The sequence below is a fragment of the Streptomyces sp. NPDC001410 genome, from assembly GCF_042895235.1.
Classification (GTDB): Bacteria; Actinomycetota; Actinomycetes; order Streptomycetales; family Streptomycetaceae; genus Streptomyces.
This window is the reverse complement of sequence record NZ_JBIAWE010000001.1, coordinates 687,073-800,276: the sequence shown is the minus strand read 5'-3', so window position 1 is coordinate 800,276 and position 113,204 is coordinate 687,073. Positions and strand designations below refer to the sequence as shown.

At 71.6% G+C, this 113,204-nt stretch carries 102 protein-coding genes and 2 pseudogenes (2 of these 104 only partly in view); 54 read left to right on the top strand and 50 right to left on the bottom strand.

Annotation, left to right across the window (positions count from 1 at the left end; all coding sequences use genetic code 11):
- The 6 genes in view from ACFY3C_RS03500 to ACFY3C_RS03475 are tightly spaced (at most 43 nt apart) and all read left to right on the top strand, a layout consistent with a single transcriptional unit that may run on beyond the window.
- A protein-coding gene (locus ACFY3C_RS03500; protein ID WP_390769525.1) for an amino acid adenylation domain-containing protein crosses the window boundary here: on the top strand, positions 1-2,927 show its 3' portion. Its footprint begins 934 nt before the window's first position; the window shows 2,927 of its 3,861 coding nt (coding positions 935-3,861); its start codon lies beyond the left edge, outside the window; it ends in the stop codon at positions 2,925-2,927.
- Positions 2,928-2,959: 32 nt separating this feature from the next.
- Positions 2,960-4,258 (top strand): lysine N(6)-hydroxylase/L-ornithine N(5)-oxygenase family protein, encoded by a 1,299-nt coding sequence (locus tag ACFY3C_RS03495; protein ID WP_390769524.1) that lies wholly within the window; start codon positions 2,960-2,962, stop codon positions 4,256-4,258.
- Between the two features lie 40 nt (positions 4,259-4,298).
- Complete coding sequence (locus ACFY3C_RS03490; protein WP_386577710.1) at positions 4,299-4,541, top strand: MbtH family protein; 243 nt, start codon at positions 4,299-4,301, stop codon at positions 4,539-4,541.
- Positions 4,542-4,548: 7 nt separating this feature from the next.
- A complete protein-coding gene (locus ACFY3C_RS03485) occupies positions 4,549-5,253 on the top strand; it encodes a thioesterase II family protein (RefSeq protein WP_386577711.1) in 705 nt (234 codons plus the stop codon).
- A 43-nt stretch (positions 5,254-5,296) separates the two neighbouring features.
- Positions 5,297-6,121 carry an SDR family oxidoreductase gene (locus ACFY3C_RS03480; RefSeq protein ID WP_390769523.1) on the top strand — a complete coding sequence of 275 codons (825 nt, stop codon included), beginning with the start codon at positions 5,297-5,299 and terminating at the stop codon, positions 6,119-6,121.
- Between the two features lie 27 nt (positions 6,122-6,148).
- Positions 6,149-8,935, top strand: coding sequence for an amino acid adenylation domain-containing protein (locus ACFY3C_RS03475; RefSeq protein WP_386577713.1), 2,787 nt, complete (start codon positions 6,149-6,151; stop codon positions 8,933-8,935).
- 94 nt (positions 8,936-9,029) lie between these two features.
- On the opposite strand, the gene ACFY3C_RS03470 is transcribed toward ACFY3C_RS03475, so the two are convergent.
- From ACFY3C_RS03470 to ACFY3C_RS03455, 4 genes are all read right to left on the bottom strand, one after another.
- Complete coding sequence (locus ACFY3C_RS03470; RefSeq protein WP_386577714.1) at positions 9,030-10,262, bottom strand: cytochrome P450; 1,233 nt, start codon at positions 10,260-10,262, stop codon at positions 9,030-9,032.
- A gap of 36 nt (positions 10,263-10,298) precedes the next feature.
- Positions 10,299-11,165 carry a dimethylargininase gene (gene ddaH / locus ACFY3C_RS03465; RefSeq protein WP_386577715.1) on the bottom strand — a complete coding sequence of 289 codons (867 nt, stop codon included), beginning with the start codon at positions 11,163-11,165 and terminating at the stop codon, positions 10,299-10,301.
- 247 nt (positions 11,166-11,412) lie between these two features.
- Positions 11,413-12,270 (bottom strand): DUF4097 domain-containing protein, encoded by an 858-nt coding sequence (locus tag ACFY3C_RS03460; RefSeq protein WP_386577716.1) that lies wholly within the window; start codon positions 12,268-12,270, stop codon positions 11,413-11,415.
- A 141-nt stretch (positions 12,271-12,411) separates the two neighbouring features.
- Positions 12,412-13,272 carry a TetR/AcrR family transcriptional regulator gene (locus tag ACFY3C_RS03455; RefSeq protein ID WP_386577717.1) on the bottom strand — a complete coding sequence of 287 codons (861 nt, stop codon included), beginning with the start codon at positions 13,270-13,272 and terminating at the stop codon, positions 12,412-12,414.
- A gap of 175 nt (positions 13,273-13,447) precedes the next feature.
- Between ACFY3C_RS03455 and ACFY3C_RS03450 the strand changes: the two genes are divergently transcribed.
- Entirely contained in the window at positions 13,448-14,419 is a 972-nt protein-coding gene (locus ACFY3C_RS03450) for an ATP-binding cassette domain-containing protein (protein WP_386577718.1), read from the top strand.
- Entirely contained in the window at positions 14,416-15,237 is an 822-nt protein-coding gene (locus ACFY3C_RS03445; protein WP_386577719.1) for an ABC transporter permease, read from the top strand. Before ACFY3C_RS03450 ends, ACFY3C_RS03445 begins: the two co-directional genes overlap by 4 nt.
- Positions 15,238-15,280: 43 nt before the next feature.
- Here the strand turns inward: ACFY3C_RS03445 and ACFY3C_RS03440 are convergent, their stop codons facing one another.
- Positions 15,281-16,411, bottom strand: a complete 1,131-nt coding sequence (locus ACFY3C_RS03440; RefSeq protein WP_390769522.1) for an ATP-grasp domain-containing protein — start codon at positions 16,409-16,411, stop codon at positions 15,281-15,283.
- A 292-nt stretch (positions 16,412-16,703) separates the two neighbouring features.
- Between ACFY3C_RS03440 and ACFY3C_RS03435 the strand changes: the two genes are divergently transcribed.
- Both ACFY3C_RS03435 and ACFY3C_RS03430 read left to right on the top strand, forming a co-directional pair.
- Entirely contained in the window at positions 16,704-17,609 is a 906-nt protein-coding gene (locus ACFY3C_RS03435) for a metallophosphoesterase family protein (protein WP_386577721.1), read from the top strand.
- Positions 17,557-18,237 carry a 4'-phosphopantetheinyl transferase gene (locus ACFY3C_RS03430; protein ID WP_386577722.1) on the top strand — a complete coding sequence of 227 codons (681 nt, stop codon included), beginning with the start codon at positions 17,557-17,559 and terminating at the stop codon, positions 18,235-18,237. The genes ACFY3C_RS03435 and ACFY3C_RS03430 overlap by 53 nt, the downstream gene beginning before the upstream one ends.
- A 24-nt stretch (positions 18,238-18,261) precedes the next feature.
- On the opposite strand, the gene ACFY3C_RS03425 is transcribed toward ACFY3C_RS03430, so the two are convergent.
- From ACFY3C_RS03425 to ACFY3C_RS03415, 3 genes are all read right to left on the bottom strand, one after another.
- Positions 18,262-18,489, bottom strand: coding sequence for a hypothetical protein (locus ACFY3C_RS03425; RefSeq protein WP_386577723.1), 228 nt, complete (start codon positions 18,487-18,489; stop codon positions 18,262-18,264).
- A 248-nt stretch (positions 18,490-18,737) separates the two neighbouring features.
- Positions 18,738-19,283: a toxin-antitoxin system, toxin component gene (locus ACFY3C_RS03420; RefSeq protein WP_390769547.1), complete on the bottom strand. Its 546-nt coding sequence runs from the start codon at positions 19,281-19,283 to the stop codon at positions 18,738-18,740.
- Positions 19,284-19,315: 32 nt separating this feature from the next.
- On the bottom strand, positions 19,316-19,972 hold the full coding sequence (locus ACFY3C_RS03415) for a helix-turn-helix domain-containing protein (protein WP_386577724.1): 657 nt from the start codon (positions 19,970-19,972) through the stop codon (positions 19,316-19,318).
- A 238-nt stretch (positions 19,973-20,210) separates the two neighbouring features.
- Here ACFY3C_RS03415 and ACFY3C_RS03410 point away from each other — a divergent pair, with 238 nt between their 5' ends.
- The 7 genes from ACFY3C_RS03410 (at position 20,211) to ACFY3C_RS03380 (ending at position 29,189) form a co-directional block, all read left to right on the top strand.
- Complete coding sequence (locus ACFY3C_RS03410; RefSeq protein ID WP_390769521.1) at positions 20,211-20,882, top strand: hypothetical protein; 672 nt, start codon at positions 20,211-20,213, stop codon at positions 20,880-20,882.
- Positions 20,883-21,022: 140 nt separating this feature from the next.
- A complete protein-coding gene (locus ACFY3C_RS03405; RefSeq protein WP_390769520.1) occupies positions 21,023-22,021 on the top strand; it encodes a LacI family DNA-binding transcriptional regulator in 999 nt (332 codons plus the stop codon).
- A 110-nt stretch (positions 22,022-22,131) separates the two neighbouring features.
- A complete protein-coding gene (locus ACFY3C_RS03400) occupies positions 22,132-23,484 on the top strand; it encodes an ABC transporter substrate-binding protein (RefSeq protein WP_390769519.1) in 1,353 nt (450 codons plus the stop codon).
- A gap of 5 nt (positions 23,485-23,489) precedes the next feature.
- Positions 23,490-24,443, top strand: a complete 954-nt coding sequence (locus ACFY3C_RS03395; protein WP_390769518.1) for a carbohydrate ABC transporter permease — start codon at positions 23,490-23,492, stop codon at positions 24,441-24,443.
- Complete coding sequence (locus ACFY3C_RS03390; protein WP_390769517.1) at positions 24,440-25,315, top strand: carbohydrate ABC transporter permease; 876 nt, start codon at positions 24,440-24,442, stop codon at positions 25,313-25,315. The genes ACFY3C_RS03395 and ACFY3C_RS03390 overlap by 4 nt, the downstream gene beginning before the upstream one ends.
- 33 nt (positions 25,316-25,348) lie before the next feature.
- On the top strand, positions 25,349-26,956 hold the full coding sequence (locus ACFY3C_RS03385) for a glycoside hydrolase family 13 protein (protein ID WP_390769516.1): 1,608 nt from the start codon (positions 25,349-25,351) through the stop codon (positions 26,954-26,956).
- 55 nt (positions 26,957-27,011) lie between these two features.
- Entirely contained in the window at positions 27,012-29,189 is a 2,178-nt protein-coding gene (locus ACFY3C_RS03380; protein WP_390769515.1) for a discoidin domain-containing protein, read from the top strand.
- Between the two features lie 13 nt (positions 29,190-29,202).
- On the opposite strand, the gene ACFY3C_RS03375 is transcribed toward ACFY3C_RS03380, so the two are convergent.
- From ACFY3C_RS03375 to ACFY3C_RS03340, 8 genes are all read right to left on the bottom strand, one after another.
- A complete protein-coding gene (locus ACFY3C_RS03375) occupies positions 29,203-30,159 on the bottom strand; it encodes a PDR/VanB family oxidoreductase (protein ID WP_390769514.1) in 957 nt (318 codons plus the stop codon).
- Positions 30,156-30,326, bottom strand: coding sequence for a hypothetical protein (locus ACFY3C_RS03370; RefSeq protein ID WP_386577733.1), 171 nt, complete (start codon positions 30,324-30,326; stop codon positions 30,156-30,158). The genes ACFY3C_RS03375 and ACFY3C_RS03370 overlap by 4 nt, the downstream gene beginning before the upstream one ends.
- The gene (locus tag ACFY3C_RS03365; protein WP_390769513.1) at positions 30,323-31,387 is read right to left on the bottom strand and encodes a Rieske 2Fe-2S domain-containing protein; all 1,065 of its coding nucleotides are present in this window, start codon (positions 31,385-31,387) and stop codon (positions 30,323-30,325) included. The genes ACFY3C_RS03370 and ACFY3C_RS03365 overlap by 4 nt, the downstream gene beginning before the upstream one ends.
- A gap of 113 nt (positions 31,388-31,500) precedes the next feature.
- A complete protein-coding gene (locus ACFY3C_RS03360; RefSeq protein WP_390769512.1) occupies positions 31,501-32,214 on the bottom strand; it encodes a hypothetical protein in 714 nt (237 codons plus the stop codon).
- Between the two features lie 43 nt (positions 32,215-32,257).
- The gene (locus ACFY3C_RS03355; RefSeq protein WP_390769511.1) at positions 32,258-34,471 is read right to left on the bottom strand and encodes a M48 family metalloprotease; all 2,214 of its coding nucleotides are present in this window, start codon (positions 34,469-34,471) and stop codon (positions 32,258-32,260) included.
- The gene (locus ACFY3C_RS03350) at positions 34,468-35,145 is read right to left on the bottom strand and encodes a hypothetical protein (protein WP_390769510.1); all 678 of its coding nucleotides are present in this window, start codon (positions 35,143-35,145) and stop codon (positions 34,468-34,470) included. The genes ACFY3C_RS03355 and ACFY3C_RS03350 overlap by 4 nt, the downstream gene beginning before the upstream one ends.
- An 89-nt stretch (positions 35,146-35,234) precedes the next feature.
- Entirely contained in the window at positions 35,235-36,065 is an 831-nt protein-coding gene (locus tag ACFY3C_RS03345; protein WP_390769509.1) for a hypothetical protein, read from the bottom strand.
- Between the two features lie 36 nt (positions 36,066-36,101).
- Complete coding sequence (locus tag ACFY3C_RS03340; RefSeq protein ID WP_390769508.1) at positions 36,102-36,830, bottom strand: hypothetical protein; 729 nt, start codon at positions 36,828-36,830, stop codon at positions 36,102-36,104.
- Positions 36,831-37,103: 273 nt separating this feature from the next.
- On the opposite strand from ACFY3C_RS03340, the gene ACFY3C_RS03335 reads away from it, so the two are divergent.
- Both ACFY3C_RS03335 and ACFY3C_RS03330 read left to right on the top strand, forming a co-directional pair.
- Positions 37,104-39,152 carry a phosphocholine-specific phospholipase C gene (locus ACFY3C_RS03335; protein WP_390769507.1) on the top strand — a complete coding sequence of 683 codons (2,049 nt, stop codon included), beginning with the start codon at positions 37,104-37,106 and terminating at the stop codon, positions 39,150-39,152.
- A 75-nt stretch (positions 39,153-39,227) separates the two neighbouring features.
- A complete protein-coding gene (locus ACFY3C_RS03330; RefSeq protein WP_386577741.1) occupies positions 39,228-40,097 on the top strand; it encodes a phospholipid scramblase-related protein in 870 nt (289 codons plus the stop codon).
- A 132-nt stretch (positions 40,098-40,229) separates the two neighbouring features.
- Here ACFY3C_RS03330 and ACFY3C_RS03325 read toward each other — a convergent pair whose 3' ends face one another.
- The gene (locus ACFY3C_RS03325) at positions 40,230-41,183 is read right to left on the bottom strand and encodes a hypothetical protein (RefSeq protein WP_390769506.1); all 954 of its coding nucleotides are present in this window, start codon (positions 41,181-41,183) and stop codon (positions 40,230-40,232) included.
- Positions 41,180-41,977 (bottom strand): phosphatase PAP2 family protein, encoded by a 798-nt coding sequence (locus ACFY3C_RS03320; RefSeq protein ID WP_390769505.1) that lies wholly within the window; start codon positions 41,975-41,977, stop codon positions 41,180-41,182. The genes ACFY3C_RS03325 and ACFY3C_RS03320 overlap by 4 nt, the downstream gene beginning before the upstream one ends.
- A 261-nt stretch (positions 41,978-42,238) precedes the next feature.
- Here ACFY3C_RS03320 and ACFY3C_RS03315 point away from each other — a divergent pair, with 261 nt between their 5' ends.
- A complete protein-coding gene (locus ACFY3C_RS03315; protein ID WP_386577744.1) occupies positions 42,239-42,883 on the top strand; it encodes a TetR/AcrR family transcriptional regulator in 645 nt (214 codons plus the stop codon).
- A gap of 118 nt (positions 42,884-43,001) precedes the next feature.
- Here ACFY3C_RS03315 and ACFY3C_RS03310 read toward each other — a convergent pair whose 3' ends face one another.
- From ACFY3C_RS03310 to ACFY3C_RS03300, 3 genes are all read right to left on the bottom strand, one after another.
- A complete protein-coding gene (locus tag ACFY3C_RS03310; RefSeq protein ID WP_390769504.1) occupies positions 43,002-44,021 on the bottom strand; it encodes a DUF2510 domain-containing protein in 1,020 nt (339 codons plus the stop codon).
- A gap of 187 nt (positions 44,022-44,208) precedes the next feature.
- A complete protein-coding gene (locus ACFY3C_RS03305) occupies positions 44,209-45,360 on the bottom strand; it encodes an anhydro-N-acetylmuramic acid kinase (protein ID WP_390769503.1) in 1,152 nt (383 codons plus the stop codon).
- 3 nt (positions 45,361-45,363) lie between these two features.
- Positions 45,364-46,719 (bottom strand): MFS transporter, encoded by a 1,356-nt coding sequence (locus tag ACFY3C_RS03300; protein WP_390769502.1) that lies wholly within the window; start codon positions 46,717-46,719, stop codon positions 45,364-45,366.
- A gap of 181 nt (positions 46,720-46,900) precedes the next feature.
- Here ACFY3C_RS03300 and ACFY3C_RS03295 point away from each other — a divergent pair, with 181 nt between their 5' ends.
- Positions 46,901-49,585 carry an ATP-binding protein gene (locus ACFY3C_RS03295; RefSeq protein WP_390769501.1) on the top strand — a complete coding sequence of 895 codons (2,685 nt, stop codon included), beginning with the start codon at positions 46,901-46,903 and terminating at the stop codon, positions 49,583-49,585.
- Position 49,586: 1 nt separating this feature from the next.
- On the opposite strand, the gene ACFY3C_RS03290 is transcribed toward ACFY3C_RS03295, so the two are convergent.
- The 8 genes from ACFY3C_RS03290 to ACFY3C_RS03255 all read right to left on the bottom strand — a co-directional run bounded on the left by ACFY3C_RS03290 (position 49,587) and on the right by ACFY3C_RS03255 (position 56,989).
- Complete coding sequence (locus tag ACFY3C_RS03290) at positions 49,587-50,378, bottom strand: SDR family NAD(P)-dependent oxidoreductase (RefSeq protein ID WP_390769500.1); 792 nt, start codon at positions 50,376-50,378, stop codon at positions 49,587-49,589.
- 64 nt (positions 50,379-50,442) lie between these two features.
- Positions 50,443-51,609: a 3-oxoadipate enol-lactonase gene (pcaD, locus tag ACFY3C_RS03285; RefSeq protein ID WP_390769499.1), complete on the bottom strand. Its 1,167-nt coding sequence runs from the start codon at positions 51,607-51,609 to the stop codon at positions 50,443-50,445.
- Complete coding sequence (pcaB, locus tag ACFY3C_RS03280) at positions 51,606-52,946, bottom strand: 3-carboxy-cis,cis-muconate cycloisomerase (protein WP_390769498.1); 1,341 nt, start codon at positions 52,944-52,946, stop codon at positions 51,606-51,608. The genes pcaD and pcaB overlap by 4 nt, the downstream gene beginning before the upstream one ends.
- A complete protein-coding gene (pcaG, locus tag ACFY3C_RS03275) occupies positions 52,943-53,545 on the bottom strand; it encodes a protocatechuate 3,4-dioxygenase subunit alpha (protein ID WP_386577752.1) in 603 nt (200 codons plus the stop codon). The genes pcaB and pcaG overlap by 4 nt, the downstream gene beginning before the upstream one ends.
- Positions 53,546-53,553: 8 nt before the next feature.
- Entirely contained in the window at positions 53,554-54,327 is a 774-nt protein-coding gene (gene pcaH, locus ACFY3C_RS03270; protein WP_390769497.1) for a protocatechuate 3,4-dioxygenase subunit beta, read from the bottom strand.
- A 63-nt stretch (positions 54,328-54,390) separates the two neighbouring features.
- The gene (locus ACFY3C_RS03265; RefSeq protein ID WP_390769496.1) at positions 54,391-55,593 is read right to left on the bottom strand and encodes a thiolase family protein; all 1,203 of its coding nucleotides are present in this window, start codon (positions 55,591-55,593) and stop codon (positions 54,391-54,393) included.
- Complete coding sequence (locus ACFY3C_RS03260; protein ID WP_390769495.1) at positions 55,590-56,234, bottom strand: CoA transferase subunit B; 645 nt, start codon at positions 56,232-56,234, stop codon at positions 55,590-55,592. Before ACFY3C_RS03260 ends, ACFY3C_RS03265 begins: the two co-directional genes overlap by 4 nt.
- Entirely contained in the window at positions 56,234-56,989 is a 756-nt protein-coding gene (locus ACFY3C_RS03255; RefSeq protein WP_386577756.1) for a CoA transferase subunit A, read from the bottom strand. The genes ACFY3C_RS03260 and ACFY3C_RS03255 overlap by 1 nt, the downstream gene beginning before the upstream one ends.
- A gap of 177 nt (positions 56,990-57,166) precedes the next feature.
- Here ACFY3C_RS03255 and ACFY3C_RS03250 point away from each other — a divergent pair, with 177 nt between their 5' ends.
- Positions 57,167-57,634, top strand: coding sequence for a MarR family winged helix-turn-helix transcriptional regulator (locus ACFY3C_RS03250; RefSeq protein ID WP_386577757.1), 468 nt, complete (start codon positions 57,167-57,169; stop codon positions 57,632-57,634).
- A 12-nt stretch (positions 57,635-57,646) separates the two neighbouring features.
- On the opposite strand, the gene ACFY3C_RS03245 is transcribed toward ACFY3C_RS03250, so the two are convergent.
- Entirely contained in the window at positions 57,647-58,627 is a 981-nt protein-coding gene (locus ACFY3C_RS03245) for a DUF3048 domain-containing protein (RefSeq protein ID WP_390769546.1), read from the bottom strand.
- Between the two features lie 242 nt (positions 58,628-58,869).
- Here ACFY3C_RS03245 and ACFY3C_RS03240 point away from each other — a divergent pair, with 242 nt between their 5' ends.
- Positions 58,870-60,060, top strand: coding sequence for a zinc-dependent alcohol dehydrogenase (locus tag ACFY3C_RS03240; RefSeq protein ID WP_386577758.1), 1,191 nt, complete (start codon positions 58,870-58,872; stop codon positions 60,058-60,060).
- 31 nt (positions 60,061-60,091) lie between these two features.
- Here the strand turns inward: ACFY3C_RS03240 and ACFY3C_RS03235 are convergent, their stop codons facing one another.
- The gene (locus ACFY3C_RS03235) at positions 60,092-61,171 is read right to left on the bottom strand and encodes an ATP-dependent DNA ligase (protein ID WP_390769494.1); all 1,080 of its coding nucleotides are present in this window, start codon (positions 61,169-61,171) and stop codon (positions 60,092-60,094) included.
- Positions 61,172-61,245: 74 nt separating this feature from the next.
- Here ACFY3C_RS03235 and ligD point away from each other — a divergent pair, with 74 nt between their 5' ends.
- Complete coding sequence (gene ligD / locus ACFY3C_RS03230) at positions 61,246-62,265, top strand: non-homologous end-joining DNA ligase (RefSeq protein WP_390769493.1); 1,020 nt, start codon at positions 61,246-61,248, stop codon at positions 62,263-62,265.
- A gap of 21 nt (positions 62,266-62,286) precedes the next feature.
- Here the strand turns inward: ligD and ACFY3C_RS03225 are convergent, their stop codons facing one another.
- Entirely contained in the window at positions 62,287-64,434 is a 2,148-nt protein-coding gene (locus tag ACFY3C_RS03225) for a HEAT repeat domain-containing protein (protein WP_390769492.1), read from the bottom strand.
- A 70-nt stretch (positions 64,435-64,504) separates the two neighbouring features.
- Complete coding sequence (locus tag ACFY3C_RS03220) at positions 64,505-65,386, bottom strand: hypothetical protein (RefSeq protein ID WP_390769491.1); 882 nt, start codon at positions 65,384-65,386, stop codon at positions 64,505-64,507.
- A gap of 129 nt (positions 65,387-65,515) precedes the next feature.
- On the opposite strand from ACFY3C_RS03220, the gene ACFY3C_RS03215 reads away from it, so the two are divergent.
- Positions 65,516-66,556: a LacI family DNA-binding transcriptional regulator gene (locus ACFY3C_RS03215; protein WP_390769490.1), complete on the top strand. Its 1,041-nt coding sequence runs from the start codon at positions 65,516-65,518 to the stop codon at positions 66,554-66,556.
- Positions 66,557-66,616: 60 nt separating this feature from the next.
- Here ACFY3C_RS03215 and ACFY3C_RS03210 read toward each other — a convergent pair whose 3' ends face one another.
- Positions 66,617-67,408: a VOC family protein gene (locus ACFY3C_RS03210; RefSeq protein WP_390769489.1), complete on the bottom strand. Its 792-nt coding sequence runs from the start codon at positions 67,406-67,408 to the stop codon at positions 66,617-66,619.
- A 335-nt stretch (positions 67,409-67,743) separates the two neighbouring features.
- Here ACFY3C_RS03210 and ACFY3C_RS03205 point away from each other — a divergent pair, with 335 nt between their 5' ends.
- Positions 67,744-67,989: a WhiB family transcriptional regulator gene (locus ACFY3C_RS03205; RefSeq protein WP_386577765.1), complete on the top strand. Its 246-nt coding sequence runs from the start codon at positions 67,744-67,746 to the stop codon at positions 67,987-67,989.
- 73 nt (positions 67,990-68,062) lie between these two features.
- Here the strand turns inward: ACFY3C_RS03205 and ACFY3C_RS03200 are convergent, their stop codons facing one another.
- The 3 genes from ACFY3C_RS03200 to ACFY3C_RS03190 all read right to left on the bottom strand — a co-directional run bounded on the left by ACFY3C_RS03200 (position 68,063) and on the right by ACFY3C_RS03190 (position 71,804).
- The gene (locus ACFY3C_RS03200) at positions 68,063-69,037 is read right to left on the bottom strand and encodes an acyl-ACP desaturase (protein WP_390769488.1); all 975 of its coding nucleotides are present in this window, start codon (positions 69,035-69,037) and stop codon (positions 68,063-68,065) included.
- 228 nt (positions 69,038-69,265) lie between these two features.
- Positions 69,266-70,042 carry a dimethylargininase gene (ddaH, locus tag ACFY3C_RS03195; protein ID WP_390769487.1) on the bottom strand — a complete coding sequence of 259 codons (777 nt, stop codon included), beginning with the start codon at positions 70,040-70,042 and terminating at the stop codon, positions 69,266-69,268.
- A gap of 136 nt (positions 70,043-70,178) precedes the next feature.
- The gene (locus ACFY3C_RS03190; protein ID WP_390769486.1) at positions 70,179-71,804 is read right to left on the bottom strand and encodes an ABC-F family ATP-binding cassette domain-containing protein; all 1,626 of its coding nucleotides are present in this window, start codon (positions 71,802-71,804) and stop codon (positions 70,179-70,181) included.
- A 363-nt stretch (positions 71,805-72,167) separates the two neighbouring features.
- On the opposite strand from ACFY3C_RS03190, the gene ACFY3C_RS03185 reads away from it, so the two are divergent.
- On the top strand, positions 72,168-73,001 hold the full coding sequence (locus ACFY3C_RS03185; RefSeq protein ID WP_386577769.1) for an isocitrate lyase/phosphoenolpyruvate mutase family protein: 834 nt from the start codon (positions 72,168-72,170) through the stop codon (positions 72,999-73,001).
- Between the two features lie 15 nt (positions 73,002-73,016).
- Here the strand turns inward: ACFY3C_RS03185 and ACFY3C_RS03180 are convergent, their stop codons facing one another.
- On the bottom strand, positions 73,017-73,433 hold the full coding sequence (locus ACFY3C_RS03180; RefSeq protein ID WP_386577770.1) for an SsgA family sporulation/cell division regulator: 417 nt from the start codon (positions 73,431-73,433) through the stop codon (positions 73,017-73,019).
- A 186-nt stretch (positions 73,434-73,619) separates the two neighbouring features.
- Between ACFY3C_RS03180 and ACFY3C_RS03175 the strand changes: the two genes are divergently transcribed.
- Positions 73,620-74,732 carry a WD40/YVTN/BNR-like repeat-containing protein gene (locus ACFY3C_RS03175; protein WP_390769485.1) on the top strand — a complete coding sequence of 371 codons (1,113 nt, stop codon included), beginning with the start codon at positions 73,620-73,622 and terminating at the stop codon, positions 74,730-74,732.
- 57 nt (positions 74,733-74,789) lie between these two features.
- Entirely contained in the window at positions 74,790-75,122 is a 333-nt protein-coding gene (locus ACFY3C_RS03170; RefSeq protein WP_386577772.1) for a plasmid stabilization protein, read from the top strand.
- Between the two features lie 10 nt (positions 75,123-75,132).
- On the opposite strand, the gene ACFY3C_RS03165 is transcribed toward ACFY3C_RS03170, so the two are convergent.
- Positions 75,133-75,429 carry a YciI family protein gene (locus tag ACFY3C_RS03165; RefSeq protein WP_390769484.1) on the bottom strand — a complete coding sequence of 99 codons (297 nt, stop codon included), beginning with the start codon at positions 75,427-75,429 and terminating at the stop codon, positions 75,133-75,135.
- 61 nt (positions 75,430-75,490) lie between these two features.
- Here ACFY3C_RS03165 and ACFY3C_RS03160 point away from each other — a divergent pair, with 61 nt between their 5' ends.
- A complete protein-coding gene (locus ACFY3C_RS03160; RefSeq protein ID WP_390769483.1) occupies positions 75,491-76,198 on the top strand; it encodes an endonuclease V in 708 nt (235 codons plus the stop codon).
- On the opposite strand, the gene ACFY3C_RS03155 is transcribed toward ACFY3C_RS03160, so the two are convergent.
- Positions 76,162-76,350 (bottom strand): hypothetical protein, encoded by a 189-nt coding sequence (locus ACFY3C_RS03155; RefSeq protein WP_386577775.1) that lies wholly within the window; start codon positions 76,348-76,350, stop codon positions 76,162-76,164. The genes ACFY3C_RS03160 and ACFY3C_RS03155 overlap by 37 nt on opposite strands.
- Positions 76,351-76,566: 216 nt before the next feature.
- On the opposite strand from ACFY3C_RS03155, the gene mmpA reads away from it, so the two are divergent.
- A complete protein-coding gene (gene mmpA, locus ACFY3C_RS03150; RefSeq protein WP_390769482.1) occupies positions 76,567-76,713 on the top strand; it encodes a morphogenic membrane protein MmpA in 147 nt (48 codons plus the stop codon).
- A 10-nt stretch (positions 76,714-76,723) separates the two neighbouring features.
- Here mmpA and ACFY3C_RS03145 read toward each other — a convergent pair whose 3' ends face one another.
- Complete coding sequence (locus ACFY3C_RS03145) at positions 76,724-77,902, bottom strand: saccharopine dehydrogenase family protein (protein ID WP_386577777.1); 1,179 nt, start codon at positions 77,900-77,902, stop codon at positions 76,724-76,726.
- A 200-nt stretch (positions 77,903-78,102) separates the two neighbouring features.
- Here ACFY3C_RS03145 and ACFY3C_RS03140 point away from each other — a divergent pair, with 200 nt between their 5' ends.
- From ACFY3C_RS03140 to ACFY3C_RS03130, 3 genes are all read left to right on the top strand, one after another.
- On the top strand, positions 78,103-79,263 hold the full coding sequence (locus tag ACFY3C_RS03140; protein ID WP_390769481.1) for a CaiB/BaiF CoA transferase family protein: 1,161 nt from the start codon (positions 78,103-78,105) through the stop codon (positions 79,261-79,263).
- 73 nt (positions 79,264-79,336) lie between these two features.
- Entirely contained in the window at positions 79,337-80,551 is a 1,215-nt protein-coding gene (locus ACFY3C_RS03135) for an acetyl-CoA C-acetyltransferase (RefSeq protein WP_386577779.1), read from the top strand.
- Positions 80,552-80,592: 41 nt separating this feature from the next.
- Positions 80,593-82,794, top strand: coding sequence for a 3-hydroxyacyl-CoA dehydrogenase NAD-binding domain-containing protein (locus ACFY3C_RS03130; protein ID WP_386577780.1), 2,202 nt, complete (start codon positions 80,593-80,595; stop codon positions 82,792-82,794).
- Here the strand turns inward: ACFY3C_RS03130 and ACFY3C_RS03125 are convergent.
- Positions 82,780-83,496 carry a MerR family transcriptional regulator gene (locus ACFY3C_RS03125; RefSeq protein WP_390769480.1) on the bottom strand — a complete coding sequence of 239 codons (717 nt, stop codon included), beginning with the start codon at positions 83,494-83,496 and terminating at the stop codon, positions 82,780-82,782. The genes ACFY3C_RS03130 and ACFY3C_RS03125 overlap by 15 nt on opposite strands.
- 233 nt (positions 83,497-83,729) lie before the next feature.
- Between ACFY3C_RS03125 and ACFY3C_RS03120 the strand changes: the two genes are divergently transcribed.
- Genes ACFY3C_RS03120 through ACFY3C_RS03110 form a run of 3 tightly spaced genes read left to right on the top strand, consistent with a single transcriptional unit; the run spans position 83,730 to position 86,641 of the window.
- Positions 83,730-85,196, top strand: coding sequence for an amino acid permease (locus ACFY3C_RS03120; protein ID WP_390769479.1), 1,467 nt, complete (start codon positions 83,730-83,732; stop codon positions 85,194-85,196).
- Positions 85,197-85,238: 42 nt separating this feature from the next.
- Entirely contained in the window at positions 85,239-85,727 is a 489-nt protein-coding gene (locus ACFY3C_RS03115; protein WP_386577783.1) for a macro domain-containing protein, read from the top strand.
- Positions 85,724-86,641: an adenosine kinase gene (locus ACFY3C_RS03110; protein WP_390769478.1), complete on the top strand. Its 918-nt coding sequence runs from the start codon at positions 85,724-85,726 to the stop codon at positions 86,639-86,641. The genes ACFY3C_RS03115 and ACFY3C_RS03110 overlap by 4 nt, the downstream gene beginning before the upstream one ends.
- Before the next feature lie 12 nt (positions 86,642-86,653).
- Here ACFY3C_RS03110 and ACFY3C_RS03105 read toward each other — a convergent pair whose 3' ends face one another.
- Complete coding sequence (locus ACFY3C_RS03105) at positions 86,654-88,147, bottom strand: M1 family metallopeptidase (protein WP_390769477.1); 1,494 nt, start codon at positions 88,145-88,147, stop codon at positions 86,654-86,656.
- A gap of 172 nt (positions 88,148-88,319) precedes the next feature.
- Between ACFY3C_RS03105 and ACFY3C_RS03100 the strand changes: the two genes are divergently transcribed.
- On the top strand, positions 88,320-90,281 hold the full coding sequence (locus ACFY3C_RS03100; protein ID WP_390769476.1) for a Xaa-Pro dipeptidyl-peptidase: 1,962 nt from the start codon (positions 88,320-88,322) through the stop codon (positions 90,279-90,281).
- A 127-nt stretch (positions 90,282-90,408) separates the two neighbouring features.
- On the opposite strand, the gene ACFY3C_RS03095 is transcribed toward ACFY3C_RS03100, so the two are convergent.
- Positions 90,409-91,317 (bottom strand): FAD-dependent oxidoreductase, encoded by a 909-nt coding sequence (locus ACFY3C_RS03095; RefSeq protein WP_390769545.1) that lies wholly within the window; start codon positions 91,315-91,317, stop codon positions 90,409-90,411.
- 90 nt (positions 91,318-91,407) lie between these two features.
- Here ACFY3C_RS03095 and ACFY3C_RS03090 point away from each other — a divergent pair, with 90 nt between their 5' ends.
- From ACFY3C_RS03090 to ACFY3C_RS03075, 4 genes and pseudogenes are all read left to right on the top strand, one after another.
- The gene (locus ACFY3C_RS03090) at positions 91,408-92,436 is read left to right on the top strand and encodes an oxidoreductase (RefSeq protein WP_386577787.1); all 1,029 of its coding nucleotides are present in this window, start codon (positions 91,408-91,410) and stop codon (positions 92,434-92,436) included.
- Between the two features lie 67 nt (positions 92,437-92,503).
- Entirely contained in the window at positions 92,504-94,144 is a 1,641-nt protein-coding gene (locus tag ACFY3C_RS03085; protein ID WP_386577788.1) for an ABC-F family ATP-binding cassette domain-containing protein, read from the top strand.
- 85 nt (positions 94,145-94,229) lie between these two features.
- Positions 94,230-94,592, top strand: a pseudogene (locus ACFY3C_RS03080) (DUF1003 domain-containing protein); the annotation flags it as partial.
- A gap of 118 nt (positions 94,593-94,710) precedes the next feature.
- A pseudogene (locus tag ACFY3C_RS03075) lies at positions 94,711-94,950 on the top strand (hypothetical protein); the annotation flags it as partial.
- Positions 94,951-95,126: 176 nt separating this feature from the next.
- Here ACFY3C_RS03075 and ACFY3C_RS03070 read toward each other — a convergent pair.
- The gene (locus ACFY3C_RS03070; protein WP_386577789.1) at positions 95,127-95,705 is read right to left on the bottom strand and encodes a DinB family protein; all 579 of its coding nucleotides are present in this window, start codon (positions 95,703-95,705) and stop codon (positions 95,127-95,129) included.
- Between the two features lie 150 nt (positions 95,706-95,855).
- Positions 95,856-98,261 (bottom strand): Tex family protein, encoded by a 2,406-nt coding sequence (locus tag ACFY3C_RS03065; protein ID WP_386577790.1) that lies wholly within the window; start codon positions 98,259-98,261, stop codon positions 95,856-95,858.
- A gap of 186 nt (positions 98,262-98,447) precedes the next feature.
- Here ACFY3C_RS03065 and ACFY3C_RS03060 point away from each other — a divergent pair, with 186 nt between their 5' ends.
- Together ACFY3C_RS03060 and ACFY3C_RS03055 are read left to right on the top strand one after the other, a co-directional pair.
- Positions 98,448-99,407, top strand: a complete 960-nt coding sequence (locus ACFY3C_RS03060; protein WP_390769475.1) for a GlxA family transcriptional regulator — start codon at positions 98,448-98,450, stop codon at positions 99,405-99,407.
- 10 nt (positions 99,408-99,417) lie between these two features.
- The gene (locus ACFY3C_RS03055; protein ID WP_145877672.1) at positions 99,418-100,053 is read left to right on the top strand and encodes a DJ-1/PfpI family protein; all 636 of its coding nucleotides are present in this window, start codon (positions 99,418-99,420) and stop codon (positions 100,051-100,053) included.
- Here ACFY3C_RS03055 and ACFY3C_RS03050 read toward each other — a convergent pair.
- Entirely contained in the window at positions 100,040-100,789 is a 750-nt protein-coding gene (locus ACFY3C_RS03050; RefSeq protein WP_390769474.1) for an enoyl-CoA hydratase/isomerase family protein, read from the bottom strand. The two genes, ACFY3C_RS03055 and ACFY3C_RS03050, sit on opposite strands and share 14 nt — an antisense overlap.
- A gap of 235 nt (positions 100,790-101,024) precedes the next feature.
- Here ACFY3C_RS03050 and ACFY3C_RS03045 point away from each other — a divergent pair, with 235 nt between their 5' ends.
- Positions 101,025-101,519 (top strand): ATP-binding protein, encoded by a 495-nt coding sequence (locus ACFY3C_RS03045; RefSeq protein ID WP_389185032.1) that lies wholly within the window; start codon positions 101,025-101,027, stop codon positions 101,517-101,519.
- Between the two features lie 7 nt (positions 101,520-101,526).
- On the opposite strand, the gene idi is transcribed toward ACFY3C_RS03045, so the two are convergent.
- From idi to galE, 3 genes are all read right to left on the bottom strand, one after another.
- Entirely contained in the window at positions 101,527-102,120 is a 594-nt protein-coding gene (idi, locus tag ACFY3C_RS03040; RefSeq protein WP_390769473.1) for an isopentenyl-diphosphate Delta-isomerase, read from the bottom strand.
- Between the two features lie 183 nt (positions 102,121-102,303).
- Complete coding sequence (locus ACFY3C_RS03035) at positions 102,304-103,245, bottom strand: cation diffusion facilitator family transporter (protein WP_390769472.1); 942 nt, start codon at positions 103,243-103,245, stop codon at positions 102,304-102,306.
- Between the two features lie 136 nt (positions 103,246-103,381).
- Entirely contained in the window at positions 103,382-104,353 is a 972-nt protein-coding gene (galE, locus tag ACFY3C_RS03030) for a UDP-glucose 4-epimerase GalE (RefSeq protein ID WP_390769471.1), read from the bottom strand.
- A 267-nt stretch (positions 104,354-104,620) separates the two neighbouring features.
- On the opposite strand from galE, the gene ACFY3C_RS03025 reads away from it, so the two are divergent.
- The 9 genes from ACFY3C_RS03025 to hpnD form a co-directional block, all read left to right on the top strand.
- The gene (locus tag ACFY3C_RS03025) at positions 104,621-106,399 is read left to right on the top strand and encodes a DUF5941 domain-containing protein (RefSeq protein ID WP_390769470.1); all 1,779 of its coding nucleotides are present in this window, start codon (positions 104,621-104,623) and stop codon (positions 106,397-106,399) included.
- Positions 106,396-107,148: a sugar phosphate nucleotidyltransferase gene (locus ACFY3C_RS03020; protein WP_145877662.1), complete on the top strand. Its 753-nt coding sequence runs from the start codon at positions 106,396-106,398 to the stop codon at positions 107,146-107,148. Before ACFY3C_RS03025 ends, ACFY3C_RS03020 begins: the two co-directional genes overlap by 4 nt.
- On the top strand, positions 107,136-108,197 hold the full coding sequence (locus ACFY3C_RS03015) for an iron-containing alcohol dehydrogenase family protein (RefSeq protein ID WP_386577799.1): 1,062 nt from the start codon (positions 107,136-107,138) through the stop codon (positions 108,195-108,197). Before ACFY3C_RS03020 ends, ACFY3C_RS03015 begins: the two co-directional genes overlap by 13 nt.
- Entirely contained in the window at positions 108,175-108,954 is a 780-nt protein-coding gene (locus ACFY3C_RS03010; protein WP_386577800.1) for a CDP-alcohol phosphatidyltransferase family protein, read from the top strand. The genes ACFY3C_RS03015 and ACFY3C_RS03010 overlap by 23 nt, the downstream gene beginning before the upstream one ends.
- Before the next feature lie 5 nt (positions 108,955-108,959).
- On the top strand, positions 108,960-109,832 hold the full coding sequence (locus ACFY3C_RS03005; protein ID WP_390769469.1) for a glycosyltransferase family 2 protein: 873 nt from the start codon (positions 108,960-108,962) through the stop codon (positions 109,830-109,832).
- Between the two features lie 141 nt (positions 109,833-109,973).
- Positions 109,974-110,903 (top strand): ABC transporter permease, encoded by a 930-nt coding sequence (locus tag ACFY3C_RS03000; protein ID WP_386577802.1) that lies wholly within the window; start codon positions 109,974-109,976, stop codon positions 110,901-110,903.
- Positions 110,890-111,684 carry an ABC transporter ATP-binding protein gene (locus ACFY3C_RS02995; protein WP_390769468.1) on the top strand — a complete coding sequence of 265 codons (795 nt, stop codon included), beginning with the start codon at positions 110,890-110,892 and terminating at the stop codon, positions 111,682-111,684. The genes ACFY3C_RS03000 and ACFY3C_RS02995 overlap by 14 nt, the downstream gene beginning before the upstream one ends.
- 337 nt (positions 111,685-112,021) lie before the next feature.
- Positions 112,022-112,948 carry a squalene synthase HpnC gene (gene hpnC / locus ACFY3C_RS02990; RefSeq protein ID WP_386577804.1) on the top strand — a complete coding sequence of 309 codons (927 nt, stop codon included), beginning with the start codon at positions 112,022-112,024 and terminating at the stop codon, positions 112,946-112,948.
- Positions 112,945-113,204, top strand: partial view of a presqualene diphosphate synthase HpnD gene (hpnD, locus tag ACFY3C_RS02985; RefSeq protein WP_390769467.1) — the start only. It continues 691 nt past the right edge of the window; the window shows 260 of its 951 coding nt (coding positions 1-260); it begins with the start codon at positions 112,945-112,947; the stop codon falls past the right edge of the window. Before hpnC ends, hpnD begins: the two co-directional genes overlap by 4 nt.

The following is a 113,204-nucleotide window of genomic DNA, read 5'->3' as shown; positions in this document are numbered from 1 at the left end:
AGCAGGTGCGCGGGAAGGCGCTGAGCGCGTACGACAACCAGGACGTGCCGTTCGAGCGGCTGGTTGAGCTGCTCAACCCCGACCGCTCCACCGCGTACCAGCCGCTGTTCCAGGTGATGTTCGCCTGGCACAACGTCACCGAGGCCGACTTCGGCATGCCCGGTCTCGAGGTGGCCGTCGAGCCGGCCCTGACCAAGTCCGCCAAGTTCGACCTGTTCTTCAACATGGCGGGCAACCCGGGACTGCGGGGAGCCTGGGGCAGCCTCGAGTATGCCACCGAACTGTTCGACCGGGAGACGGTGGAGCGGCTCGTGGGCCGGTTCCAGCGGCTGCTGCGGCAGGTCGTCCAGGACCCGCGGATCCGCGTGGGCGCGGTGGACGTCCTGGAGCCGGGGGAGCGGGAGCGGGTCGTCACCGAGTGGAACGCCACCGCCCACGAGGTGCCGGCGCGGACCCTCGGCGTGGCCTTCGAGGAGCAGGTCGAGCGCACCCCCGACCGGCCCGCCCTCGTCTTCGAGGGGGAGACACTCGGCTACCGGGAGCTGAACGAGCGCGCCAACCGGCTCGCGCACTGGCTGATCGAGCGGGGCGCCGGCCCCGAGCGGATCGTCGCCGTCCGGCTGCCTCGCTCCTTCGACCTGGTCACCGCCATCTACGGCGTCGTCAAGTCCGGGGCCGCATACCTGCCGATCGAGACCGACGTGCCCGAGGACCGGGTCGCCCACCTCCTCGCGGACGCCGCACCGCTGCTGACGCTCACCGAACTGCCCGACACCTCCGGCAGTTTGGCCACGAACCCGGACGTTGCGGTGACGCCGGACCATGCCGCCTACGTCATCTACACCTCCGGATCGACGGGTGGCCCCAAGGGCGTCGTCGTCTCGCACCGCTCGATCATGAACCGCATCGCCTGGGGCCACGACCGGTACGGACTCCTCGACAGCGACCGGATGATGCTGAACACGTCCGTGGGATTCGACGTCTCGGTCCCGGAGCTGTTCTGGCCGCTGCAGGTCGGCTCGGCCATCGTGATCCCCCGCCCCGACGGGCACCGCGATCCCGCCTACCTCGCGCGGCTGATCCAGGAGCAGGACGTCTCCGAGATCAACATGGTCCCGTCCCTGCTGGCCGCGTTCGTCGCCGAGCCCGCCGCGAGCGGCTGCACCGGGCTGCGCCGGGTGGAAGCCGCCGGGGAGGCGCTGCCCGTGGACCTCGCAAACCGCTTCGCCGCCGTGCTGCCGTACACCGAACTGCACAACCTCTACGGGCCCACCGAGGCGGCCGTCGAGGTGACCGCGTGGCAGCACCGTCCCGAGGAGGGCGCCACCAGCGTGCCGATCGGCGCGCCGATCTGGAACACCCAGGTGTACGTGCTGGACGGTGCGCTGCGTCCGGTCGCCCCCGGTGTGGTGGGCGAGCTGTACCTGGCGGGCGCGGGCCTGGCGCGTGGGTACCTGAACCGGCCGGGGCTGTCCGCGGAGCGGTTCGTGGCCGATCCGTTCGGCGCGGGTACGCGGATGTACCGCACGGGCGACCTGGTGCGCTGGCGGCGTGACGGTGTGCTCGACTACGTGGGCCGTGCCGACTTCCAGGTGAAGGTGCGCGGCTTCCGGATCGAGCTGGGCGAGATCGAGTCGGTGCTGGCCTCGCACCCGGCGGTGGACCAGGCGGTCGTGGTGGCCCGCGAGGACCGGCCCGGAGACCAGCGCCTGGTGGCGTACGTGGTGACGGACGGCCGGGACACCCAGGACAGCGGTGACGAGCAGGACAGCGGTGACGTGCAGGACGGAGCGGACACCGACTCGCTGGCCACCCGGCTCCGTGAGCACGTCGCCGCGCGGCTGCCGGAGTACATGGTGCCGTCCGCGGTGATCCCCCTCGCGGAGATCCCCCTGACCTCCAGCGGAAAGCTGGACCGCCGGTCCCTGCCGCTGCCCCGGTACACCGAGACGGCCGGCGGCAACCGGCCGCGCAACCGGCGCGAGGAGATCCTCTGCGAGATGTTCGCGGAGGTGCTGGGCCTGCCCGGCGTCGGCATCGACGACGACTTCTTCGCCCTGGGCGGCCACTCGCTGCTGGCCGCCGGCCTCATCGGGCGCATCCGGCAGGAGTTCGGCATCGACCTCGCCATCCGGTCGGTGTTCCGCGCCCCCACGGTCGCCCAGCTCGCGGCGCGTCTGATCCCCAACAGCATCCCCGACGAGCTGGACGACCCCTTCGCGGTGGTGCTGAAGTTCCAGACCGAGGGCACCCGGCCGCCGCTGTGGTGCATCCATCCGGGCGGCGGCCTCAGCTGGTCCTACCTCGGCTTCACGCCCCACTTCAAGGACCGGCCCGTCTACGGCATCCAGGCACGCGGCTACGACGGCACTGCCGAACTCCCCTCGTCCGTCGACGAGATGGTCACCGACTACATCGAGCAGATGCTGGCGTTCCAGCCCGACGGCCCCTTCCATCTGCTCGGCTGGTCCTACGGCGGCACCATCGCCCACAGCCTCGCGGCCGAACTCGAGCGGCGCGGCCACGCGGTGGCGCTGCTCGCCCTCCTCGACTCTCCGACGGGCAGCGTCTTCGCGGCGCAGGACGACGTGGCCCACATGGACGCCCGTGCCGCCCTGGAGGAGTACATCAGCCGTTTCGCGGATCCTGCCGAGCACGAGCGGCTGCTGACGGCGGCCACCAAGGTGCTCGCCAACAACATGGCGGTCATGAAGGGATTCGCGTCGCCCGTCTTCACCGGCCGCGCGCTCTACTTCCAGGCCGCCCTCGACGAACGGAAGGAGTCTTTCGCGCCCCTGTGGGAGAAGCACGTTCTGGGCGGTGTGACGGAACACGACGTGCAGAGCACCCACCTCGAGATGAACATGCCCGACCCCGTGGCCGAGGTCTGCGCCGTCATCAACAGCGAACTCGGTGAAGGGAAATAGCCGCGATGCCCACCACTTCCGGGGAGACCTCCATGGAAAGCAGTGACACCATGACGTACGACGTCGTGGGAGCAGGTTTCGGGCCGGCCAACCTGTCGCTCGCCGTCGCCCTTCAGGAATGCCGGGAAGGCGGCACGCCCCGGCCGACCGCCGCCTTCTTCGAGCGGAAGCCGCAGCTCGGGTGGCACCGGGGAATGCTGCTTCCGGGTGCGAAGATGCAGATCTCGTTCCTGAAAGACCTCGTCACCTTCCGCAATCCGGCATCGCCGTTCAGCTTCGTGTCGTATCTGCACGCGATGGGCCGGCTGCCCCAGTTCGTGAACAACCAGGACTTCTTCGCCACTCGCCAGGAGTTCCACGACTACCTGGAATGGGCGGAGGCGAAACTGGCCCACCAGGTCACCTACGGCGCGGAGATCACGCAGATCCGGCTGCCCGCGTCGGGCCGGCGCGGCGAAGCGATCGAGCACCTGGAGGTCGAGGTGCGCGGGGACTCGCTCCCGGGCGGCACCAGGGTGCTCACCGCGCACAACATCGTGATATCGACCGGGCTCGTGCCCCGCATGCCCGCCGGAGTGCAGCGCGACGAACGGGTCTGGCACAGCTCGGAGTTCCTGGACCGGTTCACGGCCTGGAACCCCGGCGAGCTGAACCGGGTGGCGGTCGTCGGGGCGGGCCAGAGCGCTGCCGAAGTCGTCAGGTACCTGCACGACGCCCTGCCCGACGCGTCCATCACGGCGATCCTCCCGCCGTACGGCTACGCGCTCGCGGACAACACCCCGTTCGCCAACCGGGTCTTCGACCCGTCCGCCGTGGACGACTACTACTACGGCTCCGAACGTTCCAGGGACGTCATCTGGCAGCACCACAGGAACACCAACTACTCGGTCGTCGACGACGAGGTCATCAAGGGCCTGCACGAACGGGTCTACGGCGACGAGGTGGCGGGCCGCAACCGGATCGAGTTCCTCAACCTGTCCCGGGTCTGCGGCGTCAAGCGCGCCGCGGACGAGACCCGCGTCACCGTCATGTCGGTCGCGACCGAGGAGACCCGCGAACTCGACGTGGACGTCCTGGTCTGCGCCACCGGCTACGACCCGATGAACCCCGCCCCGATCCTCGGCGAACTCGACTCGCTGTGCCTGCGCGACGCCCGGGGACGCTACCGCGTCGAACGTGACTACCGGATCGCCACGGCACCCGAACTGCGCTGCGGCATCTATCTGCAGGGCGGCACGGAACACACGCACGGTCTGACGTCCTCGCTGCTGTCGAACCTCGCCGTGCGCAGCGGCGAGATCGTGGCGTCGCTGCTGGACCGCCGCAAGTAGCAAAGCCCCGACGAACTTCGACCCGAAAGGGATTGCCACCATGAGCACCAACCCGTTCGACGACACCGACGGCCGCTTCTACATCCTGGCGAACGACGAGGAGCAGCACTCCCTGTGGCCCACCTTCGCCGAGGTGCCGGCCGGCTGGCGCATCGTCTTCGGAGAGTCCGACCGCGCGTCGGCCCTGGAGTACGTCGAGCAGAACTGGCCCGACATCCGGCCCAGGAGCCTGCGCGAGGCCATGGCCGCCGATGCCGCGACCGCCGGCGCCCAGGGAGCCTGAGCAGCCGATGCGAGCCATACCTCTGGTGTGCGTGCCGTTCGCCGGAGCGGGGGCCTCCTTCTTCCACCCGTGGGAAGCCCTGGCCGGCGAGAAGCTGCGGATCGTGGCGGTGCAGCCGCCGGGCCGCGAATGGAAGCTCGTCGAGGAGCCGTACCGCGACGCCGCGCAGGCCGCCGCCGGGCTGCTGCCCGAGATCGTCGAGGAGATCGGCGATGCGGACCGCGTGGCGCTCTTCGGCCACAGCCTGGGGGCCGTCCTGGCCTACGAACTCGCCCATCTGCTGGCCGCCCGTCCCGGCATCGAGGTCGTCCGCCTCTTCGTCAGCGGTTCACCCGGCCCATGGACCAGGCGCCCCGTCCAGGCCACCGGGCTGGACGACGAGCAGTTCCTGGACCGGGTCCGGGAGTTCGCCGGATACCGCCACGACGCCCTGGAGAACGAGGAGATGCGCGAGCTGATCCTGCCGGTGCTGCGGGCCGACGTGGAGATGCACGAGAACTACACCCCCAGCACGGACCGGCCGCTGCCGGCGCCGATCACCGCCCTGCGGGCCCGTGGCGACGAACTCGTCACCGGCGAGCAGACGGGGGAGTGGAGCAAGGCCACCAGCAGCACGTTCACGCTCGTCGAGGTGGACGGCGGTCACATGTACCTGACCGAGGACACGGCCGGGCTGCTGCGGCTGATCGAGGACGAGGTCACCCGGACATGAGCGGCCGGGCTCGAAGGAACGCCGTCCACCAAGGAGGGGAGCCATGCGCCTGGCCGGAAGGACCGCCGTCATCACCGGTGCCGCACGCGGTGTCGGACGGACCTGCGCCACCGTCTTCGCCGAGGAGGGCGCCGACCTCGTCCTCCTCGACATCGCCGACGACATCCCCGGTGTGCCCTACCCGCTGGGCTCCGCCGGACAGTTGGCGCACACCGCCGAGCTGTGCCGCAAGCACGGCGTCACCGTGCTCACCCGGCAGGCGGACGTCCGCGACCTCGACGCCGTGCAGCACGTCGTCGACGAGGCGCACGAACGTCTCGGCCGCATCGACGTGCTGGTGAACAACGCGGGCATCGCCGCCCCCTCGGGCCGGACGACCCACGAGATCACCGAGGCCGAGTGGCAGCTCATGATCGACGTCGATCTGTCCGGCGCCTGGCGGATGACCCGGGCGGTCGGGCGGATCATGACCGAACAGCGCGCCGGAAGCATCGTCAACGTAGCCTCCACCGCGGGCCTGGTCGGCTATCGGCACTTCGCCGGGTACGTCGCCGCCAAGCACGGTGTGGTCGGCCTCAGCAAGGCCGCGGCCCTCGACTACGCCCCGATGAAGGTCCGGGTCAACGCGCTGTGCCCCGGCTCGGTCCGGGACGACTTCGGGGCGGAGGGGCGGATGCTCTCGGAGATCGCGAGGTCTTTGGACGTCCCGGTCGCCGAGCACGAGGAGACCTTCCTCCAGTCGCAGCCCATGAACGCCCTCGTGGAACCGGAGGACGTCGCAGCGGCCGCCCTCTGGCTGGCCTCCGATGAATCCCGGCAGGTCACGGGGTCCGTTGTCACCGTAGACGGCGGATTCACCGCACGCTGAGCGCGGATTCGCCAATCGCAGGGAGAGATGGTGCTCAGGACACATCACCGCCGGGACCGGGTGCGCGGGGACGAGGCGCGTGACTGCCACGCGCTGCGGGTACGGCTGGCACGCCCGGCCGACCCGGAACCGCTCGCCCGGCGCCTGGCCGCGTTCGAGGGCAGAGCCCGCCTCTGGGTCGAGGACGTTCCGTCGGCCCGCGACGATCCGGAGGCCGTCCGCCGCCGGGCGCGTGAACTGGCCCGGCCGGCAGCCGCCCGGTTCGGCCTGCGCGCGGTTCTGCTCGGGTACACCGGTGGCGAGGCCGACCTGCTCCTCGTGGCCCATCGCGCGGTGTTCGGTCGGCGTTCCCTCCACGCCCTGGCCCGCGCGGTGCTCGGCGACGGCACCGCGGTGCCGGAGCGGGGCGATGCCGACGTCCGCGGGACCGGGATCGAGGAGGCGGAGCCCGCGTGGGGTCTCGGCGATCCCGACTTCGGAGAGGAATGGGTCGAGGAACGGATCGGACCACCCGGGGACGGGGCCGATGAACCGGCCGCCTGGCTGGCCGCGCTCACCGTCCTGCTCGCCCGCTACGAGCCGCGCGAGCGGCCGGTCGTGGCCGCCCTCGGCGCCCGCAAGGACGAGGAACCCGTGCTGGTGCGGGCCGAGCCGGACGGGATCACCACGCTCGGCGAGGGCACCGCCTGGTTCCGGGACCGCCTCACCGCCGACCCGCCCGCGACGGCGCACCCCGTGACCGCCGGGATCGTCTTCGACCTGGACCGGGCCGAGGAAGAGACCGAGTACATACCGTTCCTGGCGCCCCCGTTCCCCCTCACGATCACCCTGACAAGGACCCCGGCCGGAGCGCTCGACCTGCGCTGCCACTCCCGTCCGCGGATCGTACGGCCGGCGATCGCCAACCAGTTCGTACGGCATCTCGTCGAGGTGCACCGCCAGGTCAGCGAGAAACCGTGGCTGCCGGCCGCCGCCGCCAAGCTGCTGCGCGGGCCCGAGCGGGAGCAGGTGCTCGCCCTCGGGCGCCCCGCGCGGGAACTGGAGAGCACGGCGCGGCGCATCGACGAGGTCTTCGCCGAGCGGGCCGCAGCACAGCCCGACGCGGTCGCGCTGTCGGACGAGGCCATCCAGGTCACCTACCGCGGTCTCGACCAGTGGGCCGACCGTCTCGCCCACGGTCTGCGCGAGGCGGGCGTTGGCGACGGCGACCTGGTGGGGGTCTGCCTGGAGCGGTCCGCGGAACTGGTGGCGGTGCTGCTCGGAGTGCTCAAGGCGGGCGCGGTGTACGTGCCGCTGGATCCCGCCTACCCGGCCGAACGGCTCGCCTACACGGTGACGAACTCCGGGCTCGGTGTGGTGGTCACCACGCTCACCGACTTCCCGGTCCCCGACGAGAAGGTCCGCCAGGTCACCCCCGCCCACCTCGCGGAACGTGGCGCGCGCGGGGGTGACGGGCCACCGCCCAGCACCACCGGCGCAGCCGGTCCGGCCTATGTCATCTACACCTCGGGCTCCACCGGGAGGCCCAAGGGCGTGCTCGTCCCGCACACCAATGTCGTAGGTCTGCTCGACGCCACCCGCGAGGATTTCGAGCTGAGCGCTGCCGACGTGTGGACGTTCTTCCACTCCGTCGCCTTCGACTTCTCCGTCTGGGAGATCTGGGGGTGCCTCCTGACCGGCGGGCATCTCGTGGTCGTGCCGTACTGGGTCTCCCGGTCCCCGGAACAGTTCCGCGACCTGCTGCTGGCCCGGCAGGTCACCGTGCTCAACCAGACCCCGTCGGGCTTCGCCCAGCTGATGGAGGCCGACCGGGCGCACGCCGCGGGGCTTGCGGTCCGGCTGGTGATCTTCGGCGGCGAGCCGCTCGACACCCGGCCGCTGCTGCCGTGGCTCGACCGCTACCCGGAGTCCCGCTGCCGGCTCGTGAACATGTTCGGCATCACCGAGACCACGGTGCATGTCACCGCCGAGACCATCACGCGGGAACTGGCCCTCACGGCCTCCAGGTCGGTGGGCCGGCCGCTGCCCGGCTGGTATCTCTGCGTTCTCGACAAGCACCGGGCACCGGTGCCCTTGGGTGTCGCCGGCGAGATCTACGTCGGCGGGGCCGGGGTCGCGCTGGGGTATCTCCGGCGGCCGGAGCTGACCGCCGAGCGGTTCCTGCCCGACCCGTTCACCGGCGGGCGCATCTACCGCACCGGTGACCGCGGCAGGCTGCGGCCCGACGGCAGGCTGGAGCACCTCGGCCGGATCGACAACCAGATCAAACTGCGCGGATTCCGCATCGAGCTGGACGAGATCCGTTCGGTGCTCGCCGAGAGCCCCGGCGTGGCCGCGGCCGTCGTCGTACTGCGCCAGGAGGATCCGGCCGACGCCGCCACCGGCCGGCTGGACGCCTACGTGGTCCTGACCGAGGGCAGCACGACGGGGCTGCGTGACCGGGCGGCCCGCATGCTCCCCGAGTACATGCTGCCGGCCACCATCACCGCGCTGCCGTCCCTGCCGACGACCGCCAACGGCAAGGTGGACCTGGCAGCCCTGCCGACACCGGACGCGACGACCGCGGCGAGCGCACCGGACGACGCGCGGCGGTGGACCGGCGACGAACTGTGCGACGACCTGCTCGACGTCTGGGGGCAGCTCTTCGGCGTCTCGGTGCAACCCTTCGACGACTTCTTCCGGCTCGGCGGGAACTCCCTGCTCGCGGTCCGCATGGCCGCGGTGATGCGGGAGCGGGGCCTTCCCGCACTGCATCCGCGCACGCTGTACCTGAACCCGACGGTGCGCGGGCTCGCCGACGCCCTGCGGTCCTGACCGCGTCTCGGCAGGGACACGAAGCAGGAACACGAACAGGCCCACCACCGTGCTGCGGTGGCGGGCCTCTTCGTGTCCCTGCCGGGCCCTGCGTCTACAGGCGCACCGGAAGCCTGGCGAGCAGATGCACTCCGAGCGTGGAGTCGGTGTACTCCAACTCCTCGCGCTTCACGGCGAGTTCCAGGCCGTCCCGGTTCAGCAGCAGATCGCCCAGGGCGACCTCGCTCTCCAGCTTGGCCAGCGCCGCCCCGACGCAGTAGTGCGGTCCGGCACCGAAACTCACATGGCCCTGGCCGCGCTTCATCTCGCGCCCGAGGTCGCAGCGTTCCGGATCCGGAAAGACCCGCGGATCGTAGTTGGCCGACAGGTACGAACCCGTCAGGGCCTCGCCGCGGCGGACCTGCACGCCGGCGAACTCCACGTCCTCGGTGGCGTAGCGGGGGCTGGCGAGCGGCACGGGGTTCGCCAGCCGCATCAGCTCGTCGATGGCGTGCGGCAGGAACTCGGGGGCGGCGCGCAGCCGTTCGAGCTGCTCGGGGTGGTCGAAGAGGGTCAGGACGGCGTTCGGGATGAAGTGCGAGGTGGAGTGGTGCCCCGCCCACACCAGCAGCAGCACCATCGCGATCATCTCGGCCTCGCTGAGCTGGTCACCGGACTCGTCCCGGGTGCGGACCAGCGTGGAGATCATGTCCTCGGCCGGCTCGGTGCGGCGCCGGGCGATCAGCTCCTTGGCGCACTCGACCATGCCCTGTGCGCTCGACACGACGTCGCCGTTCGCGTAGTCGTTCATCAGCCCCCGCATGTGCGGCTGGTCGGCCTTGTCGATGCCGATGAGTTCGCAGATGACGGTGCCCGTCAGGGGTGAGGAGTACTCCTCGAGCAGATCGCCCTCTCCCTTCGCGGCCAGGGTGTCGAGCAGCTGCGCCGAGATCTCCTCCATGCCCGGACGCAGTGCTTTGATACGGCGCACGGCGAACGCGGGGGTGACCAGGCGGCGCAGCCGCGCGTGATCCCTGCCGTCCACGAACATCATGTTGTTGGCGTATCCACGGAATTCTTCCCGGAATTCCTCGGGCAGGTCGTAGACGGCCAGCATCTGGTCGACGACTCCCATGCCGTGGTGTCCGGGCACATTGCTGTAGTCCGTCACGAAACGCGGGTCGCTCAGCGCCGCTTTCACGTCCTCGCAGCGCGTGACCAGCCAGACCGGCGGAGCACCGGGATTCCCTATGCGCACCAGCGGGGAATTCTCCCGAAGACGGCCGTAGGCGCCGATCGGGTCATGGGTGAATTCCGGGTCCATCAGGCTGACGATGGGCTCAGCCATATACCGTCGTCTCCTTCTGCGCGGATGGTGTGGGGTTCAGACGGATGCCGTGGTGGACGGTCCGGAACGCAGCTCCAGGACGCAGCACTTCACTCCGCCGCCGGCCTTGAGCAGTTCGGAGATGTCGGCACCGAAGGTCCGGTAGCCGCGCTCCTGAAGCAGCTCCGCCAGACGCACGGCCTCCTGTGCGAGAACCACGTTCCGGCCGTCGGAGACCGCGTTGAGGCCGAAGACGGCAGCGTCCGCCTCCGTGGCGAGGATCGCGTCCGGGAAGCGCTCCTCGAGCAGCGCACGGCTCTGAGGCGCGAAGGCGCCCGGGTAGTACATGATCTCTTCGTCGCCGAGCACGGCGAGCGCCGTGTCCAGATGGTAGAAGCGCGGGTCGACCAGCTTCAGGCCGAGAACGGTCCGGCCGAAGTACGCGGCCGCCTCCTCGTGCGCCCGCGGCTCCGTGCGGAAGCCGGTGCCCGCGAGGACGGTGTCGCCCACGGTCAGGAAGTCGCCCTCGCCCTCACCGTGGAAGTCGGCCTGCCGCACGTCCCGGTAGCCGTGGCGCGGAAACCAGTCCAGGTACGTCCTGGCCTCGTCGGCCCGCTGCCCGTGCCGGAAGAGGGCGACCAGCACCCTGCCGTCCACGACGGTCGCGCCGTTGGCCGCGAACACCATGTCGGGCAGCCCGGGCTCGGGCTCGACCAGGTCCACGGTGTGGCCGAGGCCCACCAGCAGGTCGTGCAGCCGCTTCCACTGGGACAGGGCCAGGTCGGCCGACGTGGGCTTGTCGGGGTTCATCCACGGGTTGATCGAGTAGGTCACGTCGAAGTAGGTCGGCCGGCACATCAGATAATGCCGTGGCCGGGCAGTACGGATGTCCGTGGGGACTCGATTCTGTGGTTGCCTCGGCACTGCGGATCCCTTCGTCTCGACTGCGGATGTTCCCAGCGGCACAGGGGAATTCGGCGGAACCGGTAAAGGCGTGCATATGCGGATTGCCGTGTCGGGGGCCGGAGAACAGCATGGGCAGGGCGGCCCGCCGGCCACAAGTGAGCCGGCTCCGCGGTGTCCCGCCGGCGGGACACCGCGACGAAAAGGCGAACTCACCGCACCGAAGCGGAATTTCTTCGGGCCGCACCCCGATGGCCCCTCGGTCCCGTCAGTTCGGGTACGTGGACCGGGCGCGGCGGATGTCGATCTGGCCGTACTTGGTGCGGGCGCGTACCTCGACGGTGTCCTCGGCGTCGCCGGGCGCCTCGGTCGCGGCAAGCGTGTTGTGGACGCGGCCGTCGGTGGAACTGACGTTGAGGTAGGCGCCCGTGCCCTCGCGAACACCGATCTCGATGCTGCCGGTGCTGGACTCCAGCACGACCGTGCCGCGTGCCACCTCGCCGATGCGCAGACGGCCGTGGGTCGCCTTGGCGCTGACTGAGGCATGGGCCCGCTCGACGGTGATGTCGCCGGTGGCGCCTATGACGGTGAGGCTGCCGGTGACGTCGGTGACCGTGGTGGCACCGTGGGTGTTCTTCAGCACCGCGGGGCCGTCGATCGAGTGGAAGCGCAGATTGCCGGAGCTGGTGGCCGCTTCGGTGTGCCCGACCGCACGACCGACGGTGATGTCCCCGGAGTTGGCGGTCAGCCACACCGGGCCCGCCTCGTCCATGTGGATCGAGCCGGAGGCGGCCTTGACCCGGCATTCGCCGAGCCGCCCTTCAGCAACGAGGTCTCCCCAGTTGACCGAGGCCTCGATCTGGGAGTCGGCCGGCAGTGCGATGGTGATCTCGACGTTGCCGCCGCGGCTGAACACCGGGTACTGCTTGGGCGCCTTGACCCTCAGCTGTCCGTCGGCGAAGGAGACCTTTGTCTGCCTGGCGATGCGTACGTCGAGATCCCGGGACCTGTCGACCGGCTGGACGCCGACGACGGTGTCCCGGCGGTCCTCGGCGAGGAACCGGACGACCGCCCCGTCCATTTCCACGGAGGCGAGGATGGGCTTCGGAGTGTCGAAAGTGGGCATGGCTGTGGAGCTCCCGTCGGTGACGCGCCTGCTGATGCGATCGATGGTGGAGGACCCCGACGGCTGACGCACCCATCCCGTGCGGCGGCTGAGAGTGAGACCCTTAGGCAAGGTTGCGCCGAAGTGGCGCCCTCAGGGTGCTCAGCGAAACAGCCCGCGTACCGCCTTGCCCGGGGCGGGCTTCTTCGGGCTCCCGGCCGCCTCCCGCGATGCCGCTGTCTCCTGGGGCTCGGCACCCTCCCCGACCGGGGCGTCCTGTCCGGACGAGGTGTCCTCGCTGTCGCCGGCAGCCGTGGCGCCGTCGTCCGAGGGGCGGGCCGGCCGTTCCCGGGTCACCGGCGGGCGCGCACCCTCACCGCGGAGTCGGTCGGTCAGGCCGTCGAGGATGACCTCGACACCGAAGGCGAACTTCTCACTGAGCAGTTCGACCGGATCGGCCCCGAGTCGCTCCTCCAGACGGGCGCGCAGCCGCGGGTACCGGGAGGCGATCTCGTTGGCCTCCGCCACCACGTCGCCCGCGCTGTCGCCGGCCCGCGCCGCGGCCGCCTGGGTCGCATCGAGCAGGGCGGTTCCGGCCACGAACGTGAACGCGGCGTTCACGGCCCAGTCGAGGTCTCGCCCCTTGAATCCGGCCACTTCGTAGATGGCGTAGGAGTGGTCCTGGAACCGCGCCATTCCGGGACCGTAGACGAAGTGCGTACTGATGGCGGGCACCAGCCACGGATGGCGCTTGACCATCGCGTACGTGTCCTGGACCAGCGCCCGGGCCGCGACCCGCCAGCCGCTCTCGACCGGGTCGAGCAGTTCGATCTCGCCCCACACCCGGTCGGCGGCGAGGACGACGAGGTTCTCCTTGCTGCCGACGTGCCAGTAGACGGCCGTCGCCGCCGAGCCCAGCCGCTTGCCGAGCCGCCGCATGCTCAACCCCTCGACGCCCTCCGCGTCGAGCAGCTCGATCGCCGCCTCCACGATCTGATCGCGATTCAACGTTTCCCGCGGCATGACCAAAGCCTAACCCACCGCTTGCACAGTGTTCTAGGAACCACTTGCACACCGTGCAACTGGCTCCTATCCTGCTGCCCGTGCCGGACTTGAACACCGTGAAAGTCGAGGGCGCGGCAAGCCGTGCGCGGCCTCGGACACATCTGAGGAGAAAGGCTGGAGCGCCGTGGAAACCGTGACCGAAACAATCGTGCCCACGCGGTCGGCGGCGATCTCCGTCGCCGGCCTGCGCAAGTCCTACGGGGACAAGGTCGTGCTCGACGGCATCGACATGACCATCCCCGAGGGCACCGTCTTCGCGCTGCTCGGCCCGAACGGTGCAGGCAAGACCACCGCCGTGCAGATCCTGTCCACGCTCATTCCCGCCGACGGCGGCGAGGCCCGGGTGGCCGGCCATGACGTGGCGGCCGAGGGCCACTCCGTCCGCAAGGCGATCGGTGTGACCGGCCAGTTCTCGGCCGTCGACAACCTGCTGACGGGCGAGGAGAACCTGCTGCTGATGGCGGACCTGCACCACCTCGACCGCGCCGAGGGCAGGCGGCGGACCGCCGAGCTGCTGGAGCGCTTCGACCTCACCGAGTCGGCGAAGAAGCCCGTCTCCACCTACTCCGGCGGTATGCAGCGCAAGCTCGACCTGGCGATGACCCTGGTGGGCGACCCCCGGGTGATCTTCCTGGACGAGCCGACCACGGGGCTCGACCCGCGCAGCCGCCACACCATGTGGGAACTGATCCGCGATCTCGTCGCCACCGACCGGGTCACGATCTTCCTGACCACCCAGTACCTGGAGGAGGCGGACCGGCTTGCCGACCGCATCGCGGTGCTGGACGGAGGCAAGCTGATCGCCGAGGGCACGCCGAAGGAGCTGAAGCGCCGGGTGCCGGGCGGCTACATCCGCCTGGAGTTCGCCGACCGCGCCGAACTGGACACCGCCACCACGCTGTTCGACACCGGGCGGCGCAACGACGACGACCTCACGCTGGAGATTCCCAGCGACGGCAGCATCGCCACCATCCGGGCGGTCCTGGACGTTCTGGACAACACCTCGGTCGAGGCACAGAACCTCACCATCCACACCCCCGACCTCGACGACGTCTTCTTCGCCCTGACCGGCCGTGCCAAGAACGAGATGGAGGGTGCGTCATGAGCGGTGTCTCCTACGCCCTGACCGATTCGGTGACGATGCTGCGCCGCAACATGCGGCACCTGATGCGGTACCCCATCATGATCATCGCGTACGTGGGCCAGCCCGTGTTCATCCTGCTGGTGGTGGTCGGCATCTTCGGCCACGCCCTGGGGCATGGTCTGGGCGTCCAGTCCACCGACGGACACCGGTACATCGACTACGTGGCCCCCGCGATGATCCTCATCACGATCAACTACGGGCTCACCACGACGGCGTTGAACGTCAGCAACGACATGACCGCCGGCATCATGGACCGGTTCCGCACCATGGCGATCGCGCGTTCCTCGATCCTGATCGGGCACGTCCTCGAAGCCGTCGTGCGCACCCTGTTCAGCATCGCCCTGGTCCTCGGCCTCGCGGTGGCCCTGAAGTTCCGGCCGGACGCCACCCCGGTCGAGTGGCTCGCCGCGATCGGCCTGATGGCGCTGCTCACGCTCGCGTTCACCTGGCTGGTGATGGCGTTCGCCCTGGCCACCAGGAGTCTGGAGGGCGCCAACAGTCTCACCTTGCCGCTGCAGTTCCTGCCCTTCCTCAGCAGCGCGTTCGTGCCCGCCTCGACGATGCCCGCCGGCGTCGACTGGTTCGCCCGCAACCAGCCCCTGACCCCGATCATCAACACGCTGCGCGGACTGCTGATGGGTTCGAGGATCGGCAACGACGGCATCGTCGCCGTGGCCTGGTGTGTCGGCATCGCCCTGGTCGGCTACTTCTGGTCCAAGGCTTCCTTCAACCGGAACTCCACCGCCCCGGTCGCCGCCACACCGGCCGCCAAGAGGTAGCGGGAGCGCCTCGCCGACACGCAGGATCGGGGCTGGACCGAGGCTAGAGCGGCAGCGCCTCTGCCGCCGCTCCGGCCTCCGCCGACTCGACAGGCGAGGGCACGGCCGGCAGGAACGCCTCGGTCTCCTCCACCCTCTGCTGCGGCAGCGACACCGGCCGCAGCGGGCGCGGCCCGGACACCACCGTGTAGTCCTGCCCCAGGAACGGCGGCTCCACCACGCCAGGGTCCTCGCCCAGCGCCAACTGAACAGCTGCCCAAGGCGCGTTCACCCCACAGAGGGACAGCTGGTGCAGCCCCCCCGCGGGCCTCGTGTTGACGTCCAGCAGCACCGGACGGTCGCCGAACATGCGGAACTGGATGTTGGACAGGTAGTGCAGCCCGAAGCCCTCCGCGATCAGCCGGGCCGGCTCCAGCCACTGCTCGTGCAGCGTGAAGCCCCGGCGGCGGCCGTTCTTGGTGCGGCCCACGGCCAGCCGGACCCGGTTGTCCGGACCGGTCAGGCAGTCGACGGACACCTCCGGCTGCTCCAGACGCGGCATCACCAGCCAGTCCACGGTCTCCTCGGCCCGCTCCAGCGCCTCGACGACCAGGTCCAGCTGGACGTACGGGCCGGGGAAGCCGTTGAGGTGCATGAGCGAGAAGGGGGCGCGCGTGATCACGCGGAAGCCGACCCCGCCCGCGCCGGCGGCCGGCTTGAAGCACGCCTTGTGTCCGGCAGCCTCCAACTCCTCGACCGCGGCGACGAGTTCGTCCGCCGTACGCACCCGCCACCACGGCGGCACCGGCACGCCGACCGAGCGGACCGCCTCGTACGCGGTCGCCTTGTCCTCGAACACGGCCACCGCCTCGGGGGTCGGCGCCAGAAGAGCCGTGCCCACGGCCGCGAAATCGGCGCGGTGCGCCACGATCGCCGCCTGGTGCAGCCGCGGCACGAACACGTCGATCCCGCGCCGCGCGCACTGGTCGAGGGCGTACTCGACGTACGCGGCCGGGGACAGGCCCTCCGGCTCCAGGTCGGCGGTGTCGGCAGCGGCCAGCACGGGGGAGTCGGCGTCCCCGTGCGTGGCATGGATCTCGACCGCCCGGTCGCTGGGATTTCTCCGCAGCTGATCCATGAAGAACACGTTCTCCGCGTACGTGCGGTTGAGCCAGACGCGTACGCGAGAGAGCATGCAGGCCGCCTTTCGGGGTTTTCGGGCAGGGCTCAGCGGCCCGTGCCCGGGCAGGAGAGAGGAAGGGTCACCAAACGGCCCTGTGCGAAGGGGGATCAGGGGCGTTGGCGTTGGGGCGATCATACGGCTTTCAAGAGCCCCCGCGTGCAACGTGGATGTTACGGATTTCCAGCCCCGTCCAGCGCTCGTCCAGCGCCCGTCCAGCGGGACCCGACCGGCGCGGGATCCCCTTGTCCCCGGCCGGTGAAATGTGTTGTCGTGGTGCGGACAGGATGATCGGAAGGGGTGCGGGGTGGAGTCGACGGCCGGGGCCGGACAGCTGCTGGCCATCAGTGACCTGCACATCTCCTATCCGGAGAACCGCGCGCTCGTCGAGCGGATGCGGCCCGGGACGGATGACGACTGGCTGATCGTGGCCGGGGACATCGCGGAGACCGTCGAGGACATCCGCTGGACCCTCGCCACCCTCGCGGGCCGCTTCCGCAAGGTCCTGTGGGCGCCCGGCAACCACGACCTGTGGACCCATCCGAGGGACACCGTCACCCTGCGCGGCGTCGCCCGGTACGAGCACCTCGTCGCCCTGTGCCGGGAACTGGGCGTGACCACGCCCGAGGATCCGTACCCGGTCTGGCACGGCCCGGGCGGCCCGGTCGTCGTCGCCCCGCTGTTCCTGCTGTACGACTACTCCTTCCTACCGGCCGGCTGCGCCACCAAGGAGGAGGGGCTGGCCTACGCGGAGAGCACCGGCATCGTCTGCAACGACGAGTACCTGCTCCACCCCGACCCCTACCCGACCCGCGAGGACTGGTGCCGGGCCCGCGTCGCCGAGACCGAGCGCAGACTCGCCGAGCTGCCCGCGGACCTGCCCACCGTCCTCGCCGGCCACTACCCGCTCGACCGGCACCCGATGGACGTGCTCTGGCACCCGGAGTTCGCCATGTGGTGCGGCACCGCCCGCACCGCCGACTGGCACCGCCGGTTCCGGGTCGAGACCATGGTCTACGGACACCTGCACATCCCGCGGACCACCTGGCACGAGGGTGTCCGCTTCGAAGAGGTGTCCGTGGGATACCCCCGTGAATGGCGCAAGCGCTCGGTACCCCCGGGGCAGCCGCGCCGCATCCTGCCGATGGAGGTCGAACCCGGTGATCGAGGAGCTGCTCCCGGAGTCGGTGGTGGCCGTGGAAGCGTTCGGTGACCACGAGGACCAGGAGAGCTCGCTGTACCCGGAGGAGCGGCAGCTCGTGGCTCGGGCGGTGGCCAAGCGCCGCCGGGAGTTCGCGGCCGTACGGGTCTGCGCCCGGCGCGCCATGGAGAAGCTGGGCGTGCCGCCGCAGCCCGTGCTGTCCGGTGAGCGCGGTGCGCCCCGCTGGCCGGCCGGGCTGGTCGGCAGCATGACCCACTGCGACGGCTACCGCGCCGCCGCACTGGTCCGCGCCGCGGATCTGGCCTCCCTCGGGATCGACGCCGAGGTCCACGGACCACTGCCGGAGGGTGTGTTCGAGAGCATCGCACTGCCCGCCGAGCAGGACCGCGACCGTCATCTGTGGGCCACCCGGCCCGGGGTCCACTGGGGCCGGGTGCTGTTCAGCGCCAAGGAGTCCGTCTACAAGGCGTGGTTTCCCCTCGCCCGCGCCTGGCTGGACTTCTCCGAGGCCGACATCGAGCTGGTCAGCGAACCCGGCCCCGGCCTGCGCGGCCGCTTCCATGCCCGGCTCCTCGTCCCGGGGCCGGAGGTGGACGGCGTACGCCTGACCGGGTTCGACGGCCGCTGGCTGGTGTCGGACGGTCTCGTCCTGACGACGGTGGCCGTCCCGCACCACTGAACGGGACGGCCACCGGTCGCCGGCTCACTCCTGTGGGCACCAGTGGCGCAGCAGTCTGAAGAACTCTTCCTCGTTGCCCGCGAGTCCCGCCCGGGCCAGGGCCCCGTCCGCCTCGGCGAGCACGGCGGGCGGCACCATGATGGGCCGGCCGCCGTCCACGGGGCCGTCGAAGGCGGCGCGCACGGTGTGCAGCAGCCTCAGATAGGCCTGTACGGCGGTGCGCTCACGGTCGGTCAGTAGGGCGGTGGGCATCGGTCGGCTCTCCCCGGTTCGGCGTCACGGTCGCGCGCCCTGCGGCGCCGTGCACCGCAGTCGCACGGCGCACACCTCCAGCTTGCCGTCCACCACTGACAACGCCGTTCGGCTCTGCTTCGGTTCGCCCGCTTAGCCGAGGCGACGCCACCGGAATCCCCTGGATGCAGGGGTGGCCGACATGCCGCGACCGCGCCCGGCGGGCGGACGCATGGCGACGTGAGGTTCGCGGCGGGGTGCCGGGCGGGTCAGCCCTGCGGTCCCGGATACCCGAGTGACGCCTCGATGCGGCCGGCCACGTCGTCCCGGCGGCCCGGGCCGCGCAGGGCCGAACCGGACAGCCAGGTGCGGCACTTGCTGGCGAGGAGCAGGCCGAAGGTCTCGGCCTCGCGCTCCTCGGTCTGGTCGAAGCGGGTGCGGGCGGCGACGCGGTGGATCGTGGCCTGCAGGGCGGCCTGATCGGTGTCGTCGCTCAGCAGCCGGGTCGCGACGCCGATTCCGGCATGGTCGAGGTGGTGGCCGCTGTGGTCGGCCTGCATGTGCCACAGCTCGTGACCGAGGATGACCAACTGGTGGGCGGGCGCGGTGCGTTGCTCCACGACGATCAGGTCGCGGTCGGCCATGTCCAGCCACAGGCCGCTGGCCGTACCGGGCGGGAAGGCGGCCGTACGGAAGTGGACGGGGCGGCCGCGGCGGCGGCTCATCGTGTCGCACAGCGCCCGGTACAGCTCCTGCGGCGGGGCCGGCGCGGGCAGGGTGAGGTCCCCGACCAACTCGGCGCACAACCGGCGCATGTCCCTGCCGATGCCCACAGTCCTCCCCTGCTTCACGACTCGGGCCGCTTGACGCTCTCCAGCAGCATGTCGAGCCACTCCGCGACCTTGTCCCGGTGCTGGTCGGTGGGCAGTTGCGCGGCCCGCCAGGCGATCCCGCGCACCCCGTGGTCCTGCAGCAGCCGCTCCAGCGGATCGTCCGCCGCCTCGGCCGTGGCCCGCTCCCGGTCGGCGAGCTTCTGCAGCAGCTCCTGCTCGGTGCGCTGCAGCGCACCCGCGAGGGCCTCGGGGTCCTCCGCGGTGAGGAAGCCGGCGTGCACCCGGAAGAACCGCTGCAAGGCGTCGCAGTGCTCCATGGTGGGCCGCCGGTCGCCGTTGATGAGCGCGCCGGCCTGCTGCCGGGACATACCCGCGCCGTCGGCGATCTCCTGCTGGGTGTACTTGCGCCCGTTGGGCTTCAGCCGAGTGCGGCGCAGCAGGTCCAGGCGCTGCAGAAAGCGGGCCTGGACGTCCGGCTCGCCCGCGGGGCGGCCGCTGAGCAGGGCCTTGACCACCGGCTCCGGGACACCGCAGGCGACGGAGAGCCGCCCGATGTCGAAGACCTCGGCGTGCGGCACGCCGAGCCGGTCGGCGAGTGCGGTGACGCGGGCGACGACGGCCGGCAGCTGAGCGGTCTCCGTGGCGCCCGGATCCTCGTAGCCATCCGTCACCGACAGAACTCCTACGTCTCTCGAGGGCTTGAGGTGCGTCGCTTGTCACAAGCGGTTGTCGTGAACTTCCCGGAGAGTAGCGGGTGCTTCGAACTCGCAGCCAGGTCCCGCCACAACTGTGGCGAATTTCAGCCGTCAACCGGCATGAAATGCCACGATAGTTGACATGGATCTCGTCGGGGCAGCAGGATCGCTTCGCCGCGTGAAGGCCGGCAGAGGCAAGAGGGGTGACCTCCCGATGGCACATCAGGCAGGAGGGCAGTGGCCGGCGCCGCGGCCCGTCCCCGAGGGCTGCGAGGTCCAGGCGTACCTACAGGACTACGCCACGCTTCTGGAGGCTCTGCCGCTCCCGTCCCTGGTCGTCGACCACCGCTGGAACGTGGTTCTGGCCAACGGCGCTTTCGAGACACTTTTTCGGGGCGTGCGCCCTCATCCGACGGCCATGCCCGGGGACAACTTCCTGCGGTTCGTCCTTTTCCACCCCGACGCCGCCGAGATCCTCGGCGACCACGAGGCGGGCTGGTGTCTGCCGATGCTGGCCCACTTCGAGACCGCCGTCGAGCGCTACGGCCACGACCACGAACTCCAGGCCGTCCGCCGGGACATCGCCCAGGACCCGATCATGGAGGCCGCCTACCGGCAGGGTCTGCCGCACTGGATCCGCGCCGTCGGCGAGGCCGGGACACAGCTCGACGGTGCCGTACGCCTCCTGGTCCACCCCGATCCGCGGCGGGGCCCGATCGAGTGCCGGATCGTCGAGGAGACGCCCCGAACGCTCCAGGAGATCGGCTGCGCCCGCCTGACCATGGTCCTGCGTGACGCCCGCCGCCCGGCCGCGGCCTCACGCAGGCCGCGCCGGGCGCGCGGAGCGGGCACCCATCTGGCGGTCGTTCCGGACCCCGAGGACTGACCCGGCTCCGTCGGCGTTCAGGTCGCCGACGGGGCCGGGCCGGAAACCCCCTCCGCCCCACGACGCCCCAGGTCCGTCCTGCGACACCCCATGCCCTGTCTACGCAAACGGCTTGCGTAACTTGCGCTACTCTTGCGTGCATGACGCGACGACTTGCGGAAGTGGCGAAGAAGGTCGGGGTCAGCGAGGCCACGGTCAGCCGGGTGCTCAACAACAAGCCCGGTGTCTCCGATGCCACCCGGCAGGCGGTGCTGACGGCCCTCGACGTCCTCGGCTACGAGCGCCCCACCCAGCTGCGCGGCGAACGCGCCCGCCTCGTCGGCCTGGTCCTGCCGGAGCTGCAGAACCCCATCTTCCCGGCGTTCGCCGAGGTCATCGGGGGCGCCCTCGCGCAGCTGGGACTCACCCCGGTGCTGTGCACGCAGACCAAGGGCGGGGTCTCGGAGGCGGACTACGTGAAGCTGCTCCTGCAGCAGCAGGTCTCCGGCGTCGTCTTCGCCGGCGGCCTGTACGCGCAGGCCGACGCCCCGCACGACCACTACCGGCTGCTCGCTGACCGCAACATCCCGGTCGTGCTGGTCAACGCGGCCATCGAGCACCTCGGCTTTCCGGGCGTGTCCTGTGACGATGCCGTCGCCGTCGAGCAGGCCTGGCGGCACCTGGCCTCCCTCGGGCACGAGCGGATCGGTCTCGTGCTCGGGCCCGGGGACCATGTGCCGTCGGCGCGGAAGCTGGCGGCGGCGCGGGCGCTCGCCGGTGAGCTGCCGGACGCCTTCGTCGCCCGGGCCATCTTCTCCATCGAGGGTGGCCACGCGGCGGCCTCCCGGCTGATCGACCAGGGCGTCACGGGCATCATCTGCGCCAGTGACCCGCTCGCGCTCGGCGCGATCAGGGCGGCCCGGCGCAAGGGGCTCGACGTCCCGTCCCAGGTCTCCGTGGTCGGTTACGACGACTCCGCGTTCATGAACTGCACCGAACCCCCGTTGACCACTGTCCGCCAGCCCATCGAGGCCATGGGCCGGGCGGCGGTCGAGCTGCTGAACGTGCAGATCGGCGGGACGGCCGTACCGGCGGAGGAGCTGCTGTTCGAACCGGAACTGGTGGTCCGGGGGTCGACCGCGCAAGCACCTCGTTCCTGAGATCCACTCAGCTGTCCAATAATTTCAGATTCTGCGCGATATATTGCGGGCTGATGTCGTCGGTGCTTGAGTGTGCGGCGCCCACCGCTCCTGCCTTGAGGGGTCCACCGATGAGAAGCACCGGGTTCCGCCGTACCCTCGCCGCGATCGGCGTCTGTTCCTGCCTCGCTCTCGCCGCGTCCGCCTGCGGGTCGGGCGACGACGGCTCGGCGGGCGGCAAGACCCGCATCACGGTCAACTGCGAGCCGCCCAAGAGCGCCAAGGTCGACCGGCGGTTCTTCGAGCAGGACATCGCCTCGTTCGAGAAGCAGAACCCGGACATCGACGTCGTCGCGCACGACGCCTTCCCCTGCCAGGACCCGAAGACCTTCGACGCCAAGCTCGCCGGCGGCCAGATGGAGGACGTCTTCTACACGTACTTCACCGACGCCGGGCACGTCGTCGACATCAACCAGGCCGCCGACCTCACGCCGTACCTCAAGGAACTCAAGAGCTACGACACCATCCAGAAGCAGCTGCGGGACATCTACACCGTGGACGGGAAGGTCTACGGCATACCACGTACCGGATACAGCATGGGGTTGATCTACAACCGCAAGCTCTTCGAGAAGGCCGGACTCGACCCCGACAAGCCCCCGGCGACCTGGGACGAGGTCCGCGCCGACGCCAAGCGGATCGCCGCCCTCGGCGACGGCACCGTCGGATACGCCGACTACAGCGCGCAGAACCAGGGCGGCTGGCACTTCACCGCCGAGCTGTACTCGCAGGGCGGCGACGTCGTCGGCGCCGACGGCAAGCAGGCCACCGTCGACACCCCCGAGGGCCACAACGTCCTCCAGAACCTGCACGACATGCGGTGGACGGACGACTCGATGGGCAGCAAGCAGCTCCTCGTCATCAACGACGTGCAGCAGATGATGGGTTCGGGCAAGCTAGGCATGTACCTCAGCGCCCCCGACAACATCCCGATCCTGGTCAAGGAGAAGGGCGGCGACTACAAGGACCTCGCCCTCGCCCCCATGCCCGGCGGCAAGGGCACCCTCATCGGCGGCGACGGCTACATGTTCAACAAGAAGGACACGCCCGCCCAGATCCGCGCCGGCCTGAAGTGGCTCGACCACATGTTCCTCACCCCGGGAGCCGGCTTCCTCGGCGACTACGCCCGCGCCAAGAAGAACGACGCACCCGTCGGCCTGCCCGAGCCACGCCTGTTCACCGGCGCCGCCGACGCCAAGGACCAGCAGGTCAAGAAGGCCAACGCCAACGTCCCGGTGGAGAACTACCAGGCCTTCCTCAACGGCAACCGGCAGCTGCGGATGAAGATCGAGCCGCCGGACGCCCAGCAGATCTACTCCGTCCTCGACGGCGTCGTCTCCGCCGTCCTCACCAAGAAGGACGCGGACATCGACCAGCTCCTGGGGGACGCGTCCGGCAAGATCGACAGCATTCTGGCCCGGAGCTGACCGCCATGCCGAAGACGGCCGACCGGCGCCCGGTCGAGGAGCCCGCCGTCCAGCCGGTGCAGGCGCCGTCCCCGGTAGGGGGCCGGGGGCGGCGCCGCCTCGCCGACCAGGCCCGCGCCCACGCCTTCCTGCTCGGCGGCCTGATCTGCTTCGCGCTGTTCTCCTGGTACCCGGCGATCCGCGCGGTCGTCATCGCCTTCCAGAAGTACACGCCCGGCTCCTCGCCCGAGTGGGTCGGCACCGCCAACTTCACCCGCGTCTGGCACGACCCCGAGTTCACGGCGGCCTGGCGCAACACGCTCACCTTCACCCTGTTGGCCCTGCTGATCGGCTTCGCCGTCCCCTTCGTCCTCGCCCTCGTCCTCAACGAGCTGCGGCACGCGAAGGCCTTCTTCCGGGTCGTGGTCTACCTGCCCGTGATGATCCCGCCGGTGGTCAGCGCCCTGCTGTGGAAGTGGTTCTACGACCCCGGAGCCGGCCTCGCCAACGAGACGCTGCGCTTCCTGCACCTGCCCACCTCGAACTGGACCAACGGCACCGACACCGCACTGATCTCCCTGGTGATCGTGGCGACCTGGGCCAACATGGGCGGCACCGTCCTCATCTACCTGGCCGCCCTGCAGTCCGTCCCCGGCGAGCTGTACGAGGCCGCCGAACTGGACGGCGCGAACCTGCTCCAGCGCATCCGGCACGTGACGGTCCCACAGACCCGGTTCGTCATCCTGATGCTGATGCTCCTTCAGATCATCGCCACCATGCAGGTGTTCACCGAGCCGTTCGTCATCACGGGCGGCGGACCGGAGAACGCCACGGTCACCGTCCTCTACCTCATCTACAAGTACGCCTTCCTCTACAACGACTTCGGCGGCGCCTGCGCGCTCAGCGTGATGCTCCTCGTGCTGCTCGGCGCCTTCTCCGCCGGCTATCTGCGGCTCACCCGCGCCGAGGGGGACGCATGAGCACCCGGACCCTGATCTCCCCGGCCACGCTCGCCCGCCCCCGCGGCAGGGCCGCCTACTGGACCGTGTTCACCGGCGTCGTCCTGCTCTTCGCGCTCGCCTTCCTCTTCCCGGTCTACTGGATGGTGACCGGCGCGGCGAAGTCCCCGGACGAGGCGGCCCGGACCCCGCCGACGCTGGTCCCGCAGCACTGGCACACCGGCGGCTACACCGACGCCTGGGACCTGATGCAACTGCCGCAGCACCTGTGGAACACGGTGGTGCAGGCGGCCGGCGCCTGGGCGTTCCAGCTGGTGTTCTGCACGGCCGCCGCCTACGCCCTGTCCAAGCTGCGGCCCGCCTTCGGCAAGGTGATCCTCGGCGGCATCCTCGCCACCCTGATGGTCCCGGCCCAGGCGCTGGTCGTACCCAAGTACCTGACCGTCGCCGACCTCCCGCTGATCCACACCAGCCTGCTGAACGACCCCCTCGCCATCTGGCTCCCGGCCGTCGCCAACGCCTTCAACCTCTATCTGCTGAAGCGGTTCTTCGACCAGCTGCCGCGCGATGTCATGGAGGCCGCCGAGATCGACGGCGCGGGCAAGCTGCGGATCCTGTGGTCGGTCGTGCTGCCCATGTCCCGGCCGGTTCTCGGCGTGGTGTCGATCTTCGCGCTCGTCGCGGTGTGGCAGGACTTCCTGTGGCCGCTGATGGTCTTCTCCGACACCGACAAGCAGCCGATCAGCGTGGCCCTCGTCCAGCTGTCGCAGAACATCCAGCTCACCGTGCTCATCGCCGCGATGGTGATCGCCAGCATCCCGATGGTGGCACTGTTCCTCGTCTTCCAGCGGCACATCATCGCCGGGATCAGCGCGGGCAGCACCAAGGGCTGAGACAGCGGCCCCGTCTACAGAAAGGCAAGCCCAGTGGGACAGCCCACCCATGCCCCGACGGACCACGACTGGTGGCGCTCGGCCGTCATCTACCAGGTGTACGTCCGCAGCTTCGCGGACGGCGACGGCGACGGCACCGGCGACCTCGCGGGGGTCCGCGCGCGGCTGCCGTACCTCGCCGAACTCGGCGTCGACGCCCTGTGGTTCAACCCCTGGTACCTGTCACCCATGAAGGACGGCGGCTACGACGTCGCCGACTACCGTGCGATCGACCCGGCCTTCGGCACCCTCGCCGAGGCCGAGAAGCTCATCTCCGAGGCACGTGAGCTGGGCATCCGCACGATCGTCGACATCGTGCCCAACCACGTCTCCGACCAGCACCCCTGGTTCCGGGCGGCCCTCGCCGCAGGGCCGGGCAGCCCCGAGCGCGAGCTGTTCCACTTCCGGCCCGGACGCGGCCCGCACGGCGAACTCCCGCCCAGCGACTGGCCCTCGCAGTTCGCCGGCTCCACCGAACCGGTCTGGACCCGGCTGCCCGACGGCGACTGGTACCTGCACCTGTTCACCCCCGAGCAGCCCGACCTCAACTGGGCCCACCCTGCGGTCCGCCAGGAGCACGAGGACATCCTGCGCTTCTGGTTCGAGCGCGGAGTGGCCGGCGTGCGCATCGACTCGGCGGCCCTGCTCGCCAAGGACCCGGACCTGCCCGACCTCGCCGCACACCCCGAACCGCACCCCTTCGTCGACCGCGACGAACTCCACGACATCTACCGCTCCTGGCGGTCCGTGGCCGATGCCTACGGCGGTGTGTTCGTCGGCGAGGTCTGGCTCCCCGACCCCGAACGCTTCGCCCGCTACCTGCGCCCCGACGAACTCCACACCGCCTTCAACTTCGCCTTCCTGTCCTGCCCCTGGGACGCCGGGCGGCTGCGCGCCGCCATCGACAGCACCCTCGCCGAACACGCCCCGGTCGGCGCCCCGGCCACCTGGGTGCTGTGCAACCACGACGTGACGCGCACGGTCACCCGCTACGGCCGCTCGGACACCGCCTTCGACTTCGCCACCAAGGCCTTCGGCACCCCGACGGACCCGGCGCTCGGCACCCGCCGGGCCCGGGCGGCGGCACTGCTGTCACTGGCGCTGCCCGGGGCGGTCTACCTGTACCAGGGGGAGGAGCTGGGCCTGCCGGAGGCCGAGATCCCGGTCGACCGCATCCAGGATCCGATGTACTTCCGGTCGCACGGCGTCGACCCGGGCCGCGACGGCTGCCGGGTGCCGCTGCCCTGGACGGCCGACGCGCCGTACGCGGGATTCGGCTCACGCGAGGAGCCGTGGCTGCCGCAGCCGGTCGACTGGCCGTCGTACGCGGTCGACCGTCAGCAGCAGAACGCGTCCTCCATGCTGACCCTCTACCGCGAGGCCATCGCCACCCGCCCGGCCTTCGGCGACGGACCCCTGACCTGGCTGCCCGCCCCCGAAGGTGTGCTCGCCTTCTCCCGCGCGCAGGGCGTGACGTGCGTGGTGAACCTCGCCGCCGCACCCGCCGAGCTGCCCGCGCACCGCGAACTCCTGCACAGCAGCGGCCCGCTGGACGACCGGGGCCGGCTCCCGCAGGACACGGCGGCCTGGCTGCGCGCCTGAGCCGCCCCCGCACTCCCTGCTGTCCCACGCACCCCCACCACGAAGGGATCAGCACATGCACAGCAGCACCGCCGAACATGTCAGGCGCATGCCAGCCATCGGGGCGGTCGTCGCCCTGGCCGCCGGCATGCTCGTCGCCGTGGCCCCCACCGCCCACGCGGCTTCGGGCGCCACGCTCCCCTTCACCTCCGTCGAGGCCGAGTCGGCGAGCACCACCGGCACGAAGACCGGCCCCGACTACACCCAGGGCACCCTCGCCTCCGAGGCCTCCGGACGGCAGGCCGTACGGCTGACCTCCGGGCAGCGCGTCGAGTTCACCGTGCCGCGCGCGTCCAACGCCGTGAACGTCGCCTACAGCGTCCCGGACGGGCAGTCCGGTTCCCTCAACGTGTACGTCAACGGCACCGAGCTCGCCAAGACGCTCCCGGTGACCTCCAAGTACTCCTACATCGACACCGGCTGGATCCCGGGCGCGAAGACCCACCACTTCTTCGACAACGCCCGGCTGCTGCTGGGGCAGAACGTCCAGGCGGGCGACAAGATCGCCTTCGAGTCGACCGGCACCCAGGTCACCGTGGACGTCGCCGACTTCGAGCAGGTCGCGGCCGCCACCGCCCAGCCCGCCGGTTCGGTGTCCGTCGTGTCCAAGGGCGCCGACCCCAGCGGCAACGGCGACTCCACCCAGGCCTTCCGGGACGCCATCGCGGCGGCCCAGGGGGGAGTGGTGTGGATCCCGCCGGGCGACTACCGGATCACCTCCTCCCTCGGCGGGGTACAGAACGTGACCCTGCAGGGCGCGGGCAGCTGGTACTCGGTCGTGCACACCTCCCGGTTCATCGACCAGTCCAGCTCCTCCGGAGGCGTGCGCATCAAGGACTTCGCGGTGATCGGCGAGGTCACCGAGCGCGTCGACTCCAGCCCGGACAACTTCGTCAACGGCTCTCTGGGACCGGGCAGTTCGGTCTCCGGCATGTGGATCCAGCACATGAAGGTCGGCCTCTGGCTGATGGGCGACAACGACAACCTGGTGGTGGAGAACAACCGCATCCTCGACACCACCGCCGACGGCCTCAACCTCAACGGCACCGCCAAGGGCGTGCGCGTCAGCAACAACTTCCTGCGGAACCAGGGCGACGACGCACTCGCCATGTGGTCGCTGTACTCCCCGGACACGAACTCCAGCTTCGAGAACAACACGATCTCGCAGCCCAACCTCGCCAACGGCATCGCCGTCTACGGCGGCACCGACATCGCGGTGAAGAACAACCTGATCTCCGACACCAACGCCCTCGGCAGCGGCATCGCGATCTCCAACCAGAAGTTCCTCGACCCCTTCCACCCCCTGTCCGGCACCATCACCGTCGACGGCAACACCCTCGTCCGCGCCGGCGCGATGAACCCCAACTGGAACCATCCGATGGGTGCCCTGCGCGTCGACTCCTACGACAGCGCGATCAACGCGACGGTCAACATCACCAACACGACGATCACCGACAGCCCCTACAGCGCCTTCGAGTTCGTCTCCGGGGGCGGCCAGGGCCATCCGGTCAGGAACGTCAACGTGACCGGGGCGACCGTGCGGAACACGGGTACGGTCGTCGTCCAGGCCGAGGCACAGGGCGCGGCCACCTTCCACAACGTCACCGCCACCCAGGTCGGCGCCGCCGGCATCTACAACTGCCCCTACCCGGCGAACTCCGGCTCCTTCACGCTCACCGACGGCGGCGGCAACTCCGGCTGGTCCAGCACCTGGTCGGACTGCTCCACCTGGCCCCAGCCCGGCCAGGGCAACCCCGACCCGGACCCGAACCGCAACCTCGCCATGGGCCGCCCGGCCACGGCGACGGGCTCCCAGGACGTCTACACCCCCGGCAAGGCGGTCGACGGCGACGCGGGCAGCTACTGGGAGTCCACCAACAATGCGTTCCCGCAGTCCTGGACGGTCGACCTCGGCTCCTCCTACGCGGTCCGCCGACTCGTGCTGAAACTGCCCCCGTCCCCGGCCTGGGGCGCCCGCACCCAGACCATCACGGTGCTCGGCAGCACCGATGGCTCGACCTACTCGACCGTGGCCGGCTCCCAGGGCTACCGCTTCGACGCGGCCACCGGCAACACGGCCACCGTCGCCCTCCCCGGCGGCACCGACCTGCGCTACCTCCGCCTGAGCGTCAGCGCCAACACCGGCTGGCCGGCCGGGCAGTTCAGCGAGGTGGAGGCCTACCTCACCTCCTGACCCGGCCCGAGCGTCACAGATCCAGCACCAGGCGAGCGCCCCGGCACCGGGACACGCAGATCATCATCGTGTCGCCCGCTGCCCGCTCCTCCTCAGTGAGGACCGAGTCCCGGTGGTCCGGGGCGCCGTCCAGGACGTCCGTCTCGCAGGTACCGCAGGTCCCCTCGGTGCAGGAGTACAGCACCTCGACCCCGGCGCCGCGCACCGCGTCCAGCACGGAGACGCCCGCCGGGACGACGACGGTACGACCGCTGCGCGCCAACTCGACCTCGAACTCGCAGTCGATGGACCCCTGTTGAAACTTCGGCTGGAACCGCTCCACTCGCAGCACCCCGCCCGGGCAGCGCTCCTCGACCGCGTCCAGCAGGGGCGCCGGACCGCAGCAGTAGACCAGGGTGCCGTCGGGAACCTCGTCCAGCACCGCGCCGAGGTCGAGAAGCCCGGTCTCGTCCTGTGGGGCGAGGGAGACCCGGTCGCCGTAACGCACCAACTCCTCGGCGAAGGCCATGGAACCGCGGCTGCGGCCGCCGTACAACAGGGACCACTCGGCGCCCGCGGTCTCGGCCGCCGCGAGCATCGGCAGGATCGGGGTGATGCCGATGCCGCCCGCGACGAACCGGTAGCGGGGAGCGGGCTCCAGCCGGAAGTGGTTGCGCGGCCCGCGCACCCGTACCTTGTCACCCAAGCCCAACTGGTCGTGGACGTAAGCGGATCCTCCCCCAGCCTTCGGCCGGGGGGACCCCCATCGCCCGTCCGGCTCCCGCAGCACCGCGATCCGCCACGCGGACCGGTCCGCCGGGTCCCCGCACAGCGAGTACTGCCGTTCCAGCCCGGGCGCGAGCAGCAGGTCCACATGGGCGCCGGGCCCCCAGCCGGGCAGGTCCCGGCCGAGCGGGTCGCGCAGGGTCAGGGCGAGAACGCCGTCGGCAACGAACTCCCGTGCAGCGACGACGACTTCGGCCTCGTTCATCGTGCGGCCTCCTGAAGCAGATGCCCCTCCGGATGCCCGAGCATCCACTCCCACATCTCGACCGGGTCCTGTGCGGTGTGCTCGGCCCCGCAGTGACAGGTGCCGTGCAGCAGGTCGCTGCCGGGCAGCCAGTCGATGCGGTAGATCTCCCCGGTGGCTGCGCTCACCGGACCTTCTCCACGGGCTTGGCGCCCTCCTCGACCAGCCGGGTCAGGATGCGGCGGGCGGCCAGGCCGCCGGTGTCGATGTTGATGCTCAGCTCCTGGTAGCCGGTGCGCTCGGTGCCGAGCGTGCGCTGGAGCAGGTTGAGCGCGTCCACGTCCTGCATCACCACGGTGTGGTTGCTGCCCCGCAGGAACTCGGTGACCTCGGCGTCCTCGGTGGCCCAGTCCCGGGAGACGGCCCAGAAGTCGTACACCTTCCCCTCCGACGACGGCGTGATGGCGTACGTGATCTCGGTGTGGAAGCCGTGCGGGTCGCTGCCGTCCGGCTCGGGTACGACACCCACCGGGGCGATGCGGCTGTGCAGCAGGTACAGGCAGGGCGCGTGGTACTCGATGTCCTGCCAGCGGGTGATCCGGCCCTCGATCCCGGTCGAACGGGCGTAGAACGGCGGGCACTCGGCGTCGTCCATGTGCCGGCTGACCCGCACGACGCCCGCGCCCTCGTCCACCTCGGTGGTGATGGGCGTCTCGGCGACCTCCGGGGTCCCGATGTACCCGCCGTGCAGATAGGTCTCGTGGGAGAGGTCCAGCAGGTTGTCCACGAGCAGGCCGTAGTCGGCGTCGATCGGTTCCATGCCCCGGACCGTCACCCAGCCCGGCGCGTCCAGGTGCCGGGCCCGCGGGATCGTCCGCGGGTCGGCGAGGGCCGGATCGCCGATCCACACCCAGACCAGCGAGTCCCGCTCCACGACCGGGTAGGCGGCGACGCGAGCGGTGCGCGGCACCCGGTTCTGCCCCGGCACGTACACGCAGGCGCCGGTGCGGTCGTAGGTGAACCCGTGGTACCCGCACACGATCCGGTCGCCGTCCAGGCCGCTCTCGGACAGCGGGTAGCGGCGGTGCACACAGCGGTCGTACAGGGCGACCGGGGCGCCGTCCTCCTCGGCGCGGTAGAACACGAGCGGTTCACCGAGGATCGTCCGGCCGAGCAGCTCGCGCCCGACCTCCTCGCTGTAGGCGGCGACGTACCACTGGTTCCTGGCGAACGCGGTCACATGAGGCATGGAAGCGGCTCCCGTCTGTGGGTCGTTGCGACATCGTCGGGACGGGCTGCACAGGGGCGCAACACGGCTTCCGCCTCACGGAAGGGTGCTTCGAAAGCGGCTGTTCAGGGGGATCAACGGAGCCTGGATACGGCGGTGCGGGCCAGAGCCAGTGTCCGGGAGCGTTCGGGTGCCGTGGGGCTGCCCGCGTCGCTGAGCACGAGCAGGGTCTTGTCCACGGCCACCAGGACCAGGGTCTCCTGGACGGTGAACGTCCCGGTGGTCGCGGTGACCGTGGCGTGCCACGACGCATCGCCGATCCCGGCCGAGCCGTGCGGCACCACTTGCTCCGTACCCGTGGAGCCGTCGCTCCAGCCGATGGAGAACGCGGGGCAGCCGGACAGCGTACGCGCGGCCTGCTCCAGGTCCTGCCGTGCTCCGCTTCCCGGCAGCCTGCGCAGCACCTGCTGGAGGAACGGTCCGCTCTGGCTCATGGCGAAGTTGACCCTGGCCTCGACCGCGTCGGGGCGGGAACTGCGGGCGGACTCCAGGGAGTTGAGCGCGGTGAGGCATTCGGGGCGGTCGGAGTGCGCCGGGGGATCGTCTCGGAGGACGGTCTTCACATAGCCGGGCGGCAACTGGGCCGTGGTGAGCAGGGCCGCGGACAGATCCTCGGGGCCGGTGGAGGCGGAGGGCGAGGGTACCTGCGTCGGAGCCACGGTGTCCGACCGGTGGCCTTGGCTGCCGCAGCCGGTGAGGGTCGTACCCGCCAGCAGCGCCGCCACGACCGGTAGGGTGGCGAGCCGTCGGCGCCCGGTGGCGGACGTCGCAGCGGATCTCGGGCTCACGGGTGCCTCCTTCGGACGGCGGGCGATCGTCTGGCGCGGCCGGTCAGCGGCCGTAGCGGAAGTACAGGTCGCAGCGCAGGACGGAGGCGACCAGCGCGTGGCTGTCCACGGGGCCCGACGGGTCGCGCTGGAGGACGGCGGAGGCGGCCCGCAGTACCGTGTCGTCGAGGCCGCCGAGCAACTCGGCCATGTCGGCCCGGCGTTGTGGATCGGCCCAGATGGCGGTGCCGCCCAGGGACAGTGCACGGCAGACGAGGGCGGTGTCCGTCCGCATGGCATCCGTCCGTTCCTCCTTGGGCGGCAGCACCGGGAGTTGGTCCAGGGGGACGGTGCGGTCACCGCTGCCGGAGACGGGTGAGTCAGTCGGTTCCGGCGAGTTCGTCGGGTTCGTCGAGTTCGGCGCGTCCGTCTGGGCTGCGGACACCGGCGAGTCGCCGGAGATGTGCGTGGCCGGTGCCTGGTTCGGCTCGCTACCGAAAGCCGCCCAACCGGCCCCGGCCGTGACCAGGACCGTGGCGGCGGCCAGCAGGACCAGAGGCCGGAACCGCCCGGCGTCGAGCGGCCCCGCGTGCCTCGATCCGCGGGCGGCGGCCGCCGGTACCAGTGCGCCGACGACGGTCGTCAGCACCCCCGCCACCCACCAGGGCGTGTCGATCACGGCCCACCGGATGTCGGGCGCGGCGCGGGCCGCCGCCAGCCGAGCGAACAGGAACCAACTACCCAGCGGCACGGCCAGCAGGAGCCCGGACAGTCCTACGGCCGCCGCGCAGAAGGGTGCGGAACGGGGACCGTCCACCGTGGCCCCCAGGGCTCTGGCGAGGGAGGTGCTCCAGAGGGCGAACAGGGCCCCGCCGACCACGAGCACCACCCCCAAGGCCAGCGCCTGCACGAGGGGCGACTGGGTCAGGGACAGCGCGGTCGCCAGTCCGTCCGCCGTACCGGTGTCCCGTACCCAGTCACCGGCCGCCCGCCCGGCGAGCTGGCTGCCGAGGAGCACACCGAGTCCGAGCGCGGCCCCGGCCGGTGCCGCGCGCCGGCCGGACGCGTCCCGGTGTCCCACGGCGACGGCCCGCCACCACGCCACGGTCACCACCCCGGCCACGATCCAGCCCGTCAACAACCCGCCCACGATGTAGGCGAGTTGGGTGCGATCGGGCAGCAGTGCGGCCACCAGCAGGGTGAGGTCGGTGAACACCAGGCCGGCGGCGAGCCCGGTGGTGAGGCACTCCAGGGACGACAGCCCCCAGGACCGCGCCGGATCGGCGAGGACGGCCAGGCGGACCGCGGGTGCGGGGTGCGTGGCCAGGCCCAGGGACCGTACGAGGCGCTCGGTGCGGCGCGGCGCGAGGGCCGAGCCGATGTGGGCGGCGGTGGCGCCCCGTGGTGCGCGTGGATCCGCCGCCGCGGCGAGGTCGGCGTCGTGCTCCCGCACGCGCAGCACGGCGCACAGGGTGAGCAGCACGACGACCAGGACGATCGCCATCCGGATCAGCAGGCCGGCGCCCAGCAGTCCGGGGTCGCGGGCCAGCGCGACCACCATGGGCAGTGTGACGCCGAGGAGCAGGAGCCACCCGGCCGCCATGGCCAGCCGTACCCGGCCCACGTCCCGCAGCCGTAGATGGGCCAGTTCATGCCGGAAGATCGCGTCCACGCTCCGGTCGGCCAGGCTGAGGACGTAGGAGTCGGCCACGATCCGGGGCCGGCGGACGGTGCCCGAAGCACGCGCCCGGATCCCGACGCCCCGGCCACGCACCCACAGCACCGGCCGGGGTCCTGCTCCTTCGGGCGCCACGGCGGCCAGGCGCCGGGCGAGCGCCGAGGAGTGGTCCGGCGCGGCCTGCCACCGCCACAGGCTCAGCCGGCGTCCGGCGGCTCGGCAGAGCACGGCGAGGGCCAGCAGGGCGAGCGGCCCGCACAGCACCACCGCCGACTGCGCCAGCCGTACGTCGTTCACGCAGCCGGTGAAGCGGGCGAGCACCTCGTCGGGCACGGCGTCGGCGCTGGGCAGGCAGGCGAGTTGGGACCCCGGCCAGTTGTCCCGGCCCAGAACCAGCCACCACCAGGTGGCGAACGAGGCACCGGCGCCGGCGACGAGGACCAGCAGGGCCAGCCGGGTGGTGGTCGGCAGCGGCAGGGGGCTGGACATGAGGGCGCGGGCTACGTCCGGCCGCTCGGCGGTGGTGGCGGTGGTGGCGGTGGTGGCGGTGGGGGAGTGGGTGCGGGAGGGCGAGCCTTGGGGGCCCGGCACGGTGCTCACGACTGCGACGGGTTCGCGGCTGCCGATGCGCCACCGGTCTCCGGCGCGCCACCGGTGTCGGGCGGGAGTCCCGCTCCCGCGTCGTCGCCCGCCCCGGCGGCCGCAGCCCTCTGGTCCGGGGCGACTTGGCGCTCGGGCTCCGGTTCCGCCAGGTGCCCGGGGTCCGCCGACACAACCGACGCAGCCGCCGCGTCCGGCAACGACCGCGCCCCCGCGCTCCCGCGCACCACAGCCACGACGATGACCTCCGCGCAGCTCTCGCCCTCGAACGCGGACAGACCGGCGGAACGGCCCACGGCCATGGCCCAGTCCGCGAGTTCCTGCCGGGTCACCCCGGAGAGTTCAGGGACCGCCGAGGTCAGCGCGGCCCGTCTGCCCTCGTTGTCGGCCTCGCGCCGGCGCCGCCACCAGTGCTTGAGCCGGGTGCCGCCCGCCTGGATGCGCCCGGAGGCGAGGTCGGCGAGGACCTGTGAGACCACCGCCACCAGAACCGGCAGCACCACCGCCGACTCGAAGCCGATGCCCAGCGGATCCCCGGCCGGCCGGTGCAGGCGCTGCGGGGGATGGGGCCGGGCCAGATACGCCCGGCAGGTCTCGTCCAGCTTCTCCAGTTCGGCCGGAGCGACGCGGCGGACCACGTCGCGCAGGACGTCCTGACCCGTGCGGTCGTGCATGAGTTCCTCCTGTGAGGACGGACGGATGGGCGGTTGGCCGGGCGGTGCGCTCGTGCTGACGGCGGCGGCCTGCCTCGACCGCGGCGGTTTCAGTACCGGCTGCGGCGACGCCGCAGGGTCACCCCGACGGCGACAACGGCGGCGAACACGAGGCCCGCCACGCCGGCGGCCACGATCGACGCGGAGGTGCCGCCGTCCGTGAGCCCGCCTGCTGCGGCGCCGTCGGACGGCGCCGACGGGGCGGGGGTGGTGGCGGACGGGGGAGCCGAGGAGGGCGCGGGGGACGGGGTGTCGGTCGGTGTCGTCGCCTCGCTCACCGGACTCCCTTGCGCGAGGCTCGCCGAGGGCGTGTCCGGCGTCGGTGGCGGGGGCGTCGCCTGCTCGACCACGGAGTACGACGCTCTGCCGTCCATCAGGGGCGCCGGGTCGGCCGAGGTCGTCGGCTGGATCAGGCCCTGCGTGACGAACTGGAGCGTGGCGGGCGCCGGCACTCCGGAGGCCAGGGAGACGCGCAGCGGGATGCGGGCCGAGTCGCCCGCCGGGAGCGACCCCACGGAGGGCAGTCCGGCGTCCGTGCTGAGGTAGCCGCTCAGCGCGGTGTCCCCGGGAGTCAACTCCACCGGCCGCCACACGGACGGGCCGGCGTCGAACCATTCCACGGTGACCTGATCGGGTGTCAGCCGGTCGGCGGGCGGCGCGAGCCGGATGCCGACGGCGACGATGAAGCTGTCCGTGATGTCGGTGTCCAGCGTGTTGTGGAACGTGGCGTCCATGGTCAGCGGATCGCCACCGGGCGCCATCTCCCCGGAATCCGGGGTCAGTTCGGCGTAGGGCGCGGTCGGGTCCGCGGCGTACGCCGGCGCCGCGGACAGATACAGCGGTAGGAGTAACGCGGCACAGCTCAGGAGGCTTGTGCACAAGGATCTACGGCGCACGAGAACACCCTTCGAGGTCTCTCAGGACCCGTCCGCGTCGACGACGACGTCGTACGAAGGCGTGGACAGGGAGTGCAGCGGGGAGTCGAGTTTCTCCGTGCGGAGGATGTACGTGCCCGGAGCCAGGTCCGAGATCTTCTGGTAGCGGCCGGTGAAGTCGGGCTCCGTTCCGGTCCAGTACCCGGAGCCGAGGCTGTGCTTGAGGACCCATCCGTTCGGCTGGACGATCGCCGGGTACACCGGGCCGAGCGCGTCCTGGGTGAGGGTGAAGGACGCCCCGGCGTGGGCGTTCGTGCCCGGCGTCCCGGGCAGGGTGAACGAGAAGTAGCGGACGTTGAACGGTGAGCCCGAGGTCAGCGGGGCGCAGTCCCGGGCCGTCACGAGGCCGTCCACGACGCCGAGTTGCAGCGGGTCGGTGAAGGTGCCGCTGCCCGCGAGGCTGCCGCAGTCCTGGCTGCCGTCTTCCGCCGGCTGGTCGTCGTCCCTCGCGTCGCTCCCGCTCCAGCTGTCCGGAGTGTCGGAGGTGGCGCTCTCCTCGGTGGGAGTCTCCTCGACGGGTTCCTGTGTGGTGGGGGTGGGGTCTGAGGAGGAGCCGTCGACGTTCGGTGTCCCCGAGGCCGTGTCGGAGGCCGACGCGGAGACGTCCGCCGACGGGGACTCCTCCGCAGTCGACCGGTCGTGCGACGAGCCGTCGCCGCAACCGCTCGCGAGCAGTAACGCCGCGAGTGCGGGTACGCACTTTCTGATCATGGATTTCCGCCCCCTCCCGCACCGCCGAGGACGGCTCGGCGGGCGTCATGTGCGCGGGATATTACATCTCTTCAGCCTTTCAATACCCCCATATGGGGACTTCTCCGAACCGGGGGTAAAGGGAGCAGTCGCCCCAACCCCCTTCGTACCGACGACTTTCACATCGCCGCCATCAGACCCTTCCCTGACGTTTGCTGCTCTTGGAACACTCGCTGCGCGCAGATTCCGTCATCTAGCGGCATCACGTACGTCAGGACGAGAGGACCCTCACTCATGACCGAAGTCAACCGGCGGCGCTTCCTTCAACTCGCGGGTGCCACATCGGCGTTCACCGCGCTGTCCAGCAGCATCCAGCGTGCGGCCGCACTGCCCGCGCACCACCGCACGGGTTCGGTCGAGGACGTCGAGCACATCGTCGTCCTGATGCAGGAGAACCGTTCGTTCGACCACTACTTCGGCTCGCTCCGGGGTGTGCGGGGCTTCGGCGACCCGCGTCCGGTGACGCAGAACGGCAAGTCCGTCTGGAAGCAGTCCGACGGCACGAAGGACATCCTCCCGTTCCACCCGAACGCCGACGACCTGGGCATGGCGTTCATCCAGGACCTCCCGCACGGCTGGAACGACGGACACGCGGCCTTCAACGGGGGCAAGTACGACAAGTGGGTGCCCGCCAAGTCGTCCACGACGATGGCGTACCTGACGCGTGAGGACATCCCCTTCCACTACGCGCTCGCCGACGCCTTCACCATCTGCGACGCCTACCACTGCTCCTTCATAGGCTCGACCGACCCCAACCGCTACTACATGTGGACGGGCTACACGGGCAACGACGGCAAGGGCGGGGGCCCGGTCCTCGGCAACGACGAGAAGGGCTACGGCTGGACGACGTACCCGGAGCGTCTGGAGCAGGCCGGCGTCTCCTGGAAGATCTACCAGGACGTCGGCGACGGCCTGGACGCGAACGGCTCCTGGGGCTGGATCAACGACGCCTACCGCGGCAACTACGGCGACAACTCCCTCCTCTACTTCAACCAGTACCGGAACGCCAAGCCCGGCGACCCGCTGTACGACAAGGCTCGCACCGGCACCGATGCGCGCAAGGGCGAGGGCTTCTTCGACCAGCTCAAGGCGGACGTCAAGGCGGACAAGCTGCCCCAGGTCTCCTGGGTCGTCGCCCCCGAGGCCTTCACCGAGCACCCCAACTGGCCCGCCAACTACGGCGCCTGGTACGTCGCCCAGGTCCTGGACGCGCTCACCGCCAACCCCGAGGTGTGGGGCAAGACCGCGCTGTTCATCACCTACGACGAGAACGACGGCTTCTTCGACCACGTGATCCCGCCCTTCCCGCCGGCCTCCGCCGCCCAGGGCCTGTCGACCGTGGACCCCTCGCTGGACCTGTACAAGGGCGACATCGGGCACCCCGCCGGCCCCTACGGGCTCGGCCAGCGGGTGCCGATGCTGGTCGTCTCGCCCTGGAGCAAGGGCGGTTACGTCTGCTCCGAGACCCTCGACCACACTTCGATCATCCGGTTCATCGAGCGGCGCTTCGGTGTCCAGGAGCCGAACATCTCGCCCTGGCGCCGCGCGGTCTGCGGCGACCTGACCGCCGCCTTCGACTTCTCCCGCAAGGACACCGTGCCGGTCACGCTGCCGTCCACGGCCGGCTACCAGCCGCCGGACCACGACAGGCACCCCGACTACGTGCCCGTCCCGCCCGCCAGCCCCGCCCTGCCCAAGCAGGAGCGCGGCTGCCGCCCCACCCGCCCGCTCAAGTACGCCCCCGTGGTGGACGGTTCCGCGGACACGGCGGCCGGGAAGTTCACGCTCTCCTTCGCCTCCGGCGCACAGGCGGGCGCCGCGTTCCTGGTCACCTCGAACAACCGCACCGACGGTCCCTGGCCCTACACCACCGAGGCCGGCAAGACCCTCTCCGACACCTGGAACTCGCTCTACTCCGGCGGCTCGTACGACCTCGCCGTGCACGGCCCGAACGGCTTCCTGCGCGAGTTCAAGGGCCGCAACAAGGTCGCCGGGCCCGAGGTCACGGCCCGGTACGCCGGCGACGACGTCGAGCTGACCTTCACCAACAAGGGCTCCGGCACGGTGAAGCTGAAGCTCGTGAACCGCTACGGCGGCAGCCCGGTCGCCGTCACCGTGCGGCCCGGCGCCACCGTGAAGCACACCGTCGCCCTCGCGGCGAGCAAGCGGTGGTACGACCTCACGGTCACCTCGGACGGCGACCCGGCCTTCCTGCGCGGCTTCGCCGGTCACGTGGAGAACGGGCACGCCGGCGTCAGCGACCCGGCCATCATCACGGCGTGAACGGAGTGAAAGGGCGATGAACACCGCCCCGTGCGGGCTGGTCAGGTACCGGTCACATCAGGGTAGTGTGCCCCGGTGACCACGCAATCGAACACTCCTGCAGGCTGGTACCCCGATCCGCACGGGGCTGCCCAGACGCTCCGTTACTGGGACGGCGCGCAGTGGACCGAGCACACGAACCCGGCTCAGCAGGCCGCCGGACAGGTTCCGCAGCAGCACGCCGCGCCCCAGCAGGCCGCGCCCCAGCAGCCCGCCGCCCACATCCCGCACCAGCAGGGCCCCGACGCCAAGGTGCAGCGCCAGGTGCAGCAGCAGGCCGGGGTCGCGGCCGGCGGTCCCGGTGGCGGCACCCTCTTCACCGAGCCGGTCCTGGTGGTGAACCAGAAGGCCAAGCTGATCGAGCTGACCAACGAGTACAAGGTCATGGACCAGAACGGCCGCGAGATCGGTGCGGTCGTCCAGGTCGGCCAGAGCGCGCTGAAGAAGATCCTGCGCTTCGTCTCCAGCCTCGACCAGTTCATGACGCACAAGCTGGAGATCCGCGACGCCTACGGGCAGCCGCAGCTGGTGCTGACCCGGCCCGCGAAGTTCATCAAGTCCCGGGTCATCGTGACCCGTCCGGACGGCTCGCCGGTCGGTGAGATCGTCCAGCAGAACATGATCGGGAAGATCAACTTCGCGATGAACGTGAACGGCCAGCAGGTCGGCGCGATCAAGGCGGAGAACTGGCGGGCCTGGAACTTCGCGATCGTCGACCACTCGGACAACGAGGTGGCCCGGATCACCAAGACCTGGGAAGGCCTCGCCAAGACGCTGTTCACGACGGCGGACAACTACGTCCTGCAGATCCACTACCAGCTGCCCGAGCCGCTGCTGAGCCTGGTCGTGGCGACGGCTCTGACCGTCGACACCGCGCTCAAGCAGGACAACCGGGGCTGGAACTGAGCAGGATCCACACGGGGAGTACGGCAAAGGCGGCCGGTGCACGCGGACTTCGCGCGCACCGGCCGCCGCAGTGTGTCCGGCCGCCGCAGTGTGTCCGGTCGGGCCGGGTGTCCGGTCGGATCGGGTGTTTGCTCAGAGTGCGGTGAGATGCCCGGGTTGCTCCGGCTGTCGGGGCATCAGCACCGGTTCCGCCGCCGCTGTGCCCGGCTCCAGGGCCAGGACCGCGGCGACGGGGTGGTCGTCGTGCTCGTCGGACCGGTGGGGTACGGGCGCCGAGCGGGTCAGCAGGACCACGCCCCAGGCCGCCAGCCCCGCCCCGGCCAGCCCCAGCAGTACACCGCCGGCTCCGCCCCGCAGGCCCTGCCCGAGCAGGGTCAGCCCGATGATCGCGGCGGCCACCGGGTTGGCCAGGGTGACGACGGCCAGCGGGCCGCCGAGACCACCACGGTAGGCCGTCTGCGACAGCAGCAGCCCGCCGGTGGCGAACGCCGCGACCAGGACGGCGACCACGATCACCTCGGCACTCAGCGCCGGGCCCGTGCGGTCCGTCGCCGCCACCGTCACCGTCTGGGTGAGGGCGGAGGCGACACCCGAGGCGAACCCGGAGGCGGTCGCGTGCCTGAGGCCCGGCCGGGCGCCGGGCCGGGAGAGCACGCCGATCAGGGCAGCGGTCGTACCGGCGACCGCCAGCGCCTGGGTCAGGCTCAGCACCCGCTCGGGCGCCGGACCCGACGCGGTGACCAGCAGCCCGGCCAGCCCCAGCAGCGTGAGCGCCGTACCACGCCACTCCACCGCGCTGACCCGCCGCCCGGCCGCCCGCGCCCCGAGCGGCACGGCCGCGACGAGGGTGAGCGCGCCCAGCGGCTGGACGACGGTGAGCGGGCCGTACCTGAGGGCCACGACGTGCAGCAGAGCGGCGGCCGCGTTCAGCCCGACCGCCGACCACCAGGCGCCGGTGCCCAGCAGCCGCAGGAGGCCGGTCCCGGGGCTGCGGGAGGCGAGGCGTTCCTGGGCGACGGCGGCCGCGGCGTAGGCGACGGCCGAGATCAGGGACAGGCCGACGGCGAGGAGTGCGGCGAGGCTCATCGGCCCGCTCCCACCAGGACGGGCTCCTTCGGGGCGAGCCGCCGCCGGGCACCGCGTCCCGCCGTGCTGGACGTCCGCTTCGGCGGGTGGACGACCGCGAGGGCGACGCCGACCATGGCGGTCGCCACGATCGCGTCCAGCCAGTAGTGGTTCGCCGTGCCCACGATCACCAGCAGGGTGATCACCGGGTGCAGCAGCCACAGCCAGCGCCGGCGCGACCGGGTGGCCGCGATCAGGCCGATCGCCACCATCAGGGCCCAGCCGAAGTGCAGCGACGGCATCGCCGCGAACTGGTTGGAGAGATGGTCGCTGGACGGCGGGCCGTAGGCGGAGGGGCCGTAGATCCGGGCGGTGTCCACCAGGCCGGTGCCGGTCAGCATCCGCGGCGGGGCCAGCGGGAACACGAACGGCAGCACCAGGGCCGCGGAGGTGACCACGGCCAGGACCCGGCGGGCCCACACGTAGTGGGCGGGCTGACGGAGGTACAGCCACACCAGGAAGGCCAGTGTGGCCGGGAAGTGGACGGTCGCGTAGTAGGTGTTCGCCAGGTGCACGAGGGCGTCGCCGTGCAGCAGTGCGGACTGCACGGCGGTCTCGTGGGGAAGGTGCACGGCCCGCTCGAGGTCCCACACCCGGTGGGCGTTGTGGAAGGCGTCCGCGGTGTGGCCGGTGGCCAGCTGCCGCCCGAGCTTGTAGACGAGGAAGAGCCCTGCGACGAGCAGGAACTCACGGAGGAGCGGCGGGCGCGTTATCGCGTCCGGCTCCGCTTCTGCAGGCTCGGTTCGGGCATTCATCCCCCGGCCCCTTCGCTGACGGTCGTGCGTGTGGTGGTGCGGGCTGTGAGACCCGGACCGGGGTCCGAAGCTCATCGATACACCTCGGTACCGATACGTCCGAGTACCGATACGCGAGTGTACCGATACGGCAGTGTACCGATACGCTTGAGTACCGGTACACTTGCGTATCGATTGATGTGCGACACACTGGAGACAGGGTCCGCAGCCGCCCTTGCGCGGATCTTCAGCGGACCGGGTACGAGTGAGGGGAAGCCACGCATGACGTCGCAGGCCGCGGACGGACCGGAGACGGTCGCCGCCTCGCGCCGCTCCAAGATCACGCCCGAGCGTGAGCGGGAGTTCTTCGACGCCGTGCTGGAGCAGATCCGTCAGTGCGGCTACGACTCCGTGACCATGGAGGGCGTCGCCGCCAGCACCCGGTGCAGCAAGTCCACGCTCTACCGGCAGTGGAAGACCAAGCCGCAGTTCGTCGCGGCCGCGCTGCGTGCCAACCGCAAGGTGCGCTTCGCCGGGATCGACACCGGCTCACTCGCCGAGGACCTGCGCCAGGCGGCACGCGCCGCGGGCGACTGGTCCAACAAGGACGCCCAGCTCCTGCAGGCGCTCGGTCACGCGGTCACGGCCGACCACGAACTGGCGCAGGCGCTGCGCGACGCACTCGTCACGCCGGAGATCGCCGCACTGCAGGAGATGCTGAAGAGGGGCGTGCAAAGGGGCGAGGTGCCCGCGGACCACCCCGCGCTGGAGTACGTCCCGGCCATGATGTTCGGCGTCCTGCGGGTGCGCCCGGTGCTGAGCGGCGAGTACGCCGACGCCGACTATCTCGACCGTTTCGTGGAGTCCACCGTGCTGCCCGCACTCGGACTCACCCAGGACCCAGGCCACCGTTCACGGGATGACTGAACGATGACCTGCCGGCGCCGCACCGTGGGGACGGGGGCGGCGCGCACCCCCTGGCCGGGTGGGGTTCCTCTTGAGCGGAGGGGAACCCCACCCGGCCGACTTCTGTCTGCCGGCGTCCTCAGACGTTCTGGCCGTTCCCGCCGCCCGACGAGACCTTGATCCCCTTCAGGATGTCGTCGATGACGGACACCTTCTGACCGACGTCCACGCCGAAGCGCACCACGACGATCTGCTTGGTGTCGTTGGGCGAGGGGAAGGCGACCGACTCGACGTAACCGTCGGCGCCGTTGGCGGTGACCGCCTTCCAGCGCACCAGGTAGCCCTTCTGCCCGGCCACCGTGACCGCCTTGGAGGCCAGCACCTCGTGCGAGGTGATGCTGCCGTAGGTGGTGCCGCCGTAGGACTCCTTGGCGTTGGCCGCGATGTCCGCCTTGGCGACCGCCTCGGCCGTGTCGCCGTCCGTGCCGAGCGCGACGGCCGGTGCCGAGTAGGCGCCGCCCGCGGTGCACGTCTGCTCCTTGTTGCCGGGGCACTTGTAGGAGTCGTCGGACGTGACCTGCGCGCCGACACTGATCGTCTGCCCGGTCCAGCCCTCCGGCACAGGCAGGCTGATCCCGTTCACCGGATCCGGCACCGTGCCGCCGCCCTGGATCTTGGGCGCCGCGGACCGCCCCGGGGAGGGCGACTCGCCCGAACCTCCGGACCCGCCCGGACCGCCGGATCCGCCGCCGGGCCCGCCCTGCCCGCCGTTCTGCCCGCCCGGTCCCTGCTGGGAACCGGCGCGGTCGGTGCCCCCGCCGCCCCCGCCGTCGTTGCTGAGCGCGTACACGCCGACCCCGATGCACACCAGGACCGCGGCCGCCGCCGCGACGGCTATGCCCGTGCGCAGACCGCGCCGGGGCGCGGCCGGCGACTGGACCGGGTACGCCGGATATCCCGGGAAGGCGGCCCCGTACGCCGGGGGAGCCGACTGCGGGCCGCCGGGAAACTGCTGCGCCGGGGGACCCCACGTGGCGGCCGTCCCGGCGGGGCGGGTCTGGTCCGTCCAGGCCTTGCCGTCCCACCAGCGCTCGGTGGGCGGACCGTCATTCGTCTGCCCGGGGTCGGGGTACCACCCGGGAGGAGTCACCTGCGTCATGCCCCCACCGTATGAGGCATCGGTGAAAGCCGGATGAGAGGATCCGTCGCCAACTCCTCGGACCGGCACATTTCACCTCGGATTTCTCCGCCTCCACCTCGGATTTCCGTGCTTTCGCCGCGGACTCCCGCGCTTCGGCCGCCACAGCCGGCCCGACCCGCGGCACGGCATGGCACGGTGGGCTTCCTCACACCGCCACCACCAACCGCACCGGCCCGACCCGCGGGGCCGGCGGCAGACGCAGGCCCTCCCGCCCCGGTGTCAGCGAGCCCAGCACGCTCGGGTGCCGGGCGCCCGTGCTGCGCGGGTCGGTGCCGGGCAGGCCATGGGCGGTGAGGAAGCCGAGGACCGCGAACGCGTACGCCTCCTTCGCGGCGGCGGACAGGCCGAGCTGGTCCGAGGTGCGTACGGCGGTGTGCGGGAGCAACTCCCGGACCCGGGACATGAGCACCGGGTTGCGGGTGCCTCCACCGGAGGCGATCACCTCCGTGGCGCCCACGGACCGTACCGCGTCGGCGACCGTCCGGGCCGTCAGCAGGGTGAGCGTCGCCAGCACGTCCGGCGCGGGCAGGCCGTCCACCCCGGCCGCCCGCAGGTACCCGGCGTGGAACAGCTCCTTGCCGGTCGTCTTGGGCGGGACCAGCGCGTAGTACGGCTCGGCGAGCAGCCGGTCCAGCAGCCGCAGGTCCGGCCGGCCCCGCGCGGCCAGCGCCCCGTCGGCGTCGTAGGCCAGGCGCCCGCCGCTGAACTCCCTGGCCGCCGCGTCGAGCAGCGCGCAGCCGGGACCGGTGTCGAAGGCGGTTCCGTCCGGCGCGGTCAGGTTGGCGATGCCGCCGATGTTCAGCGCCACCGGCGTGCCCGCCCTGCCCCGCAGCCACAGCAGGTCGACCAGGCTCACCAGGGGCGCGCCCTGGCCGCCGGCGGTGACGTCCCGGGCGCGGAAGTCGGCGACCACTGGCAGCCCGGTCGCCTCGGCGATCCACGCCGGCTGCCCCAGCTGGAGCGTGCCGTGCACCCGGCCGCTGTCCACCCAGTGGTAGACGGTCTGCCCGTGCGAGGCCACCAACTCGCCTCGCCCACCGCACAGTTCACGGTCGGCCCGGACGGCCGCCGCGGCGAACGCCCGCCCGATCAGGGTGTCGAGGCGGCACACCTCGGCGAGCGGGACGGCGGCCGGCGGCAGCGCCGCGGCGAGCGCTTCGCGCAGCTTGCCGTCGTACGACGCGCTCACCATCCCCAGCGGCTTCAGCACGAGCGTGTCCCCGTCCAGCCGCAGATCCGCGGCCGCCGCGTCGACCGCGTCGTACGACGTCCCCGACATGAGCCCGATCACCCGCATCGCTCAACTCACCTTTCTCGTCTGCCGTTTCATCAGCGCCAGCGCGCTCACCGCACACGCCGCCGCCGCGTAGTAGGCGGGCACGTCCACGTTCCCGGTCCGGCGTACGGCCTCCGTGATGATCAGCCCCGCGGATCCGGAGAACACCGCGTTCGACAGGGAGTAGGCCAGCCCGAGGCCCGTGCAGCGCACCCGCGCCGGGAACATCTCGGCGAGCAGCGCGGGCCCGGGGCCGGCCATCAGCCCCACCAGGGCGCCCGCGGCACACGTGGCCACACCCCTGGTCGCGGCCGAAGTCCCGTTACTCTGCAACAGGTTGAACAACGGCACCGCGAGTCCGGCCACCAGCACCGCCCCGGTGAGCATCACCGGCCGCCGCCCGAACCGGTCGCTGAGCAGCCCCGCCGGGAGGATCGCCGCGGCGAACCCGACATTGGCCGGCACGGTGGCGAGCAGCGCCTCCCGGACACCCGTGTGCAGCGAGGCCTGGAGATACGAGGGCAGGACGACGAGGAACGTGTACCCGGCCGCCGACCAGCCCATGACCCGCCCGATGCCCAGCAGCACCGCCGACGCGACCACCCCGGCGCCACTCGGGCCGGCAGCCGTCCTCTCCCGCTCCCGGTCCCGCTCCCGGAACTCCGGTGTCTCCTCAAGGCCGACCCGCAGCCACAGCGCCACCAGCCCCAGGGGCAGCGCCAGCAGGAACGGCAACCGCCAGCCCCAGCCGACGAGTTGGTCCTCGCCGAGCACCGTGGCCGTCGCCGCCGCGACACCCGCACCGCCCAGCAGGCCCAGCGCCACGGTGAACGACTGCCACGCGCCGTACAGACCGCGCCGCCCCGGCGGGGCGAACTCCGTCATCAGCGCCACCGCACCGCCGAACTCCCCGCCGGCCGACAGTCCCTGAAGCACCCTCAGGAACGTCAGCAGCCACGGTGCCAGGGCGCCCGCGGTGGCGTACGTCGGCAGCACGCCGATCAGCGTCGTCGCGGCCGCCATCAGCGCGATCACCGCGATCAGCACCGGCCGCCGCCCGATCCGGTCGCCCAGCCTGCCGAACAGGGCCGCGCCGAGGGGCCGGAAGAAGAACGCCAGCGCGAAGGAGGCGTACGTGCGCACCAGCCCCTCGGCGGCAGTTCCGCCCGCCGGCGTGAAGAACCGCTCGGCGAGGACGGTCGCGAGATAGCCGTAGACACCGAACTCGTACCACTCGACGAGATTGCCCACCGACCCCGCCGCCACCGCTCGCACCGTCGGCGGGCGGGCGGCCGTACCGCCGCGGGATCCGCGCTCGTCGCGGTCGCGTCGTTCCCCATGATCCCCGCTGTCTCCGGGGGGTTCGAAAATCAGCTTCATTCCAGGCCCTGTTGACGGTTCGTCGGCTCCACAGCGGCTGGTGGGACAGCATGTGCGTCGCCCACTCGCCTCAACGTTCACCCGGCGGGGCAACACGTGCCCCGACCGGCCTCCACACATCCCATCGGACGGCTACGCTCGTGGTCTGTACGTCATTCGGGCGACCTGGGGAGGTAACGGGATGACGGAGGGACGGCCGTCGGCGGCCGCCGCGGCTTCCCTGTGGGAGCGGGACGCGGAGATCGCCACCGTCACACGGACGCTCGACGTCCTGTGTGCCGATCAGTCATCCGCGGGCAGCCTGCTGGTCTTCCGGGGCGAGGCCGGACTCGGCAAGACCGCGCTGCTCACCGAGACCCGCCGCATCGCCGAGCGCCGCGGCTGCACGGTGTGGTACGCCCGCGGCGGCGAGACCCTGAGGTCCGTGCCGTTCAACGTGGTGCGGCAGCTGCTGCAGCCGGCGCTGGTCTCCCTGCTCCCGGAAGAGGCCCGCGAGTACCTCGGCGACTGGTACGACATCGCGGGCCCCGCCCTCGGGATAGTGGACCCCGGCGAGGGCAGCGTCGACCCGCAGTACGTCTGCGACGGACTCGTCGCGGCCGTACGCCGGCTCGCCCGCCGTGAGTGGCCGCTGGTGCTGATCATCGACGACGCACACTGGGCCGACCAGGAGACCCTGCGCTGGCTCGCCGCGTTCGCCGAACGCCTGGACGACCTGTCGGTGCTGGTCCTGGTCGCCCGCCGCCCCGGCGAGGTGAGCGGTGAGAGCGCCCGCCACCTCGAAGCGATCGCCGCCGCGGCGGGCCGCGCCGTCACCAACCTCAGCGCCCTCACCCCGGAGGCCACCGCCGGGCTCACCCGCGCCACCGTCGGCCGGCACGCCGACGACCCGTTCTGCCGCGAGGTCTGGGCCGTCACCGGCGGCAACCCGTACGACACCGTCGAACTCCTCGCCAAGGTGCTGGACAGCGAGGTCCATCCGGTCGAGTCCCGGGCCGGCGAACTGCGCGACCTGAACCGCTCCGCCCGCGGCGGCGGCCTGGTCGACCGGCTCAAGGGACTCGGCATCGACGCCACCCAGTTCGCCTGGGCCGCCGCCATCCTCGGCACCGGCATCTCCGTCGGCCTCGTCGCACGGCTCGCCTCCATGGACCCCGACGTCGCCGAGCGCTGCGCCGACCTGCTCCGCACCGCCCGCATCCTCACCGAACCCGACCCGGCGGCCGGCGCCGAGGCCGAGGAGGGCGAGCTGGAGTTCGTCCACCCGCTGATCGCCTCCGCCGTCTACAACTCCATCCCGCCGGGCGTGTGCACCGCCATGCACGGCGTCGCCGCGCAGATCCTCACCGAGACCGGGCACAGCGCCGCCGAGGCCTCCCGGCACCTGCTCAAGGTGCACCCGGACGACGACGAGGAACTCGTCGAGCAGCTGCGCGAGGCAGCCCGCGAGCACCTGGCCGTCGGCGCGCCCGACGCGGCCCGCCGCTGCCTGGAGCGCGCCCTGGCAGAGCCGCCGCTCCCCGACGTGCACGCACAGGTGCTCTTCGAACTGGGCCACGCCACCCTGCTCACCGCACCCTCCGTCACCATCGAACACCTCCAGTCCGCGCTCGCCATGTCCGGCCTGAACGGCACACAGCGGGTCGACGCCGTGGTCCGGCTCTCCCAGGCGCTGCTCCACAACGACCAGCTGGAGGAGGCCGTCCGCACGGTCGAGGCCGAGGCCGCCCGGCACGAGACGGGCCCGGTCAAGCTGCGGCTGCAGGCCGTGCAGTTCATGTGGGAGGGCATCCACGGCGAGACCGTCTCCCAGGAACGCTCCCGGCGCCTGGCCGAACTGGCCGGCACCTGCACCGGCCGGGACAACTCCGAGCGCGCCCTGCTGATCCTGCGCGGCTTCGACGCGATGACCCACGGCGAGAACGCCGAGGAGGTCCTCCAGCTGTGCGACCGCGCCCTCGTCAACGGTCGTCTCGCACCCGGCCTCGGCTGGACCGACGGCGAGTGGGGCATCGAACTGCTGATGATGCTCGGCAGCGCGTACGCCTACGCCGACCGGCTCGACCGCGCCGAGAGCCTGTTCGCCGAGGCCCTGCGCGCCTACACCGGCGCCGGCTGGCGCGGCGGCCACCTCTCCCTGGCCAACGCCTTCCTCGGCCTCGCCTACCGCAGGCAGGGCCGGCTCCGCGACGCCGAGACCACGCTGCGCGAGGCGCTGACCCTGGCCGAGCGCGTCGGCCGCGGCCTGCCGCTGTACTGGGCGTCGACCTGCGGACTCGTCGACACCCTGCTGGCCCGCGGCCATGTCGAGGAGGCCTGGTCGATCGCCGAGCAGTACGGCTTCGCGCCGCCCTACCCGTCCACCATCATTCTGCCCGACATCCGCTCCGTACGCGGCCGGCTGCTGCTCGCGACGGGCCGCACCGAGGAGGGCATCAACGAGCTGGAGGCCGCGGAGAAGACCGCCGGCTCCCGCGGTGGTCACAACCCCGTCCTCGCACCCTGGTCCATCGACCTCGCCAAGGCCCTCGCCACGCAGGACCCCGCCCGGGCCGCCCAGCTCGCCGCGGACGCCCGCCGACAGGCCGAGCGGTTCGGCACGGACACCGCCATCGGCGAGGCCCTGCGCTGTGCCGCCGCCCTGGAGACCGGCCAGCGCGCGGCGCACCTGGCCGCGCAGGCCGTCGCCTATCTGGAAGCCTCACCCTGCCAGTACGAGCACGCGGCGGCCCGGGTCGAGTACGGCATCGCGATCCGTTCGGTCGCGGAACTCAACCGAGGCCTGGCGCTCGCCCGTTCGATCGGGGCGGACGGGCTGGTGGCGCAGGCGCGCGAGGTGCTGGAGACGGGGCGGGGACTGCGGTAGATCACATGGCCAGCAACTGGTCGGTGACCGACGCCAGCCGCCCCCGCACCTCGGGGTCGTACGCCGCCTCGTGCGCCCGTGACGGACTCGTGCCGTCGAAGTAGCTGCCCGTGCCCAGGTCCTGGGTGGCCAGGGCCAGGACACCCGGCGCGCCGTCGGCGACCGTTTTCCACGGCGTCACGCCCGCGTCGCGCACCATCGCCGTGTCCATGTAGGTCGCCGGGTGCAGCACGTTGACGGACACCCCGGTGCCCGCCAGCTCCTCGGCGAGGGCGAACGTGTGGGCCGCCAGCGCGAACTTGCTGCGGCAGTACGCCGACACGCCGCTGTAGCCACGGGTCAGTTCCGGGTCGGCGAAGTCCAACGGCTCCTGGCCGGCCGACCCGACATTCACGATCCGGGCCGGCGCGTTGGCGCGCAGGACCGGCAACAGGGCGCGGGTCAGGGCCACCGGCGCCAGGTAGTTCACCGCGAGCCGCAGCTCGTGCCCGTCGGCGCTCAGCTCCCGCCCGGAGCCGTGCGGACCGCCACCGAGGCCCGCGTTGTTGATCAGCACGTCCAGCTCGGGATGCGCCTCGGCGACCCGGGCGCCCAGCTCGCGCACCTCGGCGAGCGAGGCCAGTTCGGCGACGAACCCCTCCGCCCGGCCCTCGGTGCGCAGCTCCGCGACCAGCTGCTCGGTGCGCGCCCGGTCGCGGCCGTGGGCGAGGACGAGATGGCCGTCCCGGACCAGTTCGAAGGCGATGTACCGGCCGAGCCCGGAGGTGGCGCCCGTGATCAGAACAGTCGACATGCCCCCACCCTAGACACGGCCCGCCCCCGGGAAGGAGGTGCTGCTGAGGCTACGACCAGCAGGGTCACCCTCGCCCGGGCGTCCCGTCCTCGTCGTTCCCGTCCTTCCCGTCCGCCTCGTCCTCCTCGGCGAGCACCCGCTGGGCCGTCGCGAACGCCGAGTTGGCCGCGGGCACCCCGCAGTACACCGCGGTCTGCAGCAGCACCGCGCCGATCTCCTGAGGCGTCAGCCCGTTCCGCCGCGCCGCCCGGACGTGCAAGGCCAGCTCGTCGTGGTGGCCGTACGCGACCAGCGCGGTCAGCGTGATCATGCTGCGCTCGCGGCGCGAGAGGGTCGGGTCGGCCCAGATCTCTCCCCAGGCGTAGCGGGAGATGAAGTCCTGGAACCGCGCGGTGAACGGGGTCTGCCGGGCCTGCGCCCGGTCGACGTGCGCATCGCCCAGCACCTCCCGGCGCACCGCCATCCCGCTCGCCGGGGCCCCGGTCACCTGGGTGCGCAGAGCGGTCAGCACGGGCTGCGGGCACTGCGCGGGCGCCAGGTGCGAGGCCCCGGGCAGCTCCACGAGCGCGGCAGCGGGCACCGCGTCCGCGATCTCCCGCAGCTGCGCGGGCGGTGTCGCCGGATCCTGCCGGCCCGCCACGAGCAGGGTCGGTACGGCGATGTCGGCGAGCCGGTCGCGCAGGTCGAACGCGGCCAGCGCGTCGCAGCAGGCGGCGTACGCCTCCGGGTCGGCCTCCCGGTGGTCCCGCACCAGCCGCGGCACGGTGAAGCCGGGCGTGAACCACCGCGCGTCGGCGCTCTCCACCAGCCACTCCAGGCCCTCCCGGCGCACCCGTTCGGCCCGCTCCCGCCAGGGCGCGCTGCCGCCGAAGTGCGCGGAGGAGCAGATGACGGCCAGCGATGTCAGCCGTTCGGGGTGGTGCACGGCCAGATGCAGGCCGACCGCGCCGCCCAGCGACACGCCCGCGTAGGCGAACCGCTCGATGCCGAGCGCGTCGGCGAGCGCCAGCACCAGCGCGGCCAGGTCGCCGACGGTGGCACCCGGCCCGATCAGATCCGGCGCCGAACCGCCGTGCCCCGGCAGGTCCCAGCGCACCACCCGGTGGGTGATCGACAGCTCGGGCGCGACCGCGTCCCACAGGGCGTACGAGGTGCCGAGCGACGGGCCGAGCAGCAGCGGGGGAGCGGAGGCCGGGCCTTCTTCCAGGTGGTTGAGGAGTTTCACGGTCAACGTCGCTCCAGGGCACGGTCGGTGAGGGCACCGGCGAAACCGGTGTAGTGGGCGGGGTCGGTGAGGTCGTCCAGCGCGACGTCCTTCAACTCTGCTTCCTCAGCGAGGAGTTCACGCAGCGGGCGGCCCTCCTCGTGGGCACGGCGCGCCAGTTCGGTCAGCAGCTCCTTGGCCCGTGCCCGGCCGAGGACGGGTGCCAGCGCGGCGGACAGCCGCTCGGAGACGATCAGACCCCGGGTCGTGTCGAGGTTGCGGCGCATCGCGGCGGGGTGCACACGCAGCCCCTCGGTCAGCTCGGCCGCATGGGCGACCGCACCGCCCACCAGCCGGAGCAGGTCGCGCAGCGGCTGCCACTCGGCATGCCAGGCACCGGCCGGCCGCTCGTCCTCGGCGGCCAGGCAGCCGTACAGGGTGGCCGCGAGCTGCGGGGCGCGCCGCGCGGCGGCGGCGAGGAGCGTGGACCGCACCGGGTTCGCCTTGTGCGGCATGGCGGAGGAGCCGCCACCGCTGCCCTCGCTCACCTCGCCGACCTCGGTGCGCGACAGCGTCAGCACGTCCACGGCGAGCTTGCCCAGCGCCCCCGCGGTGAAGGCCAGGCAGCCGGCCAGGTCGGCGACGGGTGTGCGCAGCGTGTGCCAGGGCAACGCCGGTGCCGCGAGGCCGACTTCGCGGGCGTACGCCTGGGTCAGCGCGTCCGCGTCCTGGGCGCCGTACGCCTGGAAGGCCGCCAAGGTCCCCGCCGCGCCGCCGAGTTGCGCGGGGAGCGAGTCCCGGACCCGGATGACGCGGTCGCGGGCGTCCAGGACCAGCGAGCGCCAGCCGGCCGCCTTCAACCCCAACGTCGTGGGAACGGCGTGCTGGGTGAGCGTCCGACCGGGCATCGGCGTGTCGCGGTGCTCCGCGGCGAGCCCGGCCAGCGCGCGCTCGGTGCGGCCGAGGTCGGCGAGGATCGGCTCCAGGGCGCGTACGGCGACCAGCATCGTCGCCGTGTCCATGATGTCCTGGCTGGTCGCGCCCCGGTGGACGTAGGGGCCGTACTCCGCGCCGACCGCCGCCGTCAGGTCGGCGACCAGCGGGATGACCGGGTTGCCGCCCGCCGGGGTGCGGGCCGCCAGCGAACGGATGCCGAAGTTCGCCGGGACGGCCGCCTCGGTCACCGCCGGCGCGGCCTCGGCCGGGGCGAGCCCGAGCGCGGACTGCGCCCGGGTCAGCGCGGCCTCGGCGTCGAGCAGGGCCCGCAGATAGGCGTGGTCGCCGGTCTCGGAGGCGGCCTCGGACAGCCCCCACTCGGGGGCGAGCAGGCCCGTGTCGGCGTACGGCGGGGACGCAGATGTCACTGGAACTCCAGGAAGACCGTCTCGCCTTCACCCTGAAGGCGGATGTCGAAACGGTAGGTGCTGCCGCCCTCGTCGCCGGCGATCAGCGTGTCGCGCCGGTCGCCCACCCGGGCGAGCAGCGGGTCCGCGGCGAGCGCGGCCTCGTCGCCCGGCAGGTAGATCCGGGTGAACAGGTGCACGAGCAGTCCGCGCGCGAAGACGCACACGCTCAGGTACGGGGCGCTCTGCCCGCGTGCGCCGGGCCGCAGCGTCCGCGCGTACCAGTGGCCGTTCGTGTCGGTCTGGATGCGGCCCCAGCCGGTGAACTCCACACCGTTGCGGCCCAGATGGCCGCCGGTGGCCGGGTCCCGCCGGATGGAGCCGTCCACCTGCGGGACGGTGCCGTCGGGGCACGGCCCCCACAGCTCGACGAGGGCGTCCGGAAGCGGATTGCCCTCGCCGTCGAGGACGTACCCGTGCACGGTGACCGTGTCGGGGTGCCCCAGGGGCGCGATGTCCTCGCCGCCGCGGAACGGCAGCGCGTACCCGTAGAAGGGGCCGACCGTGTGGGACGGGGTGGGCGGCACGCTCTGCGGGCTGCTCGTGTCGGTCTTCGTCATCGCTTCCGTCAGCGTCCTTCCTCGATCCAGGTGGCGGCCGGGCCGTCCAGCACGATGTCCCAGTGGTAGCCGAGGGAGAACTCCGGCACCGACAGGCCGTGGTCGTAGGTGGCGACCAGCCGTTGCCGGGCCGCGTCGTCCGTCACGGACTGCAGGATCGGGTCGTACGGGAACAGCGGGTCGTTCGGGAAGTACATCTGCGTCACCAGCCGCTGCGTGAACGCCGTACCGAAGACCGAGAAGTGGATGTGCGCCGGGCGCCAGGCGCCCACGTGGTTGCGCCAGGGGTAGGGGCCGGGCTGGACGGTGGTGAAGTGATAGCGGCCCTCGGCGTCCGTGAGGGTGCGGCCGGTGCCGGTGAAGTTGGGGTCCAGCGGGGCGTCGTGCTGCTCGCGCCGATGGGCGTAGCGGCCGGCCGAGTTGGCCTGCCAGATCTCGACGAGCTGGCCGCGTACCGGGCGTCCGGCATGGTCGAGGAGCCGTCCGGACACGGTGATCCGCTCGCCGACCGGCTGGCCGGTGTGCTGCCGGGTGAGGTCGTTGTCGATGTCGGTGAGGTCGCGCTCCCCGAAGGCGGGGGAGTGCAGTTCCACCAGTTCGGGGTCCTGGCGGGTGTCGATGGCGACCAGGGGCTGCTTGGGGTGGCGGAGCATGGAGGAGCGGTAGGGCGCGTAGTCGCGGCGCGGGTGGTGCTCGACGGGCGCTCCGTCGGCGACCCGCTTCTCGTACGCGGCGTGCTCGGCCGCGATCTCCTGGTCGATGTCCTGCTGGGTGAGAGTCATTGGTCGATACCTGACGCTTCCTTGGCGTTCGAGGAGGAGTCCTTGACGTGCGAGGACGAGTCCTCAGCGTTCGAGGACGAGGGCCAGGCCCTGGCCCACGCCGATGCAGAGGGTGGCCACGCCGGTGCCGGAGCCACGGCGGGCGAGCTGGTGGGCCACGGTGCCGGCGAGCCGGGCACCGGAGGCGCCGAGGGGGTGGCCGAGGGCGATCGCCCCGCCCTGAGGGTTGAGGATCGCCGGGTCGAACTCGGGCCATTCGGCGACACAGCCGAGGACCTGGGCGGCGAACGCCTCGTTGAGTTCCAGCACGGACAGGTCGTCGAAACCCTTGCCCGCCTTGGCGAGTGCGCGGTTGACGGCCTCGACGGGAGCGAGCCCGAAGTGCTGCGGGTCGATCCCGGACACTCCGGTCGCGGTGACCCGGGCGAGGGGTTCGCGGCCGATGGCCTTGAGACCCTCCTCGTCGGTGAGGAGCAGGGCGGCGGCGCCGTCGTTGAGCGGGGAGGCGTTGCCCGCGGTGACGGTGCCTCCCTCGCTACGGAACGACGGCTTGAGCTTCGCCATGGCGGCCAGGGAGGCGTCGGGCCGTACGCACTCGTCGGCGGCGAAGTCGACCGGGTCGCCCTTGCGCTGCGGGACCGGGACGGGCGCCGACTCGGCGTCGAACAGGCCCTGTCGCTGGGCCGCGGCCGCCTTCTGATGGCTGTGCAGCGCGTACTCGTCCTGCTGCTCGCGGCTGATCCTGTGCTTGTCGGCGATCAGCTCGGCGCTCTCCCCGAGCGGGATGGTCCACTGCGGGTCCATCCCCGGGTTGACCATGCGCCAGCCGAGCGTGGTCGAGTACAGCTCGGTGTGTGCGGCGGGGAAGGGCCTGTCCGACTTGGGCAGGACGTACGGCGCGCGGGTCATCGACTCCACACCGCCCGCCACGGCGATCCGGGCGTCGCCGACCGCGATGGCGCGGGCGGCCTGGATCACCGCTTCGAGACCGGAGGCGCACAGCCGGTTGACCGTCACGCCCGGTACCGAGGTCGGCAGGCCCGCGAGCAGGGCGGCCATCCGGGCGACGTTGCGGTTCTCCTCGCCGGCGCCGTTGGCGTTGCCGAAGTAGACGTCGTCGATGCGGGAGGGGTCCAGGTCGGGCGTGCGGGCGAGCAGTTCGCGGAGGGCGTGGGCGGCGAGGTCGTCGGGTCGCACGGAGGACAGCCCGCCGTTGTAGCGGCCGATCGGAGTGCGAATGGCGTCGACGATGTAAACCGGGTTCACAGCACGTTCTCCCCGACGGTCAGTTCAGCGTCGGTCCGGGTGACGACGTCTTCAACGGTCACGCCCGGCGCGGTCTCCACCAGGACGAGCCCAGCATCCGTGACGTCCAGCACCGCCAGATCCGTGATGACTCGGTTCACACACGCCTTGCCCGTGAGCGGCAGCGTGCACTGCTCCAGGATCTTCGGGGAGCCGTCCTTGGCCGTGTGCGTCATGACGACGACGACCGTACGGGCACCGTGCACCAGGTCCATCGCCCCGCCGATCCCGGTGACCAGCTTCCCAGGGACCGCCCAGTTGGCCAGGTCGCCGCCCGCGGACACCTGCATCGCGCCCAGCACGGCCACGTCGATGTGTCCGCCCCGGATCATCGCGAAGCTCAGGGCCGAGTCGAAGTAGGAGGCGCCCGGCAGGACCGTCACGGTCTCCTTGCCGGCGTTGATCAGGTCCGGGTCGACCTCGTCCTCGGCGGGGTACGGGCCGGTGCCGAGGATGCCGTTCTCCGACTCCAGGACCACCTCGACGCCCGGCGGCAGATGGTTCGGGATCAGCGTCGGCAGGCCGATGCCGAGGTTGACGTACTGGCCGTCCTTCAGTTCGCGGGCCGCGCGGGCGGCCATCTCCTCGCGTGTCCAGGCCATCAGGACCTCACCGTCCGCTGCTCGATCTTCTTGTCCGCCGCCTGCTCGGGGGTCAGCGCCACCACGCGCTGCACGAAGACGCCGGGCAGGTGCACCGCGTCCGGGCCGATCTCCCCGGGTTCCACCAGCTCCTCCACCTCGGCGACGGTCACCCGGCCGGCCATCGCGGCAAGGGGGTTGAAGTTCCGGGAGGACTTGCCGAAGACGAGGTTGCCGTGCCGGTCGCCCCTGGCGGCGCGGACCAGCGCGAAGTCGGTGCGGATGCCTCGCTCCAGGACGTACTCCACGCCGTCGAACTCCCGGACCTCCTTCGGCGGCGAGGCGAGCGTGACCCCGCCCTCTCCGTCGTACCGCCATGGCAGCCCGCCCTCGGCGACCTGCGTGCCCACGCCCGCCGGGGTGTAGAAGGCGGGGATCCCGGCGCCGCCCGCGCGCAGCCGCTCGGCGAGCGTGCCCTGCGGGATCAGCTCGACCTCCAGTTCGCCGGACAGGTACTGGCGGGCGAACTCCTTGTTGCCGCCGATGTAGGAGCCGGTCACCCGGGCGATCCGGCCGGCGGACAGCAGCACCGCGAGGCCGGACTCCATCGCACCGCAGTTGTTCGACACCACGCCCAGACCGGTCGTCCCGCGCTCGTACAGCGCCTGGATCAGTACGTTCGGGACACCGCTCAGCCCGAAGCCGCCGACCGCGAGGGACGCGCCGTCCGGCACATCGGCCACCGCCTCCAGGGCAGTGGCGACCACCTTGTCCATCCGTGAAGCCTCATCTCTATTAGTCAGTGTACTGAGCATTTCGGCGAGGTGCTCCTCACGCTGCCATCGGACGCAAGAACCGTCAAGACCTTGCAATACGCGGGATTCCCCATGCAGGCCGTGCGCCCCAGCGCGAGTATCGTTCAGTACACCAACGAATCGATCAGGGGAGTGCACATGGCCGCGGTGGACCTCGCCACCCATCCCGGGCACCTGGCCCGGCGACTCCAGCAGGCGCACTACCTGCTGTGGAACACCATGGTCTCCGAGGAGATCACCTCACCGCAGTTCGCGGTGCTGAACGCGCTCGTCGCCGAGCCTGGTCTCGATCAGCGGACGGTGGGGGAGCGGGTGGGCCTGGACCGGTCGACCATCGCCGAGGTCATCAGCAGGCTCACCCGCCGCGAGCTGCTGCACAAGGTCCGCGACCCGCAGGACGGCCGCCGCTTCCTGCTCCGTCTCACCGACGAGGGCCTGAGCGTCCATCGCAAGCTGACCGTGCGCACCGCGCGGATGAACCAGGTCTTCCTCGCCCCGCTCTCCCCCGAGGAGCAGACCGTCTTCTTCGACCTGATCCGCCGGGTCGCGGACGCCGCCGAGGACCTGCGCAACCCGGCCGAGCCGCTGGCCGCCGGGCAGGGCTGAACGGCGGCCCGGTCAGGAGGGCGCCTCGGCGAACACCACCCACACCTGACCGGTGGCGAAGTTCATCGGGCTGCCGTCAACCGCCGTGAACGCCGTGCCCTCCGTCGCGGACGGCCGGGACCAGGTGGCGTCGAAGGACCGGCCGTCCCGCAGCACCTCGGCCTTTCCGGAGCCGACCGTCTCGGTGTACGGCGTGCTGTTGCCGAGCGCGTCGTGGTACTGCGACGCGCGGATCTTCACGTACTGCACGACGACCGTGGCCGGCGCCGGCCGCACGCCGTCGGTCGTCACCGTCGGCGTGCCGTCCATCGCGACCAGCCAGCCGCCCCGCCCCGCGGACCAGGTGAAGGTGAAGCGCGCCGACGGATAGCGCACCGTCCGCGCGGACTCGGGAGTGCCGCCGGAGGGCGCAGGACCGTAGCGGAACCCGTTGGTCAGCGCGGCCTTGCCCGGCGCCGCGGGCAGCAGCCGGGCAGGGTGCAGATACAGGTTGTGCGGCGCGGCCCTGTCGGTGCCCCGGTAGTAGGCGTCTGTGGCCTCGTCGGGCGACTCGGCCCGCACGGGGGCCTGGTGGATCAGCGGCAGCAGCTTGCGCTGGGCCCCGGAGAACGCCAGCGTCGGCTCGTCGAACTGGCGCAGCAGCTCCAGATCGGACTCGCGGGCGCTGCGCACCGGACCCACCGTCTTGGGAAGGGTGGTGGCGTACACCGCCATCAGGCGGCTCAGGCCGCCCTCGACCTGCTCCGCGTACACGACGTCCGCCGCGTCGAGTCCCGTCTGCGGGCGGGCCGCCGGGACGTTGTCGATCTTCACGGCTAGCAGTGAGCCGTCCGCGGGCGCGGCCGGGCCGGTCGGCGACGGGGTCCCGTGCGGGGCGTGGGCGTCGTCGGCCGGGCCGTGCCGTGTACAGCCTGCCGTCAGGGAGACCGTCATCGTGACGGCGACCAGGGCCGCCGTCAGTGTCGTGCGTCGCGTGCGCGCGCTGCGTCCTATGACCACCGTTGCCCCCGTTCGTATCTGTCGATTGTGTGCTCATCGGGTCATCGCGGGCCATCCCTGGTCGGTTCCGGTCCTGCGCCTTCCGTGGGTCGATCGGGTCCACGGCGTGGCCCGGGCGGTCCGATCCACCGGGGCGCGCAGGTGTTCGTCGCGGCATGCGCGGGTACCCGGGCGCCACCGCAAACCGGACGCGCCAGGGCGAACCGGCGCGCACGCGAGCAAGGGAGCGCGACCCCATGAAGGCAGTCACCTGGCAGGGCAGGCGGGACGTGCGGGTGGAGCATGTGCCCGACCCGCGGATCGAACAGCCCACCGACGCCGTCATCCGCGTCACGTCCAGCGGTCTGTGCGGCTCGGATCTGCATCTGTACGAGGTGCTCACCCCGTTCATGACCCCGGGTGACATCCTCGGCCACGAACCGATGGGCATCGTCCAGGAGGTCGGTGCCGGGGTGCCGGACCTCGCCGCGGGCGACCGGGTCGTGGTCCCGTTCCAGATCGCCTGCGGAGACTGCTGGATGTGCCTGACCGGGCTGCCCACCCAGTGCGAGACGACCCAGGTCACCGGCGAGGGCATGGGCGCCGCCCTGTTCGGCTACACCCGCCTGTACGGCTCCGTGCCGGGCGGCCAGGCCGAGTACCTGCGCGTCCCGCAGGCGCAGTACGGCCCGATCAAGGTGCCCGAGGGCCCGCCGGACGACCGGTTCGTCTACCTCTCGGACGTGCTGCCCACCGCCTGGCAGGCCGTCGAGTACGCGTCCCTCCCGCCCGGCGGCAGCCTCGCCGTCCTCGGCCTCGGCCCGATCGGCGACATGGCCTGCCGGGTCGCGCTGGCCCGGGGAGCCGAGCGGGTGTTCGGCGTCGACCTGGTGCCCGAGCGGCTGGCCCGGGCGAGCCGGCGCGGTGTGCGGACGTATGACCTCAGGGCTTTCGACGACGAGAAGGAGCTGGTCGCCGTGATCCGCGATGCGACCGACGGCCGCGGCCCGGACGCCGTGATCGACGCCGTCGGTACCGAGGCCCACGGAAGCGCCGCGGCCCGGCTCGCCCAGCAGGCGTCCGCGATGCTGCCCCGCAAGCTGGGCGCGCCGCTCGCGGAACGCTTCAGTGTCGACCGGCTCGGCGCCCTCCACCTGGCCATCGACCTGGTCCGGCGGGGCGGCACGCTCTCCCTCGTCGGCGTCTACGGCGGCACGGCCGACCCGATCCCGATGCTCACCCTGTTCGACAAGCAGATCCAGATGCGGATGGGGCAGGCCAATGTCCGCCGGTGGACCGACGCGATCATGCCCTACCTCACGGACGAGGACCCACTCGGCGTCGACGACTTCGCCACCCACCGGCTGCCGCTCGACGAGGCGCCGACCGCGTACGAGATGTTCCAGCACAAGCAGGACGGCGCGATCAAGATCCTGTTGCAGCCCTAGGCGGCATCCGGGTGAACGACGTGCAGCGGACCTAGGAGCCGTCCTCCTCGGCCCCAAGGATCTCCGCGAGGTCGTAGCGCACCGGCTCCTCCAGCTGCGCGTAGGTGCAGCTCTCCGGTGTCCGGTCCGGGCGCCAGCGGCGAAAGCGGGCCGTGTGCCGGAAGCGGGCGCCGTTCTCCATGTGGTCGTAGGCCACCTCGGCGACCCGCTCCGGCCGGACCGGCACCCAGGTCAGGTCCTTCTTGCCCGACCAGCGGCTCGGTGCCCCCGGCAGCCGGGCCGTCTCATGCGCCGCCTCGTCGCCCCAGGCCGCCCACGGGTGCCCGGTCACGTCGTCCATGCGCAGCGGCTCCAGCTCCTCGACCAGCTCGGCGCGCTTCTTCATGGTGAACGCCGCCGACACGCCCACGTGCTGCAGCGCTCCCCGGTCGTCGTACAGGCCCAGCAGCAGCGAGCCCACCACCGGCCCGCTCTTGTGGAACCGGTAGCCCGCCACGACGACGTCCGCCGTCCGCTCGTGCTTGATCTTGAACATGACCCGCTCGTCCTGCAGATAGCGCAGATCGAGCGGCTTGGCGACGACCCCGTCCAGGCCGGCGCCCTCGTACTGCTCGAACCACCGGTGCGCCACCTCCACGTCGGTCGTCGCCGGCGCCAGATGCACCGGCGCGCCCACCCCGGACAGCGCCCGCTCCAGCAGGGCACGCCGGTCGGTCAGCGGCACGTCGAGCAGGGCGTGGTCGTCCAGCGCCAGCAGGTCGAAGGCCACGAAGGAGGCCGGGGTCTTCTCGGCCAGCATCCGCACCCGTGAGTCCGCCGGATGGATCCGCTCGGTCAGCGCGTCGAAGTCCAGCCGCCCGCCCCGCGCGATCACGATCTCCCCGTCCAGCACGCACCGCTCGGGCACCCGCTCCTTCAACGCCGCGACCAGCTCCGGAAAGTACCTGGTCAGCGGCTTCCCGGTACGGCTGCCCAACTCGACCTCGGCCCCGTCCCGGAACACGATCGCGCGGAACCCGTCCCACTTCGCCTCGTAGTGCATGCCCGGCGGGATCTTCGCCACCGACTTGGCGAGCATCGGCTTCACGGGCGGCATCACCGGCAGATCCATGTGTCCGATTCTGCTCGCATACGTCAGCTGACGCCTGGTATGCGGGGTGTGCCGGGTGCGCCTACCGTGGCCGCATGGGTGCAGCGGTGGAACTGGACGTGGCCGGCCGGACCGTGCGGCTGTCCAGCCCGGACAAGGTCTTCTTCCCGGAACGCGGATTCACCAAGCTGGACGTCGCCCAGTACTACGCCGCCGTCGGCCCCGGCATCCTGCGTGCCCTGCGCGACCGCCCCACCACCCTCCAGCGCTACCCGGACGGCGTCGACGGCGAGTGGTTCTACCAGAAACGCGCGCCCAAGGGCATGCCCGACTGGATCCCCACCGCCCACATCACCTTCCCCAGCGGCCGCAGCGCCGACGAGATGTGCCCCACCGAGGAAGCCGCCGTGGTGTGGGCCGCCCAGTACGGCACGCTCACCTTCCACCCCTGGCCGGTGCGCCGCACCCACGTCGACCACCCCGACGAACTCCGCATCGACCTCGACCCGCAGCCCGGCACCGACTACGACGACGCCGTCCGTTCCGCCCACGAACTGCGAGCCGTCCTCGACGAGTTCGGCGGCCTGCGCGGCTGGCCCAAGACCTCGGGAGGCCGCGGCCTGCACGTCTTCGTGCCCATCGAACCGCGCTGGACCTTCACCCAGGTGCGGCGCGCCGCGATCGCGGTCGGCCGGGAGATGGAACGCCGGATGCCCGACCAGGTCACGATCAAGTGGTGGAAGGAGGAGCGCGGCGAGCGCATCTTCCTCGACTACAACCAGACAGCCCGCGACCGCACCATCGCCTCCGCCTACTCCGTCCGGCCCCGCCCGAACGCCCCCGTCTCCGCACCCCTGCGCTGGGACGAGGTCGGCGTGGCCCACCCCCGCGACTTCGACCTCGCCACCATGCCGGCCCGCTTCGCCGAACTCGGCGACGTGCACGCCGACATGGACGACCACGCCTACTCCCTCGACGCCCTCCTCGAACTGGCCCGCCGCGACGAACACGACCACGGCCTGGGCGACCTGCCGTACCCGCCGGAGTACCCGAAGATGCCGGGCGAGCCCAAGCGCGTCCAGCCGAGCCGGGCCCGCCGCGAGCAGGACTCCTGACCCGTCTGATCCGACCCGGCGCTAGCGCACCGGGGCGTCGATCCGCTCGCCGAACCCGGCCAGCACACGCCGGCAGTCCTGCTGGAGGGCCACGTCGGTGGGAACGTCGTAGCGCATGTTGCCGGTGGAGTCGTCGTTGTTGTGACGGCGGGGCGAGGCCAGCTCCGTGCGTATCAGCGGCAGCGCCGGTGCGGCCGCCGGGCCCATGCCCGCCAGGCAGCCGACTATGGCGGGGCGTTGGGCCGGCGTGGCCGACCACTCGGTCAGGAGCACGGGGAGTGTCTCGTCCGTCTCCCCGGTGACCTGCCACAGGCCGACGGCCGCCCGGGCGGGTGTGTGGCCTTCCGCGATCATCTCGCGGAACGTGGGTGCGAGTGCGGCACCGGACCGGCCCAGGGACTCGGTCAGCTGCAGGGCCGCGTACCACGGGCTCCAGGACCGCGACCGCAGGCCCTCGCGGACGACGGGGAGCACTGCCTCCGCTTCGCCGGTCAGCGCCCACAGGGCGCGTGCGACATGGATGCGGTGCTCGTCCGGGAGGGTGTCGTCCTCCCACAACCGCCGTACCAGCGGGGCTGCTTCGGCAGCCTGGGGGCCGTAGGCGGAGAGGGCCTCCAGGACCTCCCGTGTCGTCCGGAAGTGCTCGGCATCGGCCAGGATGCGGGTCAGCAGGGGCACCGACCCGGCGTGCCGAAGGGTGCCCAGGGCCTCGACGAGGCCGTCCAGCTCCGCGGACGGTGTGCGGTGGTCCAGCCGGGCCAGCCGGTCGTGGAGCACGGGGCCGAGCGGAGCCGCCGCCTCGGGACCGAGCGCCTCTAGCCACCGGGACAGCTTCTCGGGCAGCTCGACCACTTCGAGCACATGGGTGAGCGCCGGCACGATCCGGCCGTCGCCCTGCAGCGCCAGCACCTCGAACGCCATGCCGAGGGCCATGTCCCGGAAGACCGTGTCGGTCTCCAGCGGGCGGCCCTCCCCGCTCTCGACGTACGCCGCCACCCCCTCGGACACGCGGTGTGCCACCGGTGCGAGATACCGCAGTTCCGACAGCACCGCCTTCTGCAGCCGCAGATCGTCATCGGCCAGCAGCCGGGCCAGCGCCAGCACCGGTTCGTCGTCGGGAGCCCGCCACCCGGTCAGCAGCCGTCCCGCCATGCCGACGGCGTGCCTGCGCTGGCGCAAACCGGGACTGCCCAACTGGCCGACGAGGAGCGGGAAGCGCAGGTCGACCCGGTCGCGCAGCTCCGTGTGCAGCTCTTCGAGCAGGTCCGCCGCGTCGTCCAGGTCCAGGCTGCTGCGGTGCTCCGCGTGCAGCTCGCGCACATGGGAGATCAGGGTGTCCGTGCGCGGCCGCTCGGGCGCGGCGGGCGGCGGGCCCAGCTCGTCCGCCTCCCGGGCCAGCCGCATCACGTCCAGCGCGATCTCCGCGGTGTCCGGCGGCAGTTCGCCGGGCGCACTGCGCGCCAGCCGGGCCAGTGCCGTCATCCGCAACTGGGGATCGGGGGTGCCGGCGACGAGATCCTTCAGCATCCGGACCGCCTCGCCACCCAGCTCGGCGGGGTGCCGTCCGGCCAGCGTGCCCAGGGCGCGCACCAGCGACCGGGCGGCCTCCGGGTCGGTCTCCACGGGCACCCGATCCCGCAGGGCGCCGAACACCCGCACCGGGTCCGGGTGCAGCCGCGCCAGCGCACCCGGCACGGCGGCCCGCACTCCGGGATCCGGATCGCCGAGCAGCCCGAGGAAGTCCCCGGCCCGCTCGCGGACCAGGTCACGCGCGACGAAGAAGTGCCGCAGCCATTCCTCGTGTTCGTCCTCGTCGAACTCGGCGAAGGCCTCGGCCTCCTCCTCGTCCCACTCGTCCTCGTCGCCGTCCGAGACGTGGGCGATGCTGCACAGCAGGCCGATCACCGCACCCCGGTCGGCGATCGACGGGTTCGCGACCAGCTCGAACAGGAACGGGACGCAGGCGACCGTGCTGTCGTACACATCCCCCTGGTGGTGCACCGCGCCGTACATGCCGTCCAGCGCGATCTCCCGGCGCTCCGGGTCGTCCGACGCCAACCCCCACAGCAGTTCCGGCACATCGGTCGCCGAATCCGTGTACGCATGCCCCATCGACGCCCAGTCGACGTCGTCGATCCCCCTGAACATCCGGCCCTCCCCGTGGCTCATGGCGCGTGTTCCGCCACTGATCACAGGATGCCGCACGCCACTGACAGCGGCCCGGGCCTGTGGACAACCCTCAGGCGAGGTCGAACACGAACCACTCGGTGAACGGATTGACCTGCAGATGGATCCGGGAACCACGGGAGACGATCCGGCGCCGGCCGAGCCGGCCGCCGTCGGGGCGGACCAGGCGGCTCTCGGCCACCGGCTCCACGGAGGTCTCCGTCAGACGGCAGTCGACGAGCCGGTTGCGGTCCTCGCCGTATCCGCTGAAGAACACTGCCCGTTCGCCCAGGACGGCGAGCCCGTTCGCACCCCGCACCGGGTTCTGTCGCACCCGGACGACCTGGCCCTCGTCCACCTCGATGAGCGGGAAGCGCATGTACGGGCACGCCCAGGCGGTGCGCCCCGCGACGTTCACGGTGTAGCAGTCGTCGATCCATCCCGCGTCGGACACCGGGCTGTAGGACCACAGGGGTTCGCCCGTGATGCTCCAGCGGCGCAGGCCGGGCGCGCTCAACGCGTCGCCGTGGATTCCCTCGTCGAAGTAGCCGACCCAGAGGTCTCCCGCCCGGTCGGCCAGGAGGTGTTCGATGCCGTCTCCCACGCGGAACGTGCCGGTCGCCCGGCCCAGTGCGTCGAAGACCTGGACCTGCTGCTGGTCGTCCTTGTCCGCCCGGGGCGACGCCAGCACGAACCCGCCGTCGGGCAGGGCCTCGATGCGGCGGCACCAGCGCAACACCGCATGCAGGTACGTCTCGTGGCACGCGCCGTCCTCGACGGTCACCACCAGCGCGTCGTACAGATCGGTGTCCAGGTCTTTGGGTGCCTGCTCGGTGAGCAGCCAGTGGGCCCGGCCGAATGCGTCGACGGAGCTGTGGACGATGTGCCGGTCGCGGTAGGTGCGCGGCAGTCGTGCGTAGGGCACGAGCCGCGTCTCGGGGCGCTCAGCCGGCATGAGCCTTTCTCGTCTTCATGCGGCGATCTTCACCTGGCGAGATGCCGGGAGGCAACCCCTTTTCCGGCCCCGACGGCCCCACCGCAGCGCGGTTATCCTGATCGCCAGCCGCCGATGAGGAGTCCCGAAGTGACCGAGGCAGTGTCGCGTCCCACGCTGGAGGCAGTGGCCGCGCGGGCCGGGGTGTCCCGGGCCACCGTATCACGGGTCGTCAACGGTGGTGACGGGGTCAGGGAGCCCCTGGTCGAACGGGTCCGGCAGGCGGTCGAGGAACTCGGGTACGTGCCCAACCAGGCTGCACGCAGCCTGGTCACCAAGCGGCACGACGCCGTCGCCGTCGTCATCGCCGAACCCGAGGCCCGGGTCTTCGCCGACCCCTTCTTCGCGCTGCAACTGCGCGGCATCAGCAAGGAGCTGACGGCCCACGACAACCAGCTCGTGCTGCTGCTGACCGAGGGCCGCGCCGACCACGCCCGTGTGGCCCGCTATTTGGCCGGAGGCCATGTCGACGGCGCGCTCGTCTTCTCCCTCCACCTCGACGACCCGCTGCCCGGCCTGATCCGGAACGCGGGCGTGCCCACCGTGTTCGGCGGCCGCCCCGACTGGAGCGACGGCACCCCCGGTCCGGTGTACGTCGACAGCGACAACCGGGGCGGCGCCCGCGAGGCCGTACGCCATTTCGTGGACCTCGGCCGCAGCCGGATAGCGCACATCACCGGCGCGCTGGACCAGACCTCGGCGGTGGACCGGCTCGACGGCTACCGGGACGTGGTGGGCGACGCCGACCCGCGGCTCGTCGTGGAGAGCGACTTCACCCCCGGCGGCGGCGAGCGCGCCATGCGGGAACTGCTGGACCGCTGCCCGGACGTGGACGCGGTGTTCGCCGCCAACGACCTCACCGCGCTCGGCGCCCTGCGCGTGCTGCGCGAGCGGGGCCGGCGCGTGCCGGACGACGTGGCCGTCATCGGCTTCGACGATGTGCTGCCCATCGCCGAAGAGGCCGATCCTCCGCTCACGACGGTCCGTCAGGACATCGAGGAGATGGGCCGGTTGATGGCCCGTCTCCTGCTGCGCGGCCTGGCCGGCCGGACGCGCGACGCGGCCCCGGCGGACGCGGCCGTCTCCAGCGTCGTCCTGCCGACGACCCTGATACGACGCGCGTCCGCCTAGGCACACCGGGCCTGCCCAGGCACAGCGCGCCCGCCCGGGCACACCGCGCCCGTCGGCGCCTCAGCCCTGCGGCGGCTCGCTCTTGATCACCGCGAAACGGACGCCGTACGGGTCGGCGAGCTTGGCCATCCGGCCGACGCCCTCCATGGTCGTCGCCGGCATACGCACCGTGCCGCCCAGCTGCTGCGCCTTCTCGACCACGGCGTCGGTGTCCTCGACCTCGAAGTACGGCAGCCAGTACGCGCCCGCATCGGCCTCCGTCGGGTCGTCGGCCAGCGGGACCATCCCGCCGAACATCGCGTCCTCACCGGCACCGCCCGGGTTCACACAGGTGTACGTGCCGCCCGGGAACGGCATGGCCGAGGTCTCCAGGCCCAGCACCCTCTGGTAGAACGCGGCGGCCGCCGCGATGTCCGGCGTGTACAGCTCGACCCAGCACAGCGCGCCCGGTTCGTTCGCCACGTCCACGCCCTTGGTCTGCCCGGGCTGCCAGATCCCGAACGGCACGCCGGCCTGGTCGGCGAGGACCGCCATGTGCCCCTGGCCCATCACGTCCATGGGCTGGAACAGCACGCTGCCGTGCGCCTGTTCGGCCGCCTTGGCCGTGGCCTGCGCGTCCTCGCTCTGGAAGTACACAGTCCAGGCCGGCGGCCCCTGCTCGGGTCCGGTCTGCATGCCGCCGGCGACGGTCCTGCCGCCCAGCTGGAAGAAGCCGTAGCCGCCGGCGTCCGGCCCCGCCGACTGGAACTGCCAGCCGAACAGCCCGCCGTAGAAGGCGAGGGCGCCGTCGAGGTCGGGGGTGCCGACGTCGATCCAGTTCGGAGCGCCGTCGACGAAACGGGTGGTGAGCATCTTCGCCCTCCTTGAAAGGGGGTCCGGAAACCCTTGAAGGGGTGTCCGGAATCGGTCCCGTCCTCTGCACTGCCGAGTCTGGCACCGCCCACTGACAACCGCTGCCGGAGCGCCGCCGCACGCCGGACCGATGCCCCCGCTCACCCTGGGGGCCGCGCCTGGTTCTCCGGGTTTTCACACTGCTTCCGCGCGCCGCCGTGCACGGGCGTCTGCACGCGGAGCATCATCGGGGGGCCCAGGGCTCCGGTGGAGCATCAACGGGCGGCCCGGGTCGCGGCCGCGCCGTTGACCCGGCGTTGATCGAACGTTTTTCGCCGCCCGGCACGATTCTGGGCATGCACATCGACACCATCACCCCGGCCGACACCGCCTGGCAGGCACAGGCTCTGTGCGCGCAGACCGGGGCGGACTTCTTCTTCCCCGAGCCCGGCAGCTCGGTGCGCGAGGCGAAGCGCATCTGCGCCATGTGCGAGATGCGCTCCGCCTGTCTCGACTACGCGCTCACCAACGACGAGCGCTTCGGTGTCTGGGGCGGCCTCTCCGAGAAGGAGCGCCTCGCCCTGCGCCGCACGTCGCACTGACCGGGCCGCACGTCGCACTGACTGCGCCGCACGTCCTGCCGACACCCACCTCGGGCGACGGCCCGAGCGCCGCTCAGCCCGCGGCGCGCGCCGCCATCCGGGCCTTGCGGGCCGCCAGCTTCTCGTCGAACTTGGCGGCCTCCGTGTCCAGGCCGCCCATGAAGAGGCCGAGTTCCTCCTGCGCCTGAGCGCCCTCCGGGCCGAGCCCGTCGATCTCCATGATCTTCAGGAAGCGCAGCACGGGCTGGAGGACGTCGTCGTGGTGGATGCGCAGGTTGTAGACCTCGCCGATCGCCATCTGCGCGGCGGCCCGCTCGAAGCCGGGGATGCCGTGGCCGGGCATGCGGAAGTTGACCACGACGTCCCGGACCGCCTGCATGGTCAGGTCGGGAGCGAGTTCGAAGGCCGCCTTCAGCAGGTTGCGGTAGAAGACCATGTGCAGGTTCTCGTCGGTCGCGATGCGCGCCAGCATGCGGTCGCAGACCGGGTCGCCGGACTGGTGGCCGGTGTTGCGGTGCGAGATGCGGGTCGCCAGCTCCTGGAAGGCGACGTAGGCGATCGAGTGCAGCATCGAGTGCCGGTTGTCGGACTCGAAGCCCTCGCTCATGTGCGACATGCGGAACTGCTCCAGCTTGTCCGGGTCCACCGCGCGCGAGGTGAGCAGGTAGTCGCGCATCACGATGCCGTGCCGGCCCTCCTCGGCCGTCCAGCGGTGCACCCAGGTGCCCCAGGCGCCGTCGCGGCCGAAGAGCGAGGCGATCTCGTGGTGGTAGCTGGGCAGGTTGTCCTCGGTCAGGAGGTTGACGACGAGGGCGGTGCGGCCGATCTCCGTCACCTTGGAGTGTTCCTTGTCCCAGGCCTCGCCGTCCTCGAACAGACCGGGGAAGTTACGGCCGTCGGTCCAGGGCACGTACTCGTGCGGCATCCAGTCCTTGGCGACCTTCAGATGCCGGTTCAGCTCCTTCTCGACCACTTCCTCCAGCGCGTACAGCAGCCGCGCGTCGGTCCACACGGACGGGCTGCCGAGGTGAGGGGAGGTGATCGTCACAGGAACTCCAGGGGGACGCCGTACAAAGGGGGAGAGACGGGGGACGGTCCGGCGAGCGGAGCCGGAAACCTACGAGATCGTAGGCTACGAATCCGTAGGTTACGAAGCCGTAGGTTAAGTTCGTTGTAAAGATCGCTGATCAGCGCCCACGGCCCGGCTTTTCGGGGGCATGCCAAACAGCCCCGGGACCCGCAGGTCCCGGGGCTGTCGGAATGCTGGATCACCCGATCAGGCGTACAGCTCCCGCATGCGCACCGAGAGGCACGTCACACAGCCCTCGAGTTTCTCGAACTCGCTGATGTCCACCGTGACCACCTCGTGGCCGAGATCGGTGAGCAGTTCCGCCGTCTTCGGGGCGCTCGCCGCCATGAGCAGCTTGTGGCCGCCGAGCAGCACCACGTGCGCGCCGGACTCCTCCGGCACCGACAGGAAGCCCGGGAACAGCGACGGCCGGTCCACCATCGGGATGTGCCCGACGACCGTCCCGTCCGGCAGCGCGGTGACCGCCGACTTCAGATGCAGCACCTTGCTCACCGGTACGGCGACCACGCGCGCGCCCAGTGGTTCGAACGCGGCCCGCAACTGCTGCACGCCGGCCGCGTTGGTGCGGCCGCCCCGGCCGACGTAGACCGTGTCGCCGACCTTCAGGACGTCGCCGCCGTCCAGGGTGCCCGGCTCCCATATCCAGTTCACCGAGCAGCCGAGCCGGGCCACGGCCTCCTCGACGCCCGCGGTCTCCGCGCGCCGGGACTCGGCGCCGGGCCGGGTGATCAACGCCACGTTCTTGTACATGACGACGGTGTCCTCGACGAACACCGAGTCCGGGCAGTCGTCGGCCGGATCGACCTCGATCGTCTTCCAGCCGTGCTCGCCCAGCGCCTCGACGTACGCCTCCCACTGCTCGACGGCGAGGTCCGCGTCGACCTTCTCCCGCTCGATGTGCGTCACCAGGCCTTCGGCGAGGCGCGGACTGGGGCGGCGGACGAGGGCCTTCTTGCTGGGCACGAGGGACCTTTCGTTATCGGCGGTGCGGCTCCGGCGCCCGTGACAAGGCGCCGGTCCGCCATCATGCAGGGCACGGTGGCCTGGACAAAACCCTCGTTGTCAGCCTGTGCCCCACCTGAGACCCCCGCCGGTCCGGCTAGGCCGGATCGCCGAGCGTCTCGGGCGTGGTCTCCTTCAGTTCTCCGTCCTCCATCAGCAGCCACCGGGTGATGCCGATCGACTCCAGGAACGGCAGGTCGTGGCTGGCGACGAGCAGGGCACCCTCGTAGGACTCCAGGGCCGTGGTCAGCTGCCGGACGCTCGCCATGTCGAGGTTGTTGGTCGGCTCGTCCAGCAGGAGCAACTGCGGTGCGGGCTCGGCGAGCATCAGCGCGGCCAGGGCCGCCCGGAAGCGCTCACCGCCGGACAGTGTCCCGGCCTTCTGGTCGGCCCGTGCGCCCCGGAACAGGAAGCGGGCCAGACGCGCCCGGATCCGGTTGTTCGTGGCGCCCGGCGCGAACCGGGCCACGTTCTCGGCGACCGTCCGCGTGTCGTCGAGAACGTCCAGCCGTTGCGGCAGGAACCGCAGCGGGACGTGCGCCCGCGCCTCGCCGGCCTCCGCCGCCAGCTCCCCGGCGACGGTCCGCAGCAGAGTCGTCTTGCCCGCACCGTTGCGGCCGACGAGGGCGATCCGCTCCGGGCCGCGCAGATCGAGGATGCCCTCGACACGTGCTCCGTAGGCCAGTTCCAGGTTCTCCAGGGTGAGCACCTGCCGGCCGGGCGGTACGGCCGTGTACGGCAGGTCGATGCGGATCTCGTCGTCGTCCCGTACGGCCTCCACCGCGTCGTCCAGCCGCTCCCTGGCCTCGGCGAGCTTCTCCTCGTGCATGATGCGGTGCTTCCCCGCGGCCTCCTGGGCGGCGCGTTTGCGCGCGCCCATGACGATCTTCGGCTCGCGCTTCTGCTCGTACATCTTCTGCCCGTACCGTTTGCGGCGGGCCAGCTTGACCTGGGCGTCGGCGAGTTCGCGCTTCTGCTTGCGCACGTCCGCCTCGGCCACCCGCACCATCCGTTCGGCCGCCTCCTGTTCCACGGCGAGGGCCTCCTCGTAGGCCGAGAAGTTGCCGCCGTACCAGGTGACCTCCCCGGAGCGCAGCTCGGCGATCTGGTCGACCAGCTCCAGGAGCTCACGGTCGTGGCTGACGACCACCAGCACGCCCGGCCAGGAGGCGACGGCCGCGTACAGCCGCCGGCGCGCGTACAGGTCGAGATTGTTGGTGGGTTCGTCGAGGAGCAGGACGTCCGGGCGGCGCAGCAGCAGTGCGGCCAGGCGCAGCAGCACCGACTCGCCGCCGGACACCTCGCCGACGGTGCGGTCCAGGCCGATGTGGCCGAGACCGAGTTCGCCGAGCGTGGCCAGGGCGCGCTCCTCGACGTCCCAGTCGTCGCCGACGGCCTCGAAGTGCTCCTCGGACACGTCGCCCGCCTCGATGGCATGCAGGGCGGCTCGCCGGCGGGCGATGCCGAGGGCCTCGTCGACGCGGAGCGTGGTGTCGAGCGTGACGTTCTGCGGCAGACAACCGACCTCGCCGGTCACCTTGAGGGTGCCGTCGGCCGGTTCGAGTTCACCGGCGAGCAGCTTCAACAGGGTCGACTTCCCTGATCCGTTGACGCCGACCAGCCCGGTCCGACCGGGGCCGAAGGCGACATCGAGGCCGTCGAAGACGGGGGTGCCGTCGGGCCAGGCGAAGGACAGGGACGTGCAGGTGAGGGCAGTGGACATACAGGCCTCGCGGTTGATCGATGCGGTGTGGGCGGACGCATGTCGAGACACCGCGAGGCGCAAACCGAAGAACCTGGGGCACGCAGAGTTGGCCTGTGCCGGAGGACGGCTCGGACGCCGAGGTCGAACGCCACGCACACCTCATCGATGTGAACGCGGTGTCTCAGGACCTCAGACGAGCAACGTCCTTCTCCAATCAACGGCAACAGGAACGCTGTACACCGTAGGAGGGGGCCGGAAAGGCTGTCAACGCGATTAATGCGCGTGCTTCCGAGTGGCCGATTTCCGTACCCCTGGCAGGGCCCACGCTGGTGTCGGATTTCTGCCAGCGTCCGCCCCGCCGGGGCTGTTTGACTTCCCCGCATGACGCTTCAGCATCCGCTTGCCGACTCCGCCCTCGCCTTCCGCGCACTGCACGTGCCCGGCCGCCCGCTGGTCCTGCCGAACGCCTGGGACCCGGTCAGCGCGGCCGTCGTCGTGGAGGCGGGCGCCGCCGCCGTCGCGACCACCAGCGCGGGGCTCGCCTGGGCGCTCGGCACCGCCGACGGCGACCGGCTCGACCGCGACCGCGCGGTTGCGGCCGTCGCCCGCATCGTCGACGCCGTACGGGTCCCGGTCACCGCCGACATCGAGGGTGGGTACGCCGAGGACGCCGCCGGTGTCGCCGACACCGTCCGTGCGGTGATCGCCGCCGGCGCGGTCGGCGTCAATATCGAGGACGCCCGCCATGAGGCGGGCGGTGAGCCGTTGCGGGAGGTCGCCGAGCAGGCGGAGCGTATCGCCGCGGCCCGTGCGGCGGCCGACACGGCGGGTCTGCCGCTGTTCGTCAACGCGCGGATCGACACCTTCCTGCGCGGCGCCGGGGGAGTGGACCTCACCCTGGAACGTGCTGCCGCCTTCCTGGCCGCGGGCGCCGACGGGATCTTCGTCCCCGGGGCCGTCGACCCGGAGACGGTCAAGGCGCTCGTCGCGGGCGTCGACGGGCCGCTCAACGTGCTGGTCGGCCCCGGCGCGCAGACGGTCGCCGAACTGGCCGCGCTCGGCGTCGCCCGGATCAGCGCCGGCTCGAGTCTCGCCGAGGCCGCCCACGCCCTGGTCCGCCGTGCCGCGCGGGAGCTGCTGCGGGAGGGGACGTACGGGGCGCTGGCCGGCGGGCTCGACTACGGCGGGCTGAACGCGTTGCTCACGCGCGCGTAGCGCTTTTCGCGCAGGTCAGCAGGCGTCCCGCATCAGCTCGGCGAGGTCGTGGTCGAGGTCCAGCTGCAGGTGCTCCAGGCCGACGGGCACCAGGTCGCCGGTCGCCTGCAGGAACCGCCGTATCTCGCCGGAGCGCACGTGCACGATCGCGGTGCCCTCCGGGGCGTGGAACTCCAGTACGGTGCGGTCGTAGCCGTACGGCCGTACGCGCACGTCACCGAAGCCCTCCGGGCCGTGCAGCCCGGCCGCGAGCAGCTCGCGGGAGAAGGTCCAGCAGACCTCGACACCCTCCAGGGTGGCCGGGGCCGGGAAGGTCATGCGGACGGCGAACGGGTCGCTCCGGTCGTAGCGCAGCTTGGCGGGAATGCTCGGCATGCGCGGTGCGGCGGCGACGAGGCGGGCCTCTACGGGCTGCTCGATGACGGTGGACAACGCCTTGCTCCCTCGTGACGGCTGGACGTACTCCCGGGCGGGTGGGGCCTGGTGCTGGAAGAGACGATGGAATCGGCCATTGCGTGCACGTCGGGAACGAGTGACCTCGGTCACCTCTTTCATGCACGGGAGTGCGCCGGGAGGCCCTCTGGACGGCGGCGGGCCGGTGGGCTAGCTTCGCCCGCCATGAGGCGCTTGGGGAGCACGCGACGCAGGGGACGGACGGGCCGGCTGGTGGCGGCGGGGTTGGCGTGCGGAGCGGCGCTGGCCGCGCTGACGGTGCCGGCCGCCGAGGCGGAGCAGCTCGGTCAGGGAGGCCGGGGAGCCGTGCACTGGGACGCGAAGAACAGCGGCACCCCGCAGGTGCGCTTCCGCGGTCTGGCCGCCGTCGACCGTGACACCGCCTGGCTGGCCGGTACGGCAGGCACCGTGCTGCGCACCACCGACGGCGGGGCGAGCTGGCGGAACGTCTCTCCGCCTGGCGCGGCCGACCTGCAGTTCCGGGACGTCGAGGCGTTCGACGCGCGGCGCGCGGTGGTGCTGGCCATCGGCGAGGGGGAGGCCTCCCGCGTCTACCGCACCGACGACGGCGGCGCGACCTGGACGGAGTCCTTCCGCAACACCGACCCGAAGGCCTTCTACGACTGCCTCGCCTTCTTCGACCGCCGTCACGGCCTCGCCATGAGCGACCCGGTGGACGGCAGGTTCCGCATCCTGTCCACCAGCGACGGCGGCCGTTCCTGGCGGGTGCTGCCCGCCGAGGGCATGCCGACCGCCCTGGACGGCGAGGCCGGCTTCGCCGCGAGCGGCCAGTGCCTGGTCACCTCCGGGCCGCGGGACGTCTGGCTGGCGACCGGCGGCGGCGCCCGCGCGCGCGTGCTGCACTCCGCCGACCGCGGACTGACCTGGACGGCCGCCGACACACCCGTTCCGGCGGGGGATCCGGCCAAGGGCGTCTTCGCGCTCGCCTTCCGCGACCGCACCCACGGACTCGCGGTCGGCGGCGACTACCGCCCCGACCAGACCTCGCCGCAGGCGGCCGCGGTCACCGACGACGGCGGCCGCACCTGGCGCCCCGCCGCGACCCCGCCGCCCGCCTACCGCTCCGGCGCCGCCTGGCTCCCGCACAGCCGCGGTGCCGCCCTCGCCGTCGGCCCCACCGGCACCGACCTGACCACCGACGGCGGCCGCACCTGGCGGACCGTCGACACCGGCTCGTACGACACCGTGTCCTGCACCCCCGACCTGAGCTGCTGGGCGGCTGGGGAGAAGGGGCGGGTGGCCCGGTTGGAGCGCTGATGCGGGAGGCCGGATCGCGGGTACCCGGTCACCACGCACGAGAGGAAGTGAGCGGTCATGCCACGCGGTTCCAGCTCCAAGCGGGAACGCCAGTACGAACACATCAAGCAGAGCGCGCTCGACCGGGGTGAGAGCACGCAGCGCGCCGAGGAGATCGCCGCGCGGACGGTGAACAAGGAACGCGCCCGGTCCGGCGAGTCGAGGACGGCCAGCCGCACCTCCACCCAGGACATGTCGTCCGGCGAGCGGGGCGGCCGGCGGTCCGGCAAGGGCTCGCAGGGGCCCACTTACGACCAGCTGTACAACGAGGCCAGGCAGCGGGGTGTCGAGGGCCGTTCGCACATGAACAAGGCGGAGCTGCAGCGCGCGCTGAACGCCAGGAAGGGCTGAGCCCCGGGGCTCAGTCCAGCGTCTGCCGGTGCTGGGCCAGTTCGGGGGCCGTCTTCGTGGCGATGAACTCCGTGATGCGGTACTCGCACACCCCGGCGGCGATGAACGGGTCGGTCGCGGCGACCTCCTCGATGCGGGCGCGGTTCTCCGCGACGGCCAGGATCACACCGCCCTCGCGGGGGTTCTTGCGCCCGGAGGCGAGGAAGAAGCCCTTCTCGTACTGCTCGTCGAGCCACGCCACATGCGCCGGAATCACGGCGTCCACGGCGTCGAGCGGGGCGGTGTAGGACAGCTCCAGTACGAACATGATCGCGAGCCTACCCCCAGGCCCCGCACGGGAGTCGGCGGGCCGTACAGTCTTGGCCATCATGACGACCGTAGGCGTACCCGCGGGCTGGCCCGCGACCGAGGAAGAGGCCCGCGCCGTACAGGACGAGCTGCGCGGGCGGGTGGTGCTCGACGAGCCGGGGCCGCCGCCCGGGACGGGGCACGTCACGGGCGTGGACGTCGCCTACGACGACGAGCGCGATCTCGTCGCCGCGGCGGCCGTCGTCCTGGACGCGGCCACCCTGGACGTCGTCGCGCAGACGACGGCCGTCGGCAGGATCTCCTTCCCGTACGTTCCCGGACTGCTCGCCTTCCGCGAGATCCCGACCGTGCGCGCGGCCCTGGACGCCCTGCCCTGCGCGCCGGGCCTGGTGGTGTGCGACGGCTACGGCCTCGCCCACCCGCGCCGCTTCGGCCTCGCCAGCCACCTCGGCGTGCTCACCGGCCTGCCGACCATCGGCGTCGCCAAGAACCCGTTCACCTTCACGTACGACGAACCCGGCCCAGCGCGGGGCAGTTCCGCACCGCTCCTCGCGGGCACCGAGGAGGTCGGCCGCGCCCTGCGCACCCGGGACGGCGTCAAGCCGGTCTTCGTCTCCGTCGGCCACCGCGTGAGCCTCGACAACGCCCTGGCGCACACCCTGGCCCTGACCCCTGAGTTCCGCCTGCCGGAGACCACGCGCAGGGCCGACGCGCTGTGCCGGCGGGCGCTTCAGGAGGCGTCGACGCGCCAGGCGCCCACCTCCTGATACCGCGAGTCGTACACGGCTGAGCCGTCGCCGGGTTCGAGGGCGTAGTGGTGGAGGTTCCCGCCCCAGTAGCGCAGGATCCGCCCCAGCTCGCCGGCCCGGTCCGCCGCCGACGCGCCCTCGTCCACGGTCACTTCGAGTACGAACTTCACTTCCGTTCCCCCTCCTTCGGCCTGGGCTTCCAGCGTCTCATTGAAGTTCCCTGTGAAACTTCGAGCGCATGGCCGCAGGCGGCCGGGCACTCCTCGCGCGGAAAGTCTCAAATGCGGGAGAAGAATGAGGGAGAAGGGAGCCCGGAGCCGGGTGAGTACGTCGCCTGAGTACGCGTACGGATGTGCCCATACCGGCCCGACGGCAGGCTGACGCCCATGACGACGCACCGTTCCGCCAAGGTCGTGACCCGTCCCGCCCAGCCCGTCGAGCGCGCCGTGACGGCCGCTCTGGTCCTCGCCGTGCTGGCGGGGCTCGCCTGGATCGGCGGGATGTTCTGGACCCTGCTGGGATGGCAGATGTAGCGTCGGCGTGCTACTGCTCGGCGGCCACCCGGAAGGTGATGCCGGCAGCGCGCAGCCGCTCGGTCAGCGCGTCGCCCATCGCGGCGGCCGTGGTGACCTGACCGGCGGTCGGCGGCAACTCGTCGAAAGCCAGGCCGAGGGCCGCCTCGGCGAACATCTTCGCCGTCTCGTCGTAGCCCGGGTCGCCGCCCGCGACCTCGGTGAAGACACGCTGCCCGCCGCCCTCGCCGACAAAGCGCACGCGGAACCAGCTCTTCGCCCGCTTCTGCGGACTCGGCCCGTCCCCGGGCCGCAGCCGGTCCGACAACCAGCGCCGGGCGGGCGGCAGCTGGGCGGCGGCCGCGACCGCGCCCACGGCGGCGACGCCGCCCGCGGCGACCGGCAGGTGCCGGACTGCCGCATAGTGCCGGTAACGGAAGTCCGGGCCGTACCGGTCCAGGGCCTTCGCCGAGCGGCGCACGATCTGCGGGTCGATGGTCGGCAGGGGCACCGCCCAGGCGCCGACCTCCTTGGCGAACCGCGGAGCGCCCGTCGGTGCCGTCACCCGGCGCCCCATCAGGCGCGGCTCGTGCCGGCCGCGTTCGCGGGCCGCGGCCACCATCTGCCGCCCGCGCGCGAACTGGTTCAGCGCCGAAGCCAGTGTGCCCCCGGAGAAGGCCGCGTCGGCCGTCACGAACCCGTCCACGGTCAGCGGCACCCCCTCCGGCAGCTGCCGGACCGTGAAGTACACGCCCAGGTCGTGCGGCACGGAGTCGAAACCGCAGGCGTGCACGAGGCGGGCGCCGGTCTCACGCGCGCGTGCGTCGTGCCGGACATACATCAAATCCACGAACTCGGGCTCGCCGGTGAGGTCGAGGTAGTCGGCCCCGGTGTCCGCGCAGGCGGCGACGAGCTCCTCGCCGTAGGTGACGTACGGCCCGACGGTCGTGGCCACCACGCGCGCGTGCTCGGCGAGTGCGCGCAGGGTGGCCGGTTCGCTCACGTCGGCCCGCAGCACCCCGATGCCGGAGCCGCCGGGCAGCCGGTCGCGCAGCCGCTCCAGCCTGCCCTCGTCGCGGCCGGCGATCGCCCAGCGCAGGTCTTCGGGGGCGTGCGCGGCGAGGTACTCCGCGGTGAGCGTGCCGACGAAGCCGGTGGCTCCGAAGAGCACGATGTCGTAGGGACGGTCCGTCCTTTTCAGCCTGCTCATGACACCCCTTGGTCGTGCAGCCGCGCCGCTGTCGGTGGCTGAGGCTAGCGTGAAGCGTACGGACTCCCGACACGGCCTCGGCTGGTCCGGCCGGGCACTTGGCTAAGCGCTTGCTCGTTCAGGTCTTGTGTCCGGTGGAACGTGTTCTTAGCATCACCGGTGTTACATCAGTTGTGTCACACGGTTGGGGGCAGGACGGCATGACGACGGCAGGGACGCCGACGACATCGGGGCACGGCCCCCTCTCCGGCGTGCGCGTGGTGGAGCTGGCAGGCATCGGACCGGGTCCGTTCGCCGCCATGCTCCTCGCCGACCTGGGCGCCGACGTGGTCCGGGTCGACCGCCCGGGCGGTCCGGGCCTCGGGATCGACCCCGCGTACGACGTGACCAACCGCAACAAGCGCTCGGTGGTCGTCGACCTCAAGGCGCCGGACGGCCCCGCCCGCGTCCTGGACCTCGCCGCACGGGCCGACGTCCTCATCGAGGGCTACCGCCCCGGGGTGGCCGAGCGGCTCGGCGTCGGCCCCGGGGACTGCCACGCCCGCAACCCCCGTCTGGTCTACGGCCGCATGACCGGCTGGGGACAGGACGGCCCGCTGGCCGACCGCGCGGGCCACGACGTGGCGTACATCGCCCTCACCGGCACCCTCGGCATGATCGGCCGCCCGGACGAGCCCCCGGCCGTCCCCGCCAACCTGCTCGGCGACTACGCGGGCGGCTCCCTCTACCTGGTCGTCGGCGTCCTCGCCGCCCTGCACCACGCACGCGCGACGGGTACCGGCCAGGTCGTGGACGCGGCCATCGTGGACGGCACCGCGCACCTGTCCGCGATGATCCACGGCATGCTCGCCGCCGGCGGCTGGCAGGACCGGCGCGGCGCCAACCTCCTGGACGGCGGCTGCCCGTACTACGGCACCTACGAGACCGCCGACGGCGGCCACATGGCGGTCGGCGCCCTGGAGACGCAGTTCTACGAGGAGTTCCTGCACCTGCTCGGCCTCGACGACCTGGTCCCGGCCCGCAAGGACTGGACCCGCTGGGGCGAGCTGCGTGAACGCGTCGCCGCCCGCTTCAAGTCGCGCACCCGGGACGAGTGGACGGCCCTCTTCGAGGGCTCCGACGCCTGCGTGGCCCCCGTCCTCTCCCTCGGCGAGGCCCCGCACCATCCGCACCTGGCCGCCCGCGGCACCTTCACCGACCACGGCGGCATCACCCAGCCCGCCCCCGCCCCCCGGTTCTCCGCGACCCCCACCACGGTCCGCACCGGCCCGGCCCTGCCGGGCGCCGACACCGGGACGGTGGCGCGCGACTGGGGCATACCTGACCTCGTGAACGACGACCTCGTCACCGAAGGCGACTGACCCCGCACACCTGACGACCACCCGCCCTCGGCGACCGACTCCCGCTCGGCCCACCCTCCCGAAAGGCACATCAGTGAGCACCGAAGCGTACGTGTACGACGCGATCCGCACCCCGCGCGGCCGCGGCAAGGCGAACGGCGCCCTGCACGGCACGAAGCCCATCGACCTGGTCGTCGGCCTGATCCACGAGATCCAGGACCGTTTCCCGGGCCTCGACCCGGCCGCGATCGACGACATCGTGCTCGGCGTCGTCGGCCCGGTCGGCGACCAGGGCTCCGACATCGCCCGGATCGCCGCGATCGCCGCCGGACTGCCGGACACGGTCGCGGGCCTCCAGGAGAACCGCTTCTGTGCCTCGGGCCTCGAGGCCGTCAACCTGGCCGCCATGAAGGTCCGCTCGGGCTGGGAGGACCTGGTGCTGGCCGGCGGCGTGGAGTCCATGTCGCGCGTGCCGATGGCCTCGGACGGCGGCGCCTGGTTCAACGACCCGATGACCAACCTGGCCGTCAACTTCGTGCCGCAGGGCATCGGCGCCGACCTCATCGCCACCATCGAGGGCTTCTCCCGCCGGGATGTCGACGAGTTCGCGGCCCTGTCCCAGGAGCGCGCCGCGACCGCCTGGAAGGAGGGCCGCTTCGACCGCTCCGTCGTTCCCGTCAAGGATCGCAGCGGCCTGGTCGTCCTCGACCACGACGAGCACATGCGCCCGGGCACCACCGCCGACTCCCTCGCGAAGCTGAAGGCGTCCTTCGCGGACATCGGCGAGCTGGGCGGTTTCGACGCCGTCGCGCTGCAGAAGTACCACTGGGTGGAGAAGATCGACCACGTCCACCACGCGGGCAACTCCTCCGGCATCGTGGACGGCGCCTCGCTCGTCGCGATCGGCTCCAAGGAGGTCGGCGAGCGCTACGGCCTCACCCCCCGCGCGCGGATCGTCGCCGCGGCCGTCTCCGGCTCCGAGCCCACCATCATGCTCACCGGACCCGCGCCCGCCACCCGCAAGGCGCTCGCCAAGGCCGGCCTGACCATCGACGACATCGACCTGGTCGAGATCAACGAGGCGTTCGCCGCGGTCGTGCTGCGCTTCGTGAAGGACATGGGTCTGTCCTTGGACAAGGTCAACGTCAACGGCGGCGCCATCGCCCTCGGCCACCCGCTCGGCGCGACCGGCGCGATGATCCTCGGCTCGCTCATCGACGAACTGGAGCGCCAGGACAAGCGGTACGGCCTCGCCACCCTCTGCGTGGGCGGCGGCATGGGCATCGCCACCATCGTCGAGCGCATCTGAACTCCCCGCGGAATCACGAGACTTCAACGGAGACGACTGTCATGACCGAGAGCACCACCATCCGCTGGGAGCAGGACGACACCGGTGTCGTCACCCTCGTCCTCGACGACCCCAACCAGTCCGCGAACACCATGAACCAGGCGTTCCGCGACTCCCTCGCCGCGATCGCCGACCGCCTTGAGGCCGAGCAGGACTCCATCCGCGGCATCATCTTCACCTCGGCGAAGAAGACCTTCTTCGCGGGCGGCGACCTGCGCGACCTGATCCGGGTCACGCCCGAGACCGCGCAGGACCTGTTCGACGGCGGCCTCGCCATCAAGCGCAACCTGCGCCGCATCGAGACCCTCGGCAAGCCGGTCGTCGCGGCGATCAACGGCGCCGCCCTGGGCGGCGGTTTCGAACTGGCCCTCGCCTGCCACCACCGGGTCGCCCTCGACACCTCCGGCACCAAGATCGGCTGCCCCGAGGTCACCCTCGGCCTGCTTCCCGGAGGCGGCGGAGTCGTCCGCACCGTACGGCTGCTGGGCATCGCGGACGCCCTCCTGAAGGTGCTCCTCCAGGGCCAGCAGTACAACGCCGGGCGCGCCCAGGAGAACGGTCTCGTCCACGAGGTCGCCGCCACGCCGGAGGAGCTGCTCGCCAAGGCCCGTGCCTTCATCGACGCCAACCCCGAGTCGCAGCAGCCCTGGGACAAGCCGGGCTACAAGATCCCGGGCGGCACCCCGGCCAACCCCAAGTTCGCCGCCAACCTGCCCGCCTTCCCGGCCACCCTGCGCAAGCAGACGGGCGGCGCCCCCTACCCGGCCCCGCGCAGCATCCTCGCCGCGGCCGTCGAGGGCTCCCAGGTCGACTTCGAGACCGCCCAGGTCATCGAGGCCCGTTACTTCGTGGAGCTGGCCGCCGGGCAGACCTCGAAGAACATGATCCAGGCGTTCTTCTTCGACCTCCAGGCCGTCAACTCCGGCGCCAACCGCCCCAAGGGCATCGAGCCCCGCCCGGTCCGCAAGGTCGCCGTCCTCGGCGCCGGCATGATGGGCGCCGGCATCGCGTACTCGTGCGCCCGCGCGGGCATCGAGGTCGTGCTGAAGGACGTCTCCCTCGAAGCGGCCGTCAAGGGCAAGGGCTACTCCGAGAAGCTGTGCGCCAAGGCCGTTGCCAGGGGCCGCACCAGCCAGGAGAAGGCTGATGCGCTGCTCGCGCGCATCACGCCCACCGCCGAGGCCACCGACCTCGCGGGCTGCGACGCCGTCATCGAAGCCGTCTTCGAGGACACGTCCCTCAAGCACAAGGTGTTCCAGGAGATCGAGTCGGTCGTCGCACCGGACGCGCTGCTGTGCTCCAACACCTCCACCCTGCCCATCACCGCCCTCGCCGAGGGCGTGGAGCGGCAGGGCGACTTCATCGGACTGCACTTCTTCTCGCCCGTCGACAAGATGCCCCTGGTCGAGATCATCAAGGGCGAGCGCACCGGCGACGAGGCCCTCGCGCGCGCCTTCGACCTGGTCCGGCAGATCAACAAGACGCCGATCGTCGTCAACGACTCGCGCGGCTTCTTCACCTCCCGGGTGATCGGCCACTTCATCAACGAGGGCGTCGCCATGGTCGGCGAGGGCGTCGAGCCCGCCTCCGTCGAGCAGGCCGCCGCCCAGGCCGGCTACCCGGCCAAGGTGCTCTCCCTCATGGACGAGCTGACCCTCACCCTGCCGCGCAAGATCCGCAACGAGTCGAAGAAGGCCGTCGAGGAGGCGGGCGGCACCTGGTCCGCGCACCCTGCGGAGGCGGTCATCGACCGCATGGTCGACGAGTTCGGCCGCCCCGGCCGCAGCGGCGGCGCCGGCTTCTACGACTACGCGGAGGACGGCAGGCGGGCCGGGCTGTGGCCGGGTCTGCGCGAGCACTTCACCAAGCCCGGGTACGAGATCCCGTTCCGCGACATGCAGGAGCGGATGCTCTTCTCCGAGGCGCTCGACACCGTACGGCTCCTCGAAGAAGGCGTCCTGACCTCGGTCGCCGACGCGAACATCGGCTCCATCTTCGGCATCGGCTTCCCGGGCTGGACCGGCGGTGTGCTCCAGTACATCAACGGCTACGACGGCGGCGCCGGGGCCGGTGTCGGCCTGCCCGGATTCGTGGCCCGCGCGCGTGAACTCGCCGAGCGCTACGGCGAGCGCTTCACCCCGCCCGCGCTGCTGGTGGAGAAGGCGGAGAAGGGGGAGCGGTTCAGCGACTCAGCCGGCTCGTGATCCGCTGAGCCACTCGCTCAGCTCTTCCCGCAGCGACCGCTGGAACGTCGTCAGCAGGGCCTGCACCACCAGCGGGTGCATGTGCGCCGACAGGGACTTCACGTCCCGGGCGTCACGCTCCGCCACCTCGCCACGGAAGAGCTGAGCCAGCTCGTGGGCCGCGGCGCGCGAGTGCTCGATGAGCACCTTGCGCGCCGCGAGGATCGCGTCCTGCGACAGCGGTACGTCCATGAGCTGGACGCCGAGCCGGAGCAGCCCGGAGTCGACCCGGAACGTCTCCGCGTCGTCCCCGTCCCCGGGCGCGACGACGCTCATCGCCGCCAGCCGCTCGATGTCCTCGGCGGCGAGCGGCCGTCCCGCGCGCCGCTCCAGTTCCCGCCGCGACACCGTCTCCACCAGGTCGGGCGCCCACGAGGCGACCACCGCGCGGTGGATGGCCAGATCGTGCGGGGTGAGGTCGGGCGGCAGCTGCCCCAGGTACCGCTCGATCGCCGCGAGGGTCATGCCCTGCCGCTGCAACTCCTCGATGAGGGCCAGCCGTGCCACGTGCCCGTCCCCGTAGTGACCCACCCGGCGCGGACCGATCACCGGCGGCGGGAGCAGCCCCTTGCTGCTGTAGAAGCGCACGGTGCGGACCGTGACGCCCGCCCGGGCGGCCAGCTCGTCGATGGTGAGGGTCGGCTCCTCGGCCTCGCTTGTCATGTGCAGCAGTATCGCTGTCCCACCAATGCTGTGACACCCCGAATGAACACTGTGTGTACTCCGTATGGATCATGTGAGAAGTAACGCTCTGTGACATGGGCCACCGCATACCCGTGATCTCTCTGGGAAGCTGCTGCCTTGGTCTGTGCCGCGACCCACCAGGGCAGTGCGGGCCGAACTGTACGGACACCCGGGCCCACGAGGTCCGGGCGCACCAGGAAGTAGAACCACCCGTGAGCAACGAAGCCGTGGAATCGGCCCAGGCGGCCACCCGTCCCCAGGCGGCCCAGACGCCCGCGGACGCGGGCGACGCCGGCTACAGCAAGGACCTCAAGGCCCGCCACGTCAACATGATCGCCATCGGCGGCGCCATCGGCACCGGACTGCTCCTGGGCGCCGGCGGCCGCCTGCACAACGCGGGCCCGGCGCTCGCCCTGGCCTACCTGGTCTGCGGCGTCTTCGCCTTCTTCGTCGTCCGGGCCCTGGGCGAGCTGGTCCTGTACCGCCCGTCCTCCGGCTCCTTCGTGTCGTACGCGCGCGAGTTCCTCGGCGAGAAGGGCGCCTACGTCGCCGGCTGGATGTACTTCCTCAACTGGTCGACCACCGGCATCGCCGACATCACCGCGATCGCGCTCTACACGCATTACTGGAGCATGTTCACGACCATTCCGCAGTGGGTGCTCGCCCTGATCGCCCTCGCGGTGGTCCTCGCCGTGAACCTGATCTCGGTGAAGATCTTCGGCGAGCTGGAGTTCTGGTTCGCGATCGTCAAGGTCGCCACCATCGTCGGCTTCATGCTGATCGGCATCTTCCTGCTCGCCACCCAGCACAAGGTCGGCGGCCACACCCCCGGTCTGAGCATGATCACCGACCACGGCGGGATCTTCCCGCACGGTGTGATGCCCGTCGTCCTGGTCATGCAGGGCGTGATCTTCGCGTACGCCGCGCTGGAGCTGGTCGGTGTCGCCGCCGGCGAGACCGCCGAGCCGGAGAAGGTCGTCCCGCGCGCGGTGAACTCGATCATGTGGCGTGTGGGCCTGTTCTACGTCGGCTCGGTCGTGCTGCTCGCCCTGCTGCTGCCGGGCTCCGTGTACTCCGCCGACCAGAGCCCGTTCGTCACGGTCCTGTCGAAGATCGGCGTCCCGGCGGCCGGCGACGTGATGAACCTGGTCGTCCTGACCGCCGCCATGTCCTCGCTGAACTCCGGCCTGTACTCCACCGGCCGCATCCTGCGCTCCATGGCCATGGCGGGCTCCGCGCCCAAGTTCACCGCCCGGATGAACCGCAGCCAGGTCCCCTACGGCGGCATCCTGCTGACCTGCGCGGTCTGCGTTCTCGGCGTCGGCCTGAACTACCTGATGCCCAGCCAGGCCTTCGAGATCGTGCTGAACATCGCCTCCCTCGGCATCATCAGCACCTGGGTGATCATCATGCTCTGCCACATGATCTTCGTCCGCCGTGCCCGCGCGGGCCTGGCCACCCGGCCGCACTTCCGCCTGAAGGGCAGCCCGGTCACGGAGATCGCCACGATCACCTTCCTGCTGGTCTGCCTCGGCATGATGTGGAACGACCCCGAGGTCGGCCGCAAGACCCTGCTCCTCATCCCGCTGATCGCCGTGATGCTGGTCGCCGGCTGGTTCGGCGTGCGCCGCCAGGTGTCCAAGAACACCGACAAGGAACTGTCGCAGCTGACGAAGTAGCAGCTCACCGCCACTGTCAGTGGCATCGCCTACGGTGGCGTCATGTCGGAGATCACGTATGTCCGGGGTGACGCCACCGTTCCGTCGGTCAAGGGCGTCAAGGTGATCGCCCATGTCTGCAACGACATCGGGGGCTGGGGGAAGGGCTTCGTCCTCGCGCTCTCGCGGCGCTGGCCGGAGCCCGAGGCGGCCTACCGGGCGTGGCACCGCGACCGCGCCAAGAACGACTTCGGGCTGGGCGCGGTCCAGCTCGTCAAGGTCGACCCGCACGTGTGGGTGGCCAACATGGTCGGTCAGCGCGGCATCCGCACGGGCAGCAAGGGCGTCCCCGTCCGCTACGAGGCGATCGACACCGCCCTCGGCCGCCTCGCCGACGAAGTGATCGAACTCGGCGCGTCCGTGCACATGCCCCGCATAGGCTGCGGCCTGGCGGGCGGCAAGTGGTCCCGCGTAGAGCCGCTCATCACCGAGCGGCTGGTCGACCGCGGTATCGCGGTCACGGTGTACGACCACGGGGAGGGCGGGGGATGACCGCACAGGCAGGTGCTCACGACGTTCTGGTGCTGGGCGGAGCAGGCGTCGACACGATCGTGTACGTCCCGGAGCTGCCGCTCCCGTACGCCGACAGCTACATGATCGACTCCGGGATCCGTACCCGCGCCGGGCAGACCGGGGACTTCGTCGCCGTGGGCCTGGCCGCGCTGGGGCTGCGCACGCACCACCTCGACCTGCTCGGCGACGACCCCGAGGGCGACCTCGTCCGTGCCCTGCACCAGGAGCGGGGCGTCGGGCTCACCGCGCTCCCGCAACCCGCCGGGACCAAGCGCGCGGTGAACCTCGTAGGCCCCGACGGGCGCCGCCTGTCCCTGTACGACACCAGCCGCGCCCACCCCGACGACCGCTTCCCCGAGGAGACCCTGCGCAAGCTGGCCGCGGCGAGCCGGCACGTCCACGTGACCATCACCCAGCCCTGCGCCCACGCGCTGCCGGCGCTGGCCGAGGCGGGCGTACCCCTCTCCACCGACCTGCACGACTGGGACGGCGAGAACCCGTACCACGAGCCGTTCGCGCTCGCGGCGGACGTCGTCTTCCTCTCCGCGGCCGCACTGACCGACCCCGAGCGGACCATGCGGCGCATCGCCGAACGCGGCCGGGCCGAGACCGTCGTCGCCACCGCGGGCGCCGAGGGCGCGTATCTGCTGGCCGACGGTGAGCTGACCCGGATACCGGTGGCGGACCCGCCCGCGCCGGTGGTCGACTCCAACGGCGCGGGCGACGCCTTCGCCGCCGCCTTCCTCTACGGCCGCCTCACCGGCGAGCCGCCCCGGCGGTGCGCCTGGTACGGGGCGGTCGCCGGGGCGTACGCCTGCACGGTCCCGGCCACCCGCGCGGAGGCGATGGGCCGGGACGAACTGCTCAAGCAGGCGGCCGAGCCGAGACCCTGAGGCGCCCGGGGGTCAGCGCCCGTGCACGTCGTTCGTCGCCTCGATCCTCTTCCACGACTTAGGCTGAGGGACCGTCGTACCCGCCTTCACGAGGGACGCCGTGCGTGCCGCGGCCGCGGCCGGCTTCGACGGCTGGAACAGCCAGGTGTGGAACAGCGCGGTCAGCGGCTTGCCGGACACCTGCTCGGCGTACCTCTGGAAGTCGGCCACGGACGCGTTGCCGTACGCGTGCTCCTTCGGCCAGCCCTTCAGGACGGCGAAGAAGGCGTCGTCACCGATCTCGTCGCGCAGCGCCTGGATGGCGAGCGCACCCCGGTCGTACACGGCGATGTCGAACTGGTCGTCCGGGCCCGGGTCGCCGGGCTTGACCGTCCAGAACGCGTCGTCGGCCGGGTGGGAGGCGTACACGTAGTCGGCGAGTTCCTGGGTGGTGCCCTCGCCCTCGTGCTCGGACCACAGCCACTGCGCGTAGCGCGCGAAGCCCTCGTTGATCCAGATGTCCTGCCAGTCCTTCAGCGACACGTCGTCGCCGTACCACTGGTGGGCCAGCTCGTGCACGACCACCGAGGTGTTGGAGCCGTTCGCGAACTGCTTGGGGCTGTAGTAGACGCGGGTCTGCGTCTCGAGCGCGTAGCCGGTGGTGGTGTTCGGCACGTACCCGCCGGCCGTGCTGAACGGATACGGCCCGAAATAGCCGCTCAGCCAGTCCACCAGCTCCCCGGTGCGCTCCACACTGGCGCGCGCGGCACCGTCGTTGTCGCCGAGGTCCTTGCTGTAGGCGTTGATGACGGGCACTCCGCCGTCGGAGGTGCTGGTGGTGATGTCGAACCTGCCGAGGGCGAGCGTGGCCAGATAGGTCGCCTGCGGCTTGTTCTGCCGCCAGTTGTAGCGGGTCCAGCCCAGCTTCGAACTGGTGGACTGGAGCGTGCCGTTGGAGATGGCCTGCGTGCCGTCCGGGACGGCCACCGACACGTCGTAGGTCGCCTTGTCGCTCGGGTGGTCGTTGCTCGGGAACCACCACCAGGCGGCCTCGGGCTCGTCCGCCGCCACAGCGCCGTCCGGTGTGCGGTGCCAGGTCGTGAAACCGTAGGCGCTCTTCGCCGACGGCACCCCGCTGTAGCGGACGACGACGGTCACCGCCGCGCCCTTGGCCAGCGGCGTCTTCGGGGTGACGACCAGTTCGTGCTGGCCGGACGTCGCGAAGGACGCCTTGGCGCCGTTGACCCGCACCTCGCTCACGTCCAGCAGGAAGTCCAGGTCGAAGCTGGACAGGTCCTGCGTGGTCTTCGCCAGGATGGTCGCCGTGCCCTGCAGCTCGTCCGTCTTCGGCTGGTACTGCAGCCTCAGGTCGTAGTGCGAGACGTCGTAGCCGCCGTTGCCGTAGTCGGGGTAGTAGGGGTCGCCGATGCCCGGCGCGCCGGGGGAGTGGCTCGCGGCCGATGCCGGGATCGCCAGCAGGAGGGTGGCCGCCGCGAGTGCGCCCGGCGCGATGATTCTGCGGTGCACGTCAGCTCCAAGTCGTCGGGACAGGAAGTCTGTTCGGAGCCTATTCAGTAGCTGTGGCCCCCGACCTGTCCACAGGCCCCGCTGTCACACGATCGCCATTCAGCCGTCACAGCCACGCGAGGCGCCGTAAAGCCCTCTTCTGTACGGGAGTTGTCCGGAGTACCGTCCGCGCATGCCGATTCGTTCGACCATGCGCACGCGCTTCACGATCTGGAGACCGCTCGCGACTGCGGCCGTCACAGCCCTGCTGGCCGCATTCCTCGTCCCCGCCGCCGCGCACGCGGCGCCCCGTGAGAGCCGCCCCGTCTACTCGTACGCACACGCCATCCGCGAGGCCGTCTGGGTGGACACCGGCCTCGACGAGGACGGCGACGGGAAGAAGGACCGCGTCGCCGCCGACATCGTCCGCCCCGCCGAACCCGCCCGCCAGGGCCGCAAGGTGCCGGTCATCATGGACGCCAGCCCCTACTACTCCTGCTGCGGACGCGGCAACGAGAGCCAGAAGAAGACGTACGACGCGCACGGCCACGTCGTCCAGATGCCGCTGTTCTACGACAACTACTTCGTGCCCCGCGGCTACGCCATCGTCGGCGTGGACCTCGCCGGCACCAACCGCTCCGACGGCTGCGTCGACGTCGGCGGCCGCTCCGACATCCGGTCCGCGAAGGCCGTCATCGACTGGCTGAACGGACGCGCCAAGGCGTACACGACCCGGACCGGCACCCGAACCGTCAGGGCGAGCTGGACCAACGGCCGGACGGGCATGATCGGCAAGAGCTGGGACGGCACCATCGCCAACGGTGTCGCGGCCACCGGCGTCAAGGGCCTGAAGACGATCGTCCCGATCAGCGGGATCTCCTCCTGGTACGACTACTACTTCGCCCAGGGCGCCCCGCTGTACGACGGCGGCCCCGACGAGCTGGCCGGCTACGTCGAGAGCGACGGCGCGACGGCCCACTGCGCGGCCGTGCAGAAGAGGCTCGCCGACGGCAGCCCGCGCACCGGCGACTGGACCCCGCTGTGGACCGAGCGGAACTACGTCAAGGACGCGGCCAAGGTCAGGGCCAGCGTGTTCCTCGTGCACGGCATGCAGGACCTCAACGTGCGCACCAAGCACTTCGGCCAGTGGTGGAACGCCCTGGCGAAGCATGGTGCCGAGCGCAAGATCTGGCTCTCCCAGACCGGGCACGTGGACCCCTTCGACTACCGGCGCGGCGCCTGGGTCGACACCCTGCACCGCTGGTTCGACCACGAGCTTCTCGGCTACGACAACGGCATCGACCGCGAGCCGATGGCCGACATCGAGCGCCACCCCGACCAGTGGGTCACCTCCAAGGTCTGGCCGCCGCACGGCACCCGGGCCACCACGCTCCACCCGGCCCACGGCACCGAGCCCGGCGTCGGCACCCTCGGCCTCGGCCCGGCCACCGGCACCGAGACGTTCACCGACGACCCGAAGCTGAGCGAGACCGACTGGGCCGCCCACCTCACCACGTCCACACCCGAGAAGGCCGGTTTCGTCACGGCGCCGCTCACCCGCGACCTGCGCCTGTCCGGCTCCTCCAAGGTGACCGTGACCGCCACCCCGACCACCTCCTCGGCCCACCTCTCCGCCGTCCTGGTGGACCTCGGCCCGGACACCATCCGCGACTACGCCGACGGCGCCGAGGGCATCACCACGCTCACCAACCGCACCTGCTGGGGCGCGAGCACGCCCGGGGACAGCGCCTGCTTCAAGGCGACCAAGGCGAAGACGGCCCAGGTCGGCTCCACGGTGTTCAGTCGCGGCTGGGCCGACCTCGGCCACTACGCCTCCCTCGACCAGGGCGTTCCGCTCACCCCGGGCAAGGCGTACACGATCACCCTGTCCCTGGCGGCGACCGATCACGTCATCCCGAAGGGGCACCGCCTGGCACTGATCGTCGCAGGCACCGACAAGGACCTCATCGACCCTCCGTCCACCAAGCCGACCCTCACCCTGGACCTGTCCCGTACGACGGCCCGGGTCCCGCTGGTCGGCGGCACGGCGGCCTTCGAACGGGCCACTTCCGGCAGTGTGACCGCCGCACCCGCGCCGCGCACCCTGGACGGCGTCCGCGCCCCGCACGCCACCCGGCACGTCCCGGCGAGCTGATCAGCCAGGCAGTACTCGGTCCCCAGCGGGGAATCAGCCGGTGCTGGGCGGCCGACCGTTCGCGCGGTCGCCCGCTCGGCACCGGTACGCGGGGCCCGTATGCGGAGGGCTTGGCGGGCCCTCCGGCTCAGGCTCCGGCCAGCCCGGCGGCCTCCCGGGCGCACCCCCAGGCCACCGTGATCCCGGCCCCGCCGTGCCCGTAGTTGTGCACCAGCACCCGCCCGTCCGCCGGCGCCTGCCGTTCCAGCCGTACGGCATCCCGGGCGGGCCGGAGCCCCACCCGGTGCGCCAGCACCCGTGCCCCGGCGATCTCCGGCCGGACGGCCGCGCACCGCGCGACGATGGCCGCGGCGGTCGCCGGGTCCGGCTCCAGCGACCAGGCGTCCTCCTCCGCCGTACCGCCCAGGAGCAGCCCGCCGGGCTGCGGGAAGAAGTAGGTCGAGGTGTCGCAGGCGTGGTCGACGGAGGTGAACCAGGTCGTGATCCCCGGGTTCTCCACCACGACCAGCTGCCCGCGCACCGGATGCACCGCCGGATCGGGCACCAGCGATCGCGCCCCGAGCCCCGTGCAGTTGACCACCACCCCGGCGGGCACGGAGGCCAGATCGGTGACCTCCCGCTCCTCCACCTGGCCGCCCGCCTTGGCGAACCGCTCCCGCAGCCACGCCAGATGGACCGGCATGTCGATCAACGGGAGCCGCGCCGCCAGCCCGTCGGCCACGGCCCGCAGCCCCGGCACCCGGCCCGCCCAGGCACCCAGCTCGTCCAGCCGGGTCCCCCGGTGTACACCCTCGACCAGGCGTACGCCCGTCTCCTCGGGACGGTCGGCCAGCTCCTCGTACACGCCGAGGGAGTCCAGCGCCCACGCACCGACGAGCGGCTCGGGCTCGATCCGGTACGGCCACCACAGCGCGCCGGCGACCGCCGAGGTCGTGCGCTCGGCGGGCTCCCGGGCCCACACCCGTACCCGGCGGCCGGACTCGGCCAGCACCACGGCCGTCGTCAGCCCGGCGACCCCGCTGCCGACCACGATCACTTCGTCACTCGACTCACGCTTCACGCCAGGACGCTAACGGAATATGTCATGCCGCGCTCACATCCGTCCCGGTGTGGGGATACTCACAGCATGTCTGCCGCATACGCGACCTTCGGCCTGGCACCGGCGATGCGCGCCGGCGGTGTCCTCGCCGACGGCGGCTACCAGGTCCACCGGGACTTCGTCGACTTCATCGTGGACGGGCGGCCGCTGCTGTTCCAGCTCTCCGACCTGGACGCCGTCTCGCCGCTCGCCTCCGACATCCCGCCCGCCATCTTCACCGCGCAGGTGCGCAGCCTGCTGCTGGAGACCGGACCACCGCTCCCGGAGGGCCGGTTCGTGATCTACGGCTGCCCCGAGTGCGCCGACCTGGCCTGTGGTGCCGTCACCGCCGTGATCGAGCGGGACGGCGAGGACTTCATCTGGCGGGACTTCGCCTGGCAGACGGAGGAGCACGCCGACCTGCAGCTCAACGGCTACCACGGCATAGGGCCGTTCCGCTTCGCCGGACCCGAGTACCGGGCCGCCCTCGCCGCCCTGATCGAGGACGCCGACGGCCCGCCCGCGCCCCGCCGCCGGGTGCTCCTGATCGGCGCCCGCGTCGCGGTCCTCGCCAAGCTCGCCGCCGCATTGCGCACCATCGGCATAGGTGCGGACATCACCCAGGACGCCCGTGCCGTCCCCGCCGAGGAGCTGCGCGGCTACGGCGCGGTCGCCTTCGGCCGTGCGGTCGGCGAGGCGGAACGGGCCGCCGTACGAGAGGCGTTCGAGCATGCCGGGGTCGAGGTCGCCTACGTCAGCGGCCTGGCCCCGATCATCCCCCTGCTCGTCGCGCAGATCGAACACGCCCTGGACCGCAGCCCGCTCGCACAGCGCCGGCTGACCGGCCTGGTCGCCGCCGACGACGAGGCGGCCGTCGACGTCACCTCGCCCTGCCGGGTCAGGGTCACGGCCTACCGCCTGGACCGCCTCTACCGCACCCACACCCAGGAGGTCTTCGACGGCGTCCTGGAACCCGGCCGCCACCGCATTCCGCTGGACCCGAAGGCGGTGAAGGGGGAGGCGTTCGTGGTGGCCAGAACGTCCGGGAGCGTGCTGGTGGAGCCGATGAGGAAGTGACGGCCGGGCAGCCCCGGGGAAACCCGGCCGATGGCCAGGTGCCCGGGACACTAGGATCGGCCTCCTGATGACTGCCACCCTCGTCGCCAAGAACCTCGCCGCCGGGCACGGCGACCGCTCCCTCTTCTCCGGGCTCGACCTCGTCGTCGCGCCCGGCGACGTGATCGGGCTGGTCGGTGCCAACGGCGCGGGCAAGTCCACCCTGCTGCGGCTGCTCGCCGGGCTGACCGCGCCCGAGCAGGGCGAGCTGCGGCTGTCCCCGCCGGCCGCGACCGTCGGCCATCTGCCGCAGGAGCCGGAGCGCAGGCCGGGGGAGACCGTCCGGGAGTTCCTGGCCCGCCGCACCGGCGTCGCCGAGGCGCAGCGCGTGATGGACGAGGCCACGCAGGCGCTGGTCGACGGCGCGCCCGGCGCCGACGACGCGTACGCGACCAGTCTGGAGCGCTGGCTGGACCTCGGCGGCGCGGACCTGGAGGAGCGCGCCGAGGAGGTCGCCGACTCCCTCGGTCTGGCCGTGGACCTGGACCAGCCGATGACCTCGCTCTCCGGCGGCCAGGCGGCCCGCGCCGGTCTCGCCTCCCTCCTTCTCTCCCGCTACGACGTCTTCCTGCTCGACGAGCCGACCAACGACCTCGACCTGGACGGCCTGGAGCGCCTCGAACGCTTCGTGACCGGCCTGCGCGCGGGCACGGTGGTCGTCAGCCACGACCGTGAGTTCCTCACCCGCACGGTCACCAAGGTCCTCGAACTCGACCTCGCCCAGGGGCAGATCAACCTCTACGGCGGCGGTTACGAGGCCTACCTGGAGGAACGGGACGTCGCCCGCCGGCATGCCCGCGAGGACTACGAGGAGTTCGCCGACAAGAGGGCCGCCCTCCAGGACCGCGCGCAGATGCAGCGCTCCTGGATGGACAAGGGCGTCAAGAACGCCCGGCGCAAGGCGGGCAACGACAACGACAAGATCGGCCGCAAGTTCCGCAGCGAGGCCAGCGAGAAGCAGGCCGCCAAGGCCCGGCAGACCCAGCGCATGATCGAGCGCCTGGAGGTCGTCGAGGAGCCGCGCAAGGAGTGGGAGCTGCGCATGGAGATCGCGGCCGCCCCGCGTTCCGGCGCGGTGGTGGCGACTCTGCGGGACGCGGAGGTCCGGCGCGGCGACTTCACCTTCGGGCCGGTGTCGCTGCAGATCGACTGGGCGGACCGGGTCGCGGTCACCGGAGCCAACGGCGCCGGCAAGTCGACCTTGCTCGGCGCGCTGCTGGGCCGGGTCCCGCTCGACTTTGGACACGCCGCCCTCGGCTCCGGTGTCCTGGTCGGCGAGGTCGACCAGGCTCGCAAGCTGTTCCACGGCCCCGAGTCCCTGCTCGACGCGTTCTGCGCGGCCGTCCCCGACACCGAGCCGGTCGACGTCCGTACCCTGCTCGCCAAGTTCGGCCTGAAGTCGGACCACGTCATGCGCCCGGCCGCGAGCCTCTCCCCGGGCGAACGCACCCGGGCGGCCCTCGCCCTGTTGCAGGGCCGCGGCGTCAACCTCCTGGTCCTCGACGAGCCGACCAACCACCTGGATCTGCCGGCCATCGAACAGCTGGAGTCCGCGCTCGACGCCTACGAGGGCACCCTCCTGCTGGTCACACACGACCGGCGCATGCTGGACGCGGTCCGGGTGACCCGCCGACTGGAAGTGGCGGCGGGCAAGGTCACGGAACGCTGACCCGACCTCTTGCCGCACTGGGGATCGGTTCCGCCCGCCGCGTAGGCTCACGGCTGATCCACAGACGGTCGGCCGGGGAGTGGGCATGAGCGGTGCGGTAGGCGGTCCGGGCCGACCGGACGGTCCGGGCGGTCCGGGCGGTCCGGCTCTGCGGCTGCTGCGCGAGCAGGACGTGCTCGCGCGGATAAGGGGCACCGAGGACAAGATCGCGGACGTGATCACCGCCTTCGCGGGGACCATGCTCTTCGTCTATCTGCACGCCCTGTGGTTCACGGTCTGGATCGTGTGCAACGAGGGCACGTTCGGCCGGGAGGCGGTCTGGGATCCCTACCCCTTCGGACTGCTCACCATGATCGTCAGCCTGGAGGCGATCTTCCTGTCCACCTTCGTGATGGTGAGTCAGAACCGCCAGGCCGCCCGCGAGAACGTACGGGCGGACTTCGAGACGAACGTGCGCTCGGAGGTGTGGTCGATCCACATGGGCCGCGCCCTGGGCGTCGACCCCGAGGAGGTCGAGCGCCGGGTGCAGGAACTCCTCGCGGAGAACCGCGCCCGGATGAGCGGATGTCCTGCGGGTCGCCGCGCACGAGCCGCCCGGGCTGCTGGACATGGTGTCCCTCGCGGGACCCATGCCATGCACGTCACCTCCACCTTCGACGAGCACCCGCGGGGCACCCTGGCCCGCATCCGGGTCCGCGGCGACGCGGGCTCCGGCCGCCCCGGTGATGGCCAGAAAGGTCCGCTCGTCCATCGGCAAGGACCTGCGGGACCTGGAACGGCGGCTGACGGAGCCCACGCCGGAGTGACCGCCCGGACGGGTCAGCCGATCACGACGCTGACGGATCGCTCTTGGCGCAGACGCGGACGATGGCCGCAGAGGCTGCGGAGATGCGGCGATGAACGTACATGATCCCGCCGTCCGCCGTCCGCCGTCCGCCGTCCGCCGTCCGCCGTCCGCCGTCCGCCGTCCGCCGTCCGCCGTTTACCGGCCTTGCTGCCCGGCCTCCTTCGCTGCGCGCTCGACCCGCTCGACGTGCTCAGGATCGAACGGCGCCGTGTTGAGGCCGTTCCGCCGCTGCCCCACGGCCCCGTCGATCAACTCCCGCACGACGTCGGCGTGCCCGGCGTGCCGCTGGGACTCGGCGATCATGTGCGTGAGGATCCGGTGCAGCGTCAGCTCGGTGCCCGTATCCCCCGGCAGCCGGCCGACCGCGTCCAGCGGCAGCGAGGCGATCGTCTCGTCGGAGTGCGCCCATGCCTCCCGGTACCGCCCGACGATCTCCTCGCGGCTCTCGTCCGGCCGCGCCCACAGATCGGCGTCCGGTTCGGCGTCCCCGGTGATCCACAGCGGTGCCCCGTCGAAGGGCCGCCCGAAACAGGCCCCGAAGTACAGCGCCTCGGCGCCGGTGAGGTGCTTGACCAGGCCCAGCAGATTGGTCGCGGTCGGGGTCAGCGGGCGCCGGACGTCGTACTCCGACAGACCCTCCAGCTTCCACAGCAGCACGTCACGGGCGTCCTGGAGATACACCTGGAGGTCGGCCTTGGGATCTGATCCAGTCATGGCATCAGTCTGGTGATCGGGTGATCCGTGTCCACGGAATTGTTCGTGCAGGGAGGGGAGACCAACTCGCGGCGGGGCGCAACGGAGCTGCCCCGACGCGGACCCCCGCGGGGACGCATGAACGCGTCCCCGCAGGGGTGTAGCCCCGGCTCAGCGGCGTCCGTCCTTCGGGTTCAGCAGCCCCGCCCGCCGCAGCGCGTCCGCCATGGCGCTGTTGGCCGGTGCCGGCGCCTGACGCCCGCCCCGGTCACCGCCGCGGCCCTGCCGCTGCCCCTGGCCCTGACCACCCTGTCGCTGGCCCTGACCACCCTGCCGCTGCTGAGGCGGCCGGGAGCCGCCGCCCCGCTGCTGCTTGCCGCCCTGCCCCTGCGGCGCGGCCTCGTCGTCGAGCCGCAGCGTCAGCGCGATCCGCTTGCGCGGGATGTCCACGTCGAGGACCTTCACCTTGACGATGTCACCGGGCTTGACCACGTCCCGCGGGTCCTTCACGAACGTCTTCGACATCGCCGAGACGTGCACCAGACCGTCCTGGTGCACACCGACGTCCACGAACGCGCCGAAGGCCGCCACATTGGTGACCACGCCCTCCAGCACCATCCCGGCGGACAGGTCGGAGATCTTCTCCACGCCCTCCTTGAAGGTGGCCGTCTTGAAGGCGGGCCGCGGGTCGCGCCCGGGCTTCTCCAGCTCCTTGAGGATGTCGGAGACGGTCGGCAGACCGAAGGTGTCGTCCACGAAGTCCGCCGGGCGCAGCGAGCGCAGCACACCGGTGTTGCCGATGAGGGAGGCGACCTCCTGGCCCGAGGTCTTCACCATGCGCCGCACCACCGGGTACGCCTCCGGGTGCACGCTGGAGGCGTCCAGCGGGTCGCTGCCGCCGCGGATGCGCAGGAAGCCCGCGCACTGCTCGTACGCCTTCGGGCCGAGCCGCGCCACCTTCTTCAGCTCGGAGCGCGACGAGAACGGCCCGTTCGCGTCCCGGTGCGCGACGATGTTCTCGGCCAGGCCCGAGGAGATGCCGGACACCCGCGAGAGCAGCGGCACGGACGCGGTGTTGACGTCCACACCGACGCCGTTCACACAGTCCTCGACGACCGCGTCCAGCGAGCGGGACAGCTTCACCTCGGACAGGTCGTGCTGGTACTGGCCGACACCGATGGACTTCGGGTCGATCTTCACCAGCTCGGCCAGCGGGTCCTGCAGCCGGCGGGCGATGGAGACCGCGCCGCGCAGCGAGACGTCCATGTCGGGCAGTTCCTGCGAGGCGTACTGCGACGCCGAGTACACGGACGCGCCCGCCTCGGACACCATGACCTTGGTGAGCTTCAACTCCGGGTGCTTGGAGATCAGTTCACCGGCGAGCTTGTCGGTCTCCCGGGACGCCGTGCCGTTGCCGATGGCGACCAGGTCGACCGCGTGCTCCTTCGCCAGCCGTGCCAGCTTGGCGATCGCCTCGTCCCACTTGTTGGCCGGGACGTGCGGGTAGATCACGTCCGTGGCGACGACCTTGCCGGTGGCGTCGACCACGGCGACCTTCACGCCCGTACGGAAGCCGGGGTCCAGGCCGAGCGTCGCGCGCGTGCCGGCCGGGGCGGCCAGCAGCAGGTCGCGCAGGTTCGCCGCGAACACGTTCACCGCCTCGTCCTCGGCCGCCGTACGAAGCCTCAGGCGCAGGTCGATGCCGAGGTGCACCAGAATGCGGGTGCGCCAGGCCCAGCGGACCGTGTCCGTCAGCCACTTGTCGGCAGGGCGGCCCCGGTCGGCGATCCCGAAGCGGTGGGCGATGATCCCCTCGTACGAGGACGGGCCCTCCGTGGCCTCCTCCGGCTCCAGGACGAGATCGAGGACCTCCTCCTTCTCGCCGCGCAGCATCGCCAGGATGCGGTGCGAGGGCAGTTCGGTGAACGGCTCGGCGAAGTCGAAGTAGTCGGCGAACTTGGCGCCCGCCTCCTCCTTGCCGTCCCGCACCTTGGCGGCCAGCCGCCCGCGCACCCACATGCGCTCGCGCACCTCGCCGATCAGGTCGGCGTCCTCCGAGAACCGCTCGGTCAGGATCGCCCGCGCGCCCTCCAGCGCGGCCTGCGGATCGGCGACGCCCTTGTCGGCGTCCACGAACGCGGCCGCCGCGGCCAGCGGCTCGACCGTCGGGTCGCCCAGCAGCCCCTCGGCGAGCGGCTCCAGGCCCGCCTCCCGCGCGATCTGCGCCTTGGTGCGCCGCTTGGGCTTGTAGGGCAGATAGATGTCCTCGAGCCGTGCCTTGGTCTCGGCGCCGCGGATCTGCGCCTCCAGCTCCTCGGTGAGCTTGCCCTGCTCGCGTACCGACTCCAGGATCGCGGTCCGCCGCTCCTCCAGCTCCCGCAGATAGCGCAGCCGCTCCTCGAGCGTGCGCAGCTGCGCGTCGTCGAGCATCTCCGTCGCTTCCTTGCGGTAGCGGGCGATGAAGGGCACCGTCGAACCGCCGTCGAGCAGCTCCACCGCGGCCTTCACCTGCCGCTCCCGTACGCCGAGCTCCTCGGCGATCCTGCCTTCGATGGACCCTACGAGGGGTGTCGTCACGATCCCGTACCGCCTTCTCCACGTCAGCTTGCGCGGCAATTGTGGCAGGCGACACCGACAACCGGGGATCAGGGCGCCACACGGCGGGGCGCGGGGCCCAGAAGCCGTGCCTGCCCCGTGCCGTATGGCAGGAAAGGTGGGGTATCCGTCATTGCGGCCACGCACCCACCCTCGAAGAATCGAGACATGCCGCAGCGCACCCTCCTCCTCGTCCTCTTCGACGGCGTGCAGAGCCTCGACGTCACCGGCCCTCTCGAGGTGTTCAACGGCGCCGAGACGCACACGCCGGGGTCGTACCGCATCCGCACCGCCTCCCTGGAGGGCGGCCCCGTGCGCACCTCCAGCGGTCTGACCCTCGTACCGGACGCGGCACTCGGAGAGGTGCCCGACCCGCACACCCTGCTGGTCCCCGGCGGTCAGGGCACCCGCAGCTCCGACCCGCTGCTGACCGAGTGGCTGCGCACGTACGGCCCGCGCGCGCGGCGCCTCGTCTCGGTCTGCACCGGTGCGATCCTGCTGGCCGAGGCGGGCCTGCTCGACGGCCGCCGCGTCACGACCCACTGGGCGTACTGCGAGAAGCTCGCCCGCGACCACCCGGCCGTCGAGGTCGACCCCGACCCCATCTACGTACGGGACGGACACATCTCCACGTCGGCCGGCGTCACCTCGGGCATCGACCTCGCCCTCGCCCTGGTGGAGGAGGACCTGGGCCGTCAGGCGGCGCTGGTCATCGCCCGCCACCTGGTCGTGTTCCTGAGGCGGCCCGGAAACCAGGCCCAGTTCAGCGCCCAGCTCGCCGCCCAGACCGCGCAGCGCGACCCGCTGCGGGAGGTCCAGCAGTGGATCACCGAGCACCCGGCCGGGGACCTCACCGTGGAGGCGCTCGCGGCCCGGGCGAGCCTCTCACCGCGCCACTTCGCCCGCGCGTTCCAGGCCGAGACGGGCATGACCCCCGGACGCTTCGTCGACCGGGTCCGTCTCGAACACGCCCGCCGCCTCCTGGAGGACACGGGCGGCGGGATCGAGGAGATCTCCCGTGCCAGCGGGTACGGCACCCCGGAGGCCATGCGCCGCGCCTTCGTCAGGGCTCTCGGAACGGCCCCGGCCGAGTACCGCCGCCGCTTCCGGCCCGCATCCGCCCACTGAAAGGAAACCGATGCAGATCGCAATCGTCGTCTACGACCGCTTCACCGCCCTCGACGTCGTCGGCCCGTACGAGATCCTCTCCCGGGTCCCGGACGCGGAGACGGTGTTCGTCGCCGAGGAGGCCGGCCTCGTGCGCACGGAGACCGGATTTCTCGCGATCAGCGCCGACAAGGCACTGTCAGCGGTACCCGATCCCGACATCGTGCTGGTGTCCGGCGGCCCCGGTCAGAGCGCGCTGATGGACCACGAGCCCCTGCTGGACTGGCTGCGCGCCGCCGACGCCACCAGCACCTGGACGACCTCCGTATGCTCCGGCTCTTTGCTCCTGGCCGCCGCCGGGCTTCTCAAGGGGCGCCGTGCAACCTCCCACTGGCTGGCCCTCGATCAGCTGAGCCGGTTCGGGGCCGAGCCCACGGGCGAACGCGTCGTCTTCGACGGAAAGTACGTCACCGCGGCCGGTGTGTCCTCCGGCATCGACATGGGGCTCGCCCTGCTCGGCCGGATCGCGGGTGACGAGCACGCCCAGGCCGTCCAGCTGGGGACCGAGTACGACCCGCAGCCGCCCTATGACGCGGGCTCGCCGGAGAAGGCACCCGCGCACATCGTCGAGCTGCTGCGCGCACGGAGCCGCTTCATCCTGTCGTAGTCCAGGTGAAGCGCGGCTGCCTGCGCTCCAGGAAAGCGGCGACCCCCTCCGCGGTGTCGCCGCTGCCGCGTGCCTGCTCCGCCCAGTGGGCGTCCCGGTCGGTGCGGCCGTTCGCGAACTCCTTCGCGGCGGCCTGGGTGAGCTGGGAGCGCGACACCAGGATCCGGGTCAACTCGGCGACCCGCTTGTCCAGTTCACCCTCGGGCAGCACCTCGTCCAAGAGCCCGGTGCGCAGCGCCCGCTGGGTGTCGATCAACTCGGCCGAGAACAGCAGGTACTTGGCGGTGGCCGGTCCCACCAGCGAGACCAGCCGCCGGGTGGACGAGGCCGCGTACACGATCCCGAGCTTCGCCGGCGTCACCCCGAACAGCGCGCCCTCCTCCGCCAGCCGCAGATCGCAGGCCGCGGCGAGCTGGGCCCCGCCGCCCACGCAGTGGCCGCGGATCGCGGCGAGCGTCGGCTTGGGAAACGCGGCGAGGGCCTCCTCGGCCGCCACGGCCAGCCCCTGCGCCTCGGCGGGCGAGCCCTGGAGCGTGGAGATGTCCGCGCCCGCGCAGAAGGTCGTGCCCTCCCCGGTGAGCACCAGTGCCCGCACGTCCGGGTCTCCGGCCAGCCGGGCCAGCAACGGCGGCAGGGCTCGCCACATCGCGGCCGTCATCGCGTTGCGCTTGGCCGGGTGACGGATGACGACCGTGGCGACGGCGTCGACGACCTGGTGCGACAGCTGGGGATCCATGCGGTGGATGCTATCCGGACGCTCCGTCGGGCTCTTTGGGAGTTTTCCCACAACACGAATAGTTCGTGAACTGGCGTCAGGGGGACAGGAGCGGTCCCACAACTGCCGTTGTCATACGCACGCGGTCAGAACCGTTCGATAAGCGCTGACTTGTGTTCAGTCCTTCGGTGCGGAGCGGATCGTTACCAACACTCGACGTGTGGTGACAATCGAGCGCGAGGGTGGCGACCGGACGATGGACAACCACGGGCGCGGGGACGACCCGCGCCCAGCGGGGGGCGCCGAGCGGCCGCCCGATCCACTGCCGTACGAGGGAGTGTGGCGGTTCACCGCGGCCGCCGTGGACGCGTCGGTCCCGCAGGCGCGACACGCCGTACGGGACCTGCTGCTGCGCCAGGGCGTGCCGGTCTCCGACGACCTGGTCTACGGACTGCTGCTGATCGTCTCCGAGCTGGTCACGAACGCGGTCCGGCACGCGGCGCTGCTGTCGCCGGTGCTCGCCGTGGAGGTGGCCGTCGGGGCCGAGTGGGTGCGGGTGTCGGTGGAGGACAACCACCCCTACCGCCCCACCGCCCTGGAGGCCGATCACGGCCAGACCGGCGGGCGCGGGCTGCTCCTGGTCCGTGAGGTGGCCCAGGAGGCGGGCGGGGTGGTCGACGTGGAGCACACGGCGAGCGGCGGCAAGGTGATCTGGGCCGCCCTGCCGCTCAAGCCCGTGACCCTCGCCTGACGGTGGACTACCAGCCCGCGGACTCGCCCGTCAGCTCCCTGACCGCCGGACGGGCCGCGTCCAGCACGGTCATGAACCACGCCGAGAACGGGTCCCGGGCGTGCCGCTCCGCCAGCTCGGCCGCCGTCACGAAGGCGGTCTGACCGACCTCCTCCGGGTCCGGCGCGAGCGGCGCCTGCACCAGGCCGACGAACAGGTGGTTGAACTCCTGCTCGACCAGGCCCGAGGTCGGGTCCGGGTGGTTGTAGCGGACCGTGCCCGCCTCCGCCAGCAGCGACGGCGACACGCCCAGCTCCTCGTACGTCCGCCGGGCCGCGGCCGCGAAGGGCGCCTCGCCGGGGTAGGGGTGGCCGCAGCAGGTGTTGGACCACACACCGGGGGAGTGGTACTTGCCGAGCGCCCGCTGCTGGAGCAGCAGCCGGCCCTGCTCGTCGAAGAGGAACACCGAGAACGCCCGGTGCAGCTGTCCCGGTGGCTGATGGGCGGCGAGCTTCTCCGCGGTGCCGATCGTCACGCCCTTCTCGTCGACCAGTTCCAGCAAAATCGCCTCTGCGGTGCCGTTCGACGAGCTGTGCGTCTCGGTGGCAGGTGTGATCGGCATACCCATCCTTCGCCTCGGTCTTCGCACCCCAAGTCTGCCGTACGAATCCGGCACTCCCGGCACTTCCCGGCACGTCCGCATGTCCCGCGCGGGGGGCGGCACCGAGGTGGGGCCCGGTAGGTCATCGTGCCCGGCGGGCCCAGCAGGGAACCGTCACGGAATATCGAACGAATGTGTGTGCGGTCAGTGGCACAGACGTGCCTCGTGCTCCGCATGCCCGCCCGGCTCCAGCTGGAAGGTGCAGTGCTCCACGTCGAAGTGGCCGCCCAGGCAGCCCTGCAGCTCGTGCAGCATCTTCTCGTTCCCGATGGCGTTGAGCACCTCCGAGCTGACCACCACGTGCGCGGAGAGCACGGGCAGGCCCGAGGTGATCGTCCAGGCGTGCAGATCGTGTACGTCCTCCACGCCGTCCAGGGCCAGGATGTGCGCCCGCACCTCCGCCATGTCGACGTCCTTGGGGGCCGCCTCCAGCAGTACGTCCAGCGTCTCGCGCAGCAGCTTCAGCGTCCTCGGCACGATCATCAGCCCGATGACGAGCGAGGCGATCGGGTCGGCCGCCTGCCAGCCCGTGGTGAGGATCAACGTCGCGGAGATCAGCACCGCCACCGAGCCCAGCGCGTCCGCGGCCACCTCCAGGAAGGCGCCGCGCACGTTCAGGCTCTCCTTCTGCCCGCGCATCAGCAGGGTGAGCGACACGGTGTTCGCGACCAGGCCGACGAAGCCGAACACGATCATCAGGCCGCCGCGGGTCTCCGCGGGCGTGACGAACCGCTGGATCGCCTCGTACAGGACGTAGCCGCCGACGCAGAGCAGCAGCAGACAGTTGGCCAGGGCGGCGAGGATCTCGGCGCGGGCGTAGCCGAAGGTGCGGTTGGTGCTCGGCGGGCGGTTCGCGAAGTGGATGGCGAGCAGCGCCATGCCCAGACCCACCGCGTCGGTCGCCATGTGGGCCGCGTCCGCGATCAGGGCGAGCGAGTCCGCGAGCAGACCGCCGGCGATCTCGACCACCATGACCATGAGCGTGATGCCCAGCGCCACGCGCAGCCGGCCACGGTAGGCGGCCGCGGCCGTGCCCGTGGGCGGCACATGGCTGTGCGTATGCCCGTGGTCGTGCCCTGCCCCCATGAGAAGTCCACCCTTCCGTGTTGCTCCCGAGCTGACAGTCAACTACGGGTGGGGGGTATCGGGCAACGCGGCACTGAACACCGTTGTCATGTGCCCTGACCTGCGCAAACGAACCGCTGGTCAGGGCGTTGCCGGCCTACTTGCCGTGGTGCAGCTGCCAGCCCTGCCAGGCCGACTCCACCATCTCGCGCACCCCGCGCCGGGCCCGCCAGCCCAGCGTCTCGGCGGCCCGCTCGGCCGAGGCGACCGCGCGCGGCGCGTCCCCCGGGCGGCGCCCCTCCACCAGCGGCGCCCGCCGGTCGCCGGTGACCTCACCGATGACCGTGATCAGCTCGCGCACCGAGACGCCCTCGCCGCGGCCGATGTTCAGCGTCAGATCGCCGGACAGGTCCCCATCGGCCAGCCGCCGGGCCGCCGCGAGATGCGCCTCGGCGAGGTCGGCCACGTGAATGTAGTCACGGATGCAGGTGCCGTCCGGCGTCGGATAGTCGGCGCCGAAGATCCGCGGGGCCTCGTCGCGGGTGAGCCGGTCGAAGACCATCGGCACGATGTTGAACACACCCGTGTCCGACAGTTCCGGCGCGGCCGCGCCCGCCACGTTGAAATAGCGCAGGCACACCGTGGAGATTCCGTGCGCGGCTCCCGCCGCTCGCACCAGCCACTCCCCGGTGAGCTTGGTCTCGCCGTACGGGTTCACGGGCGCGCACGGGGTGTCCTCGGTGATGAGGTCCACGTCCGGGTTGCCGTACACGGCCGCCGACGAGGAGAACAGCAGCCGGCCGACGCCGGCCTCGGCCATCGCGTCCAGGAGGGTGGCCAGCCCGCCCACGTTCTCCCGGTAGTAGCGGGTGGGCTGGGCCACGGACTCGGCCACCTGCTTGCGCGCCGCGAGATGGACGACACCCGTCACGCCGTAGTCCGCGAAGACCCGCTTCAGCAGGTCGCCGTCCATCGTCGAACCCTCGACGAGCGGGACGTCCGCGGGAAGGCGCGAGGGCACGGCGGCCGACAGGTCGTCGAGCGCCACGACGCTCTCTCCCGCGCCCGTCATGGCCCGTGCCACATGCGCCCCGATGTATCCGGCTCCGCCGGTGATCAGCCACGTCATGGTCGCCCACCCTATGCCGCCCCGTCCGCATGTCCCTGATGCCCGGGTCTGGGGCCACGGTTTGTGGGGCGGGCCCCGGATCACCGATGATGATCGCGGCAAAGGCCGGGGCAGCCCCCGTGGGCCGGACCGTGAACGGCCGGTGAACAAGGGATCGAGTCCATCGGATACCCTTCGCCGACATGCCGCCCGGGAGCCGCTGGCCGGGGCGCCCCAACCACGCAGAAGACCGGCGCCGCCACGCCGGCACCCAGGGAGTGAGTTCGGTTGTCGACCGCCATCGTCACCGGTCAGCCGGTGCCCGGATCGTCGCTCGAGAACGATCTGCGGTCCCTCGGCTTCGACGTGCGCGCGGCCACCGACGCCCTTGAGGCGGAGAGCCTCCTCGCGGCCGTCCCGACCGACCGGCGCGTGGCCCTGGTCGACGCTCGCTTCGTCGGCCACCTGCACGCCCTGCGCCTCGGCCTCACCGACCCGCGCTTCCCGCTCGCCGCCGTCCCCGGAGCCGTCACCGCCCAGCCCGCCGCCCGGCAGGCGCTGACCCGGGCCCTGGCCCGCGAGACCTCCGTCGGCGGCGGTACGGCCGTGGTCGTCGACAGCGTCGCCGACCGCGTCGTCACCGCCCTCGACGCCGACGGCAGCGCGGTCCACCGTCCCGAGCTGGGCAGCCTCGTCGCCGCCGTGCCGGAGGACCCGCAGGCCCGCAACGAGGCCCGGCAGGCCGTCTCCGCCGTCGACGACGAGGCCGTACGCCTGAAGTCGGCCGTGAAGTCCCGCGACGGCTTCTTCACCACGTTCTTCATCAGCCCGTACTCGCGCTACATCGCCCGCTGGTGCGCCCGCCGGGGCCTGACCCCCAACCAGGTCACCACCGCCTCGCTGCTCACCGCGCTGATAGCGGCGGGCTGTGCGGCGACCGGCACCCGCGCCGGGTTCGTCGCGGCCGGCGTGCTGCTGATCGCCTCGTTCGTCCTGGACTGCACCGACGGCCAGCTCGCCCGCTACGCCCTGAAGTACTCCACGCTCGGCGCCTGGCTGGACGCCACCTTCGACCGGGCCAAGGAGTACGCCTACTACGCGGGACTCGCCCTCGGCGCGGCGCGCGGCGGCGACGACGTGTGGGCCCTCGCCCTCGGCGCGATGATCCTGCAGACCTGCCGGCACGTCGTGGACTTCTCCTTCAACGAGGCCAACCACGACGCCACCGCCAACACCAGCCCCACCGCCGCCCTCTCCGACAAGCTGGACAGCGTCGGCTGGACGGTCTGGCTGCGCCGGATGATCGTCCTGCCCATCGGCGAACGGTGGGCCATGATCGCCGTCCTCACCGCGGCCACCACCCCCCGCATCACCTTCTACGTGCTCCTCGTCGGGTGCGCCTTCGCCGCGACGTACACCACGGCCGGCCGTGTGCTGCGCTCGGTGACCCGCAGGGCGAAGCGTACGGACCGGGCCGCCCAGGCCCTGGCGGACCTCGCCGACAACGGACCGCTCGCCGCCCTCGTGGTCCGCCTGACGCGCCTGCGCCCCGGCGCCCCGCTCCTGGTGGCACTCGCGGGTGTGGCGGTCCTCACCGTGAACCTCTTCGTCGGGTGGCCCGTCCTGGGTGCCGCCGTCTACGCGGTCACCTCCGGCTGGGCCCTGTCCCGCCCCCTCAAGGGCGCCCTGGACTGGCTGATCCCGCCGTTGTTCCGGGCCGCCGAGTACGGCACGGTGCTCGTCCTGGCGAGTGACGCAGGGGTGAACGGAGCCCTCCCTGCGGCTTTCGGCCTGGTGGCCGCAGTCGCCTACCATCACTACGACACGGTGTACCGCATCCGCGGCAACGCCGGAGCGCCCCCGGCCTGGCTGGTCCGTGCCATCGGGGGCCAGGAGGGGCGGACGGTGCTCGTCACCGTCCTCGCGGCGGTCCTCGCCGCCTCGCAGTTCAAGGTCGCGCTCACGGTCCTCGCCGTGGTCGTCGCCCTGGTGGTGCTCATCGAGAGCATCCGCTTCTGGGTGTCCGCAGGGGCACCCGCCGTACACGATGAAGGAGAACCCGCATGATCGGCCTCGTGCTGGCGGCCGGCGCCGGACGGCGTCTTCGCCCCTACACCGACAGCCTTCCCAAGGCACTCGTGCCGGTGGGCCCCGCGGGCATAGAGGACTCGATCACGGTGCTCGACCTCACGCTCGGCAACTTCGCCGAGATCGGCCTGACCGAGGTCGCGATCATCGTCGGCTACCGCAAGGAGGCCGTGTACGAGCGCAAGGCGGCCCTGGAGGCGAAGTACGGCCTCAAGCTGACCCTCATCGACAACGACAAGGCCGAGGAGTGGAACAACGCCTACTCCCTGTGGTGCGGCCGTGACGCCCTCAAGGACGGTGTGATCCTCGCCAACGGCGACACCGTGCACCCGGTCTCCGTCGAGAAGACGCTGCTCGCCGCCCGCGGCGACGGCAAGAAGATCATCCTCGCGCTGGACACCGTGAAGTCCCTCGCCGACGAGGAGATGAAGGTCGTCGTCGACCCCGCCAAGGGCGTCCAGAAGATCACCAAGCTGATGGACCCCGCCGAGGCGACCGGCGAGTACATCGGCGTCACCCTGATCGAGGGCGACGCCGCTCCCGACCTGGCCGACGCGCTGAAGACGGTCTGGGAGACCGACCCGCAGCAGTTCTACGAGCACGGGTACCAGGAGCTGGTGAACCGCGGCTTCAAGATCGACGTCGCGCCGATCGGTGACGTCCAGTGGGTCGAGATCGACAACCACGACGACCTCGCCCGCGGACGGGAGATCGCGTGCCAGTACTGACACGGCTCATTCCGTCGCCGGTCGTCGTGGACATCCGCCCGGGTGCCCTCGACGACCTGGCCGGAGTGCTTGCCGACGAGCGGATCTCGCAGTCGGGGCGGCTCGCCGTCGCCGTCAGCGGCGGATCCGGCGCCAAGCTGCGCGAGCGCATCGCCCCCTCGCTGCCCGGCGCCACCTGGTACGAGGTCGGCGGCGGCACCCTCGACGACGCGATCCGGCTGGCCGGCGACATCAAGGCCGGCCACTTCGACGCGGTCGTGGGCCTCGGCGGCGGCAAGATCATCGACTGCGCCAAGTTCGCCGCGGCGCGCGTCGGCCTGCCGCTGGTCGCCGTGCCGACGAACCTCGCGCACGACGGCCTGTGCTCGCCGGTCGCCACCCTCGACAACGACGCCGGGCGCGGCTCCTACGGTGTGCCGAACCCGATCGCCGTCCTGATCGACCTGGACGTGATCCGCGAGGCACCGGCGCGCTTCGTCCGCTCCGGCATCGGCGACGCCATCTCCAACATCAACTCGGTCGCGGACTGGGAGCTGTCCCACCGCGTCAACGGCGAGAAGATCGACGGTCTGGCCGCGGCCATGGCCCGCCAGGCGGGCGAGGCGGTGCTCCGGCACCCCGGCGGCATCGGCGACAACGACTTCCTCCAGGTGCTCGCCGAGGCGCTGGTCCTCACCGGTATCTCCATGTCGATCTCGGGTGACTCCCGGCCCGCCTCGGGCTCCTGCCACGAGATCAACCACGCCTTCGACCTGCTCTTCCCCAAGCGCGCCGCGAGCCACGGCGAGCAGTGCGGGCTCGGTGCCGCCTTCGCGATGTACCTGCGTGGAGCGCACGAGGAGTCGGCGTACATGGCCGAGGTGCTGCGTCGGCACGGGCTTCCGGTACTGCCGGAGGAGATCGGCTTCACGCTGGACGAGTTCGTCCGCGCCGTGGAGTTCGCTCCGGAGACCAGACCCGGCCGCTACACGATCCTCGAGCACCTCGACCTCAAGACGAACCAGATCAAGGACATCTACGCCGACTATGTCAAGGCCATCGGTAGCTGAACTCCGACCGGTCGTCCACCCCGCCGGGGTGAAGGACCGGCGCAGCGGTGAGCACTGGGCGGGACGCCTCTACATGCGCGAGGTGTCCCTGCGCGTCGACCGCTACCTGGTGAACACCAGGGTCACGCCCAACCAGCTCACGTACCTGATGACCGTCTGCGGTGTGCTCGCGGCCCCGGCACTGCTGGTGCCGGGGATCGCGGGCGCCGTGCTCGGCGTGGTCGCCACCCAGCTGTACCTCCTGCTGGACTGCGTCGACGGCGAGATCGCCCGCTGGAAGAAGCAGTACTCGCTCGGCGGGGTCTACCTGGACCGCGTCGGCGCGTACCTGACCGACGCGGCCGTCCTGGTCGGCCTCGGCCTGCGCGCCGCCGACCTGTGGGGCACGGGCCGTATCGACTGGCTGTGGGCCTTCCTCGGCACCCTCGCCGCGCTCGGCGCGATCCTGATCAAGGCCGAGACCGACCTCGTCGGTGTCGCCCGGCACCAGGCCGGTATGGCGCCGGTCAAGGAGGCGGCGTCCGAGCCGCGCTCCTCCGGCATGGCGCTGGCCCGCCGGGCCGCCTCGGCGCTCAAGTTCCACCGGCTGATCCTCGGCATCGAGGCCTCGCTGCTGATCCTGGTCCTCGCGATCCTGGACCAGATCCACGGCGACCTGTTCTTCACCCGGCTCGGCACCGCCGTGCTCGCCGGCATCGCCGTGCTGCAGACCGTGCTGCACCTGGTGTCCATCCTCGCCTCCAGCAGGCTGAGGTGAGCGGCATGAAGGTCGGCGCGGTCATCATCACCATGGGCAACCGGCCCGAGGAGCTGCGTGCGCTGCTCGACTCGGTCGCCAAGCAGGACGGCGACCCGGTCGAGGTGGTCGTCGTCGGCAACGGCTCGCCCGTCCCGGACGTCCCCGAGGGCGTACGGACCATAGAGCTGCCCGAGAACCTGGGCATCCCCGGCGGCCGCAACGTCGGCATAGAGGCCTTCGGCCCCAGCGGCCGCGACGTCGACATACTCCTCTTCCTCGACGACGACGGCCTGCTCGCCCGCCACGACACCGCCGAGCTGTGCCGCGAGGCGTTCGCCGCCGACCCGAAGCTCGGCATCGTCAGCTTCCGCATCGCCGACCCGGACACGGGCGAGACCCAGCGCCGGCACGTCCCGCGGCTGCGCGCCTCCGACCCGATGCGCTCCTCCCGGGTCACCACCTTCCTCGGCGGCGCCAACGCGGTCCGCACCCGGGTCTTCGCCGAGGCCGGCGTGCTCCCGGACGAGTTCTTCTACGCCCACGAGGAGACCGACCTCGCCTGGCGGGCCCTCGACGCGGGCTGGATGATCGACTACCGGTCCGACATGGTGCTGTACCACCCGACGACCGCGCCCTCGCGGCACGCGGTGTACCACCGCATGGTCGCCCGCAACCGGGTCTGGCTGGCCCGGCGCAACCTCCCCGCGCTCCTCGTCCCCGTCTACCTCGGGGTCTGGCTGCTGCTCACCCTGCTGCGCCGCCCCTCGGGACCGGCCCTGAGGGCCTGGTTCGGCGGCTTCAAGGAGGGCTGGACCTCCCCGTGCGGCCCCCGCCGCCCGATGCGGTGGCGCACTGTGTGGCGGCTCACACGACTGGGCCGGCCCCCCGTCATCTGAGAAGCTCGACCGTGCGGGCCGCGCCCTGAGGGCGGGCCCGAAGCCGGATCCGACGCAGCGGGACGGCGCACGCACGACGAACCACGCCGACCACGACGTTCACGACGAACCCGACGCACTCGAAGACGAAAGCTTCCACCTGTGAGTGAGACAACAACCGACGGCGGTGTCGCGGTGACCGCGGCCCCGTCGCCCGACGAGGGACTGACGGCGGCCCAGCTCGCCGCCAAGTACGGGCTCGCCGTGAGCGGTGCTCGGCCCTCGCTCACCGAGTACGTCCGGCAGCTGTGGGGGCGGCGCCATTTCATCCTCGCCTTCTCGCAGGCGAAGCTGACCGCGCAGTACAGCCAGGCCAAGCTCGGCCAGCTGTGGCAGGTGGCGACCCCGCTGCTGAACGCGGCGGTCTACTACTTCATCTTCGGCGTCATCCTGCACGCGAGCCGGGGCATGTCCAAGGACGTGTACATCCCGTTCCTCGTCACGGGCGTGTTCGTCTTCACCTTCACGCAGAGCTCGATCATGTCGGGCGTCCGCGCGATCTCCGGCAACCTGGGCCTGGTGCGCGCCCTGCACTTCCCGCGCGCCTCGCTGCCCGTCTCCTTCTCGCTGCAGCAGCTGCAGCAGCTGCTCTTCTCGATGATCGTGATGTTCATCGTGGCGATCGGCTTCGGCAGCTGGCCGGGCCTGTCCTGGCTGCTGATCGTGCCGGTCCTGGTGCTGCAGTTCCTGTTCAACACCGGGCTCGCGCTGATCGTGGCGCGCATGGGCGCCAAGACGCCGGACCTGGCCCAGCTGATGCCGTTCATCCTGCGGACCTGGATGTACGCATCCGGAGTCATGTTCTCCATCAGCAAGATGATGGAGGGCCGTCCCGAGTGGGTGGTCCGCCTGCTGCAGGTGAACCCGGCCGCCGTCTACATGGACCTGATGCGCTTCGCGCTGATCGACGGGTACGGCGCCTCGAACCTGCCGCCGCACGTGTGGGCCATCGCCCTGTTCTGGGCCGTGGCCGCCTTCGCCGGCGGGTTCGTGTACTTCTGGAAGGCGGAGGAGAGGTATGGCCGTGGCTGAGCAGAACCCCCAAGGCAGCGCCGAGCGGCGCCCGACGGTCATCGCCGACGACCTGCACATCGTCTACCGGGTCAACGGCGCGAAGACGGGCAAGGGCAGTGCGACGGCCGCCCTGAGCCGCATAATCAAGCGCGGCGAGGAGCGGGGCGTACGCAAGGTGCACGCCGTGCGCGGAGTCTCCTTCGTCGCCTACCGCGGTGAGGCCATCGGCCTGATCGGCTCCAACGGCTCGGGCAAGTCCACCCTGCTGCGCGCCATCGCCGGTCTGCTGCCCGCCGAGAAGGGCAAGGTCTACACCGACGGCCAGCCCTCGCTGCTCGGTGTGAACGCTGCCCTGATGAACGACCTCACCGGCGAGCGCAACGTGATCCTCGGCGGCCTCGCCATGGGCATGTCCCGTGAGCAGGTCAAGGAGCGCTACCAGGAGATCGTCGACTTCTCGGGCATCAACGAGAAGGGCGACTTCATCACCCTGCCGATGCGCACCTACTCCTCCGGCATGGCGGCCCGGCTGCGCTTCTCCATCGCCGCCGCCAAGGACCACGACGTCCTCATGATCGACGAGGCGCTGGCCACCGGTGACCGCAAGTTCCAGAAGCGCTCCGAGGAGCGCATCCGGGAACTGCGCAAGGAGGCCGGCACGGTGTTTCTGGTCAGTCACAACAACAAGTCCATTCGCGACACCTGCAACCGTGTCCTGTGGCTGGAGCGCGGCGAACTGCGCATGGACGGGCCGACCGAAGAGGTCCTCAAGGAGTACGAGAAGTTCACGGGCAAGTGACCCGTTGAGCCGTTTCGGCCAGGGCCCCGTCGGCAACCGTCCGGTGGGGCCCTGCGTCTGCAAAAGAAGCGTCAACTCCCGGCGCCCTTAGGAATCTTGACGCCAATCGGTGTGTTGTTGTGATGTGCAGGACACCCCGACGGACCTTGCTGCGTTGTACAACGTAAGCTGTACGGGTGCCGGAAAGCGGCAAGTAGGGCCATAATGCGCGACACCCTCCCGGCGGCAACCCCCCGGAGGGCCGGGCGGCGTGTCCGAAATAGTGTGTATCGGATCGGCAGTGTAGAACGGGAGATGTGACGGCAATGGCTACGGAAACTCCCCAGCTCAACGCAGCATGTGCCGTCCCCGCCCCGGGCAGCGCGCGGTGACGGGAACCGAAACGGCGCCGGAACTGGAGCGCGCCACGCTGGACAAGGCTGCGAGCGAGAACTTCCCCGTGGCCCCCTTTTTCCTGCCCCGGGCCTGGCGTGCCGACCTCATGGCGGTGTACGGCTTCGCCCGCCTGGTGGACGACATCGGCGACGGCGACCTGGCCCCCGGCGGAGCCGACGCGCGCGTCCTGGGCGTGACGGTCACCGAGGCCGAGGACCGGCTGGCCCTCCTCGACGCCTTCGAGGCCGACCTGCGGCGTGTCTTCGACGGCACGCCCCGCCACCCGCTGCTCCGCCGCCTGCAGCCCACCGTCCGCCGCCGCGCCCTCACCCCCGAGCCCTTTCTCGGCCTGATCGCCGCCAACCGCCAGGACCAGCTGGTCGCACGGTACGAGACCTACGACGACCTCATCGCCTACTGCGAACTGTCCGCCAACCCCGTCGGCCGCCTCGTCCTCGCCGTCACCGGTACCTCGACCCCCGAGCGGATCCGCCTCTCCGACGCCATCTGCACCGCACTGCAGATCGTGGAACACCTCCAGGACGTGGCCGAGGACTTCGGCCGTGACCGGATCTATCTGCCCGCCGAGGACATGAAGCGCTTCCACGTCCAGGAAACGGATCTTGCCGCGAAAACCACGGGCGCATCGTTGCGCGCTCTGGTTGCATACGAAGCGCAACGCGCCCGCGATCTGCTGAATGAAGGCGCCCCCTTGGTGGGTAGCGTCCACGGCAGGTTGAAGCTGCTGCTCGCGGGGTTCGTGGCAGGGGGGAGGGCGGCGATCCGGGCGATCGCCGCCGCCGAATACGACGTACTTCCCGGCCCGCCCAGACCCGGCAAGGTCCAGTTGCTGCGTGAGGTGGGCGTGACCCTGCGAGGAGAGGGGTGATCCGGACCGTGGAGTCTGTGCCACACGTGTCCGCACCGGTACTCGCCGCCTACAGCTACTGCGAGGCCGTCACCGGGCAGCAGGCCCGCAACTTCGCGTACGGCATCCGCTTGCTGCCGGCGCCCAAGCGCCGTGCCATGTCCGCGCTGTACGCCTTCTCCCGGCGTGTCGACGACATCGGCGACGGCGACCTGCCCGGCGAGGTCAAGGTCGCGCGCCTGGAGGACACCCGGGCGCTGCTCGACCGGGTCCGCGC

Bases quoted from the DNA above. Each gene is read 5' to 3' on its own strand.
- ACFY3C_RS03115 (WP_386577783.1), top strand. From the start codon at position 85,239: ATGTCGGAGATCACGTATGTCCGGGGTGACGCCACCGTTCCGTCGGTC.
- ACFY3C_RS03110 (WP_390769478.1), top strand. From the start codon at position 85,724: ATGACCGCACAGGCAGGTGCTCACGACGTTCTGGTGCTGGGCGGAGCA.
- ACFY3C_RS03140 (WP_390769481.1), top strand. From the start codon at position 78,103: ATGACGACGGCAGGGACGCCGACGACATCGGGGCACGGCCCCCTCTCC.
- ACFY3C_RS03125 (WP_390769480.1), bottom strand. From the start codon at position 83,496: ATGACAAGCGAGGCCGAGGAGCCGACCCTCACCATCGACGAGCTGGCC.
- ACFY3C_RS03020 (WP_145877662.1), top strand. From the start codon at position 106,396: ATGATCGGCCTCGTGCTGGCGGCCGGCGCCGGACGGCGTCTTCGCCCC.
- ACFY3C_RS03460 (WP_386577716.1), bottom strand. From the start codon at position 12,270: ATGCCCACTTTCGACACTCCGAAGCCCATCCTCGCCTCCGTGGAAATG.
- ACFY3C_RS03495 (WP_390769524.1), top strand. From the start codon at position 2,960: ATGGAAAGCAGTGACACCATGACGTACGACGTCGTGGGAGCAGGTTTC.
- ACFY3C_RS03375 (WP_390769514.1), bottom strand. From the start codon at position 30,159: ATGAACGAGGCCGAAGTCGTCGTCGCTGCACGGGAGTTCGTTGCCGAC.
- ACFY3C_RS03420 (WP_390769547.1), bottom strand. From the start codon at position 19,283: ATGCGCCGGTTGTGCGCCGAGTTGGTCGGGGACCTCACCCTGCCCGCG.
- ACFY3C_RS03410 (WP_390769521.1), top strand. From the start codon at position 20,211: ATGGCACATCAGGCAGGAGGGCAGTGGCCGGCGCCGCGGCCCGTCCCC.
- ACFY3C_RS03380 (WP_390769515.1), top strand. From the start codon at position 27,012: ATGCACAGCAGCACCGCCGAACATGTCAGGCGCATGCCAGCCATCGGG.
- ACFY3C_RS03480 (WP_390769523.1), top strand. From the start codon at position 5,297: ATGCGCCTGGCCGGAAGGACCGCCGTCATCACCGGTGCCGCACGCGGT.
- ACFY3C_RS03295 (WP_390769501.1), top strand. From the start codon at position 46,901: ATGACGGAGGGACGGCCGTCGGCGGCCGCCGCGGCTTCCCTGTGGGAG.
- hpnC (WP_386577804.1), top strand. From the start codon at position 112,022: ATGTGCCGTCCCCGCCCCGGGCAGCGCGCGGTGACGGGAACCGAAACG.
- ACFY3C_RS03395 (WP_390769518.1), top strand. From the start codon at position 23,490: ATGCCGAAGACGGCCGACCGGCGCCCGGTCGAGGAGCCCGCCGTCCAG.
- ACFY3C_RS03185 (WP_386577769.1), top strand. From the start codon at position 72,168: ATGACGCTTCAGCATCCGCTTGCCGACTCCGCCCTCGCCTTCCGCGCA.
- ACFY3C_RS03320 (WP_390769505.1), bottom strand. From the start codon at position 41,977: ATGAATGCCCGAACCGAGCCTGCAGAAGCGGAGCCGGACGCGATAACG.
- ligD (WP_390769493.1), top strand. From the start codon at position 61,246: ATGGGTGCAGCGGTGGAACTGGACGTGGCCGGCCGGACCGTGCGGCTG.
- galE (WP_390769471.1), bottom strand. From the start codon at position 104,353: ATGACGTGGCTGATCACCGGCGGAGCCGGATACATCGGGGCGCATGTG.
- ACFY3C_RS03350 (WP_390769510.1), bottom strand. From the start codon at position 35,145: ATGCACGACCGCACGGGTCAGGACGTCCTGCGCGACGTGGTCCGCCGC.
- ACFY3C_RS03070 (WP_386577789.1), bottom strand. From the start codon at position 95,705: ATGACTGGATCAGATCCCAAGGCCGACCTCCAGGTGTATCTCCAGGAC.
- ACFY3C_RS03250 (WP_386577757.1), top strand. From the start codon at position 57,167: ATGGCCGCGGTGGACCTCGCCACCCATCCCGGGCACCTGGCCCGGCGA.
- ACFY3C_RS03455 (WP_386577717.1), bottom strand. From the start codon at position 13,272: ATGCCGCGGGAAACGTTGAATCGCGATCAGATCGTGGAGGCGGCGATC.
- ACFY3C_RS03035 (WP_390769472.1), bottom strand. From the start codon at position 103,245: ATGGGGGCAGGGCACGACCACGGGCATACGCACAGCCATGTGCCGCCC.
- mmpA (WP_390769482.1), top strand. From the start codon at position 76,567: ATGACGACGCACCGTTCCGCCAAGGTCGTGACCCGTCCCGCCCAGCCC.
- ACFY3C_RS03210 (WP_390769489.1), bottom strand. From the start codon at position 67,408: ATGCTCACCACCCGTTTCGTCGACGGCGCTCCGAACTGGATCGACGTC.
- ACFY3C_RS03425 (WP_386577723.1), bottom strand. From the start codon at position 18,489: ATGCCCACCGCCCTACTGACCGACCGTGAGCGCACCGCCGTACAGGCC.
- ACFY3C_RS03310 (WP_390769504.1), bottom strand. From the start codon at position 44,021: ATGACGCAGGTGACTCCTCCCGGGTGGTACCCCGACCCCGGGCAGACG.
- ACFY3C_RS03485 (WP_386577711.1), top strand. From the start codon at position 4,549: ATGCGAGCCATACCTCTGGTGTGCGTGCCGTTCGCCGGAGCGGGGGCC.
- ACFY3C_RS03085 (WP_386577788.1), top strand. From the start codon at position 92,504: ATGACTGCCACCCTCGTCGCCAAGAACCTCGCCGCCGGGCACGGCGAC.
- ACFY3C_RS03260 (WP_390769495.1), bottom strand. From the start codon at position 56,234: ATGGCCTGGACACGCGAGGAGATGGCCGCCCGCGCGGCCCGCGAACTG.
- ACFY3C_RS03220 (WP_390769491.1), bottom strand. From the start codon at position 65,386: ATGCCGGCTGAGCGCCCCGAGACGCGGCTCGTGCCCTACGCACGACTG.
- ACFY3C_RS03470 (WP_386577714.1), bottom strand. From the start codon at position 10,262: ATGGCTGAGCCCATCGTCAGCCTGATGGACCCGGAATTCACCCATGAC.
- ACFY3C_RS03045 (WP_389185032.1), top strand. From the start codon at position 101,025: ATGGACAACCACGGGCGCGGGGACGACCCGCGCCCAGCGGGGGGCGCC.
- ACFY3C_RS03400 (WP_390769519.1), top strand. From the start codon at position 22,132: ATGAGAAGCACCGGGTTCCGCCGTACCCTCGCCGCGATCGGCGTCTGT.
- ACFY3C_RS03335 (WP_390769507.1), top strand. From the start codon at position 37,104: ATGACCGAAGTCAACCGGCGGCGCTTCCTTCAACTCGCGGGTGCCACA.
- ACFY3C_RS03365 (WP_390769513.1), bottom strand. From the start codon at position 31,387: ATGCCTCATGTGACCGCGTTCGCCAGGAACCAGTGGTACGTCGCCGCC.
- ACFY3C_RS03165 (WP_390769484.1), bottom strand. From the start codon at position 75,429: ATGTTCGTACTGGAGCTGTCCTACACCGCCCCGCTCGACGCCGTGGAC.
- ACFY3C_RS03475 (WP_386577713.1), top strand. From the start codon at position 6,149: ATGGTGCTCAGGACACATCACCGCCGGGACCGGGTGCGCGGGGACGAG.
- idi (WP_390769473.1), bottom strand. From the start codon at position 102,120: ATGCCGATCACACCTGCCACCGAGACGCACAGCTCGTCGAACGGCACC.
- ACFY3C_RS03205 (WP_386577765.1), top strand. From the start codon at position 67,744: ATGCACATCGACACCATCACCCCGGCCGACACCGCCTGGCAGGCACAG.
- ACFY3C_RS02995 (WP_390769468.1), top strand. From the start codon at position 110,890: ATGGCCGTGGCTGAGCAGAACCCCCAAGGCAGCGCCGAGCGGCGCCCG.
- ACFY3C_RS03130 (WP_386577780.1), top strand. From the start codon at position 80,593: ATGACCGAGAGCACCACCATCCGCTGGGAGCAGGACGACACCGGTGTC.
- ACFY3C_RS03325 (WP_390769506.1), bottom strand. From the start codon at position 41,183: ATGAGCCTCGCCGCACTCCTCGCCGTCGGCCTGTCCCTGATCTCGGCC.
- ACFY3C_RS03060 (WP_390769475.1), top strand. From the start codon at position 98,448: ATGCCGCAGCGCACCCTCCTCCTCGTCCTCTTCGACGGCGTGCAGAGC.
- ACFY3C_RS03315 (WP_386577744.1), top strand. From the start codon at position 42,239: ATGACGTCGCAGGCCGCGGACGGACCGGAGACGGTCGCCGCCTCGCGC.
- ACFY3C_RS03490 (WP_386577710.1), top strand. From the start codon at position 4,299: ATGAGCACCAACCCGTTCGACGACACCGACGGCCGCTTCTACATCCTG.
- ACFY3C_RS03170 (WP_386577772.1), top strand. From the start codon at position 74,790: ATGCCACGCGGTTCCAGCTCCAAGCGGGAACGCCAGTACGAACACATC.
- ACFY3C_RS03160 (WP_390769483.1), top strand. From the start codon at position 75,491: ATGACGACCGTAGGCGTACCCGCGGGCTGGCCCGCGACCGAGGAAGAG.
- ACFY3C_RS03090 (WP_386577787.1), top strand. From the start codon at position 91,408: ATGTCTGCCGCATACGCGACCTTCGGCCTGGCACCGGCGATGCGCGCC.
- ACFY3C_RS03290 (WP_390769500.1), bottom strand. From the start codon at position 50,378: ATGTCGACTGTTCTGATCACGGGCGCCACCTCCGGGCTCGGCCGGTAC.
- ACFY3C_RS03445 (WP_386577719.1), top strand. From the start codon at position 14,416: ATGAGCGGTGTCTCCTACGCCCTGACCGATTCGGTGACGATGCTGCGC.
- ACFY3C_RS03145 (WP_386577777.1), bottom strand. From the start codon at position 77,902: ATGAGCAGGCTGAAAAGGACGGACCGTCCCTACGACATCGTGCTCTTC.
- ACFY3C_RS03055 (WP_145877672.1), top strand. From the start codon at position 99,418: ATGCAGATCGCAATCGTCGTCTACGACCGCTTCACCGCCCTCGACGTC.
- ACFY3C_RS03240 (WP_386577758.1), top strand. From the start codon at position 58,870: ATGAAGGCAGTCACCTGGCAGGGCAGGCGGGACGTGCGGGTGGAGCAT.
- ACFY3C_RS03305 (WP_390769503.1), bottom strand. From the start codon at position 45,360: ATGCGGGTGATCGGGCTCATGTCGGGGACGTCGTACGACGCGGTCGAC.
- ACFY3C_RS03175 (WP_390769485.1), top strand. From the start codon at position 73,620: ATGAGGCGCTTGGGGAGCACGCGACGCAGGGGACGGACGGGCCGGCTG.
- ACFY3C_RS03235 (WP_390769494.1), bottom strand. From the start codon at position 61,171: ATGGATCTGCCGGTGATGCCGCCCGTGAAGCCGATGCTCGCCAAGTCG.
- ACFY3C_RS03100 (WP_390769476.1), top strand. From the start codon at position 88,320: ATGCCGATTCGTTCGACCATGCGCACGCGCTTCACGATCTGGAGACCG.
- ACFY3C_RS03010 (WP_386577800.1), top strand. From the start codon at position 108,175: ATGTCAAGGCCATCGGTAGCTGAACTCCGACCGGTCGTCCACCCCGCC.
- ACFY3C_RS03340 (WP_390769508.1), bottom strand. From the start codon at position 36,830: ATGATCAGAAAGTGCGTACCCGCACTCGCGGCGTTACTGCTCGCGAGC.
- pcaG (WP_386577752.1), bottom strand. From the start codon at position 53,545: ATGACGAAGACCGACACGAGCAGCCCGCAGAGCGTGCCGCCCACCCCG.
- ACFY3C_RS03190 (WP_390769486.1), bottom strand. From the start codon at position 71,804: ATGTCCACTGCCCTCACCTGCACGTCCCTGTCCTTCGCCTGGCCCGAC.
- ACFY3C_RS03005 (WP_390769469.1), top strand. From the start codon at position 108,960: ATGAAGGTCGGCGCGGTCATCATCACCATGGGCAACCGGCCCGAGGAG.
- ACFY3C_RS03225 (WP_390769492.1), bottom strand. From the start codon at position 64,434: ATGAGCCACGGGGAGGGCCGGATGTTCAGGGGGATCGACGACGTCGAC.
- ACFY3C_RS03440 (WP_390769522.1), bottom strand. From the start codon at position 16,411: ATGCTCTCTCGCGTACGCGTCTGGCTCAACCGCACGTACGCGGAGAAC.
- ACFY3C_RS03255 (WP_386577756.1), bottom strand. From the start codon at position 56,989: ATGGACAAGGTGGTCGCCACTGCCCTGGAGGCGGTGGCCGATGTGCCG.
- ACFY3C_RS03050 (WP_390769474.1), bottom strand. From the start codon at position 100,789: ATGGATCCCCAGCTGTCGCACCAGGTCGTCGACGCCGTCGCCACGGTC.
- pcaH (WP_390769497.1), bottom strand. From the start codon at position 54,327: ATGACTCTCACCCAGCAGGACATCGACCAGGAGATCGCGGCCGAGCAC.
- ACFY3C_RS03405 (WP_390769520.1), top strand. From the start codon at position 21,023: ATGACGCGACGACTTGCGGAAGTGGCGAAGAAGGTCGGGGTCAGCGAG.
- ACFY3C_RS03390 (WP_390769517.1), top strand. From the start codon at position 24,440: ATGAGCACCCGGACCCTGATCTCCCCGGCCACGCTCGCCCGCCCCCGC.
- ACFY3C_RS03300 (WP_390769502.1), bottom strand. From the start codon at position 46,719: ATGAAGCTGATTTTCGAACCCCCCGGAGACAGCGGGGATCATGGGGAA.